Raw genomic sequence first — 98,826 nt, forward strand, 5'->3', positions numbered from 1 at the left:
GCCGGCGGCGCCTGTTTTGCCGCTTATTTCTTCAGGGCAGCAAAGGCCGCTGCCATGGCAGTGTTGCTGCTCAGCTGGGGCTTGGCTTGGCGATCTGGCCTTGGGGTTGCCGGGTTAGCGCTGCGTGTGGGGCTGCCGCCTTCGATGGGGTCGTCCAGGCGCATGGTCAGGGCGATGCGCTGGCGTTTGACGTCTACCTCCACCACTTTCACCTTCACCACATCGCCGGCCTTGACCACGTCACGCGGGTCTTTGACAAATTTGCTGGCCAGTGCCGATACATGCACTAAGCCGTCCTGGTGCACGCCGATATCGATAAAGGCGCCAAAGGCCGCCACGTTGCTGACCACGCCTTCGAGCACCATGCCAGGCAACAGATCCTTGATGTCTTCCACGCCATCCTGAAAGGTTGCGGTCTTGAATTCGGGGCGCGGGTCGCGGCCGGGTTTGTCCAGTTCGCTGAGGATGTCGCGCACGGTGGGCAAGCCGAAGCGCTCGTCGGTGAACTCGGCTGCGTTCAATTGCTTGAGTAGGCCGCTGTCACCCAGCAGCGATTTCACCTCACGCCGGGTTTTGACGATGATTTTTTCTACCACCGGGTAGGCTTCTGGGTGGACCGCGCTGGCATCCAGCGGGTTGCTGCCATTCATGATGCGCAAGAAGCCGGCAGCCAGTTCGAATGTCTTTTCGCCCAACCGAGGCACCGCCTTGAGTGCCATGCGGTCGCTGAACGCGCCGTGGGCATCGCGATGAGCCACGATATTGCTGGCCAGGGTGGCGCTAAGGCCGGAGACGCGCGCCAGCAAGGCGCTGGAGGCCGTGTTGACGTCCACGCCCACCGCGTTCACGCAGTCTTCCACCACCGCATCCAACGTACGTGCCAGTTCGCCCTGGTTGACATCATGCTGGTACTGCCCTACCCCAATGGCCTTGGGATCGATCTTGACCAGCTCAGCCAGCGGATCTTGCAGGCGACGGGCAATGGAGACCGCGCCGCGCAGGCTGACATCCAGGTCGGGGAACTCGCGGGCGGCCAATTCTGAGGCGGAATATACCGAGGCGCCGGCTTCGGATACCACTATCTTCTGCAGCTTGCGCTCTGGTAGTTGCTTGATCAGGTCGGCGGCCAGCTTGTCGGTTTCGCGGCTGGCGGTGCCGTTGCCGATGGCTATCAATTCCACGCCATGCTGTGTCACCAGGCGATTCAGGCGGTTCAGGCTGCCATCCCAGTCGTTACGTGGCACATGGGGGTAGATGGTATCGGTGGCGACCACCTTGCCGGTCTTGTCGGTCACTGCCACCTTGACCCCGGTACGCAAGCCAGGGTCCAGGCCCAGTGTGGCGCGTGGCCCGGCGGGGGCGGCCAGCAGCAGGTCCTTGAGATTGCTGGCGAATATCTTGATGGCTTCGGCTTCGGCGCTTTCGCGTATCCGATTGGTCAGTTCCACTTCGAGCGTCAGGAATATCTTGGCACGCCAGGCCAGGCGCACGGTATCCATCAGCCAGCGGTCGGCGGGGCGGCTGGCATCTCGGATATTGAAGCGTGCGGCAATGCGGGTTTCGCCCGCACCTGGCTTGCCGGCCGGCAGCTCGGCATCTTCGGGCAGCGCCAGCGTAAAGTTCAGCATGCCTTCGTTGCGGCCTCGCAATACCGCCAGCACCCGGTGCGACGGCGCACGGTGCAGGGGCTCGCGGTGGTCGAAGTAGTCGGCGTACTTGGCGCCGGCTTCGCGCTTGCTCTCGTCTGCCAGGCTGGCAACCAGTTCGGCGCGTTGCCACAGCAGCTCACGTAGCTCGTGCAGCAGTGCGGCATCCTCGGCAAACTGCTCAATCAGGATATGGCGAGCACCATCGAGGGCGGCCTTGGTGTCGGCCACGCCCTTTTCCTCGCTAACAAAGCTTGCTGCCTCGGCTTCCGGCTGGCGGCCGGGCTCAGCCAGCAGCAGCTCGGCCAAGGGCGCCAACCCTGCCTCACGGGCGATCTGCGCGCGGGTACGGCGCTTGGGTTTGTACGGTAGGTAGAGGTCTTCTAGCCGCTGCTTGTTGTCTGCCGCCAGCAAGGCAGTTTGCAGCTCGTCCGTCAGCTTGCCCTGCTCCTGTACCGAGGCGATCACGGCGGTGCGCCTATCTTCCAGTTCGCGCAAATAGCGCAACCGCTCATCCAGGTGGCGCAACTGGGTATCGTCCAGCCCGCCGGTGGCTTCCTTACGATAGCGGGCAATAAACGGCACGGTGGCGCCTTCGTCCAGCAGCGCCATGGTGGCGGCAACCTGGGCTGGGCGGCAGTTGAGTTCCTGGGCAATACGGTGTTCGATGGAAGGCAGCATGGCGTCTAGGCAGGGATACAGGAAAGACACAGCCCGGCTGTTTCCAGCCGGGCCGCAAGGTTTTGATGCGTAAGGAATTACTTGTCCAGCAGGATCCGCAAGGTACGGCGCAGCGGCTCGGCAGCGCCCCATAGCAGTTGGTCGCCACAGACAAAGGCACTGACATAGTCGGGGCCCATATTGAGCTTGCGCACCCGGCCAACCGCGATATCGAGCTTGCCGGTCACGGCTGTCGGCGTGAGTTCCCGAACCGTGGTGGCGCGGTCATTTGGCACAAACCTGACCCACTGGTTGCTGCCCTTGATCAGGCTTTCGATCTCGGCCAGCGGCAGATCGCGATTCAGCTTCAGCGTCAGTGCCAGGCTATGGCAGCGCATGGCGCCTATACGGACGCACAGGCCATCAACTGGTATGGGCGAGCTGGTGCCCAATATCTTGTTGACCTCGGCCAGGCCCTTCCATTCTTCCTTGGACTGACCGTTGTCCAGCTGCTTGTCTATCCAGGGGATCAGGCTGCCGGCCAGTGGTGCGCCAAAGTGTTCGGTCGGGAAGGCATCGCTGCGCATGGTTTCGGCCACGCGCTGGTCTATCTCCAGAATGGCAGACGAGGGGTCATCCAGCAGGTGGGCGACAGAGGCATTGACCTTGCCCATCTGGTTGAGCAGTTCGCGCATGTTCTGCGCGCCTGCGCCCGATGCAGCCTGGTAGGTCATGGACGACACCCAATCCACCAGGCCGGCCTTGAACAGACCGCCCAAGCCCATCAGCAGGATGGAATTGGTGCAGTTGCCGCCGATGAAATCGCGGCCGCCCTGGGCGATGGATGCCTTGATCTGATCGAGATTGACCGGATCAAGCACGATCACGGCGTCATCTTCCATCCGCAGCGTGCTGGCCGCGTCTATCCAGAAACCATGCCAACCTGCAGCGCGCAGCTGGGGATGCAGCTCGGTGGTGTAATCGCCACCCTGGCAGGTAATGATGACGTCCATGGCTTTCAACTCGGCCACAGACTTGGCGTCCTTCAAGGGCGCCGCGCCACGCCCTACGTCCGGCCCTGCCCCACCGACATTGGAGGTGGTGAAGAACACGGGATCGATCAGGGCGAAATCGCCCTCCTCGCGCATGCGCTGCATAAGCACGGAGCCAACCATACCGCGCCAACCAACCAAACCGACTTTCAACATGATGGTATTCCTATGATCCAGATTGTTTGTGATGCCTCATCGCCTGGATCGGCAATACTTGGCGGCAGCGACACAACCCTGCGGGTTGTTCTGCATTGCACCGCCAAAGCCTCAGAGCTGAGGAATCAGGAGTTTACCGCAAGCGCAGCCATGTTTGTGGGCTGGTGCAGTGCAGTGGATTCTCCTGACCTTACTGCCATAGCGGAATCCACTATCCGCTTATAGTTCTTATCGCTTCTGCTTATGCCAGCGCAGCCACCACCGCGTCGCCCATGCCCGAGCAGCTCACCTTTTGCGTGCCGGCTTCATAGATGTCCGCCGTACGGTAACCCTGGCGCAGCACGGTCTGCACGGCAGTCTCGATACGCTTGGCGATGTCTTCACGCGCAAAGGTATAACGCATCATCATGGCCAGGCTCAGGATGGTGGCGAGCGGGTTGGCGACATTCTTGCCGGCGATATCAGGGGCCGAGCCATGGCAAGGCTCATACAGGCCCTTGTTGTTGGCATCCAGCGAGGCGCTGGGCAACATGCCGATAGAACCGGTCAGCATGGAGGCTTCGTCACTGAGGATATCGCCAAAGATATTGCCAGTGACGATCACGTCAAACTGCTTGGGGTTGCGCACCAGCTGCATGGCAGCGTTGTCGACATACATATGGCTGAGTTCGACATCCGGATATTGCTTGGCCACGTCGATGACGATTTCCTTCCAGAATTCGGTGCATTCCAGCACGTTGGCCTTATCCACCGAGCAGAGTTTCTTGTTGCGTTTCTGGGCAATCTCGAACGCCACCTTGGCGATGCGGCGTATCTCCGATTCGCTGTAGCGCATGGTATTGAAACCTTCGCGCTCGCCCGCATCGTTCACATGGATGCCGCGTGGCTGGCCAAAGTAGATATCCCCGGTCAGCTCGCGCACGATCATGATATCCAGCCCTGCGACCACTTCCGGCTTGAGGGTGGATGCGCCTGCCAGTTCTGGGTACAGCATGGCGGGGCGCAGGTTGCCAAACAGGCCCAGATCCTTGCGGATGGCCAGCAAGCCACGCTCCGGGCGCTTATCGCGCGGCAGGGTGTCGTACTGTGGGCCGCCCACGGCACCCAGCAGAATCGCATCGGCAGTACGGACGACATCACGCGTCGCTTCCGGGTAGGGCTCACCATACTGGTCGTAGGCGGCACCCCCCAGCGGTACTGTCACTGTCTCCACAGCCAGGCCGTCGGCCTTGAGTTTTTCCAGCACACGTACTGCCTGCGCAACGATTTCGGGGCCGATGCCGTCACCGGGGAGTATGGCGATTTTCATGGGTTCAACTTTCGTAGCAGATGGATGGTCCAGGCCGTGATTCAAGCGCTGGCAAAGCTCGGTTTTTCAGTTAGGGGGGGCAACGACGGCCGATTGCGTGCATCGGTTTGCCGAGCGCCCGCTATCGCTCATGGCTGTTGTGCTACCAGTGCGCCATCTTGCGTCAGGTAACCCTGCGCAACGCGGTAGCAATCTTCAATATGGTTATTCCCCAGGCGGGCGACCACCCGGTAGCTGATGGTGGCTGCCACTGCCTGGCCTGCCAGGGGTACAAAGCGCACCAGCGTCTTGCCCAGCAATTTGGTGCCCACCTTGGCCAGCAGCAGCTTGGCCAATTGTTTGGTCACCAGCTTGCCTATCAGCTCACTGCCCAGGCGGCCGGCGGCCAGCATCACATACTTGCGGGTTGCAGGGTCCAACTGCCCTATCTGGGTGTGCGACAGGCCAAAACGCGCGCTGATATTCTCCAGTAGCTCGGAGAACACCATGACGTCCGCCACCATATCCATGCCTGGCACGGGAATGACGGCCGCACCGGCAGAGAGTCGCGCCCGGCTACGAACCAGTGCGTGGCAATCCGCCCGTATCTGGTCCAGCTGTGTCTGATTGACTGGCAGCATCGTTATCCTCCTGTACTACGGCTTGGGCTCGCTGGTCAGGCGATCTACCAGCAATTTTTCGCAACACTTGAATCCTATCCAGCAAGCCAGTGCCAGATAGGAAAGCGCTATCAACTCCAGCAACTGCTGCAATGCGCCATCGCCTACCACTTGCCAGCCGTGTTCCCAGAACAACTCCAGGTTGGCACGCAGCAGGATGACCAGATTGAGCGAACTGGCGCCGAAGCCCAGAAAGCATAGCCCCATCAGCACAAAGGTCAGCCCGCCATGCCGCTGCAACCGACCCAGTAAACCAGCTCGCAAGCGACCAAAGGCTGAACCCAGGGGCATACCCAGTCTCAGGAGAACAGCCAGGGCTGCTGTACGCGGCGTTGGGCTTCAAATGCCTTGATCTTGTCGGCGTGATTCAGGGTCAGGCCGATTTCATCCAGGCCATTCAGCAGGCAATGCTTGCGGTGGGCGGTAACATCGAAGCCGAAGGATGCGCCCGATGGCGTGGTCACGGTTTGGGCAGCCAGATCGACAGTGAGGCGGTAGCCTTCGCTGGCAGCCGTCTCTTGGAACAACTGATCCACCACCTCGGTCGGCAGCACGATGGGTAGCAGGCCATTCTTGTAGCAGTTGTTGAAGAAGATATCGGCAAACGAAGGGGCGATCACAACCCGAAAGCCGTGGTCGTCCAGCGCCCAGGGGGCATGTTCGCGCGAGCTGCCGCAACCGAAGTTCTCTCGGGCCAGCAGCACCTGCGCACCCTGATAGCGCGGATGGTTGAGCACGAAATCCGGGTTCACTGCCCGCTTGCTGTTGTCCATGCCCGGTTCGCCATGGTCCAGGTAGCGCCATTCATCAAACAGGTTAGGGCCAAAGCCCGAGCGCTTGATGGATTTGAGGAACTGCTTGGGAATGATGGCGTCGGTGTCGACATTGGCCCTGTCCAGCGGGCAGACCAGGCCTTGCAGTGTGGTAAAAGCTTGCATGTTCTCTCTCGGTGACGAAGGCCCTTGCGGGCCAGGCAGCGGCCTTAGTTGGCAGCCCTCTCGATGGCTTCGCCACCCTTCTTGATATCTTTACCCAACCCCTGCATGGTATTGCAGGCTGTCAGTTGCATCGCAGCGATCAGGGCCAGGGCAAGGAAAGCAAATCGTTTCATGGTCTGTTCTCCGGGTTTGCTATGGTGTTTCGTCCGCTACGATCAGGCAAAAGTTCTGACGTCGACAAAATGACCCGCAATGGCCGCAGCGGCCGCCATTTCGGGGCTGACCAGATGCGTGCGCCCACCCTGCCCCTGCCTGCCCTCGAAATTACGGTTGGAGGTCGAAGCGCAGCGCTCACCAGGCTCCAGCCTGTCGGCATTCATGGCCAGGCACATCGAGCAACCGGGTTCACGCCATTCAAAGCCCGCCTCGACAAAGACTTTATCCAAGCCCTCGGCCTCGGCCTGCGCCTTGACCAGACCCGAGCCCGGCACGACCAGCACGGCTTTCACATTGGCCGCCTTCTTGTGGCCGCGCGCAACCGCCGCGGCGGCTCGCAAGTCCTCGATCCGGCTATTGGTGCAGGAGCCGATGAACACCTTGTCGACCGGGATCTCGCTGATGGGCGTATTGGCCTGCAAGCCCATATAAGCCAGCGCACGCTCCATGCCGCTCTTGCGGGTGGGATCAGTCTCATTGGCGGGGTCGGGTACACGGTCTGCCACCGTCACCACCATCTCGGGCGATGTACCCCAGGTAACTTGCGGTGCAATGCTGCCCGCATCCAGTTCGACCACAGCATCGAAACTGGCGCCCTCGTCCGACACCAGCGTACGCCAGTGCGCTACAGCCTGATCCCACACCTCACCCTTGGGCGAGAACGGACGGCCCTGTAGATAGTCGATGGTGATCTGGTCCACGGCCACCATGCCAGCCCTGGCACCGGCCTCAATGGCCATATTGCAGAGCGTCATGCGGCCTTCCATGCTGAGGGCGCGGATGGCCGCACCGCCGAATTCGATGGCGTAGCCTGTGCCGCCGGCCGTGCCGATACGGCCTATCACCGCCAGGGCAATATCCTTGGCGGTGACGCCACGGCCCAACTGGCCGTCCACGCGCACCAGCATGGCCTTGGATTTCTTGGCGGTCAGCGTCTGAGTTGCCATGACATGCTCGACCTCGGATGTGCCGATGCCGTGCGCCAGGCAGGCGAATGCGCCATGGGTGGAAGTGTGCGAGTCGCCGCAAACCACGGTCATGCCCGGTAGCGTGGCACCATTCTCCGGCCCCACCACATGGACGATGCCCTGGCGTTGATCCTTGAATGGAAAATAAGCCAGCGCGCCGACCTCCCGGATGTTGGCGTCCAGCGTCTCAACCTGCTGGCGCGAGATGGGATCCTTGATGCCCTCGTCCCAGTGATCGGTCGGTGTATTGTGATCCGCTGTGGCGACGATGGACGAGATACGCCATGGTTTGCGGCCAGCCAGCTTGAGGCCTTCAAATGCCTGGGGGCTGGTGACTTCGTGGACCAGATGGCGATCAATGTAGAGCAGCACGGTGCCGTCGGCTTCCTCGTGCACTACATGGCTATGCCACAGCTTGTCGTATAGGGTTTGCGCCATAGTCTTTACAACCGGGTTGCGTCGGGGGATGTCGAACTTATCACGCAGCAGCGCGCACCGGCAACCGGGTGCGGGGAATATGCAAATGACGAAGCAGGCCGGTCATCCAGGCGTCAAACCTATCAGGTGGAGCAAAAGCTCCATTTGATGCGGTATTGGCGAGGCTTGGGTGTCAGGGTTTGCCGCTCAGCTGAGGCCACGCCATGCGCAGGTAGTAACCCATGGACCACAGTGTCAGCAAGGCGGCAATCACCAGGCAGACTGTGCCCAGCTGCTGGGTAGGGATGCCGGGTATGAAGTTCTCGTGCAGCAGCAACACGGTGATGGCCACCATCTGCGCCGCCGTTTTGAATTTGCCGACCAAAGAAACCGCAACGCTCTTGCTGGAGCCCAGCTGGGCCATCCACTCCCGTAATGCCGAGATGGTGATTTCCCGGCCGATAATGATGGCGGCCAGCCAGGCCTCGGCACGATCCAGCTGCACCAGCAGTATCAGTGCGGCCGCCACCATCAGCTTGTCGGCCACCGGATCGAGAAAGGCGCCGAAAGCGGACAGCTGGTTCCATTTGCGCGCCAGATAGCCATCAAACCAGTCGGTAATGCCGGCAAGCATGAACAAGGCGGCCCCGCAAAGGTTCTTGGCTAGGGGAGAAAGCCAGGCGTCGGGTAGGTAATACACGCCGAGTATGAGCGGGATCATCAGTATCCGCGCCCAGGTGAGCAGATTAGGGAGATTGAGGGGCATGAAGCCAGCTAAGCCGATGGAAGTAGTGGTTGTAATGTCAGTGTAGTGCTTGGTAGATTTTTTCAGCGAGTGCGCGATTGATGCCTTCAACCTGGCACAGCTCGTCCACACTGGCGGCCTTGACGCCCTGCAGCCCGCCGAAGCGCGTCAGCAGCTTCTGGCGGCGCTTGGCGCCTATGCCGTCTATCTCCTCCAGGCTGGATGATACCCTTGCCTTGCCTCTGCGGGCACGATGACCTGTAATGGCGAAGCGGTGTGCCTCGTCACGTATGGTCTGTATCAGGTGCAAGGCGGCGGAATCACGGGGCAGATGCAGCACTTGACCAGTCGATGGGATGACCAGCTGCTCCAGGCCAGGCTTGCGCGTTTCGCCTTTGGCTACGCCCACCAGCAAGGCGTCCTGCAGCCCCACCTCCTCGATCACTTCCACTGCGACCGATATCTGCCCCTTGCCACCGTCTATCAATATCACATCGGGCGCCACCCCTTCGCCAGCAGCAATCTTCTCATACCGGCGGGTCAGCACCTGGCGCATGGCGGCGTAATCATCACCGGGCGTAATGCCGTTGATGTTGTAGTGCCGGTACTCCTTGGGTTGCATGCCCAGCTTGTCGTACACCACGCAGGATGCCACCGTGGCCTCACCCATGGTGTGGCTGATATCAAAGCATTCGATACGTTGTGCGCTGTCAGGCAGGCTCAGTGCCTCCTGCAAGGCCTGTATGCGCCCCAGCTGAGTGGATTCCAGCGACAGGCGCTGGTTGATGGCCAGTCTGGCATTCTTCAATGCCATCTCCAGCCACACCCGGCGCTCCGCGATGGGATTGGTCACCAGCGCGATCTTGCGGCCGGCCTGGGCGGCAAGCAGCTCGGCCAGTGTCCCGAACTCATCCGTGCCGTTACAGACGATGACGGGTGGGATGCTGCGGTCCAGATAGTGCTGCGCCAGAAACGCTTCCAGCGCGCTTTGCACCTCATAGTCCTCGCCGTGGCTGGGGAATAGTGACTTGTCGCCGACATGGCGTCCGCCACGCACCATGACCAGGTTCACGCAGACCATGCCCTCCTCGGCCGCGCACGCCACGATATCCACATCTGTCTCGCTGGCATTGCTGGAGACGAACTGCTTTTCCTGCACTTTGGCCAAGCTCTGTATCTGGTCGCGGTAGGCGGCGGCAGACTCAAACTGCCAGGCCGCTGCGGCATCGCGCATCTTCTCGTCCAGGGCATTGAGCAGATCATGGGTCTTGCCCTGCAGAAACTGCGCCGCATGGCTAAGGTCGCGCTTGTAGTCCTCGGCGGATATCTCGCCAGTACAGGGGCCGCTGCAGCGCTTGATCTGGAACAACAGGCAGGGTCGGGCACGGTGCTCGAACACGCTGTCTTCGCAGGTGCGCAGCTTGAATACCTTCTGCAGCAGCTGGATGCTTTCGCGCACCGCGTAACCGCTGGGGAATGGCCCAAAATACTGATTCTGCTTATCCAGTGCACCACGGTAGTAGGCCAGGCGCGGGTAGGCATGCCCGGTCAACACCAGATAGGGGTAGCTCTTGTCGTCGCGAAACAGAATGTTGTAGCGCGGCGCCAGCGCCTTGATCAGATTGTTTTCCAGTATCAGTGCCTCCCCTTCCGAGCGAACCACCGTGGTCTGTATATCAGCCACCTGGGTCAGCATCAGCTTGATGCGGGGAGATTGATCGTTTTTCTGGAAATAGCTCGATACCCGTCGCTTGAGGTCTATGGCCTTGCCGACATAGAGCACATCGCCCTTGGCCGACAGAAAGCGATACACGCCCGGCAGGCCTGGCAGCGCGGAAAGAATGGGCTTGGGGTCGAATGCCGACATGGCCGCCGTATTAACGCGGGGTGCGCTTATTGCGGGCTGGCGGGAACAGGCGCCGATGCCGGCACTGCTGCCGCCGGCGCAGGTGCTGCAGGTGCCAGCGTACTAGCCTGGGGCGCCGCCTCCGGGTCATCCTCTGGTGGCGCTGCTGGTTCGGCAGGCGGGGTAACCGGTGGCTGCACTGGCGTGGTAGCTATGGGCAGCGGCTTGCTGTCCAGTATCTGGAAGAACACTTCGTCTTGCCGCACCATGCCCAGCTCATTGCGCGCACGCTCCTCTATGGCGTCCGTGCCTGTCTTCAGGTCACGCACTTCCGCATTCATGGCATCGTTGCGCGACTGCAGCTTGGTGTTCTGTTGCTTCTGCTCGGCCAGCTGGGTTTCTATCTGCCAGACCTTCAGCCATGAGCCCTTCCCTATCCAGAGTGGCCACTGGAGCAGGACAATACAGGCAGCAAGGATCACGGCAAGAATACGCATGGGCGCGATTGTAAGGTGGGATAGGCCGATGCAGCAAAACAAAACAGGGACGCAGCTGCGTCCCTGTTCAGTCTTACCGTGTTAAAACCAGCCGAAATGCTTACTTCTTGATCTGGTAAAACGCCGCACGGCCAGGATAGTAGGCAGCATCACCGAGTTCTTCTTCGATGCGCAGCAACTGGTTGTACTTGGCCATGCGATCCGAACGGCTGAGCGAGCCAGTCTTGATCTGCATGCAGTTGGTGGCAACCGCCAGGTCCGCAATGGTGCTGTCTTCGGTTTCGCCCGAGCGATGCGACATCACCGAGGTATAGCGATGGCGCTTGGCCAGGTCTACGGCCTGCAGGGTTTCAGTCAGCGAGCCGATCTGGTTGACCTTGATCAGGATGGAATTGCAGATGCCGCGCTCTATGCCCTGGGCTAGTATCTTGGCATTGGTCACGAACAGGTCATCACCCACCAGTTGTACCCGGTCACCCAGGCGGTCGGTCAGCAGCTTCCAGCCATCCCAGTCGCGCTCGCCCATGCCGTCCTCAATCGACAGGATGGGGTAGTTGTTGACCAGGCTTTCCAGGTAATCAACCATCTGGGCCGAGCTCAACTCACGCTTGTCGCTCTTCTTGAAGACGTATTTGCCCGTGGCCTTGTCGTAAAACTCCGATGCGGCACAGTCCAGCGCAATGCAGATATCCTTGCCAAATACATAGCCAGCCTTTTCAACGGCGGTACGTATCATGTCCAGTGCTTCCTCGGCATTGGCCACATCGGGGGCAAAGCCACCTTCATCGCCGACCTGCGTAGGCAGATGCTTGTCGTGCAATATTTTCTTGAGGGTATGGAACACCTCGGCGCCGTAGCGCATGGCTTCGCGGAATGTCGGTGCGCCCACCGGGACAATCATCAGTTCCTGGAAATCCAGGCTGTTGTTGGCGTGTTCGCCGCCATTGATGACGTTCATCATGGGAACAGGGAGTGCCATGGGGCCAGAGCCGCCAACATAGCGGTACAACGGCAGGCCGGCTTCTTCGGCTGCGGCCTTGGCCACTGCCATCGAAACGGCCAGGATGGCGTTGGCGCCCAGGCGCCCCTTGTCCTCGGTGCCATCCAATTCCAGCATGGTGCGGTCGATAAAGGCCTGCTCTGACGCATCCAGGCCGATGATGGCTTCGCAGATCTCGGTGTTGATATGCTCAACAGCCTTCAGTACGCCCTTGCCCAGATAGCGGCTCTTGTCGCCGTCACGCAGCTCAAGCGCTTCGCGCTCGCCGGTAGAGGCGCCGCTCGGCACGGCAGCACGGCCCATGACGCCGCTTTCCAGCAGCACATCAGCTTCAACAGTCGGATTACCGCGCGAGTCGAGGATTTCGCGGGCGATGACTTCTACGATTGCACTCATCGGTGTTTCCTTGATGCGATTTGGGGAATTCGATTCAGGTGATCTTGGCCGAACAAGCCGTCTGTAATCAAGCAGTACCCGCTTACGATCCTGTAAGCCGGCAAAGTTGGCGACACAGCAAGCGCCCCGACCACCTGTGTTGTCGGAAGCTACCCGACCTACAAGGTGTTCTCGTGCAGCGGCTGGCGCTTGACCAGACCGTCCAGCTCCTTGAGCACCGCCAGCAACTCCTTCATGCGCGGCAGCGGCCAGGCATTGGGGCCGTCGGACATGGCGCAGGCCGGGTTGGGGTGGGTTTCCATGAACAGGCCGGAAATCCCGACTGCCACCGCTGCACGGGCCAGTACCGGCACGAATTCACGCTGGCCGCCCGACTTGTCGCCCTGCCCGCCAGGCAACTGTACCGAATGGGTGGCATCGAACACCACCGGGCAACCGGTATCGCGCATGATGGCCAGGCTGCGCATATCCGAGACCAGGTTGTTGTAGCCAAAGCTGACGCCACGCTCGCATGCCATGAAATTGTCCTCGGGCAGGCCGGCGTCACGTGCCGCCTCACGGGCCTTGTCCATGACATTCTTCATGTCGCCCGGCGCCAGAAACTGGCCCTTCTTGATATTCACCGGCTTGCCGCTCTGGGCGCAGGCACGGATGAAATCAGTCTGGCGGCAGAGAAACGCCGGAGTCTGCAAGACGTCCACTACAGCCGCGACAGGCTGAATCTGGTCGATCTCATGAATGTCAGTCAGCACCGGCACGCCAATCTGCTCACGCACCTTGGCCAGAATGCGCAGGCCCTCATCCATGCCAGTGCCACGGAAGGACTTGCCGCTGGAGCGGTTAGCCTTGTCGAAGCTGGACTTGTAGATAAAGGGAATGCCCAGTTCGCTGGTGATTTCCTTGAGCGTGCCTGCGGAATCCAGGGAGAACTGCTCACCCTCGATCACGCAGGGGCCAGCTATTAGAAAGAAAGGCTTGTCCAGTCCGATTTCGAAGCCGCAAAGTTTCATGGACTACTCCGTTAGGGGTGAGGCGTGAGGAGCGGTGCGGGATATTGTCCCGCCCACCACACCCCACCCCTCACGGGGTTGATCAGCAGCTCAGACCTTCACGGCCGTGCTCACGGGCGTAAGCAATTGCTGCCTCCACATAGGCCTTGAACATGGGATGACCATCGCGTGGCGTCGAGGTGAATTCCGGGTGGAACTGGCAACCAAAGAACCAGCGGTGACCAGGCAACTCTATGGTCTCGCACAGGTGATTGGGGTCAGTGGAACGGCCGCTGACCTTCAGTCCTGCAGCTTCAAGGCGCGGCAGGTAGTGGTTGTTCACTTCATAGCGATGGCGATGACGCTCGACTATGCGGACTGCACCATAGACGGTGGCGGCGAGCGAACCGGCTTCCAGATCGCATTCCTGGCTGCCCAGGCGCATGGTGCCGCCCATATTGGAATTCTCGTCACGGACTTCCACCTTGCCATCGTGGTTGACCCACTCGTCTATCAGCGCTACCACCGGGAACGGTGTTTCCAGTGTGAATTCGGTGGAGTTGGCATCGGGCATGTCCGCCTTGTGGCGTGCATACTCGATCAACGCCAGCTGCATGCCCAGGCAGATACCCAGATAAGGCACGTTGTTCTCACGGGCATACTGCACCGCACGTATCTTGCCCTCCACGCCGCGCTTGCCAAAGCCGCCAGGCACCAGGATCGCATCCATGTTCTTGATCTGATCCAGATTACCGCCCTCGAGCTCTTCCGAGTCCACATAGTGGATCTTCACTTCGCTCTCGGTATGGATGCCGGCATGCTTGAGCGCTTCAATCAGCGATTTGTAGCTCTCTGTCAGGTCCACATACTTGCCGACCATGGCGATATTGACAGTCTGCTTGGGATTGTCGATCGCATTGACGATACGATCCCACAAGGCCAGGTCGGCCTTGGGCAGATCCAGCTGCAACTGCTTGGCAATGATGTCATCTATGCCCTGCTCGCTCAGTACGCGCGGAATCTTGTAGATGCTGTCCATGTCCGGGCAGGACACCACGGCCTTCTCGGCCACATTGGTGAACAAGGCGATCTTGCGCTTTTCTTCTTCCGGCACCATGCGGTCCGCGCGGCAGATCAGCACATCCGGCTGGATGCCGATCTCACGCAGCTCCTTGACACTATGCTGGGTAGGCTTGGTCTTGATCTCTCCTGCGGCCGCAATATAAGGCACGTAGGAGAGGTGGACGAAGCAGGTGTTCTCACGCCCCAGGATGACGCCCATCTGACGGATGGCTTCCAGGAAAGGCAGGGATTCGATATCGCCCACCGTACCGCCTACTTCGATCACGGCCAGTTCGGCATCGGCCGCACCCTGATCAATGAACAGGCGGATTTCATCGGTGATATGGGGAATGACCTGAACGGTCTTGCCCAGATAGTCGCCACGGCGCTCACGCTTGATCACCGACTCGTAAATCTGGCCGGTGGTGAAGTTGTTGGCCTTCTTCATCTTGGCGTGGATGAAGCGCTCGTAGTGGCCGAGGTCGAGGTCGGTCTCGGCGCCGTCTTCGGTTACGAAGACTTCACCGTGCTGCATGGGGGACATGGTGCCCGGATCCACGTTGATATAGGGATCGAGCTTCATCATCGTGACCTTCAGGCCACGTGATTCGAGGATAGCCGCAAGCGACGCGGCGGCGATGCCTTTCCCCAGAGAGGAGACAACGCCGCCGGTAACGAAGATGAACTTGGTCATGGCTGAAAACGCACAGTGGTAATTCCGTATTCTACTCCGATCGACCCCTCCCCCTCAATCCGGATGAACGTAATTCCTTGGTTTTACCGATAATTAATTGCGCCAAGGCTCAGCGCGTCCAGGCGGCCACCCATTCATCCAGATGATCCTCCAGCATCCATTCATCCAGTATGTGCTGGCGCAGGGCGTCGCCACGTCGTGCCAACTCGTCCATATCAGACAAGTGCTCGCGTATGGCCTTGATCCAGTCCGCATGGCGGTTCTTCAGCCGGGTTACCGGGAAACCACCCTGGTAAGGCACGATATCGGTGCAAATGACCGGCCAACCCAGAATGCCATATTCCAGCAAGCGCAGATTGGACTTGGCCTCATTGAAGGGATTCATCTCCAGCGGCGCCAGCGCCAGATCAAGGTTCAGGCTGGCCAGCTTGGCCGGGTAATGCTCAAACGGCACACCCCCATGCACCTCAGCCACAAAAGGACGGACGGCATCAGGGCACAGGCCGAAGAATATCCAGTCCACCTCGTTGGCCAACTCCTTCACCACCGAGACGATCAACTCCAGATCCCCCGTGTGCCCTACCCCGCCAGCCCAACCCACCCTGGGCTTGCGCCCCTGTCGGCGCAATGAAGTCAGGTTGCCCCAGACGGGCGCCTCCAGTCGATTCTTCACCACCCGGATGTCGTCGCACATATCGCGATACGCTTCCTGCAGCGGCTCGGTCGATACCACAAAGCGGTCTGCCAGGCGCACTCCTCGGCCGAACCGGGCGGCAATGTCCTTGGGAATCTGCGCCTTGTGCACGCTCTTGGTCGGCACATGGGTAATCAGGTCGTCGATCTCATAGATCAGCAGCGGCCGCGCAAACTTGCTGTAGGTCTCCAGGATGGAGAGCTGCTCATCGGATGTCTGGCGCTGGAACACCAGACCATCCAGTTCAATCCGTTCCAGATCGGTCACGCTGAAATGCTGCTGGTGTATGCGCCCCCATAGCTTGCCGTGGCGGGTAGCCGTACGGGCCGGCATGATCAGCCGATAGTTGCCACAGCCCATGCGATCTGCCGGCAACACCACCACGCGCTTGAGTGGCCGCCAGGGCAAGGTATCCCACACCAGATTGACGCTGGGGTGCATATGGAACGGCTCCACCTCCAGCAGCAGATTGGGGTTGTAATTCGGGTCTCGTGCCAGCTGCGGCAACCAGTCCCGGTACAGCGCCTCCTGCTCGGCCGATTTTTGCTCCGCACCTGCCGCGAACAAGGCTGCCGCATTGCCGTCGCAAATCAAATTGACAAAGGGCGTCCACAAAGACTGCAGGCCCTGCTGTGCTAGGCGTAGACAAAGCTCCAGCTCGGCATCCTGGCTGTATTGCGCGGTGTTGAAGCCCCCTACCGCATAAAACACATTGCGCCGTATTGCAATACAGCCGCCCCGCAATGCGGAGACATTCTGCGGCAGATGGGCACGGCCCATGTAACCGGCAAAATCCAGCGCAACCTGGGTATAGGCCGGCTCGGCCGGGCCGTTATAACCCAGCACCCTGGCCGTCTCCCTGACCTTGCCCTGGCTGTCAAACAGGCGCGGCGCCACTGCGCCGATCTCCTGCCGCAAGGCCAGGCCAGTCAGCTGGCTCAACCAATCGGCGTCCAGCACGGCGATATCTGGCTGCAGCATGACCAGGACCTCGCCCTGGCTGGCATCCGCCAACGCGTGATACAGCACTGGCAACGACTGCAGGTCCGGTGAGGTAAAGACCTTGAGCCGCGGATCGTTCAGCGCATCCAGCTCATTCAGCCAGGCCACCATGGCCGGGTCTTGCGATCCATTATCCAGTAGCAGCAGCTCGTAGTTGGCATGGCTGGTCTGGCTGACCAGCGATTCCACGGCTCGCCGCACCTTGTCAAACTGGTCACGCACCGGCAATAGCAAAGACACCAGCACGTCCACCGGGGCGGCGTAGTCCAGCCTGAAACTACCGGGGAAGTAGCCAGGGCGTATGCTGGCGGGCAGTTGGCAACGGTCTATATGCTGCTGCAGGGCCTCCCGCGCACGCGCTATCAAGACCTCGGAGTCCGCCCGGACATGGCCGCCGTCCTCTGCCCGGTGATACAGCACGTCAGCCAGGTGGCCTATGGCCGGTGCGCCAAAGCGCTCAAGTGCACGCAATACCAGGTCGGATTCCTCCACACCCGCCAGCGCCGCATTGAACCCGCCCAATTCCTTGAATGGCTGGGCTCGCACCAGTAGCAGCCCACCGATATAGGGCTGGGCACGCAGCAGGTCCAGATTGATATCCGGCTTGAACTGGGGGTGGCTGTAGTGGCCATCCACACCCAGGCGGTCCTCGTCTGTGTAGAGTACCTGCCAGGCCGCATGCCGATGGCTGGCTTCCATGGCAAACAGCAAGGCGTGGGCTGCCAGCTCGTCGCCCGCATCCAGCGTACATATCCAATCAGCCGTAGAAGCAGATGCCGCCATATTGCAGGCAGCCACAGGCTCGCCGCTGATCCGCCCCCAGCGGAACCGCTCACCCAATGGCAAGCCCCCAGGCGCATCGCGGTCCGACAGTACGGTGATGATCACGTTGTAATACAGCTGGGCAGACAGCGACTGTATGCTGCGTATCAAGCGCTTTTCGCAGTCGCCCAGGGCGTAGAGGAAAACCTCCACGCTGGGATGAGATGGCCAACTGGCCATATGCGACTCGAACAGCTTGGCCTCGATATCGCTGAGCGCATGGCGCTTCAGCCAAAGCTCGTAGCCGTCTTCTTCCGTACTGGCCGTCGTACGGCGGTAGTCGACCAGATCGCGGTCCGATGCGCCAGGCGCAGCAATCACCGTCAAGGTCTTGGCCGTCAGCTCACGCCGCTCCTGCGGGGTGGCATTGCTGAGGCTGAAACGCCCCAGACCCACATCACGTGCCTCGGTATCGGTCTCGGCCTTGTGAGCCTCATCCTGCAAGCGCGCATCGGCCTGGTATGTCAGGCTGGTCAGGCACAAATCCATGCTGTGGAGCAGTCTTGCCAGCTCCTTCCGGGTCCAGGGCCGTGGGGCGGCCAGCTGTTCGGGTTCATCCACCGGCCACCGGCCTTCAGCCAGCTCTGCCAACAGCAGCACGTTGCGTGCATTGGGCACGCTCAGATGCAATCGGGCCTTGGGTGTCAGCAAGGGGCGTAATTGCTTGAGCCAGCCCCAGGGGTTGGTCAGGCGGGCAAACTGGTCGCCAAACAGCAGCAAATCGGCCGTGCCCGGTTGCAGGGGTAGATCGCCGGGCACACCCTCATGCCAAGGACCAAAGGGCTCGTGGTTCAACGCCCAGGCGGCACGCCCCAGATTGTCCAGCCGTATGGTCAGCACCTGCCCTGCACGCTGCGCTTCGGTGCAGACATCCCTGCCGCGCCAGTCGCCGCCGACAAACTCAATGGCTGTCGCAGCCGCCTGAGCCTCTGCCGCCCATTGCAGCCTAAGTGCGTCGCGCGACTGTAAGCTGGCCGGGGCGTGTTGCTCGAATTGTCGTTGCCAGGGCTGTTGCAGCAAGTCTCGGGCATCAGCCACCGGCTCCGCCTGCGTCAAGCGCCAAAGCCTTCCCATCAGCTCGGCCACGCGGTGGGTGGCCTGGCCATCGGCAGCCGCATTCAAGCGTGGTGCAAAAGCCGCCATGGCGGCCAGCTTCCCGCTGCGCCAGCCGGGCTGATCCAGCAATCGGCTGATGTTGTCTGCCAGATCAGCCTGCGGGCTGACCACCACACCCGCCTCTGCCGGCAGGCCTGGACCATAGAGTGCAGCCGAGTCGGTCAGCAGGTTGATGGCGGGCACACCCGCCATGATGGCCTCCACCAGCAGGCCGGAGTTCACCGCCACCACCAGGTCAGCCGCCAGCAATGCCTGTACCGGCTCGGCATTGCTATAGGTCCAGTGCTGGTGATCCACGCCGTGGCGGGCCGCAATGTCGGCCAGCGCATCGGCGCTGTGGCTGCCGGTAGCGGGCCTATCCTTAATTACGCAGTGATAACGCCCACGTATCTGCTTGATCGCCTTGAAGAACGCCGACACGCTCCAGGCGTACAAGTCTTGCCGCATGCTGGCTGAATGCGGGGCCGACCAGGTTGTGGCAAACAGGACGATAGGCTTGTCACTGACTGCAATGCCCAGGGATTCGCACAGCAGGCGCCTATGCTCGGCGCGCTGTCCGCGCTCGGCATGCAGGCGGTCAAACTGCGGCAGGCCGGTTTCAATCAGGCGATCCGGGGCATAGCCACCGCATTCATAGTCTTCACGGGCAATCGGGCCAGAGATGGCCATCCAGTCGGCGTTCTGCTGCTGGTGCATGCCGAAAGGGAAAAAGGTCGATGGATTGTGCTCCAGATGCAGGCTGGGCACGCCTCGCGCCTTGGCCCACAGCACGGCTGTCTTGGCCATGGCCATGTAGTCCTCGTTGACCACCAGCAAGCCAACCGGGTTCTGCGCCGCCACGGCATCCAGCTCACGCACCAGCTGCTGCAGCCAGCCCAGCATGGCATCGCTGGCCTGGGCTTCCAGCGCGGCCGCGATACCTGGTTGATGCAGATAAGCTGCATGCTCGGCCTCATAAGCCGCCCATTGCCTGGCTTGCTCCGGCCCAAAGGCCTCATCGCGCATGCGCCGGCCAGCCTGTATGCCTGCGTGGGGAATCTCCTCGGGCAGGATATGAATGGCGGCACCATGCTTGTTGAGCACCTCACGCAACTGCAACGTGGCGAACTGCGCCACGGTGACGATTACATGAGGTTCACGCCCCGCCAGATAGCGGTCGAGCACGGCGGTATTTTTGTCCCACACCAGCCAGATCAGGGCAGCACGGCCTGCTTGCTTGGGCTCAGTCATGCGCGGTTTCCTTGAAGGCGCGATAGTGCTCCTTGAGCAGATCGGGCAAGAGGTAATAATCATATGCGGGCGCCAGACTCACGCCCCGATAGGTCAGCGCCTGGCCCAAGCCAGCTTGCTGGTGCCAGTCCAATGTGGTTTTCAGTGCCAGTTGGTCCAATACCTGCTGCCTGCGCCAACGCAACAGATCATGCCGGGGGGTGTCGCCCAGCCAGCTGATATCGGGCAGTTCCGCGTCAGTGCGCGGGTTGGCGCTGCAGCCATCAGCCCAGCACAAAAAGAGAAAATAGCGGTTACGGTAATGGACCAGGTGGTTGTCCATCCGTTTCTGCCAGTCACGAGGCGGCTCCTGCACCAGCCAGTTTTCCAGGTCGTCGAGAAAGGATGCAAAACGAGCGTCTTCGCTACGCCATGACAGCCAGCGCAACCAGAGCGGGCGCCAGCGGCCGGGCGTATCAGCCAACTGGGCAAAAACCTGCGTACCAGGCGGCAGCCATTGCCGTATCGCGAATTCCATATTCACTGCTCCATCAGGTGCGCACAAACTCATCGCGCAGCAGGCCAAATTCCACCACATCCAGCCAGGCGCCATGCTTGTAGACGGCTTGGCGCCGTAGGCCTTCCTGCTGCATGCCCAGCTTGCGGGCAAGCGCCAGCATGGCCTGATTGTCGGCAAAGGTACCGCAATGAATGCGATGCAGATTGAGATTGTCAAAGCCATGGGCCACGATCAGCCTGGCGGCCTCCAGACCATAACCCTGGCCCCATGCCGTGCGGTCGCCCAGCAGCACTGCAAACTCGGCACTGCGGTTGGCAGCCTGCAAGGCTTGCAGGCTGATATTGCCTATATGGCGGCCATCGTCACGCACTACCATGGCCAAGGTCAGCGCATCGCGCGTTTGCCGGCTGCGGGCGATGAACTCACGCGCCATCTCACGGCTGTACGGCCAGACGCCATGGCTGTTGCCGGCGCAGACCAGCGGGTCGTTCAGCCAGCCAGGGTAAGGGCCGTCCGCATCAGCGTCGCACAAGACCCGCAGGTCCAGCCGACTACCTTGCAGCAGAGGAGTCATCACGCCCCCTCTGCCCTGAGGCTGTCCAATTGTCCGAACACTTTGCGAAAGGCCGCTATCAACTGTGCCAGATCGCCATCCGTCCATCCGGCATGTACCAGATCACCGGTCAGCAGTTCACTGGTATGCATCCGTTCCGTTACCGGGCAGAGTACCGCGTGATAGTCAGGCAGGCGTCCCTCCGCCCTGGCCAACGAGAACGGAAAACCCTCAGATCCCATGGCGATGCCTTTGCGGTACATCGGTTGCCAGTAGATGGGTTTGACGTAGCCCTCGCCAAGCGGAAAACCTTCGGCCCGCATGGCAGCGGCAACCCGGGCGCGCGGCACACCGGTTGCGGCTGCCGCATAGTGCATGGGGAATACATACCAGCCGTGTGCGATGCCCGGCTCCACGCGCGGCATGGTCAAACCAGGCAGATCCACCAGTTCGCGCATCAGGGTGGCGGCATTGTCCTGCCTGCGCTTGAGCAGTTGCGGCAGCTTCTTGAGCTGCTCGGCTGCAATCGCCGCCTCGATCTCCGTCATGCGGTAGTTGAAGCCAATCAGGTTGACCAGCTCCTCGGGCGCGATATCAGGCGATTTCTGCTGTACCACCACCTCGGCATGGTTGCGTATCAGTTGCAGCCGCTCTGCCAGTCTGGCGTCCTGGGTGGTCACCACACCACCTTCGCCGCTATGGATGGTCTTGTGGTAGTTGAGGCTGAAGACAGTCATGTCTGCCTCGCCACCTGCCACCCTGCCATCCCGGCTGGCGCCTGGCCCCTGGGCATTGTCCTCAATCACGGTAATGCCTAGCGGCTTTGCTAGCGCCTTGATGGCGGCGATATCGGCAGGGTAGCCGAACAGGTCGACCACGATGATGGCGCGGGTACGGGGTGCGATGAGCGGCCGAATGGTCTCGGGCGTCAGGCAGAAGGTCTGCGGATCGATATCGGCAAACACCGGTATGCCGCCATACACCACGGCCGCCACGGCAGATGCGCTCATGGTATAGGCCGACACGATGACCTCGTCGCCGGGCCCGACACCCGCTGCACCAACGGCGGCAAACAGGCCTGAGGTCGCCGAGTTGAGGCTGACAGCGTACTTGACCTGGAAATACTGCTCCCAAGCGCGCTCCAGTGCCTGCACCCTAGGCCCGCCGAAGAAATCTGGCGACCAGGTTCCCAGGAATTGCGACAGCACGCCGCTATCGAGCACCGCGTTGACGGCGCTGCGCTCCTCATCCCCCAGGGTGCGATAGGTGGGGGGCGCCTCACGGCGCACCGGCTCGCCACCCAGCAATGCGAGTCTGTTTTGCATGTACCTGCCCTGTCTTTGGCTATTTGTTGAGTAGGCCCGGAAGCCCCCCGGCATACCCTTATGGCTACCTACCCTCGCCCTGGCAAGCCCGCATGGCCAGGTGGTAGTTTGCTACCCTCGCACAAGCAATTCCAGTACCAGCATACCCAGACGCTCAGTGGCCTGTCCATCCGGCAACGGCGCCGAGGAAGGTGGTAGCGTGTCCAGCCAGCCAGCCAGCTGCGTGGCAAAGCCGGCGCGGCGGGTTACCGCCGTACTCCAGCCGTGCCGGTTGGCGGGCAGCACATCCGGCCCTATCAGGCCAGGCTGATAGCTCATTACCGACTTACCCAGCAGGCAGGCCTCCTGCAGCAGCATGGAATTCATGCCCAGCACGCCATCGGCGGCCAGCACCCAATCCCGCCCATTGTCGCCCTCGGCCAGCCTGGCCCAGGCATGCGGCGCCAGGCGCGAGCGCCAATCAGACATGCACTCACGCGGGTGGGACCTGACCCAAACCTGCGTGTGCCTTGTCAGCGTCGGTATCGCAGCCACCAGGTCTGCCCAGACATCGGCTTCGCAGTAACCGACAACCTGGCGTGCCGCAGCCTCGCTCCCATAAAGCGCCGCCAGTGGCTGTGAGACAAACAATAGCGTTCGGGATTGTCCTGCCTGCTGATCATCACGCAGGACTTGTCGCCTTGCCGGTGTAAACGCTTGCAGCAGCGCCGGCAAGGCATCCAGAGCAGGTTGGCCGGTGATGTGTATCTGGGGTGCCCCCAGGGTGTGGAGTTCTGCGGCACTGGCCGCATCCATCACGGCCAGGTGCTCTGGCCAGATCCAGTCCTGGCTGGATTGGAAGCGCAGCGGGTAGTTGGACCAGAAATCCAGCAGGGCCAGGCTGGTCAGCCCACTGAGTCGAGCGTGCTGCCACAGCCGCCGCTCCAGATCCACACCATTGGCCGAGGTTGCCGTCAGCAAGAGTGCGGCCCCATGCCCGGCCAGCCAGGCAGCCGCATCGAAACCGTGCTCGGGCAGCGGCTCCACCTGCCAGCCCAACGCGGCCCACAAGGCGGGTGCCTGCCGATACCCCGCAGCATGGATGCGGCACCCCTGCTGTCTCAGCCACCCCAATGCCGGCGCCAAGGCATTGGCGCCACCAGGATCCCCGGCTACCGCCAATATCAGAGGCTCAGCCAAGCCTCACCTCGATGCCGCCCTGCTGCAGGCTGGCGATAGCGGCCTCCGCCAGCCGCAAGGCGGTCAAACCGTCGCCTCCTTGGCAGAGTGCAGGTCGGCCTTGCTGTACCGCCTCGACCAGGTCAGTGACGGCATGCAGCAGCACATCCTTCAGCAGATCATCCTGCCGCCCTTGCGGCAAGAGTTGCCGGTAGCCCGGGTAATCCGGGCTCTCGCCGGCACGCCAGGACTCGAATACCTGGCCAGACTCGCTAAATCGCAGCCTGGCCTGATCTGTAAAGACTTCCAGCTCAAAGCTGGCATAGTCGTGATGCGACAAGGCCTGCAGCCACCCCGTGGCACCACAGGCAAACCCAAGCTGCACCGAGGGGCTGGGGTCGTGCTCATAGGCTGGCATACCGCAATCCACGGCACGAACCGTCACGATCTCGCCGGCTAGCAGCCGTGCCCAATCCAGCCAGTGGCTGCCATTGTGGGTAATGCCCTTGGTGTAATGTCCTTGCAAGGACAATACCTTGCCCCATTCGCCGCCGCGCAGGCGTGCGGCAATATGCTGCAGGCGATGTGAATAACGCCGGCTGTAGTTCACGGCCAGCGCCACGCCTCGCTCACCTGCCAAGGCAAGCAGCGCAGCCGCTTCGTCCGCCGAGAGCGCCAGGGGTTTTTCCACCAGTACGCCACGCACGCTGGCGCATTGCAGTACATCGCGCAACACTGCGGCATGGGTCGCATCCGGGCTGGCGATACTGACCAGGGCGGGCTGGCACTGCAGCAGCATGGATACATGGTCGGCATGGGCAGTCGCACCATAGGCTTGCGCTGCTTGCTCGCGAGCCGCCTCCACAGGGTCCGCCACGGCAAGCAAGCTTACGCCAGGGTGCCTGGCATACGCCGCCGCGTGATTGGCCACGCCCACGCGGGACGAGAGGCCGACAAAGCCGGTACCAATACGCCCACAACCTATCACCGCTGCCGACAGGATCATGCCAGGCAGTCCCAGCTCAAGGGGGTGCCGCGCGGTAAGTCACGTCCCGCACGGCGGCCCAGTACAACCTCCAGATGCTTGGGCGGCAGGCCCAGGCCTGGGCGTATAGCACGCACATTGTCGGCGCTGAAAACCTCGCCAGCGGCGATATTCTCAACCACATACAACGAACGGCGATACACCAGCGATTTCTGCTCGGCACTGGTGGCACCGTACTGGACTTGGCCCATGGCCTGCCAGGCGCGCTCGGTTTCGAGCACCAGCGAGGCCAGCTCTGCGGGCTCCAGCGAGAAGGTGGCATCCACCCCGCCATCGGCACGGCGCAAGGTAAAATGCTTCTCCACCACGACTGCCCCCAATGCCACCGCCGCCACCGCCGCACCCACCCCCATGGTGTGATCGGACAACCCCACCTCGCAGCCAAACAGCTCGCGTAAATGGGGAATGGTACGCAGGTGGGTATTCTGCGGTGTCGCAGGATAGGTACTGGTGCATTTGAGCAGTACCAGGTCACGACATCCAGCCGCCCTTGCCTCGCGCACGCTCTCGTCCAGCTCTGCCACATTGGCCATGCCGGTGGAGATGATCATGGGCTTGCCAGTCGCAGCCACCTTGCGTATCAGCGGTATATCGGTGTTCTCGAAGCTGGCGATCTTGTAGGCCGGCACATCCAGCGTCTCCAGAAAATCCACCGCCGTCTCATCGAAAGGGGTGGAGAACGCCAGCATGCCCAAGGCCTTGGCCCGCTCAAAGATGGGCTGATGCCATTCCCAGGGGGTATAAGCCTCCTGGTACAGCTTGTAGAGCGACGTCCCGGCCCACAGGCTATTAGGGTCGCCAATATGGAACTCGCCCTGGTCCAGGTCCAGCGTCATGGTATCGGGCGTGTAGGTTTGCAGCTTGAGCGCATGGGCGCCTGCCTGCGCCGCCGCCTCAACAATGGCCAGGGCACGCTCCAGCGACTGATTGTGATTGCCGCTCATCTCCGCGATCACAAATGGTGGCGCATCCCTGCCTATCTGGCGTGAACCTATCTTGAATCCGCTCATGGGTATTTGGCTCCGTGCAGGCTCCATGCCTGCTACAAGATTATCAGGCCTGTTTCATTGCGTGCAGGCCAATCGGGCCGGGCTTTCAGCAGCTGGCCGGGTCCGCCTCCAGGTGCCGTACAAAATGGCAATCCGCCTGCACATACCCTGCTTGCCGGAACAAGCCCAAGGAGGCCTGGTTGTCCGGTCTGACGATGGCGTCGATCGCCAGCAGATCGGGCCAGTATTGCTTGATGTGCTGATCGCCCCGCTGCAGCATTGCGCGGGCCCAGCCCAGGCCTTCGCGGCCCGCCAGCAAGTAGATCGACACCTCGGCCCGCCCTGCCCCAGTATGGTCATAACGCAGCACTCCCACAGGCCCATCGCTGGCTTCGGCAACCAGCAAGCGGCGATCCGGGTTGAGCAGCGATGCCGCTAGCCAGGCCAGATGCCTGTCCCATGGAATGGGTGCAGTCTGTAACGACCAACGCCGCACCGACTCGGCATTGCGCCCTTCATGCAGCAAGCGGGCATCGTCCTGAGTCGCCGGTCGTAGCCTTAGGCCTTGTGCCAACAAAGCCGCCGCGACTCGCTGCGCACCCAGGCCATCCACCAGTTGCCCCGATCGCTGCGACAGGCTGAGGCGCAAGCCATGGTTGCCTGCCAGCAGCCGTATGGCCTCACGCAAACCCGCCACGGTCACCTGCCCGGCCTCGCCTAGATACAGCTGCGCACCTGCGGCTGCCATATGTTCCGCATTGGCAACCTGATTAGGCGCAACCGCTATGCATACGGTTGGCAGGCCCAGGGCAGCGCGCTCCCAACTGGTGCCACCGCCAGCACCGACAAAAAGGTCGGCCTGGCGCATCAGGCTGGCAAAGTCAGCCACATGCCGGTGCAAGCGCCAGTGCGGCTTGCCCTCTGCTTTTTGCACCAAACCCGCCCAGGCTGGGTTGGCCGCACCCGCCACGAAATCCACTTCCAGATCGGGCAGGTCTGCCAGGGCATCCATGGCCTTGAATGTCTCTCCGCCAGCATCCACCCCGCCAAAACTGACCATTACCCGCCTTGCCAGCGGCGAAACCACCGTCGCCCCACCACGGTACGCCGGCCGTAGCAAGGCATAGCGTGGGCCAAGCAAGGCCCTGGCATGGTTTGGCAGCAAGCGGGTGTAATCGGCATGCAGCGCTGACAGATTCTGGTCCAGCAGCAGGTCGGCCGCATGGCCACGATTGGCCAGGTCGTCCACCACCGCAATGCACTGGGCGTATTGCCGTGCGGCCTGCTGCCAATGCGCATCCAGGCCATAATGGTCCACCACCACCCAATCGAACTGGGCCTGCACGGACAACACGGCCCGCAAGGCGTCGATATCCGCTTGCCAGTCCAGGGCGGCCTCGATATCCACCTCGGCCACCTCCCCCGGATAGACCGCCGGCAAAGCATGGGCAACAAAACCCTGGTCCGCGATAAGGCCGAGCGCATTGCCCGGCAAGGCCCTGCAGGCAAAGCTCACTTTTGCACCTGCCGTAGCCAGCACATGGGCCAATGTCAGGCAGCGCATGACATGCCCGGAACCTATTGCCAGCGATGCATCTGCCCGAAACAGGATATTCACGGCTGTATCTCGCCTCCTGCCAACAGGGCGCCATAGAGATACTCCGCCCGCTGCCAATCCTCTGCCGTATCGATGTCCTGCACCAGATAGCGCGGCAGTATCACGGGCAAGGAGGCAGGTGAGAAAATCACCTCACCCCGCAACCAGGCCTCAGCCCGACCCCAGTAGAACTGGCCGGCATCGTGGTAAGCCTCTTCCAGATCCTGCGAGCGGGTGTTGCGGTACTCCGGGTAAAGCGCATCGATACAGCCATCCTGGTCCAACCGAATGGCGCGCTGCACCGGAAAAGGAAAACTGGTTACCGAGAAAGCATAGGCTTTGTCGGTGCGGGCACTCAGCGCGGTATGGCCGGCACGCAGGTACTGCGCCTGCACGAAGGGCGCCGTGGCATAGATGCAGCAGGCCATTTCCACGGGCACTCCCGCTGCCTGCAAGGCGGCAACGGCGTGCTGTATCACTGCGATGGTGGTGGTGTGGTCATCGGCCAGCTCAGCTGGGCGGGTGAAAGGCACCTCGGCCCCAAGGTCAAGGGCCAGCGCCATGATCTCGGCGTCGTCCGTGCTGACCACGATACGGTCAAACAGGCCACTCGCCTTTGCCGCTGCAATGGAATAGGCCATCATGGGGCGCCCATGAAACAGCCTGATGTTCTTGCGCGGTATGCGCTTGCTACCGCCACGGGCGGGAATAATGGCGACCTTGGTCATATCATGGCAGCTATCTTGGGTTGTCCGGCAACTCACCATCCCCCTGCTCAACGCAGGTGGGCGTCAACGCTTTTCCAGCAGGAACCAGGTGCAGTCCGTGCCGAGGAAAACCGGGTCGCGACGGTAGCTGAAACCGTAGTCCACCAAAGCCAGATCCGGATAGCGATCCAGCATCTCGCCAGCGAAGTCCCGTTTGAACAGCTTGCCTTCATGTCCACGGTAGCTGATCTCTACCGGCGAGGGATTGTAGTACTCCACCAGCAGGATGTAGCGTCGGCTGGCTTCATACAGCTTGCCATAGGCAATCGGCAACAGCTCCGGCGCCAGATGTATCAATACCCCCTTGATCAGCGCAAGGTCCGATTGTTTGCTTACCGGGTAGTCAAACAAGGAGCCATGCCATACATCGGCAATACCCAACTGGCTGACCTCGGCATGTGCCTTGGCATTCAGTTCGACGCCCGACAGCTGGCAATGGGGCAGCAGTTGCCTCAGGGCTTGCAGGTTCAAGCCACGGTTGGTGCCAAATTCGATCAGGCTTTCCACCTTGCCTGTGCGCCCCAGCACCTTGGCAAACAAGGCCAGGTTGCTGGCCAATAGTGCCGGGCCGTGATTGCGCTCGACATAGTCATCGCCGAAATCACCTTGCCAGAAGGCTTCCTGTTCACTGGGTGTACGCATTGCTGCCTGCCTAAGTAGATGAATACCAAAAAAACACCATCGACTTTACCGCCAGCCTAGCTGGCCGCCTTGCGCCAGTAAGCCGAGAACTCGTCGATCGGTGATAACTCGTCAACTATCCCGTGCGCCTGCCTATAGTCGTCCACCGCCTCCTTGCAGCCCGGAAACGACAAGTAGTCATCGACGATGACAAAGCCGCCAGGGGAAAGCTTGTGATACAGGTGCTGCAGACCGTCCATGGTCGACTCATACAGGTCGCCATCCAGCCGCAGAAGGGCCAGCTTCTCGATAGGCGCCATTGGCAGGGTATCCTTGAACCACCCCTTGAGAAACTGTACCTGCTCGTCCAGCAGGTCATACCGGGCAAACAGGTCCTTCACGGCATCAATGCCTATGGCTAGATAGGGGTACTGCCCCTTGCTGAAATCCAGCCCCTTGTCCTGCACCAGGCTGGCCTTGGGTAGGCCGTCGAAGGAATCCGCCACCCATACCTTACGGTCATCCATGCCGTGTGCCGCCAGAAAGCCCCGCATGAACAGGGTGGCGCCCCCCTTCCACACCCCGGTTTCTATCAGGTCGCCAGCAATCCCATCCAGCCGTATCCTATCCAGGCACTGATGCAGATTGTCCATGCGCTTGCGGCCTATCATCGAATGGGCCACAAACGAGAAATTGCGAAACTCGGTAATCTCTTCCGGACCGTTCGGCGTCGTGCGCATCGCGGGCAGCACACCGCCAGTCTCCTTGTTGCTGGTCACCGCAGCAAAATACGGCGTTTCCTCTATCGCCAAGAATTGCTTGATCAACTGGCCTATCTCCGGGCGATCCGGATAAAACAGCAATTGATACGCCAGCATCACGATCCTGGCTTCATTCTCGATATAGAGATCGTTCAGCAGGCTTTTCTTCAGCAGGGACAAATAGCGTTCGCTTGGGTGCATCGACTATCCTATGTTTGCCCATTATCCCGCCTAGGCTGCAACGGCTTGGCGCAGAGCTGCCACCACCTGATCCTGCTCGCTATCCTGCAAAGCAGCGTACATGGGCAGGCTGATGGCCTCGGCGTAGTAACGTTCCGCTTCAGGGTAATCACCCTGCTTGAACCCCAGCGACTGGTAATAAGGCTGGGTATGTACCGGGATATAGTGCAGGTTCACGCCGATACCCGCCATACGCAAGGCATCAAACACCTTGCGATGATCCAAGCCCCCCTGCACCCTGACCACATACAGGTGCCAGGCTGAGTCCGCATCGGCTTGCCGGTGTGGCAGTTGCAAAGGCAGATCGGCCAGCAGTAAATCATAGCGCGCAGCCAGAGCGCGGCGGCGTGCCAGGAACGGCTCCAGTCGCTGCCACTGCGAATAACCCAAAGCCGCCTGGATATCCGTCATCCGATAGTTGTAGCCCAGCTCCAGTTGTTGGTAATACCAGGGGCCGTCGCTCTCGCCCTGCATCAATGCAGCGTCGCGGGTAATGCCGTGACTGCGCAGGCGAGCCAGGCGTTCGGCAAGATCATCGCGATTCGTCAGTATCAAACCACCCTCGCCGGTCGTAATGATCTTGACCGGGTGAAAGCTGAATATGGTCATGTCTGCGTAATCACCGCAACCCACCGGCCTGCCCCTATAGCTGGCCCCGACTGCGTGTGACGCATCCTCAACGACATAAAAACCGTATTGGCGTGACAGCTCGCGTATGCGTGCCATATCGCAGCTCTGCCCGGAGAAGGCGACAGGCACCACGATCTTGGGCAAACGGCCCGCCAGTGCTGCGGCCTCCAGCTTGCGGGCCAATTGCTGCGGGCACATATTCCAGGTGCGCGGATCAATATCGACAAAATCGACATCGGCGCCGCAATAACGCCCGCAATTGGCGCTCGCCACAAAGGTATTGGGCGTGGTCCACAGCAATTCGCCAGGGCCCAGGTCCAGCGCCAGGCAGGCAATATGCAGCGCCGCCGTGGCGTTACAGACAGCCACTGCATGCCTGGCCTCGCAATGCTCGGCAATCGCACGTTCAAACCGGGCAATGGCGGGTCCTTGCGTCAACCAATCCGACTGCAAGGTGGCCACCACGGCATCAATATCGGCCTGGTCTATTTGTTGGCGACCGTAAGGAATCATGGCATCACGGCCGCTGGTTGAGCGCAGCCGTTTCGGCTACCGAGAGGAAATGCGGATTGGTGTCCGAGCGGTACTCGAAGTCTTCATCAACGGGTTTGCCCCGTTCGCCCAGACCATCAACTGCATAGTCGATATCCACATTGGTAAAGCGTGCGGATGGCTGGATCACGAAATGATCCTCAAACTCCAGGGTCATGCGCGCATCATCAAGCGGCACCATCAGTTCATGCAACTTCTCGCCGGGGCGTATGCCGACAATCTGATGGGGCAAATGCGGCGCCATGGCCTCCGCCAGGTCAGTAATCCGTATGGAGGGAATCTTCGGTACGAACAACTCCCCGCCGCGCATACGGGCAAAGTTCTTCAGCACGAAATCCACGCCATGGTCCAGGGTAATCCAGAACCGTGTCATGCGGGCATCGGTAATCGGCAGCGCTGTGGCGCCATCGTCGATCAGCTTCTGAAAGAACGGCACGACCGAGCCACGCGAGCCCACCACGTTGCCATAGCGCACCACGGCGAACCGGGTTGCCTGGCCGCCGCCAATGTTATTGGCCGCCACAAACAGCTTGTCGCTCAGCAACTTGGTGGCGCCATATAGATTGATGGGGCTGGCCGCCTTGTCGGTAGACAGCGCAATCACCTTCTGCACGCCGTTCTCCAGCGCCGCCTTGATCACATTCTCGGCACCGCTCACATTGGTACGTATGCATTCGGTGGGGTTGTACTCTGCCGCAGGAACCTGCTTGAGCGCAGCGGCATGCACGACAAAGTCTATGCCCCGCATCGCCTGTGTCAGCCGCTCCCCATCGCGCACATCACCCAAGAAATAACGCATGCAGGGCGCATTGAAGGTCTGCTGCATTTCGTACTGCTTGAGCTCGTCCCTCGAAAAAACCACCACGCGACGCGGCGTATATTGCCTGAGCAGGTTGGTGATAAAGCGGCGGCCAAACGAGCCTGTACCGCCGGTGATCAGGATGCTTTTATCATTGAACACGATCTTCCCCGCCCATCAGAAACACAGAATCCCTTTAAGGGCCTCTGTCTTGGATTATCAATCAGGCCATACAGGCAAGAATCAAGCCAGAGCAGACGCAGATGCCTGCTCTTTCTGTGTTTCACACCATGCCAACCAAGCCGTCCGCAAACCTTCTTCCAGATCACGCGTTACCTGTTCGGCATTCATCAGTGGCGAATCCTGCATGTTCTGCCGCAGCGCCCCCCGTATCCCGGCCAGGCGCTGGTAACCCTCCGGATTGTCAAAAGACACAGCGATATCCACATACTCCTCCTGCGTCTGGGCAATGAACTGCTCTAGGCCCACGCTGGTATTCATGCTGACGCCCATGCGTTGTATGGGTTTGCGGCCTGCTAGCGTCAATACCGGCACGCCCATCCAGAGATCGTGAGCGGTCGTGGTGCCGCCGTTGTAGGGGAATGGGTCCAGAGCGATATCTATCTGCTGGTGAAAAGCATAAAACTGATCCAGCGGCTTGCGGCCAAACAGCCTGAGCTGCGCCATGGGGAAACCGCAGGCCTCGAATGTCTCGTTCACCGTGTCATTGAGGTTGGATTCATCGTCCTTACCGCCGGTAAACATATGCAGTACCGCCGTCGGCATACGCTTGAACAGGGTGGCCCACAGCGTGATCACCTCATTGTTGATCTTGCCGAAGGCATTGAACGAAGCAAAGGAGAGGTGACCGTTACGCAATGCAGGCAGCTCGCCGACTTCCAGGCCCTGTGCCTCATCGGCAGGCCGGTAACACCAGCCGGAACTGGGCAGTCGCAGTAACTTCTCGGCGTGCAGCGACTCCGTCATGCCTACTGGGTCCATGCGCGCATCGGTAATCCGATAGTCGATCGCTGCTATACCGGTGGTCGTCGGCATGCCTATCCAGGTCATCTGTATCGGCGCCGCCTTGCGCGCAAACAGGTACAGCCGATGATGTGCCGTATGGTTGGAGAGGTCGATCAGGATGTCGATCTCATCGAGCCGCAGCAGCTCCAGCACCGCCTCATCCGACAGATCATGGATAAAGCGCCAATGGTCCGAGTACTTCATCAGCCGCAGCGTAACCGTATCGGTATAGGCATGAGTCGAATAGCAATAGATATCGAGCTTGTCCTTGTCATGCTGCTGCAAGATAGGCTCAAGAAAGAACGCTACCGAGTGGCCACGCAGGTCACCTGAGACAAAGCCTACTTTCAAACGACGATCCGGCAGCACTTCATTGGGCCATACCACATCCTTGCGCAGCAGGTGGCGGGCAAACAACCGGTCCCAGTCCTTGTAGGCATCGGCCAGGCGCTCGGGCGAAAGCTCGGGGTCGTAGTTCATGCAAAACAACATGCCCGATGCAGCATCCGGGTGGCGTGGCTGTTCCTCCAGCACCGTCCGGTACACCGCCATTGCCTTGGCAATCTGCCCCATCTTGAGCAGCAGGCTGGCACGCGTCAGCAAGGTTTCGTGGGCGCCTTCGGCGATGTCCTCCAGCTTCTCCATGAACACCAGCGCCTCATCGAAACTCTGGCGCTCCTGCAATATGTTGATCAGCTGCAGATAAGGCGATCCCCAATCGGGCTTGGCTTCAATCGCCTTGCGGAGCAGGGCCTCCGCCTCTTCACCCAGGTTCTGACGGCTCTTGAGATTGGCCAGGCGGGCCAGCGCCTCAGAGTGGTCAGGTTTGATCTCCAGGCAGCGCTCGTATTCCTGTTGCGCCTTTTCGTCCTGCTTGCGGAACTCATACACACCGCCAAGGTAGCAATGTGGGTCGGCCGAGTCTGGCGCCAGTTGCGCTGCCCGCATGTAGTAAACGGCAGCCTGGTCCATCCAGCCCAAGCGCTCGTAGGACAGCCCGAAATTGACGGCCACTTCCACGTCGTTGGGGAAGTACACATACAGCTTACGAAAGTACTCAATGGCCATGCCATGCATGCCGGCCAACTGGCAGGTTGCCGCCAGGTTGTAGAGCACCCCCCGGTCCTTGGGTGCCTGCTCCAGTATCAGGTCCAGTGTGTTCTTGGCTTCCGCAAGATTGCCTAGGCGTATCAGGCAGGCTGCAATATTGTTCTTGATATCCAGTGAATCGGGCGTCGCCTCGCCGGCCACACGGTAATGCTGCAGCGCACTTTCATACTCATGCAGCTCATACTTGCAGTCGGCAAGGTAAAGATGTGCAGGAATCAAATCCGGGCTTTGCGCCAAGGCTTTCTCCAGCGGCGGCACGGCATCCTCTGAGTCCCCCTTGAGCACCAATACCTGCCCAAGATTGAAGTTGGTTCTCAGATCATCTGGAGCCAGGGCAACGGCGTGCTCAAGCAGCTGCTTGGCCCTGTCCAGGTCATGCTGCTGCAGGCAAACCTGCGCCCGGGCATTCAATGCCCGTAAATGCTCCGGCTGGGCCTCCAGAACCCAGTCCAGCACTCTGCCCGACTCTTCGATACGCTCCAAAAGAAACAGGCTGACGCCAGCATAGAAAGCTGCCGGCACATCCTGCTGCTGAGCCAGCAGGCGAGCTTCTGCCAAAGCCAGCGCCTGAGCATGCTCACCCTGCTCCAGGCAGGCCTCTATTGCTTGATCACTTGCTAGTGTCATCGTTCCGCGTCTCGGGAAAATGTGGGCATGTTGATTGGTACAACACCGTGCCTGGCAGGCCTGCCGCTAGCGGCCCAGAGGTTGAGCCAGCGTGGGGTCGAGCTTGATGGCTTCATCCATAAAGGCACTGGACTCCGCGCCTCTACCCAGCGCCTGCAGCAGCAAGCCCAGGTTGGCGTGCGCCAAGGCAAAATCCGGCTTGAGCGACAGTGACTGCCGGTAGCAGCGCTCGGCGGCCTCGGCATCTTCCATGGCCTGGTAGGCCAAACCTAGGTTCAGGAGCGCCCCCGCGTCTTCCGGCAAGCGTGCCACAGCCTGTTTGAACGCCGCCAAGGCCGGTTCGGCCTGCCCCATTGCCAGCAGCAGGCTACCCAGTGCGAACGGGGCATCACCACGCGACTCATCGAGCATGCCTGCCCGGCGAAAATGTCTGCGCGCTTCATCCACCTTGCCAAGCTCACGGCAAGCCACCCCGGCCTGGAAGTAACCGTCGGCTACATCCGGCTGCAGGCTGATCAGCAACTCATATTGCTCCAGTGACTCTGCCCACTGCCCCAGCGCGGCATGGGCATGTCCCTTGGCTTGCATCAGGGGTATCGTCAGCTCGGGCTGGTGCGCTACCCGGCCCAGGTATTCCAGGCTATCGCCATGGCGGCCATCTGCCTGTGCCACCAAGGCACGCAGATACCAATTGCCGCCATGCTCGGGATACCGGGTGGCGAGCTTTTCACACAGATTTTCAGCATCTTGCAGCTTGTTTTCACGCAGGCACTGCCAAGCCCATTCAGTAGCTTGGTCCGGGGTAAGGTAGAGCGGATCTTCTTTCATATGGCCGATACGTGATTGAGTTTGAAAGGGACCAACAATAAGGACTGCTGCAGCGTGGCACCCAGCGCAGCGACGCTGGATATCAATGAGCATAGCAAGGACGAGCCCCTGCGCGAAGATCGCCCAGGCGAAAAAAAACCACCGTCGAAACGGTGGTTTTCCTCGAAGCCCGAAACTACCACAGCTTCAGCATACCTGCGCCAACACTGCCCAGCACGCCAGCGTTGTACTTCTCACGTGCCACCTTGACATTGATACAGCTGTTCAAGGCCACGGCAGAAGTCGCGCCAAAGGCTACCGAGCCAGCCAGTTGGCTACCGGCGTTGACTGCCGAAGGCAGGCCGTTGGTGCCAAATGCGGCGGTTGCGGTACCCGATAGCACGGTGGCGTTGTTGGTCGAAGCGGCACCGGCAGCCGAGCCGTTGAAGTAGAACAAGGTGCCAATGGTATTGCTGATCGTCGGGTAGGTAGCCGTCACATTGGTTGCCGTTTGCTGGAACATGCCGCCAGCAATAGGTACCAAGGACAAAGTCACCGTACCGCTGGTGGAGTTCGCGCCGCTTGCACGGGCAATGGCGGTGACAAAACCCACTGCATCGGTATTGGCCGAAGCAGCCGTCAGGCCAACTGCACCGGTGGCGGTGAACGCCCAGTTCTTCGGACGGTTGGCAGTCACTGCATACGACATCTGATCGGCGATATCGACATTCGCATTGAACGTCACATCACAGGTCACTGCAGTCGAACCCGAACCGGAAACCGACGAGTAAGAGAACGGCATGGCGGCCACTGGCAGGCTGGTCGCACCCGTAGTCAGGAAGACACCCGCCGTATTGCGGCCGTTGGTGAACTTCGAATACGCGCTGGCTGCCGGTTCGTTGGCACCCGCTGCACCGATGGTCAGGGCAATGCTGCGACCCGAGGATGCAGCCAGTGTCGAGCTGCTGACGATGTAGGTCCAGGTGTTAGGTGCAGTCCCAGTGCCTTGGATCATCTCAAGCAGAAGCACGCTGGAGGTGGTTTCGTCACCATTAGGCATCAGTGACGCGAAATAGATACCACCAGTAGTCAAGGGCTTGTAGTACACCTGCCCCTGACCAAAGCTCGGGTAATCAGCAGCTTGTGCGGTAAGACCCGCAGCAAGCAAGCCGACCCCTAGTGAGGTCTTGATAAGCTTGTGTTGCATGATTGAAGCTCCTTTGCGCAAAGGGTTGATGGTGCGAATCGATAGTAGGACGGGTAAAAGGTAAATTCAAGTATCAGTATTTACTGAAGTACAACCAAGCCCTTGAATCCACAGCCACCCCACGTACAAGTCCACCGCACATGTTATCGACGCGCATTTCTAGAACTTTAGCTCTACTCATTGTGAAAAATACCAACAACCCATCACTGTTCGGCCCTTTCTCTATAGCAGTATTCGCGCCAGTTTGAGGCGCAATTTCCTTGCGCATTCAGGGATATATTTCACCTCCATGCCTTATCTTATGAATAGGCAGCAACCCTGCAAGCCAAGCAACACAGCCATGGCAACACCAGCGACACCCTTCCGGGCCGCACTGCAGGCCATTCTTTGCCAAGAGTATCGACAAGCCCCCGCAGCTATGCCTACCATGAGTTGCCTACCTGGAGTCAGCTACAGGCTTGGCGGCACAACTCTTGCACTTGTTCCCTGCGCCATTTACCTCTTCCTCTCCTGCCATGACTAGCGAACAGACCCAGAGCACTCAAGAAGAAGCAAGCAAGGAAGCACCGGCCGACAAGGTCATGCGTGCAAGCAAACTCAGCGAGCAAGGCAAGCACGCAGAGGCCCTGTCCCTGCTGGAACCCATGCTGGAAGGTAATCCCGATTTCATTCCCCTGATCAATGCCTATGGCGTGGTACTGGCCCAGGCCGGCGATCTGGACGGCGCAAGAAAGCAGCTGGAACGCGCGGTGGAGCTTGAGCCCAAGATGGTTCAGGGGCTAGTCAATCTCGGCAACGTGGAAAAAATTGCCGGCCGGTTCAGCGAGGCGGCAAAGTACTACCGCAAGGCCATAGAGCTCAATCCCGCCAACCCTGATGGCCATTACAACCTGGCAGTTGTGCAGGCTGAACTGGGTCAGGACGATGCCGCCGCCGAAAGCCTGCGCCTTGCCCTGCTGTTCCGGCCCACCCACGCCGAAGCCCACAACAACCTCGGCCATCTCCATATGCGCCGCAACGAGCTGGAAAAAGCGGCATTCCATCTACGGCAGGCCCAGGTATGGATGCCCAGCCTGTATCAGGCGCGCAACAACCTGATCTCTGTGCTGTATCAGCTAGGCGAATACACCGAGGCCGAAATGCTGGTCAGTGATCAGCTGGCCATCAACCCCGACAACACCACCATACTGCGTGCCCACGCCGTTGGCCTCAGCTATATGGGCAGGCACAAGGAGGCCCATGCCACCCTGGAACGAGTGCTCGAACTGGAACCCGAGGCCAGTGATGTGCTGGGCAACCTGGGTACCATCAAGCAGTTCCTGGGGGATTACGCAGGCGCCATCGACTGCATACAGCAAGCCATGCGCCTGCGCGGCACCAATCTGGCAGCCTGCTATGCCAATCTCGGCTCCGTATTCAGCGCCAAGGGGGACGTCCGCGGCGCCGCCGAACATTTCCGCCACGCTTTGATGCTGGCACCGGGCGAATGGCCGCTACTGTCCAACCTGGCAGTAGCCCAAGTGCGTGCCGGCGATGTGGCACTGGGGCTGCAAAGCCTGCGCCAAGCCATCGTGCTGGCACCCGACAAGCCCGAACTACAAAGCAATCTGATTTTCTCGCTGCATTACGATCACACCAGCAGCGCCGACGCCCGCTATGCAGAGGCACGCGTCTGGAACGAGCGCTTCGCCCTGCCCCTCAAGGACAAGCAGCAGGCGCTTCCGCATGCCACAGACCCCAACCGTAAGCTCAGGCTGGGTTTTGTGTCCGCCGACTTCCGCGATCATGCTGTCGCCAAGCTATTGGAGCCCGTGCTGCGAGAATTGGACAAGGGGCAGTTCGAGATTGTTTGCTATGCCGCCAACAACCAGGAAGACGAAGTCACCGCCAGGCTGCGGGCGCACGCCACGCATTGGCGCAATATTGTGCCCCTGATACCCGAAGTCTTGGCAGACCGCATCCGCCAGGATGCCATTGATATTCTGTTCGATCTTTCGGTGCACACGCAGGGGAGCCGCCTCAAGGTGTTTGCCCTGAAACCCGCACCTATCCAGATCAGCTGGCTGGGTTTTTTTGCCACTACTGGGCTGGATGCCATGGACTGGCGCATCAGTGATGCACAGATGGATCCCATCGGCCAGACCGAACAATGGCACAGCGAGAAACTGCTGCGTCTGCCCAGCGCCTTCTGCTTCCAGCCGCCCACCGGCGCAAGCGCCATAGCGCCACTGCCGCTGTTACAGAACGGCCACCTTACCTTCGGCGCATTTACCCACTTCTCCCGTGCCAATAGCAAGGTACTCGATACCTGGGCCGAGATGCTGCTGGAAGACTTCCCTGATGCCAAGCTACTGGTCTACAGCGGCGAATCGGCCGATAACACCGCAGCAATCGACCGCATCTATCGCTTGTTTGCCCTGCGCGAAGTCCCGCGCGAGCGAGTGACGGTATTCGGCAAGAAGCCGCTGCCGGAATTCCTTGAACTCCTCAAGCAGGTGGACATCGCGCTCGACACCTTCCCCTATCCCGGCGGCGTCACCAGCTTGCTGACATTGTGGATGGGGCTACCCGTCCTGACCCTGGCCGGCCCTAGCTCATTCGAGCGTGCCGGCGCCAGCATCCTGAACGCACTGGATCTACCCGACTGGATAGCAACCGACGCGGCCGACTATCGCCGCCGTGCACGACAGCTTGCTGGCGACACCGCCAAGCTTGCCGCTACCAGGCTAGGCATGCGTGATCGCTTTTCCCGCTCCACCCTGGGCGATGCCAAGGCATTTACCCATGAATTTGAAGCAGCCTTGCGCACTATCTGGCGAGAGCACGTAGCACAGCATGCCGGAACCGACCAGAGCAGCACCCACCCCGCGTAAAGGAAACTGCCGGACAACTCGCTTTCGTCCCGATACGGCGCTGCGCGCGAAAAATTTCTTCTCGCCTATACCTTCTTAGGCTGCGCCGAAATTTCTCACTCGCATCCGGTCTCGATCACGAGTCGAGGCAGCCGGCAGGCCCCAACACCCGATGCAATCAGTCAAAACCAAAAAGGGAGAGACAATGGTTTCAACGCAAGAGAGCGCCGAAAACTGGGAGAAAGAAGCCACTGCACTCATGCAGGCCGGCAATCTGGGGCTGGCAGCCACAGGCTTGCAGGCCAGATTGGCCGAATCGCCGTTGGATGCAAGGGCACTGGCCTTGATGGGCATGGTGCAACTGATGCTGGAGCGCTATGAAGAAGCCGTTGCCTTCCTGCGCGTCAGCCTGCTGCGCGAACCCAACGACGCCCGGACCCTGAACAGCTTCGGTCTGGGCCTACGCGCCAGTGGCATGCTGCACAATGCACGGCAGGCGCTGGAACAGGCATTAGCACTGGAGCCCAGCGATCCGGCCATCAATGCCAACCTGGCCAATGTCTGTGCCAGCCTGGGTGACCAGGCCCGCGTCCGCGCCTTGCTCGAGCCCATGGTCGATGCCATTGATGAAGCGCCAGTTGAATGGTGGGTCATGCTGGCCGGCGCCCTGTTGGCCCAAGGCGAAGCCCATGCCGCCCACGCCCGCCTCGACGCCGCCGTAGCACGCTGGCCCGACCAGCTTGCACTCAGGGTGCAACAAATAGTTGCCATCAGCCTGGCAGGCCAGCATGCCGCCGCACTGGATCATCTGCAAACCCTGGTCAGCATGGTGAATGGTGACCCGGAAGTGTTGGGCCGCCTGGCCAACCAGGCACGTGCCTTCAAGGCTAATGAGCTGGCGCTGGCCTGCTTTGAGCAGTTACGTCGCCAACCCGGATCGAACATGGAGGCCACCTTGAACGCCACCATGAACTTCGGCATCGTACTCGCCGATCTGGACAGGCACGCAGATGCAGTCGCCGCTTTCAGCGAAGCCATTGCCCTGGTGCCCGAGCTGGCCGATGCCTATCGCATGCGTGGCGTGTCGCGCGCCAAGCTGGGTCAGACAGCAAGTGCCATCAGCGATCTGCAGCGAAGCTTGCAACTGCATCCGGCCCACCCCGACGCGCTTGCGGCACTTGAATCCCTGCAGGCAGCTCATCCAGCCGCCTGAACTGCCTCGGCATGCTGCCCGTTCAACTCAGCGCTCCGCGCGACACAGGAATAAACCATGCGTAAAGTCCTCCATGTAGGTTGCGGCGACTACCATCCGCTGCGCGTCCACCCCATCTTCCGTTTCGGCGAATGGCAGGAAATCCGCTTCGACATCGACCCCAACGTCAAGCCGGACCTCATCGGCACCATGACTGACATGTCTTCGGTCGAGGATGGCGGCTTCGATGCCATATTCTCTTCACACAATGTCGAGCACCTCTATCCGCACGAAGTACCCGTAGCACTGTCCGAATTCCGCCGCGTGCTAAAACCTGGTGGCTTTGCCCTGATCACCCTGCCCGACATACAAGCCGTGGCACAGCTGGTGGCTGCGGACAGGCTGGAAGACACCGCCTATATCTCCCCCGCCGGCCCCATCTGCCCAATAGACATGATGTACGGCCTGCGTAGCTCCATGGCCGCTGGCAACCTCTTTATGGCGCACCGCACTGCCTTCACCGCCAAGACCTTGGGACAACATCTGTTGAATACCGGCTTCAGCGAAGTCTCGGTACGCCACGGCGAGGGCTACGATCTCTGGGCGCTGGCAGTGAAATAAGGGAACCTTGTCTGGCCTGTGCCATCAACAAGATGACAGGGCCACTCAACTGTATGGAGTTCGCGTCATGATGCATATGCTCAAGATAAATACCATGGCCGGTATGGTTCTGCTGGCAGGTGGGCTGACTGCGGCACAGGCTGCTGAAACACTCAAGGTCAAGCCGGGGCTTTGGCAGGTGGACCGCACCATGGAGTTGGGCGCCATGCCCTTCCCGCCCAAGACCGTCCGCTATCACGGCTGCATCAAACCAGACGACCCCGAAGGCGTACTAGCCATTACCGGCTATGGCCGGCCTGATGTAACCAACGGTTGCAAGATTATCGACAAGGCCATCACCACCAACAGCTACCAGGCCAAGTTGCTTTGCCAGGGCGAACCACCTGGGCCGGGGGTGATCGATATAAAGGTCAATGGCGACAGCCTGGTTTCAGAAGTACTGGTAGGCGAGCGCATTCCTGGCAGCACCCGCTGGATATCTTTTAAGGATGAAAGCAAGTACCTGGGCGCCTGCCCGCCTCCAGAGAAAGCTAGCTAGGTTAACCTGCAGAATCATGGAAATATCCCGCAATGTGCGGGATTCCATTCTCTAGAGCTAGGACAGTTGATATCGTGGCAACGAGCTAGCAGAAGAGTGGGTTGGAAAGTGATAGTGATGGGCCACATTACGAAAGTGAGGCTCGCTATGCTGTTCGTCTAAACTCAGTTAGGCTCGCTGCGACGTCCACCCGGATTTGATTTTCTCCACGAGAGCTATCACGATTGCCGTTCCACTGTGGATGCCCATTTGGGCCAGGATCAGGATTCAGATAAGATTCATACGGCGTTAGTCACTGGCACGGATCTTTATTATAAATGTCGCCGTAGGTGCACCGAGAGCAGAGCCCTATGATGTGCTCCTTGATTTGATCAAGGTACGTCTTTTTCAGCGTTGAGTCGATAGTCGAAATGGGCGCTGCCCACATAGGCGCTAGCCCTTTCATATCAGCACGTGCAATGACGACTTGCAGGGCAAGTGCGATTATGCTTACTGACCCGCCCCCCCGGTTTAGGCTTTTTATATATTAGGCTTCACCTTGCGCACTCAAGTGCCTGAGTTGGATACGGCCGCAGTGCTTGCCTAGTTAGGCGCCCGACGTATTAACGAGGAAGCGATGAGACAAATGTACACTGAGATGAAAATTGAGTGAATGATGATATCTGCCCAAGGGTCGCCAATTAACCACATCTGATCAATTTCGTTATACCCTTTGATCGCGACGAAAATGTGGCCAATGGCAAGCACCGCCGCAAACAGAAGTTTGTATGGAGTTGTCGTCGAAGCCGCTACGAAACATAAAAACCCGATCATTGCGTAGAAGAGGGAGAGGCTTGCGAGAATGGCGTGAGTCAAGGAGCGATCGTCAATGCCCGACATGTCGATGATTGTGCCGAAGGTTTCAAGTGGCGCAATCCAAGAGACCAGGCCGAACCCAGCGAATAGTATGCCATCGACTGCTATCGCGGTTGATAGCAGCGCTGACTTGGATGTGATTTTATTAAGCATATACGATGGAGACTCTCAACAGTTCAGAGGCGGGAGATCTATGTCCCAAGTTTAGTCGATGTTGCAAGAATTACGGCTTTGGATCCTGAGCATTTAACACTAACGCCTTGGAAAGTTTCATGTTCTTTGTGCGCTGCATCATCGAGGCATTGACCGCGTCTTGGCCCTTCCGGTGTGCGCTTGTCATCAAGCTTACAGACCACTGCCTCACGTTCTTCATCGTGAAGGGGCATGTGCTCGTTAAGTACAGGTAAGGTGACTGCAGTACACTACCTGCACCATTAGTTGTTTAGACACTTTTAGACACTAAGTTGACAATGCCCGGTCAAAACTCTTCGCTTTGAAACCAAGGTGCGCTCTTCACCCGTGTATGGTCGATATAGAAGGTCTTGATCGGTACAAGCTCGGTTCGACCCTTGAGGTCAAACTCAGGCGCTCGAGGCTTACCGCCGGACTGTTCGAGCATTGGGCGGACACAGTTCTCACGAGCTTTTTCTGCGCGAGCGGCCGAGATAGGACGGCGTTTGGCAAAGGACCGTGGACCGAAGTGCAACACTTCGCCCACCATCCGCACGGGTTGGCTTAGGTCGATTAGCTGCTGTTCAGCATTGAAACCCACTAGTACTTGGGCCGAACCGCGAAGTTCGTACTGTACAACTTTGAAGCGCGTGGGGCCTTTCCGGATTGACGCGTAAGGATCATTTTCGGCACTGCCAATATAGAAATAACGCGCCTCTGAGGCGGGAACCGGTGGAAGTGTGTAGCGCTCGGCCCAACTATTGTGTGTGTCGGCGAATAGCCTTCGGTACTCGGAAGGCTCAGCATTGGACGAAGAGTAAGCAAACACTGGCTTCTCAGCGTAAGACATCGAATAGCCGTCGATTTCAAACGTGCTTGTGGCAGAAGCACCGGTGAGATTAGCAAGCACTGGAAACTGGGGCTGCGGCGCCTTCAATTCTTTTAGTCGAATCCCCTTGCCGTCGGGTATTAGATTCCAGTGCCCAGCCAAAAGCAGATCAGCAGAACCGCCTATAAAGGCAAAGCAGAAAGTACGATCTTCCAGTATTGCCATTTGAGCTATTGTCTCGCTACTAGACTGCACATATTCGCCAACAAAGACGCGCTCAGCATGGGTAAGCGGTGTGGCTACCTCGGCGTGAGTTGATAAGCTGACGGAAATTGCGAAGAGAAAATTCAATGTGGAAGCGAGCTCGGTGCTGCGCTTTATAATATTTTGTCGCATAAGGCAGTTGGTATATTCCGTTTTTCTGAGGGTTAGAGTAAAGGTGCAAGCGGATACATAATGGATAATGCTCAATGCGTATTGATCACCTCGCCCTCGACGGTAGAGACAACAATCGCGCCCACTTGCTCCCAAAGCACTTGCTGAAAGTGTTATATAGTCCCCCGCAAGCGAACTGTATACATATCCGCATTGGGGCCGTCGGATCAAGTATCGACATGGCGACACCAATATTATTCCATCTGGGCCATACTCATTTTCCACTACGGGCCGCACGAGCCAGAATGGTTTTGCGGCCCCAAGCTGCGAATAAGCTCTTGACTATGACTGGCAAAAATTTTGCACAGATCGTAGAGAAGGTTCGGTTAGACCGCTCAAGCCCACGGCTATGGCAGAAGGCGAAATCAGTCAAAGCAAGAGCATATAAAGGTGCAGCGTTGAATTTGGCCACTCTTAACTTACGGGTAGGGGGCGGGTGCCCTAGCCTCCCGCAATCTCGAGACCGAGTTAGCCTGAACCTGGTCTTTTTACATATCGCTGCAATTCAATTGGCTTCCTGTGCTCGATTTGAGCCAGTCAATAATTGCATTAGTTGTTTCCTCCGGCATCTCTTCCTGAATCCAGTGGCCGGCGTCTAGGCATATAACTTCTACATTCGGGACGAAGTCACTAAGGTTCTGTGACTTTGGTATCACATCGCGCTTGCCATAGATCATCAGTGCAGGATGGGGAACGATTGGATCAACATTCGCCAGGAGATGCCAGTTGCGATCCAAGTTTCGGTACCAGTTAATGCCGCCCGTGAAGCCAGAGACCTCAAATGCCTCGTCGAGTACGGACAATTCAGCATCGGTCATGATCGGATCTCCGGTAGCCGCCTTTGCGTTCGCCAAGTTGATCATGAGCATACCTGGCTCCGGAGGCTGCAGGGGCTCGTTCTTGCGGTAGAGATTCTGCAAGAACTGACGTCTGTTTTGATCCAGGATTGCGTCGGCTACGTTGGGGTGCGTGTTGAAGTGCACCATGTAGTTGTCAGGCCCTAAAATGCTTTTTATCAACTCAACCCATGGGACATCACCCCGTACTTGATAGGGGAGTGCCAGTGCAACGACCTTTCGAACACGCTTCGGATGCAACAGCGCCATTCCCCAAGCTACATTGGCACCCCAGTCATGACCAACGAATATCGCATCATCGTATCCATAGTGGTCAAGGAGTGCTGCCAAGTCTCCTGTGAGGTGGTCGAGGTCATAAGCGATAACATCGGTTGGTCGCGAAGAGTTCCCATAACCGCGCTGGTTTGGAACGATGACGTGGTAGCCAGACGCTGCAAGCGCTGGTATTTGATAGCGCCAGGAAAAGGCGTGCCCAGGCCAACCATGACACAGCACGATTGGATTTCCTATGTTGTCATGCCCGGCTTCAAATACTTCTAGTTCCACATCATTGACCGAGATTTTCGTGGGTATGGGAAAGGCATTGGGGTCAAACATCTATCTTCCTTTTGTGTGCAAGGGGGTGACGGCCAGCTGCGCTACACTTCACGCACTCTGAGCCAGAGGGATTCCGCCGAGCTACCAGCTGGTACCGACACTTGCAGTCTATGATTTAAAGGTGTCAAGATATGACACCTTTCATCGTGGGAGACCTGAAATTGAATGCTCGCCTACGACAAGACGCGATCGTGCGTAGTCTTCGCCGTACAGGATCTTCAACTATTGCCAACCTCGCGGCACAGGTTGGCGCTTCTCGCAGCACATTGCTGAGAGACATCCGCGCTTTGCGTGATCAAGGTTTTATCATTGATTCTGAACCAGGCCGCGGTGGCGGATTGCGGCTTGACCTGCGGTCTGTTCAGATCACGCCACGTCTGTCAGTCATTGAGGTATTTGCGCTTCTGATCAGCGCAGCGTCTATGCGTGCAGCTGGGAATTTGCCATTTTCAAACTTTGCAGACAGTGGACTTGAAAAGATTGAAAAAGGACTACCCCCAGAAAAAATCCGGGATTTACGCCGATTTTTAGATTGCCTCTATATTGGCGAACTCGCACCACAAGTGAACCGGACCAATGTCGGGCTGATGGACAGCTCTTTGCTTCCGGAGTTCGAGGTTGCATTTCTTCAACGTCAGCATCTTCGGTTCAATTATTGCGATGCGTCTGGTCGAAGTAGTACACGTATTGTCGAGCCACAAGCAATGCTGATCTTGCCTCCCCTTTGGTATCTGGTGGCTTGGGATCCTGCACGTCACGATTTTCGACATTTCCGCATGGATCGGATCAGTGAACCGCACAGTATTGAAGGCACAACTTTTCGGAAGCGGACGGTCGCCTGGCCACCTGCCTTTGCCAGTTGCGGCCATGACGAGATTCTCTCAAAACACACAGACTCAACCTTGTGGCCTTCGCTCTCATCCCTCCAGCTGCAGCGCTCTGAAGTTCGACCTTTATGCCGACGCGACGAGCAAACGCAAGAATGACGAAGTGGACGCCCCGACGGTTATCCTGATTTGAGTAGACTCACAATTTGCATTCCAATCCTATAGAGGGAGATTGGACATGAAAAAGCGAACAGATCATCGGCTTGCTAGGCGTGCGCGTGACCTTGCCCCGCATGGTCGCAAGCGCATTAGACTGCCTGGGGTAATGTAATCTTCTACTCAGTCCAGCTCGGCCAAGCCCGGCATCAGCACATCAGTAAAACCAAAGTCACGCAGATCCTTGATGCGCATGGGGTAAAGCATGCCGAACAGATGATCGCACTCATGCTGGACCACGCGCGCATGAAAGCCCTCCACTGTACGGTCTATCACCTGCCCATGCTCGTCAAAACCCTGGTAACGCAAATGCTGGTAGCGCGGCACCAGGCCACGCATGCCAGGCACGCTAAGGCAGCCTTCCCAGTCATCCACCATCTCCTCGCTCAGGGGCGTGAGGATGGGGTTGCAAAGAATGGTGAACGGTACGATTTCAGCATCCGGGTAGCGCGGGCTCTTGAAGCCGCCAAACAGGGTCAACTGCTTGGAAACACCGATCTGCGGTGCAGCGATGCCCGCCCCATCCATGGCTTGCATGGTGTCCTGCAAGTCTTGTATCAGGGCAGCCAACTCCGGCGTGCCAAACTCTTCAGGCGTTACCAACTCCGCTGTTTGCAACAACAGCGGACTGCCCATCTTGACTATCGGCCTAATCGCCATCGACTTTCACCAAGGCTTCCAGTATGCGGTGCACATGCTCAATGGCCTCGCCAAAAACCCCTTCGGCCGCAGCTAGATCGACATGGTGCTGGCTATTGCCACGGCCGGCAGCCCAATTGGAGACCACGGCGATGGTGGCATAGCGCAAGCCCGCCTCGCGGGCCAGGGCGGCCTCGGGCATGCCTGTCATGCCTACCATGTGTCCACCATCGTTGAAGATGCGGTTGATCTCGGCGGCGGTTTCCAGCCGGGGGCCTTGCGTCGCGGCATAGACACCACCATCCACCACCTTCTGCCCGGCAGCATGGGCAGCCTTGAGTATGCGTGCACGCAGCTTCGGGTTGTATGGCTCGGTAAAGTCCACATGGGTTACCGGCTTGTCGCCACCTTCAAAATAGGTGTGCTTGCGGCCACTGGTGTAATCAATGATCTGATCAGGCACCGCCACCGTACCCGGTGGTAGGTCGTCGCGTATGCCACCCACTGTGCAGACCGACACCACACGCTTGACCTTCTGTTCGGCCAGCGCCCAGATATTGGCGCGGTAGTTGATTTCATGCGGTGGGATGGTATGGCCGTAACCATGCCGGGCAATGAACACCACCTGATGCTCATTGATGTCGCCAAACGTCAGTGCGCCAGAAGGCTCGCCATAGGGTGTGCGAATAACCTGCCGATGTGTGATCTTGAGATTCTTGAGCCGGGTAAGACCGGTTCCGCCGATGATGGCGAGCATGCGCCCGTCCCTTTCTTGTTCGTTCGAGCCTTATTGTAAGCGGGTTTGCAGTGCGGGCAATACCACGGCTTGGGGGCGCTCAGGAATACCCACTGTGCCAAACCTGCGGCAATGATGCAAACAGACTGGCTTGCCGCTTCAATCCAGCGCCAAGGTGTAGGTGCGGAACACCTGATCATATTGCCAGCCGTGCGCCTCGTACACACGCTGCGCTACCGTATTGTCGTGCGCGGTAGAAAGCTGCAGATAGGCAGCACCGCTGGCGCGCCCAAGCCGGCGAGCTTCCTCCAGCATGGCGGTAGCCACGCCATGGCCACGCGCCTCGGCAGCGGTATAAAGGTCGTACAGCACCCAGATAGGCGCCAGCGCCACCGAACAGAAGGTCGGGTAGAGCTGCATGAAGCCCACCGCCTTTCCATCCAGTTCTGCCAGAAAAACAACGGACTGTTCGCTTTGCAGGCGCATGGTCAGCCAGGTACGGGCTGCACTTTGGTCGGATGGCTGCTGGTAGAACTGCCGGTAGGCATCAAACAGACGTGTAGCTTCTGCCAGATCGTCCCCTGCCTTGAGCTGGCGCAATTTCATAGCTTCTCGCCTGTGGTACAAAATTGGTGCAGATAGGCTGTGAACTCCTTGCCCACCTCTGGGTGGCGTGAAGCATAGGCCAGCGTGGCCTGTAGATAGCCAAGCTTGGTGCCGCAATCGTAGCGCACCCCTTCAAAAGGCAGGGCCAACACCCGCTCCTCTTCCAGCAGGGCAGCAATGGCATCGGTCAGCTGTATTTCACCGCCCTTGCCTGGGCTTGCCTTGATCAAATGCCGGAAAATGCGCGGGCTCAGTATGTAACGCCCCACCACGGCCAGGGTGGAAGGTGCTTCAACCGGCTTGGGCTTCTCAACGATGCCTGAAATCTTGAGGTGTCCACCGCCATTCTGTGCAGCCACAACAATGCCGTACGAGCCCGTCTCCTCGCGCGCCACCTCCTGCACGCCAATGATCGAGCTGTGGGTATCGTCATACAGCTCCACCATCTGCTGCATCACTGGTTTGGTGGCATCAATCAGGTCATCGGCCAGGATCACCGCAAAGGGCTCGTCACCGACCAGCGGACGGGCACAGAGTACGGCATGGCCCAAGCCCAAGGCCTCTGGCTGACGCACATAGGCGCAGCAGACATTGCGCGGAATGATATTGCGCACCATCTCCAGCAACTCATGCTTTTGCTTGGCCTCCAGCTCGGTCTCAAGTTCATAGGCCTTGTCGAAGTGGTCTTCAATGGCGCGCTTGTTACGGCCCGTCACAAATATCATCTCGGTGATGCCGGCGGCGATGGCCTCCTCTACTGCGTACTGGATCAATGGCTTGTCCACTACGTTCAGCATTTCTTTGGGGCTGGCCTTGGTGGCAGGCAAAAAACGCGTGCCCAGTCCAGCAACAGGGAAGACCGCCTTGGTTACTTTTTGCATTCGGAGATATCCGCCTGAATCTTTATGTTTCGGTTGTGGCCGCCGGCGACAACAGTGCGAGCAGACCCGCTTCGTCCAGTATGGGCACACCAAGTTCCTGCGCCTTGGCCAGCTTGGAGCCAGCCTCCTCGCCAGCCACCAGATAATCGGTCTTCTTTGAGACCGAACCCGACGCCTTCCCGCCAGCCGCCTCGATCAGCACCTTGGCCTCGTCGCGGCTCAAATTGGGCAGTGTGCCGGTAATCACAAGGGTCTTGCCGAGCAAGGGTCCTGTCGCCAGGTTTTCACTGGGCTCGAACTCGTCCCAGCGTACACCTGCAGCGCGCAGTTGCTCCACCACCTCACGATTATGGCTCTCTTGCAGAAAATCACGAATGCTCTGCGCAACCACCGGCCCAACATCAGGTACTGCCTGCAGGGCAGCCAGAGAAGCAGGCTGGTCGTCCAACGTCGCGGCATCCATCAGGGCATCCAGTTTGCCAAAGTGGCGCGCCAAATCCTTGGCTGTGGTTTCACCCACATTTCGTATCCCCAAGGCATAGATGAATCTGGCCAGGGTGGTGCTGCGGCTTTTGTCTATGCCAGCCAGCAGGTTGGCAGCCGACTTCTCTGCCATGCGCTCCAGCTCTGCCAGTTTGACAATGCCCAATTTGTAGAAATCAGCCGGCGTCCGAACCAGGCCCACATCCACCAACTGCTCCACCAGCTTGTCACCCAGACCCTCGATATCCATGGCGCGTCGGCTGGCAAAATGCAGCAGCGCTTGCTTGCGCTGCGCCGAGCAGACCAGCCCCCCCGTACAGCGGTAGGCCGCCTCACCCTCCTCACGGGCCACATGGGAGCCACAGACAGGGCAAGCTGCCGGCATCTCGAAAGGCTGGTACTTCGGTACCTCTCGGGGTGGTGACAGCAAGTCCACCGCCTCAGCAACCACTGGGCGGCGCTCCAGTACCACATCGACTACTTCGGGAATCACGTCCCCCGCACGGCGAACTATCACGGTGTCGCCGACGCGGATATCCAATTGGCGTATACGGTCAATATTATGCAAGGTGGCATTGGTGACCGTGACGCCACCCACAAATACAGGCGCCAGGCGGGCTACCGGTGTGATGGCGCCAGTGCGGCCCACCTGCACGTCTATGCTCTCCACCGTGGTCAGCATCTCCTGTGCTGGATATTTGTGCGCCACGGCCCACCGGGGTTCACGGCTGACAAATCCCAACTGCGCCTGCAAGGCGCGGTCATCAACCTTGTACACCACGCCATCAATATCAAACGGCAGGCTATCTCGCTTGGCCGCGATGGCAGTATGGAAAGCCACCAGCCCCGCAGCACCCTCCGCGATGGCGCGGTCAGCACATACCGGAATACCCATGGTCACCAGGGCGTCCAGCATGGCACTGTGGCTGCCGGGCAGCGCCCAGCCTTCCACCTGTCCCAAGCCATAGGCAAAGAAACTGAGTGGCCGCTGAGCGGCGATGCGGGGATCCAGCTGGCGCACCGCACCCGCCGCCGCATTGCGCGGGTTGACGAAGGTCTTCTCACCGCGCTCACGCTGGCGGGCATTGAGGGTGTCGAAATCGTCACGCCGCATATAGACCTCGCCACGTACCTCCAGCACGGGCGCTGTCACACCCGCCAAGCGCAAAGGTATCTGGCCTATGGTGCGGATATTCTGGGTGACATCCTCGCCGGTCTCGCCATCGCCACGCGTGGCAGCACGTACCAGTACGCCAGCTTCGTATCGCAGGCTGATAGCCAGACCATCGAACTTCAGCTCGGCCGCATAAGCAATGGCCGGCGCATCGGCCGCCAGGCCCAGGTCACGTCGTACCTTGGCATCAAAATTTTCGGCCCCACCAGGTCCGGAGTCGGTTTCAGTGCGGATGGACAGCATGGGTACGTCATGCCGCACCTGGGTAAATTCCGGCAGCGTCTTGCCGCCTACCCGCTGGGTCGGGGTGTCCGCAGTCCGTAGCTCGGGGTGGGCTGTTTCCAGTGCATCCAGCTCACGGAACAATCTATCGTACTCAGCATCGGGTACGCTGGGGGCATCAAGCACATAGTACTCATGGCCATAGCGATGCAGTAGCGCGCGCAGTTCGGCAGCGCGTTCGGCAAGAGAAGTCATCATGTATTTTTCAGGCAAACAGACGCAGGGCAGCTACGCCCCCTGCAGGGATACCGCGATCATCCATGCGGGCATAAATGCCCACCAGTTGCTTGCGTATGGCAGCCAGGTCGGCTGGCTTGAGCGAACGGTTGTCATCGTCCACCAGATCGCCCCCCAAGGTCAATGCCATCTGCTGCGCCAAGTCGGCAATCCGATCGAATGCCTGCTCGCCACCCGCCACCCTGGGAACATCCAGCAAGATGGTGATCGATGGTGTGTCATCAAGCGCATCTATCGGGCGATGATGGCGGTCTGCCAGGCTGAACAGTGTCTTGCCCGACTCGGAGCGGGCGTGGAACACCCCGTCCGCTTCCAGTACGAGGCCTGCAGCCTCCGCCATGGCAGCAACGCGATTAATAGGAAATGGCGCGCGGCTGGACACCACGTTGAGACCAATCTGCATGTCCACCTCCACGCAGAATGCATCCAGCTCCTTGGCTACATGAAGCTTGTCCTCCCGTCGAGGGAAGGTTGCCACACCACCTTCGCTGGCAGCAAAGCCACTCAACGCCTCGCAGAACCGCACCATCTGCGCTTCGCTTACCGGGCCCTGCCGGTCAACCAACTGCAAACCCACACGCAGTTCGTTGTAGCGCTGCCCTGGGCGTATCAGCTCCCACTCGTCGCTTTCATTCAAGCCCAGCACCTTGACCCGCTTGCCTACCTCTATCTGTGGCACAACGGCAAAATCCACCGGCTCCCCAGGATGTACCTCGGCGATGAAGTCCAGCGACGGATCCAACACCGCAACCGCCAAGGCGATGTTTTCGCTCAGATCTACCGTTTCAGGCGCATTATTGGCCGTCCCCAGCACCGGTGCAGGCTCATCCAGCGAGGGCTCGAAACGCATGCCCGTTTCGCCCTGCCGCACCATGTTCTTTGGGGTATCGAGCAGCACATCGGGATGGCTCTTGGCAAATGCCTCGGCAGCGCGCTTCTTGAAGCGCCATTCCTGCCAGCTGTTATAGCCCCACACCCCACCGACCAGTGCCAGACCCAGGCTCAGGGTAATCCAGTGAAAATCGGTCATGCCTTATATTCTCCGCGCCATGCATGCGGCGTACGATAGCGGCGGAGCTTAGCGGATGTAGTGGCCTGCGCCAAGAACGGCACAGGTATTAACAGGGCAATGTACCCACGGCACCATCACAGTTGGCACAATTGCCAACAACAGGCTCAACGCTGCCTGCCATAGTGCGCCAATTTCTCACGCAAGGTGCGCAATGTCATATCGGCAGCCAGCTCCCGGGCAGAGACCTGTGTCACCTCCGTCATGCCGCGACCCAGCGTCACCAAGCAGCGCTTTTCTTCATCCTTGCTTAGCGCCAGTCGCAAGAAATCCTGTTCCAGTTCATCCTTGAGGGCTTGCAAGGCGGCGGCAACCGCCCCCTGCCGCTCACGCCACTCGCCTTGCAGTTGCAACAAGGCTTTCTCGGCCTGCGCTGCAAAGCTGGTCAAGACCATATTGCGCTCCTGCAGGGAGGCGGCCACCTCCAGCGCTCGTGCGCGGGCATCCAGCCCCTCTCCCAGAACGCTGCATAGATCACGCACCCGTTGCAGCTTCACTGCATCGCCCTGTGGCAGATTGCGCACCAGTATGCTGGCGTGGTCAAAGTTCAGCGCCAGATGGTCGCGAAACTGAAACACCGGCCCCGAAAGACGCGAGTTATGGATGATCGAGGTCTCCAGCGGCGTGGCGTGGCCGCGGGGATTGAGTGTGTACTTGTCCTTGCCGACGCGCACCTGCACATTGGCATCAATGCGCCAATCGCTCAGCGCATCCACGCCAACCCGGGCCAGACTCTGCATGTCGTCTGACACGCCCATCTGCCGCAAGGCTTCAAGCGCAATACCGATCTCGCTGAGGTCATGCTTGACGGCATCAGCTGCAGCACGGGCCGCCTGCTCCTCCTTGGCCAGCAGGCGATTTCGGCTGATCCATTCGAGCATGATGCCCACCTTGGCAAGCAGTTCGTCAGCACCCATGCTCTTGAGCAGGAAGTCCTCCCCGCCCGCCTCATACGCCTCCATGCGTTCATCCAGCGTATCGTGGCTCGAATGAAACACCACAGGCGTTGCCGCAGTCTCGCTGTGTGCCTTGAGCTCTCTGCACAATGCAATTCCGTTGACGTCAGGCAGCTCAATATCCAGGATCACCAGGTCCGGTGCATAGCGCGCCAGCGCCTCCTTGAAGCCCGCACCCCGATCCAGCGTATCAATAGCGTAATGGGCGCCGAGTATGCCTGCCATCCGGCGCAATTGCAGCGGATCGTCATCCACGATCAAAATCTTGGTGGCTTGCATCCCATTCTCCAGCGTTACGCAGTTTAGTCCAGGTGTGCACAGGCAGGTATAGGTGACGCAGCCATGCAAGAGCAAGCCAGACCCACGTCGCACAGCCCCTCAGGGTGACCCCGCGCCATCTCAGCACCTCACTGGCTGGGTCCACCCATGCGCCACCGCCTGAAAGGCATTGATCAGCAATGCATCGAAGCGGGTATCCAGGCCGCCATGGATGTCAAACACCGCCCTCAATGCACCACGGCGGTATTCCTCACCATCCAGCCCCGCCACCATGTCGTAGAACATATCGGCACAGGCCAGCATCTGCGCGCCAGGATGCAGCCCACCTGAGCCGCTGCGCAAAGGAAAGCCCCGCCCGTCCGTCCATTGATGATGCTGACGCACGATGGTGGCCGCCTCGTTACAGGTCGGGTCGGCGGCCAGCAGCCACTGAGCCGCCAATTCCGGATGCAAAACCCAGCTATCCCACAGCTCATCCTTGAGCTTGGGCGGGGCGGCAAAAAAGCTATTGGGCAGTGCCAGCATGCCCACATCGTGCCAATACACGGCCAGCGTCAGCGGCCCCTCGGCCACGGGCTGGGGGTAATGCCGGTTCAAAGACAGCACAATCTCAAGCTGGGTAGGCACACGGCGCTGCCAGGCCGGGTAGCGCAATGCCAGCGCCTGAGCCAGTTGTTGGCCCAGCAACAAGGCTGGATTGTTCGCGGCTAACGGCGTCGGTGCACTGTCATCCCAGCGACTAGGCGCCTGCAATAGCTCCCCTGGATTATGTGCCGCCAGTAATACATGGCGCGCCGCCTGATCCGCCCTCCCCTGGCTGGTGGCTTCGCTCAACTCGTCTATGCTTGCCAGCAGGCCAGTCAATGGGGTGTCATCAAAATGGCGAGTACGCTGCAGGGTAAGCGCCATGTCTCGTACCCTGTCCAGGCTCTGTAGCACGGCCTCGGCGATCAGGGGTGTACACAATATCCTTCGCTCACGCAGTGCTTGCAGCACGTTTTCCAATCGATGCACAAAATCAGCAATCGGCTCGGCGCCGCAATAGGCAAAGTCACCCTTGATGCTATGCACATGGCGAAAGGCACTAGCAACCAGATCCGGGTTCTCACGGAATCGCACCAATTGGTGCATATCATCTTCAAGCAATGGAAGCCTGTCACCCAATTCGGTCATAACATCCTGCAGTAGCTCGAAGTTGACCTGACTACTATCCATGCTGCCTCTCCGTATTGGTTGTTCTTCAGCCTGCCTATGCCGCCTGAATGACCAGTTGCCTGCTGGAACGAACTCCCGACTTAGCACCAGGACACTGCCCATCAGTATGGCACCATCGCCAACACACGCACGGTCGCCATGGAACTGCTCCAGTCAGCTTCTATAGTAAGACAAGGCATATCGCTAAGGAGACTACGATGCGCAGCACCGCAATACTGATCGCACCCGCCATGTTTGCATTGGCTTTAGGGCAGGCAATAGCTGGTAACTACACGGTAGGCGTGGAATCCAACGACTATCTCCCCATCTACAAGGGTGAAGGAGGCAACTACACCGGCTACGCGCGCGACCTGCTAGATGCGTTTGCCGCTAAGCATGGCCACCAGTTCAGCTACAAGCCCATGCCCATTGCTCGGCTATTTGATGAGTTCGCCGTGAAGAAATCACTGGACTTCAAATTCCCCGACAACGCCATGTGGCAGGCCGATATCAAGAAAGGGGCAAATATCAGTTACAGCACAGGCGCAATCAGCGTCACTGAAGGGTTGCTGGTACTGCCTCCCAATCAGGGCAAGTCGCTGGCCACTCTCAAAAGCATTGCCACCCTGCGCGGCTTTACCCCCTGGCCCTATATGGCGCAGATCAAGAGCAAGGCCATCACAGTTAACGAAGCCAATACTGCCGATGCCGCTATCAAGATGGGCATCAGTGGTCGCGTGGACGGGGTGTTTCTCAACACCACCTCAGCCAGTTACATCATGGGCGAAGTGCTGAAGACCCCGGGTGTGCTGGTGCTCGATGACAAGCTACCCAAAGAGAAAAGTGAGTTTTCCTTGTCCAGCATTGCCCACCCCGAGGTCATCAAGCAATTCAACGAATTTCTGATCAAGGAGAAAGACACGGTGAAAAAACTAAAGGCCAAGCACAGAATCGCCGAGTGACTCGCGCATAGGCTACCGCACGGCATATTGATCCGCTCCAGGTCTACATGACCTGCTAGCTGCGTATCGCGCCCCCTTAGGCCTGCTTGAGTTTCGCCAGGATGGCAGCGGGCTCCTCCGTTACTGCCAGCGCTTCCCGCAAACGATTGAAAGCGCTGGCGGCCTCGTCCGGGTATTTGCCGAACGGGACCAGGCTGCTATGGCGCCACCCCGCTGCAGCCAGTGCATCCTTGCGAAACTGCGAGCCCTGCACATCCCCCCCTGCTATCTGCAGCAGCGCCTGATCGATCAGCATATGGGGAAACGGATTACGCGACAGCATACTGAAATGTGCGGCTTCTACAGGATCAAATTGCATGGCGCTACGCTCCTTGGCGATTGCTATCGTTGGCGGCATCCCGCCAGACCCGCTGACCCACACTACCCGGCAGCGCAGTTACAACCCGTCGCAGTCTGTTGCCCCTGCCGTTGCCGTTGCCGTTGCCGCTACGCAGTGTTTTGTCAGTGACGCTTAATCTAAGCCCAGCTTTGCAGGTTTTTCCATGACTCGTTTATGAACCTGGGCCAAACACTGGTTTGTGGCATGCATCGGCAACGGTTTGCTATAAACATGGGCGGGAGCGCCATCAATGCCATCTGCTTGCCGGCGCCCGTCTCACCGGAGGTTGCGTGCAGATTGCCCCAAAAATACTGATCATCCTGGTTTGCTGCCTTGCGTGCCTACCAACGCCAGCGGCACAGCATAAAGCGCTCAAGGTGGCCTTTGGCTTGGGACGCCCGCCCTTTGTGTATGAGGAGGCCGGTACTTGGCGTGGTTTTGAGCTGGACATCATGAGAGCAGCCATGCGTGAACTCGGCTACGAAGTGGACAATCACCACCTGCCCAACGCTCGCCTGTACATCGCCCTATCGGATGCCAGCTTTGCAGCTGCCGTAGCGGTGCAGCCCGAGCCCGGCGACAACAGCTGCTACAGCAGGGAAAGCATCAGCGAATACGTCAACGTCGCCATCAGCAAGTCCAGCCGCCACGTCACACTCAACCGTGTGCAAGATTTGAGCAAGTATTCGGTTGCCGCCTGGCAGAAGGCGCATCGCAACCTGGGCCGTGAGTTCGAGGCGCTATATGGCCCCAATGCCGAAGGCCCGCACTTGGAACGCTATACCGAACTGGGGGATCAGGCTGCCCAGGTCCGACAGTTCTGGCTGAATCGGTTTGACGTACTGCTCATAGATAAAACCATCTTTGCCTGGTACAGGCAGCAGCTACGCAGCAGTCTACCCACCAGCGAAAGCGTGGACATGCACCCGATTTTCCCGGGCCGAGCCAGCTACTATGTGGTTTTTCGCGACTGCAAGTTACGTGATCGCTTTGATCAGGCGCTGGCAAGGTTGAAGTCCAATGGGCGTTATCGCGCAGCCATTGATTCCTATCTGGAGTAGGAAAGACCCTGCACTGGTCCAGCCCAATGCAGCGGCCAACAAACACCTATTACTCTGCCCTGGGCCGACTCGTGCCCGCAACGGCTTTTGATCGCACAACCGGTGTGAAGTCCAGGGTGGCACACAAGCCTGGCTGTGCATCCGCCAACGCCAAGGTCCCACCATGCGCCTCCATGATTGCCCTCACCAGACTCAAGCCCAGGCCGCTGCCGGCGCTGCTACGGCTTTCATCCAGGCGTACAAAGGGTTCTAGTACGCGCTCGATGTCCTCAGTCGCAATACCCTCACCGTGATCCCGTATGATCACCCCCCTGCCCTCCACCTGCACCACGATATCACCAGCGCCATAGCTCAAGGCATTCTCCAGCAGGTTGGCCACCGCCTGGAACACTAGATCACGATCAATACGCCAGGTGGCCGGCATCCCACTGAAGTGTATGTGCCTGCCCATGTTCTCGGCGATAGGCTCATACAGTGAAATGGCATCAACGACGAGCTCTGTCAGCTCAACTTCCTCCAATTGCAAGGCATAGGCACCCGCCTCCAGTCGGCCCAGCCGCAATACCGCCTGAAAAATGCGCAGTATGCTGTCTATATCCGCTGTCAGCGTCTCTACCCTGGCACGGGTACCCGCCTCCTGCGTTTCGCCTGCCAGCACCTCCAACTCGTTGCGCAAGCGGCTGATAGGATGGCGCAAATCGTGGGCAATGGCGCTGGAGGTGGTGCGCGCATGCTCCATCAGCTTTTCCACCTGATCCAGCATCAGGTTGAGCTGACCTATCAGCGCTTCAATTTCATCCCGGCGACGGCTCTGTGGGATCCGCTCATCCAGGTGGCCACGGCGTATGCGCTCAGCCGTGGCGCTGATGTACCCCAGCCGCCGGCGCAGTGCCCGGGTAAACACCCACACGCCCCCCACAGAGACAAACAGCACAGCCCCCACCAGCAAGGCGTAGTTACGCCAGAGATGTTGGCCTACCTGCTCAAAAACCGCCCGTCGCCCCACCAGCAAACGCTGGTCCGCATACAGCAGAAAAACCACCGCAACGATGGTGTCACCTGTTGCAGGATCGATGAACTGCAAGGAGCTCTCATCCACCGCCTGCTCGGTGGTCGGCCAATAAGCCAGATTACCGGCCAGCTTCTTTCCCTTGGCATCGGTCAGCAGGTAGACCGCCACCGCCTCATTGCCCATATCATCCAGATTGGCATTGGCACGGGCGGTCACCACCTCGATCAAGGCCTTGTGGCCCTGCAACTGGTAGATGGTTTCCAGCGCGGTCGTCTCCTCCCGCAAGGCTGCCTGAAACTCGCTGATCATGGCATTGCGCGTTTCGCGATAGCTAACGGCAGCAAACAGGGTCACCCCAGCCAGCATGAGCGTAGAGAGGCCGATGATGAACCAGGAAAAAGGACTAAGGCGCATGGGCTGGTTGCAGTCTGGGCCCGGCTAGGCCTGTGGATCGCCCAGGCGATAGCCCGCACCGCGCACTGTGTGCAGCAGGGGCGGCAGGCCTGCCGGGTCGATCTTGTTGCGCAACTTGCTGATGTGCACGTCAATCACATTGGTGCCAGGGTCGAAGTGGTAGTCCCATACAGCCTCCAGCAACATGGTACGCGTCACTACCTGGCCAGCATGGCGCAGCAGGTATTCCAGTAACTGGTATTCACGGGGCTGCAGCTCCAACGACACCCCTGCACGTTTGACGCTGCGCGAAAGCCGGTTTAGCTCAAGGTCAGCCAGGCGGAGCACATGTCCTTCCGGCTCGGCCTGCCCAGGGCTGCGACGGGTAACCGCATCCAGTCTTGCCAGCAACTCTATGGTAGAAAAAGGCTTGACCAGATAGTCATCGCTGCCGGCGCGCAAGCCTTCCACCCTGTCATCTATCTCGCCCAGGGCAGAGAGAATGACCACGGGCGTATGGATGCTGGAGGCGCGCAAGGTGCGCAGTATGGTCAGGCCATCCACCTTGGGCAGCATACGATCCAGGATGATGGCATCGTAGGTTTCTGTCGTGGCCAGAAACAAGCCCTCCCTGCCATCCTTGGCATGGTCGGCAATATGGCCTGTCTCACGCAAGGCCTTCAGGACGAACTCGGCGGTATCGGTTTGATCCTCGACCAGCAGCAGGCGCATCGCTCAGACCTTGCCGTCGTTCAGTGTATCAGCGGGCTCCAGATCCGGCGCATCCAGCCAGGGCAGCAGGTTGGCCACATAACCCTTACGCGCCTTGCTGTAGCGCTTCTTGAGCTTTTCGTCCGGCAAGGTCAGCGACTGTATGGCGCAGGACTGCTCCCCCACCTGCACCTTGTCCTTGCCTATCTTGATATGCCGACGGTCGGTGGTAACCTGGATAGTACGGGCACGCATCAACTCCTTGCAGCCCGAGGCCAGCGACAGACGCCAGACTTCTTCCTTGCCGGTCCACAGCAGTAGGCTGCTGGCATCCAGCGGCTGCCAGCCAAACAGGCGGGAGACTCGAATCTGCTGGCGGGATGGCTGAGATAGAACAGCACCGGCTTCTGCGGACTCTGTCACCGGCGGCGCCGCATTGGTACTGAGTGCGAGCAAGGCAGCCATGGTCCATGGCAACGTCGCAACGTTAGGCACGCGTGCTCTCCTTCACGGCGTCTTTATTTGTTTGAGTAGGTGTATTGTGCATGACGAGCGCAGTGCGACGGTAGTGAGGTGTCGCAGTGCTGTTTGTAGCAGATGGTTACAGGCCTGATCGCCATAAAAAGAGAGGGGGCTGGTTACCCAGCCCCCTAAGGCTCGTTGAACTCACACCAGATATACGGGGACGCTTGTCTGTGTCGGTCAGGCGGCGGCGTCGGCGCATAACTAAGTTGGTGCGATCTTGACATGGGTGCTGTTGCAGCGTGCTTAACGGCAGATTAATAAGAATTAATGTTCCAACGGCAGGCGCCACAAAACCTTGTGCGAGTTTGCCGTACCCGTGTGCCGTCTGCACTTTCACGCCCGGCCAGAAGCGCTTGGTCATGTCGTGTGCGCTTGCTTGAAGCCCGTCTGATCAGCATTTACGGCTTGCCATGGCGAGCACCTCGGCATTTGACTCGCCCACCACAGTTTCGAAGCCCAAGGCACGGTAGACGCTCACTGCGGCGTGATTTCCCCGATAGACCCTCAGCTTGACCGCCTGGCCCGGGCTGATACGGTTGGCCTCGGCCAGCAGCAAGCGGCACAGCAACTTGCCCAGCCCCTGGCCGCGGCGCTGCGGGTCGATCAGGACACGTACCAGATTGGTAGTGCCATTGGCCTGGTTGAGCCATATCTGGCCGAAACCGAGCGGTGCGGCACCAGATTCTCCCATGCAGTAACTGTAGTGACCAGGTAGCTCCAGCAAGGCGGGGAACGTCGCCTGCGTCAGGGGAATGTGCTTGCTGGTGCCCGGCCAACCCTCTGCGATGGCCCAGTTGGCAATTTGGCTGTGTTCGATCGGCATTGGGGGTCGTAGGTTTGGATGCATGGCCAGGTAGGCGCGGTCAGGGGCCAGCATTATGCCCCGCTGGCCATGGCGCTTGTTCAAAGTCTTTTCGCCGCGTCGCGGCCCGCTGGGCTCGCAATCTTTCAGTATGAGGGGCAGAGCGGGTAGTGGTACGAGCCTGCCTTGCCCATGTACTGCCTATTGCGCACGCCTAGGCCCGCATACCCGGCCAGAACCGCAACGCGGGTTTTTGTTGGCATCTCTCAATAGGGAAGCGCAGTCACCCGACTTGCAGCGATTGATCTGAGAGGAATCTCAGCTCGGGTTTCACACCAACACGCTCACAAATAGAATTCTGTTACCATGGTAACCTGGTAACTCAATATTGCGAGAGACCTCCATGCCTGAATCCATCAAGCCCGCAACGATAGCCATCGAACGCATCCAGACCGGCGTAAGACTCGAGAAGCGCCTGGTAAAAGTGCTCAAAGGCCTGGCCGAGTACAAGGAAATCACCCTGGGAGACCTACTCGAAGGCATTGTGCTGCACGCCTTCGAGGGCAAATGCGCCTTCTCGCCCGACACGCTGGAAATGATCAGCAAGTTGCGCGAAATATACGGCCTGGATCTGACCGCGAGCGATAGCCATCAGTTGGTTGATCGGAAGGGAGAGTGAGTCCACCCAATGCAGTGACCATGTCTTGCCACGTCAACTCATGGAGAGCCTCACTATGTCCACACGCATCGTTCGTACCCATCAAATTACGCTCGTAGCTCCAGGCCAATCCTGCCATCGCTTCTTTACCCCGGCGGGCGAATGCCTGTGGGTAGCAGGATGGCAGCCTCATTACCACTACCCCGCCAACGGCCAAACCGAGGCGGGCATGGTCTTCAGTACCGGCAGCGACGCCGAATACACACTCTGGTGCCTGGTCGATTTTGACGAAGAACGCCTTTATTCACGCTATACCCGGCTCACCCCCGGATCTCGCAGTGGCATAGTCGAAGTGCAATGCCACGCCCGTGATGACCAAACCACCGATGTCGTGGTGCGCTATACACTGACGGCATTGAGCGATGCCGGTCTTGCTTTGCTGAACGAACTCGACGAAGCAGCTTTCGCCGCCATGATAACGGGCTGGCAGGACGCTATCGGCAGTAACCTGCCACGGCTCTTGGCAGCTGAAATCGCCTGAGGCTAATCTGATTGCAGCCGTGCCGCCCGCTTACCGATCGGCACGGACACCCACAGACCGGCAACAGGACAATCGGGGGATCAAGGATGCCTTGGATACGTTCGCACATCACAGCTCTGCTGGCCACCCTGCTTGTTGCCACCTATGCCGCAGCCACCGAGCCACCGCTGTCGCTGCGGGCTGTCACGGCAGAGAACAATGAACCATTCAACATCGTCTTCAATGGCAAGCTACAAGGCTTGGGTGTGGACGTTGCCAACGAAGCCGCACGACGTAGCGGCTTCAGTCTGCAGACCGAAGCCCTGCCCTGGGCAAGGGCGCTTGAAACGGCCAGGCAAAAGCCCGATGTCCTGCTGTTTACCGTAGCAAGAACACCTGAGCGTGAGGATTGGTTCCATTGGATCGGGCCCATCGCCAAGCGCGAAGTCTGGCTGTGGCGGCTTCGCACCCGCAAGGACGTCATGGCCACCTCGCTGGATCAGGCAAAGCAATACAGGGTGGGCACCTCCCATAATGACGCCGCCACCGAATACCTGCTGGCACAGGGCTTTGAGCAAGGGCTCAATCTCGATATCACAATGCACGACCGCGCAATCGGCTACAAACTCCTGGCAAGCCGGGTAGACCTGGTTCCCATGAACCCCCTTTCCATTGGCGCCTTTGCCCGTGAAAGCGGGATTCCACTCGAAGACCTGGAGCCGCAAATGCTATTGATCAGCAGCGGCGGCTATTATCTTGCGCTCAATCGCCTCAGCAAGGCCGAGACCGTGGCCAAACTCAATGCTGCGCTGGTGGAAATGAAGGCCGATGGCAGCTTGCAGCGCCTGCTGGAGAAATGGCAACCCAAGGGCAGCAAGGCCAGAAGCCCATCATCACCGCCTTGATGGCTCGCTCCCCTGCCGGGATAAGCTGTCCCGCAGCTCAGTCGCATGCTGTTGTATCAAAAGCTCCAGAAACGCGTTCATATCCAAGCCTACCTTCCGCGCGCATAGCTTGAGATGGGCCTTGAGTGTGCCATCCACCGTTGTGGCAAACGGCTCTCTGGCTGTCTTGGCATCCGCCCCCTTGCCCGCCTTGATCTCCTGCATGAACAAAGCACGCCTGGCCTTGCGGCTGGCACGTTGGCGCTCTGCCGGCGTCATGGCGCGTTCACCATGCGCAGGCCTGCCTGGGCGCCGCTTGGGTGGAGAAAGAGTATCGCTCGTCATACCTGCTGCCCTCAAAAGACATGGTCTTGGCCTCAATTATAATTAAGTGACACGTCACCTAATTAAAATATTCCACATTCTGGTTGACCAGAGAACGTTCGTTCTCCTAATATTTGGTGAACGAACGTTCTCTTGCGAGGAGTGGGCCATGAAAGCAGCGCTAGTCGATGTCTTGAAGCACCCAGGGGTATGGCGGGGTGATGGTTACAGCCAGACTGTCGTACCCACTACCCCCTGCGGGCACGAGCGCTTGGCGCCCTTGCTGCCAGGCGCGGGCTGGCCACTGGCGGCCGTTACTGAAGTCATTGCCAGCAGAGCGGGCTGCGGTGAGCTCAAACTGCTGCTGCCGGCCCTTGCCCGCTTAAGCCAGGCCGGTAAGCAGGTACTGCTGATTGCCCCACCGCAAATACCCTACGCTCCCGCCTGGCAGGCTGCCGGTGTGGATCTGCGGCGGTTGACCTGGGTAAACCCCAAAACCGAACACGATGCCTTGTGGGCCATGGAGCAATCCCTGCGGGAGCCCGCCTGTGGCGCGGTAATAGGCTGGTTCGACCTAGCCCTGAGCGATCGCAACTGCCGTCGCCTGCAACTGGCAGCCGAACAAGGTGGCGGCAGTGGCTTTGTCTTGCGCCATGGCCGTGCCGAAAACGTCAGCTCACCATTCGGACTGCGGTTGGGTGTGGAATCCGTCGCTGGCGGCGTAGCAGTACAGGTACTCAAGCGCCGGGGCGCTGCAGCAACCCAAGCCGTATTCCTGCCCCACGGCCATCAACCAACGCCCGCCAGGCATCCTGCTACAGGCCCTACCCATGTTGTGGCTAGCACTGCACCTGCCTTTTCTACCGCTAGACGCACTGCATCAGAGCCTTACGCCTACGCAGCCTGAGCCCTGGGCTGTCGTAGAGCAGCGCGGCCGCCAGGAGCAGGTGCTGATATGCAATGCCGCAGCGCAAGCGCTGGGTGTAAAGCCCGGCATGCGCCGCGCCGCCGCCATGACGCTGGCTGCAAATCTGCGTATTGCCCGGCGCCAGCCGCAACAGGAACTAGCGCTGCTGGAAAGCCTTGCAGCCTGGAGCTTGCAGTACACGCCTACCGTTTGCCTGGCTCCGCCGCACGGCCTGCTGCTGGAGATAGAAGGTTGCCTGCGCTACTTCAAGGGCCTGGGCCGATTACGCAAGCTGATTGCACAAGGCTTGGTGGAGCACGGCTGGGCAGCACAGATGGCAGCAGCCCCCTCGCCGCTTGCCGCCACCTGGCTGGCCCAGTTGCGCCCACAAACCGTGATACGTAGCCCGGAGGGTCTCGCCGACGGCCTGGCAAGCCTGCCCATCGCCGCGCTCCCCTGGCCTGACGACACGCTGCGGCAACTGCAAGCGCTAGGCATGCGCCAATTTGCCGACATCCACAGCCTCCCGCGTGATGGTCTTGCCCATCGCCTGGGCCACGCCTTCCCCTGCATGCTGGACCAGGCACTAGGCTTGCAGCCAGACCCGCGCGATCCCTTTGAGCCGCCTGATCGATTTGAACGCACCGTAGCCCTCAATTGGGCAACAGACCAAGTCGAAGCCTTGGGCTTTGTCGCCAAGCGCCTGTTTACCGAGCTGGCAGCATTTCTGATGGGCAGAGGGCTGGGTGTACAACAGCTACACCTGACCATGCAGCACGAAGACAGCAGCAAAACCGAAGTAACGCTAGGGCTAGGCAAGCCCACCCGCGCCGCCGATGCCATGCTGGCCATCTGTCGCGAGCGCCTTGCGCGGCTGGTCTTGCCCGCACCGGTAGAGGCCATGGGCATTCTGGCCGACCAGCTGCATCGCCTGGATGGCCAGGTGCTGACCCTGTTTGGCAATGCCAACCAGGCGGAGGATTTCGACCTGTTACGCGCACGGCTGATGGCGCGGCTGGGAGAGGAAGCGGTGCAGAGCATCGTCTGTGTGGCGGATCACCGCCCAGAACACGCCTGGCGCTGGGCGCCCTGCGGTAGCGCCTCCCCTCAGCTCACCCTGGGTGAGCGCCCCGCCTGGCTGCTGCCCGAGCCGCAGAGTCTGGAACTACGTGACGGACATCTCTGGCACGGCGAACCGCTCCAGCTGCTGACACGGGCAGAGCGCATCGAATCCGGCTGGTGGGATGGTGATGGCGTCACCCGCGACTACTACCAGGCGCAAGGGGCATCTGGCCGCCGCTATTGGATATACCAGCAGCGCAGCACCGACAGCTGGTACCTGCACGGCCTGTTTGCCTAAGAGTCTGTTCAATGTCTTTTCGCCGCGTCGTTCGCAACCTTGCCGGATGAAGGGCAAGGCGCAAGACGCGCAGCGGTACGGGTACCGTCAGCGGCTTGCAACGCCGCACTTCGCTGGCAAGGCTGCGAACCCGCAGGGCTGATCTGGAAAACGGCCACTCACTGCGTTGTGGCGCTTGGCAATAACTTGTTATTGCCTGCGCACCACGCCTTGTGCCTGGCCATTTTCCAGATCAGCGACACGACGAAAAGACATTGAACAGACTCTAAGGAATCGCCATGCCTGCCGCCGACCAAGCCACCTATGCCGAGTTGCATTGTCTTTCCTGCTTCAGCTTCCAGCGCGGCGCATCGCACGCAGATGAGCTGGTGGAGCGGGCTGCCAAGCTGGGCTATCAAGCGCTGGCCATAACCGATGAGTGCTCGCTGGCCGGTATTGTTCGCGCCCATCTGGCCGCCCAGAAGCACGGCCTGCAATTGATCGTAGGAAGCGAACTAACCCTGGACGATGGCTTGCGCCTGGTATTGCTGGCGCCAGATCGTGAAGCCTATGGCGATTTATCCCAGCTGATCACCCTGGGGCGACGCAATGCCAACAAGGGCTCATACCAGTTGGATCGTGCCGCCGTCGCGCGCCACGCCGGACGGCTATTAGCCCTATGGCTGCCCCCCGCCCTGCCGGATACCGCAGACGGTCTATGGCTTGGCCAGCACTTCCCCGATCGCGCCTGGCTGGCGGTAGAGCTGTTCCAGGAGGCAGACGATGGCAACCGCCTCTCCGCACTATTGCAGCTAGGCCAGCAATGCGGCCTCCCCTGCGTCGCCAGTGGCGATGTGCATATGCATGTCCGATCCCGCCGCGCCCTGCAGGACGTCATGACAGCTATCCGGCTGGGCCGGCCGGTAGCAGAATGCGGCTTGGCGCTATTTCCCAATGGTGAGCGCCACCTGCGCAGTCCCTGGGCGCTCGCCCACATCTACCCACGCGCGCTGTTGGCAGAAACCGTGCGCATTGCACAGCGCTGCGGCCAGTTCCTGGCTGATCTGGGCTATGAATACCCCGCCGAACTGGTACCCGAGGGCGCAACACCGGCAAGCCATCTGTGCACACTGACCGAAATCGGCTTGAACCAGCGCTATCCAGCAGGCGCGCCAGAAAAAGTCCGCCGCCAGATAGCGCACGAACTGGCGCTGATCACCAGGCTTCGCTATGAGTCGTTCTTTCTCACCGTCCACGATATCGTCGCCTACGCCCGCAGCCAGAAGATCCTCTGTCAGGGGCGTGGCTCAGCGGCCAACTCGGCCGTCTGCTTTGCCCTGGGCATCACCGAGGTAGACCCAGATAGATCCAATCTGCTGTTCGAGCGCTTTCTCTCGCAAGAGCGACAGGAGCCGCCCGATATCGATGTGGATTTCGAGCATGATCGACGGGAGGAGGTCATCCAGTACATATATAAGCGCTATGGCAGGGAGCGCGCCGCACTGGCCGCCACCGTGATTACCTACCGCCCGCGTAGCGCCCTGCGGGATGTAGGGCGTGCACTGGGGTTTGACGAAGAGCAACTGGATCAGATCAGCAAAACCCTGGCCTGGTGGGATAGCCGCGCAGAGCTGCCCAAGCGCCTGCAGGAAGCAGGCTTCGACCCCGAGAGCCGGTCAGTCCAACTACTATTGCGGCTTGCACAAGGGCTGATGCGCTTCCCTCGCCATCTGTCGCAACATGTGGGCGGTTTTGTTATCTCCCACAGTCCCTTGGCACGGTTGGTCCCCATAGAAAACGCCGCCATGCCAGATCGCACCGTCATCCAGTGGGACAAGGATGATCTGGACGCCATGGGCCTGCTCAAGGTCGATGTGCTGGCATTGGGCATGTTGAGCGCCATACGCCGTACGCTGGCACTGGTGTCCGCGATACGCCAGCAACCACTGATGCGCATGGCCGATATTCCCGCAGAAGACCCACAGGTCTACGAGATGATAGGACATGCCGATACCGTGGGCCTGTTCCAGATCGAGTCAAGAGCGCAGATGTCCATGCTGCCACGCCTCAAACCCAAAACCTTCTACGACCTGGTGATTGAAGTAGCCATCGTGCGCCCTGGGCCCATACAAGGCGGCATGGTGCATCCCTACCTGCGGCGGAGACAAGGGCTGGAGCCCGTCGATTACCCATCCGAAGCCGTCAAGAAGACGTTGGAGCGAACCTTGGGTGTGCCTATCTTCCAGGAGCAGGTCATGCAACTGGCCATCGATGCCGCTGACTTTACCCCCGGCGAGGCCGACCAACTTAGACGCTCCATGGGCTCCTGGCGCCGCACGGGTGAACTGGCAGATTACCAAGCGCGGCTGGTCACCGGCATGCTGGCCAATGGCTATACCCAGGAATTTGCAGACCGGCTATGCAAGCAGATAGAAGGCTTCTCCGAATATGGCTTTCCCGAATCCCATGCCGCCAGCTTCGCCCTGCTGGTGTATGTATCAGGCTGGCTCAAGCGGCACGAACCTGCCGCCTTCACCTGCGCCCTGCTCAACAGCCTACCCATGGGTTTTTACTCCGCATCGCAATTGATACAGGACGCAAAGCGGCATGGCATCGTCGTGCACCCTGTCGATGTGCAGCGCAGTGATTGGGATTGCACACTGGAAGACGAACAGCGCCCCCAGCACGCACTCCGACTGGGCTTGCGGCTGATCAGCGGCCTGGGCCGGGGCGTAGGCGAGCGCATTGCCGCCCACCGACCGGCGGCTGGTTACGATAGCTTGGTCCAGCTACAGCGCCTGGCCGGTCTCGACAAGCGCAGCCTGGGCATCCTGGCGGATGCCGATGCGCTGGCCAGCTTGGCCGGAAATCGCCGACAAGCCCGCTGGCAGGTAGGCGGCCTGCAGCTTAAGCAAGACCTCGTAGGCATGGCCGCCAAGGCAGAGGCAGCCATCACCCTCCCGCTCCCCAGCCTGGGCCAGCAAGTGCTGGAAGATTACCGCAGCCAGGGCCTCACCCTGAGGGCCCATCCACTAAGCCTGCTACGCCCACACCTGAGCCGCAATCGCCTGCTCAGTGCCGCCGAGCTGCGCGCCTGCCAGCACGGCCAGCCCGCACGGGCCTGCGGCATCGTAGTTGGCCGCCAACGTCCCGGCACGGCAAGCGGCGTCACCTTTGTTACCCTGGAAGACGAAACCGGCAACACCAATGTCATTGTCTGGCAGGATCTGGGCGAAAGGCAGCGCAAGGAACTGCTGGGCGCCAGGCTGCTGGCCGTCTACGGCGTGGTGCAGCGGGAAGGCGAGGTCGTCCATCTGCTCGCCAAGCGCCTGGCCGACAAATCCGAGCTGCTGGGAACTCTGTCTGTAGAGAGCCGCGATTTCCACTAGCCCCATCGCAGCGCCAGCCAGCCCTCAAAGACGACCCCGATTGATGCGCATCAAGGTACAGCCCCTCGCCCCCAGGCACACTGGCCGCACCTTATATCGACATGGTTGCCCGCATGAATGCGCCCGCCCCCACTGCCATTAAGCCGGCCCCAGCAGATTTTGATGTTCAAGGCCTGTCTTTCGACAAAAGCCTGATCGAGCGCCTGGCGGGCAATGGCCCTCGCTACACCTCCTATCCCACGGCCGACCATTTCCATGCCGGGTTCGATGAAGCCGCCTATCGCGCAGAAGTAGCAAGGCAGTTCCCCGCTGGTCAGCAAGGCCCGTTGTCGCTCTACGTGCATATCCCTTTCTGCAATACCATCTGTTACTACTGTGGCTGTAACAAGATCATCACCAAGAACAAGTCTCATGCTGAGGTATACCTGGACTACCTCGACAAGGAGCTTGCCCTGCAAGCCCCCCTATTCGCAGGCCGCGCCAGGGTGGAGCAGCTGCACTTCGGCGGCGGCACCCCCACCTTCCTCTCCGATGCCCAACTCGGCCGACTGATGCAGCAACTTCGAGCCCATTTCGACTTCGCCCCCAAGGACGAAGGCGAATACTCGATAGAGATAGACCCGCGCAAAGTCCAGCCAGCCACTGTGGCACACCTGGGTGAGCTGGGCTTCAATCGCATGAGCCTCGGCGTGCAGGACTTCGACCCCGCCGTCCAGCAGGCCGTCAACCGCATCCAGAGCGAAGCCGAAACGCTGGCAGTGATTGAAGCGGCCCGAGCACATGGCTTCAAATCCATCTCCATCGACCTGATCTACGGCTTGCCATTGCAGACCGTACAAGGCTTCAGCGCCACCCTGGACAAAGTGATCGCAGCCCGGCCAGATCGCCTTTCCATCTACAACTACGCGCATATGCCGCAGCTGTTCAAAACGCAGCGTCAGATAAACGAAGCCGACCTCCCCGCACTCGACACCAAGCTCGATATCCTCAGCCTCGCCGTCAGCAAACTCGCCGCCGCCGGCTACGTCTATGTCGGCATGGATCACTTTGCCCTGCCCGATGACGAACTGGCCATTGCCCAGCGCGCAGGCACCCTGCACCGCAACTTCCAGGGTTATTCCACGCGCGACGACATCGATCTACTCGCTTTGGGTGTCTCAGGCATCAGCAAGTTGGGCGCAAGCTACAGCCAGAATGTACGCGGCACCGAGGAATACTACGCCCTGCTGGATGCCGGCAAACTGCCGCTGTTCCGAGGCATCGCCCTGAACGAAGACGACAGGCTGCGCCGTAGTCTGATACAGCAACTGATGTGTGATTTCGCACTCGACTTCGCCCAGCTGGAGGCGCGCTGGGGCATCCGCTTCAACGAATACTTTGCCGCCGAACAGTCCAAGCTGGCAGCCCTGGCAGATGATGGCCTGCTCAGCCTGGATGGGCAGCGCCTGCAGGTACTGCCACGCGGTCGCCTGCTGATACGCAATATCGCCATGATCTTTGACCGCCGCCTGCAGCAAAGCCAGCCCCTTCAGCGCTACTCCAAAACCATCTGAGCCCACCAAAAGACAAAGGCCGGCACCTTATCGGTACCGGCCCCTGGCACAACCACATCACCGCAACACTTACAGGCGCATGGCAGGTATATGCTCAGCCATCTCCCGGCGCATGAACTCATGGAAATGCAGCATGCCATCCTCCATCGGGCTCTGGTAAGGGCCGAACTCGTCCCTACCCTCCTTGTATAGCCGCTCCCTGCCCTCTTCCATGCGGCGGATGATCTCCATGTCCTCTACCGCCGTCTCCTGGTAGGCCGCCTGCTCCGCCGCCATGAACTCCGGCTCGAACAAGGCCACTTCCTCAGGGTAATAGAACTCCACAATGTTCTTGTAGCGGCGAGGGCCATCTGGCAGCAAGGTCGAGATCACCAGCGTATGCGGATACCACTCCACCATCACATTGGGGTAATAGGTCAACCAGATGGCGCCATGCTTGGGCATCTGGCCACGGTTGAATGCCAGCACCTGCTTGTGCCACTCCGCATACGATTTCGAACCGGCCTTCGCCAAGGCATTGTTGATACCCACAGTCTGGACCGAATACCAGTCGGCAAACTCCCACTTCAGGTCATCACACTCCACAAACCGGCCCAAGCCAGGGTGGAATGGATCCACATGGTAGTCCTCCAGATAAACCTCGATAAAGGTCTTCCAGTTGCCCTCGTAAGTATCCACCTGCACGCTATGCAGCATGTAGTTGCTGAAATCCAGATCCTTGGCCACGCCCAGGTTCTTCAGGTCCGCCTCTACATCCCTGCCCCCCGTACCCAGCTCAAACAGCATGCCGTTCCAGGTCTGCAGCCGGGTCTCCGGCAGGTTCAAGCAGGGCTTCTCAGGAAAATGCGGCGCACCCAGCAGCGTGCCCTGGTTGTCATAGGTCCAGCGATGCAAAGGGCAAACGATGTGCGAGCTATTGCCGCGCCCATCCACCATCAAAGCCTGACGGTGGCGGCAGATATTCGACAGCAGCTTGACGCCAGACTCGGTACGCTTGAGCAAGCGCGCACGATCATACATCTCCAGCACCTGATAGTCGCCCACGTTGGGAACCATCAGCTCATGGCCGACATACTTTGGCGCCTGGGAGAACAGCGTTTCCTGTTCTAGCCGATAAAAATCCGGGTCAAAATAGACCGAGATAGGCAATTGCGCTTGAGCCGCGCGAAGCTGGTTGGATGAAGTCAGGTTGGACATATCCCACACCCCCAAGAGTCGGAGTTGGGCGCAATCCATCTATAGACGCGCCCCAACACCCGAAGGTCTAAGAACGTCTTGCCTTGATGGATTACGAGTCGGCAGGCATTGCGCCTAGCCGGAGACGAGCCCGCAAGCCCAGTCTCCCTAGCCTCATGGCCCTTTGGGGCAAGCACCAGGCACGCTTTTCAGCGCCCTAATACCCGCGTTGGGCGAGGTGCCGCAACGCTATAAAACAAGGGCCGGATTTTCGCCCAATCCCCCCTTGCAGGCAAGTCATTTCTGTCAGAAAACTTGCTTACAGATTAGGGACATAGCACATCAGCAAACAGGCAGCCATCAAAGCGCCACGGCCCACCCCACAGGCAGGCCGAGCGCTCAACGGCAAGATACCCAATTACTTCTCGACAAAGGCACGCTCGATCACATAGTCACCAGGCACACCAATGCGTGGCGAAACATGGAAGCCACGGGCATCCAGCAAGGCCGCCGTATCCTTCAGCATGCTCGGGCTGCCGCACATCATGGCACGGTCGGTTTCCGGGTTCAGCGGTGGCAGGCCCAAATCCTCACACAGCTTGCCGTTCTCGATCAGATCAGTCAGCCGGCCCTGGTTGCGGAACTCCTCGCGGGTCACGCTGGGGTAGTAGATCAGCTTCTGCTGGATCACATCGCCAAAGAATTCATTCTTGGGCAGCTCATTCTGGATGTAGTCGGCATAAGCCAACTCATTCACAAAGCGCACGCCATGGAACAGGATGACCTTCTCAAAATGCTCATAGGTCTCCGGGTCCTTGATGATGGACATGAAAGGCGCCAAGCCAGTACCCGTACCAAACAGGAACAGATTCTTGCCAGGCTTGAGATCATGTATCACCAAGGTGCCGGTAGGCTTGCGGCTCACCAGCAGCTCATCACCCACCTTCAAGTGCTGCAGGCGCGAGGTCAGAGGGCCATTGGGCACCTTGATGCTGAAGAACTCAAGATGCTCCTCATAGTTGGCGCTGGCAATCGAGTACGCCCGCATCAGGGGGCGCTCATTCACCTGCAAACCTATCATCACAAAGTGTCCATTCTCAAACCGCAGCCCGGGGTCGCGGGTCGTGGTAAAGCTGAACAAAGTGTCGTTCCAGTGATGGACGCTCAGGACGCGTTCGGTAGCGATGGTGGACATGAGATGAGAACGGTTGTTAATTGGCAGACCGGGATTTTAGCAAAGTATTAGAACCTCCCCCTACACATTCAGGTATTTGCATCCAGCAGAATGGAATAAAGGGGGCGCCCGGCAACCTCCAGCCCCGCAGGAAGTCGCCGGCACAGGCATGGCCGGCAAGACGCCAACCACACCCACACCGGCACAGAGCCTTACTTCTTGCCGGCGCGCTCCTGCGCAATCAGCTTGTTCAATATGGCAAACAGCTGCTGCTCACCACCCGCCTGGCTTACCGAAGTCGAATACTTGCCGTTAACGATAAAGGTCGGCACCCCATTGACGCGATAGTCGCGAGTCATCTGCTTGGCACGGCCAATCTGGCTGCCGATACCAAACGACTTGTAGGCAGCCTCAAACTGGGCACGGTTGATACCGCGCTTGGCCACCCACTCAAACAACGTCTTCTCGTCACGCAGTTCCACCCGGCCACCGTGTATGGCATCAAACACGGCACGCTGGTGCTGAGCCAGCAGGCCCATGGTACGCAGTGTCACAAACAGCTTGGTGTGGCCTTCCATGTCCGAGCGGCCATCCCACATCACATGCTCACGGCGCAGAACCACATCAGGCGGCAGGCTCTTCTCCCAGGCCGCCACCGCAGGCTCCAAGGCGCTGCAATGAGGGCAGCCAAACCAGAAGAACTCGATCACCTCGATCTTGCCAGGGGTAGCCACAGGCTGGGCAACCGGCAGCTTGGTTACCGGGCCCGCATGGTCACCAGCAGCCAAGGCCGAGGCACCGATTACCGACAGACCCAATGCCAACAAGGCACGGGCAAATAGACGCTTGCTGTTCATACAGAGTGCTTTCTCATTGTTTGGATGGATCAGGCGGCCATCCAGCGGCCGCCATTGTAACTGCTGAAAAACTGAAGCTCATTCAAAAAGCGTCGAAAAGCGCGCCAATGCAGCGCCCTCCACGCAACGCGCAAGGCTTACTTCCGTCGCGGCAACAAGGGCGGCACAAAACCTTTACCCGGCCGCCATCCCAACGCCTAGCACAAGGTTTCCCTGGCGCCAGCGCCTGACCAACATCGCTAGACACATACCAGCCACCACGGTTCCCCATCAACAGCCACTTCAGCGCCGGCGCCACCGGCAATCCGCCAGGGTAAACGCCCCGTCAGACGCATCAACTGCTAGTCTCAGCGGAGAGGCCGCAACTGTCAGCCAAAAACACCAAAGTTATTCAGAAAGGCCGCCATCGAGCCGCCTATCAGCAACACCAGTATCAAGGCCGTACGCAGATTACGGCGCGCCATGGCAGCCCTGTCTCGTTGCTTGTCGTTCATTTCCTGCTCGCTCATTGAAAACCCGCTCCTTCATTGCCTGGATGCCCTACACCGCACAGATAGCAGCAATACGCCACCGTGACGCCAGTAGAACAAGACTTGTCTGAATACATCATGAAAATCGGCGAACCAGCCCAGTCGGCACAATGCACCGCAGAGACCCTACGCTACTACGAAAGACCGACAGCCTGCCATGAACCCAATTCCTTGGTGGGTACGGACCGACCGGGTTAGAGCCAGCACTGGCGCTGCATGCCAATGCCGCCTGAACCAGCAGGACCAACCCAGGTCAAGACGGACACAGCATAAATCTTGAAGTAACTACAAGGTCAAGCACCCAGCTGTAAAATTGCAGCCTGCAGGTTGGCCCGGGCTGGCAGCTCCAGCCGCTTAAACAAAGCATCGGTCGCATAAATACGCGGCCGCGCCAGAAAACCCGCAAGTACAGCAGCGCGCCTGGCCGCAAAAACAGCCGGCGCCACCCAGGCATACTCCTGCCGGATCTGCTCCTCATACTGGGCAAAGCGCGATGCCTCCGCCCCCAGTATCGCCAGGTCGATGTCCACCAGCAGCTTGGCGTCCACCGTCAGAGGCAGCACATCATGCCGGGTCGCCATGATCAACTGCACCACTCGCTCCACCGCCGCCCCACCCACCCCGGCCGCCAGCAAAGCCTCCCGCGCCCAAGCCGCACTGCGCGCCTCATTATCCCGGCCCTGCACATCATAAATGGCATCATGAAACCACAAAGCCAACGCCACCTCCCCCGGCCGCTCCGCACAGGCAGAGGTGGTTTCAAACAGCGCCAGGCACTCATCCAGGTGCTGCAAGGTGTGGTAGAAGCGCTGGGCTTCCCCATACCGCGCCAGCAACGCAGCCAGCAAAGCCGCATCAGGCTCCGCCACCCCCACACCCATCCAGGCATGACGCCAGCTTGCAATTCTGTCCACCATATCCCACGCGCCGCCTGCTATTGAAACACCACATCGTACCTCAGCTCACCCGATTGGTCGGCCCAAGTAGAACGCTTTCAGAAAGCACCATTTCAAAGCAAGGCCATCGGCAAGTGAAAAATTTCGACACGACACAATGCGTAATATGCCAGATGATGCGCGAGCAACCCGCAATCAGCACGAAGTGCGGATACTGAGAATCCGTATTACGCCCGCAACAAAGAAGTTGCAGCCAGCACCCGGTAGGACACCCACAGCATAATGCCATTCAGCACAATACCAAAGTGCGCTGGGCTATTTTGCCCCGGCGGAATACCGGGAAAGGCATCACCCCCCAGCCGCTCAGATTGCTAATTTATGAGTGGTAGACCAAGCGGGGTAAGGTCACTGCGTCTTAAACTCGACTGATGTTGAATTTTCATAAATTCTAAGCGAGGGCAGCGTTGGCGCCGCTAGCGTGTAATTGCGGATTCCCGCTCCAGGCAAGTAAGTCGCCATTCCCCGAATATTATCAACAACTCATGAATCCTCTCGCACCAGTATCACCAAGTCCTTCCAATCCCCACGCTTCATATGCTGCCCTGTTAGTAATAGTATTATTCCTAACCTGGAAAGTTCTCATCAACGAATTGCGTTGCGAATTTACTTGGATCAGGTTCCAGCCCTTGTCTCCTCACATGTTCAGCATAGCCGTTCCAAATACTCCGCAATTGCTCATTAATATCAACCCAAGAGCCATCTGTTTTGTAAACGTCGCGTAGTTTCGGCTCCATCTGCTGCAATGCCATGCGCTGGCTTTCTTCAAGCTTTCCAATAGCATTCAGCACATAATACTCCAGCAACCTCAGGAACGGTTTCTCTGCATATCTATCCACAACTTCCCCCATCTTAAATTAAATCAGGGTTTTGCCTGAGGCCCTGGATAAGCTCTTCAAAGCTCTCGAAAGGCCGACAGCGTTAGCTATGAATTTTTCTAATGATCGCCTCCTTCAAGGAGTCGGCACTATACGTATCGATTTTACCGAGGACGCCTGCGTCATTAAATACCACCCGACCTCTATGCCTGCAGAATGCGTAGGCAATAATTGCAGGATATAACCAATCTCCTCGCGTCATAACATCGACCAGCATATCCGATCCCGGATCGCCACTTATACATGGTGAGCATTCGCTAATGGATATCCAGCATTGATTTTCTTTTTCACCTCCATCAACCATAACAAAACCATCGAGTAAGGCGGCACTGCGAGAATGGCTATTATCAAGAGAAATCCTAGGCCTCCGCAGACCAAGCTCATCAAAGGCCATAAATATAATACACTCCACCTCCGATAATGCCGAGAGTGGTCCGGAAATGGGAATAAATGTGCTACTGACCACAATCACTCTCCAGGCTTTCGTGCTTTCCTCACGCGGCCCCCGTTACCTCAAAATTTGAGGGGTGGGGGCAAGTTGAGGGTGTTGTTGTGAACACCGAACAGGGCAGAAAGGAGCTTCTAGAGAAAATACCCACTGTCATGCTACTCATTCTGGTGCGGACGAGCGAACATCCTCCTTGCCCAATTCTACAAAGCATAGTTTTGAGTTCATGATTTCTATCACATCCTGACCATCGTTACGGTCCAATGCAAGATAGTTCACACACGCCTCTTTTAACACGCGAAAAAAAAATTCTTCGCTCACTATTACTTCACTATCACCGATCCCAAACAGAACCCCATCAAAATGATCGTCCAGATCATCACTAGCCATATCGGGGAAAATACAGTAATCATCATTAACAACGCAGCCAGTTTTATTCACTAACAAGCACAACCCCCAGAAAAATGAATTTTGAGAGCAGAGGGAATTAAAAAACTCCAGCGCCTGCCAACCATAATCTTGACCGTGAGAGACAGAAGGAAAAACAGTATCTTCCATATCCTTCTACTTTGGATGGTAATTGGTAACAATCCCAGTCTTGGGATCAATGTAAATTCGGAATAAAATTCCACCTGCCTCGGAGTTGTAAGCCTGCTTCTTGTCATTGATCGCAGCCTGATAACCTTTTTCTGCAGCTTGTCGCCCAAGCTCGATGATTTTAGCATCAGAAATCAGAGTTGGATCATAGACAGTTTTCAAGAAAACCTCGTTTTTATATACGGGCTGCCCATTTGAATCGAACTTTGCATTTCCAGCACGATCAATAGACGGAATTTGGTACTGAATCTGAACAAGACCACTGGCCGAGCCAGGGATTTGACTGAGCACCTTCACATTGTTTTGGCTTGCTGCCTGTGTGAACTCATTCATATTATGAGTCCCACTAATTCCAGACTTCTGACTAAAACCATCAAAAGTAGAAAAGTGCTTAGGTATGTCATTATTAAACCCTATACCTCCAGATGATTGAGTTCCGCCAATTTTGTTCGCGATTTTACTCGGATCAATCGGCCCCAACCCCAACAGCAGCACATCCCCAGCCGCAGCACCCCCACCCTGCCCTGCACCCGTCGATGGCTTCAGCATACCATTGCCGTTCACGGCCACCAAAGACGTCCCTGGCATAGTCGTGACCAGGCTTGTGCCAGTCGCAGGCTGGCCGGCAGACGACATGGCGCCACCACCCACCACCGTTGGGCTGGTCGGCTTGCGCCCATGGCCTATAGTCTGCCTAAATAATAAGCAATTTAGCCGCTAAGACCGGTTGAAGTGCTTAATATTTAGGCAATCCTGGCGCGCTTGCTTGCCTCACACTTGCCCCTGATGCCTCGAAATTTGAGGAGTGGGGGCAGGTTGAGGGTGCTGTTATGAACGCAGAACAGGAAAGTAGGTCGTGCAAACGCCATGTTGCTCGCTAATATGCAGCGTAGGGAGAATCGTCTCCGGCTATTGTCTTTTTCAAGGCGGCCTCAAACCCCTCTCGTAATTTAGATTTTATAAGCGCATTAACATCAAATTTCTTGCTCACTTGATTTTTTACGTGCTCGACAAATACACTCGGTAAGCGCACCCGGTATTTCCTCACATAATGAATGTGCGACGAATCCCAAACAAACTGACCATCCGACCAGGTCTTAGATGGGATATCGAGGCGGCCGCTAATTGGGTCCTTAATATTACTCAGCCATTCATCAATAACTACGCAAGATTCCATGTAAGCCGAGATGACTTGAGCATCCTCCGTACTCAAGAAATTTAAATTCTCCACCAAACTTATCGACGAAGGGCACTTAGCCCCTTCATCTTCCTTGTAGTATGGCAACACTTTCATGCCACCCAGTAGGTGTTTTGACATAAACATTATTCACAGCCCCTCATTTATAACATTTCTGATAGGGAGCAGGGTTTAGCACACTTAATCTTCTGCTCCAGCGCTGAGTTATTCAATAGTCTGCTGTATCACGCCTAATTCACGCAGGTTCTTTTCGGTTGCAAATGCTAGCCCATCCCTCTCCACCCTGGCTCCATCCACATAATGAGAATGACCGCAAACGCTGCATTGGTACGCTAATTTCCCGTTCCCCTTGCCGACAAAGGCTCTCATCCCAAACGAACCACAATTGGGGCATTCCTTATCAAGCTCTACTGTTACCAACTCCTCTACTACGTCACGCAGAAATTGAGCAATTGCATTCACCTCTTTATTTTTACGCTTTGCAATTACATTCACAAAATTGCTCAAATCACTCGACCTCAAAGACGAAAACTCAACCGGCATTGAGTCTTCATTCAAGTCCTTAATCATATCAAAGCCATAATCCAGAAATGGCTCAAGCATTAGATGCTGAGAATTACATCTAATCCAAAGCAGGATTACTTTTAAAATCTCTCTCGGCCTCGCATCCCTCTCAAGACTCGCCACTTCAGACTGAAGGTTTCGCCAAATTTTTACAGGAATAGCACTCATCAACCCTCGCCTTTAATTGGAAAAGTTTTTTATTGAGCAATTCAGCCTATGAGATCGGTCGAGGTGCTTAATATTTAGGCAGAGCTGATGCGATTTCTTGCCTCGCGCGGCCCCTATTGCCTCAAAAATTGAGGAATGGGGGCAGGTTGGGGGGCTGTTGTGAACGTCGAACAGGGCAGCAATTCAGCAGCCATCCGATTTGGTTTCTTGCATCAGATCTCCGATGGCATATATTCGCATATAAGACACAGTTTGACTCGGATCTTCTTCAAGTGAGCTGCTTGCACCGCCAATGCTAAACCCAAAAAATTCAGCATTTACCGGGTAAAATAACTCATCCCCAGAGTCAAACTCAACTTCACAATATTTAAGAATTAACGCCACGGGGCTGCCTAATTCAATATCATTCCACATCTTGCCTTTGTAATGGCAAAGACTTGCCCCGTAAGTCAAAGATGCAACTAGATGCATTAACAGACCATCTTTAAATCCCATAGAAAACACTTCGTCAAATTCATGTGTATTCGGATTATTACTATTGACGTCCCGCAATACAGCCCCCCCTATTGCGGGCTCTACCAGCAGCAAAGGTGAATTGGTAAATTTCACCTGAAATTTACCATCCCCATCCTTGCTGCCAACTCGCCCCTCCTCTAACAAAGACCAGACTTCGTTCTCTCCCATGCCAAGACCTAGACCCATCATAGTTCTTCCAGGTACAACTGGCGCAGCCCAATCCAAGTTCAGTTTCACTACTTCAGTCTCCATGTCCTGGTGGCTGGATCATAAACAATACCACGGCCTTGTTGATTAAAATAGTCCGTATTCTTTTCTGGACTTCCCATCTTATAAGTCTCGGGGTTTATTACCTTTACCTTGCTTCCATCATTATAGGTGAACTTGTAATATTCACCTACATGCTGAGATCGCTCGGCAAGCGGCAGGCCTGCCGTGGACGGGCTATACTGCACCTCCTTTATCAGAGGATTTCCACCGACGCTAAATACCTGCGCTTGAAGAACGCCTTGTCCCACTTGGCCTCTTGCTTCTAAAGCAAACACAGTAGCGACATATGTGTCAACAGATGCTGATGCTGCCGTTGCCTGAGAGCCCGGGTTTCCGGCCCATCCAGGCGATGTTCCTCGGAACAAGAAAATGTCACCATTCAACTCAAGACTCTGTGCAATCTCAGTACGAGACAGCCCAGCTGCCTAAAGCGCTCTTAGCTCACCGAATGAAAGCGTAGCGGCACGATCAGTAAAACCGGCACTGTTTGGAACGGCAAGTGAAAAGTTCAATTGCCGCACCAAACAGCCAGGCTATTCACAGTACGACAATTCTCACTCCAAGCGTGATTAATCTCGCAAGTGCCGCCTTAAAAAGCTCATCATTACCGATCGACAAGTAGAACTGCTGTCCATTCCTGTCTAGATAGCATACGGCTTCCGAGACTGGCGACTTGCGCACAAAATAATCAGCCAGTGTTAGCCCATTGCCAAACAGCACGCCATCCACAAAGTCATCCGTAAAGACGGGCTTATTGGTAGACAATTTGGTTCCCCTTTGGCGTTTTAATAATCGTATATTCCTTACCTACCCCACCATAATAAATGGTGTTGTCTGTATTGCCCGCTCCCCAAACAATACGGCTCGGCTCTGGTCGTGCGTTTGGATTGGCGAGAAGCTTCTCATAATATCGATCACTGAGAAGATTGATGTCAGCGAGCGAAGGAACTTCCTGGCCTGGAATCACATTCGGATGAACGTGAGCAATTGGTCTTGCTCCAAATGGTACGGGACTAACCCAAGCATCGCCGCTATATAGCACCTTCACCAATTGCCCATACACCCTTTGAGATACCAACGAAAACTCAATTCCACCGGCATTTTGACTCAACGTGTAAAGATCGCCGAAATTAACTGTCCTATCCGTGATAACTACACCTCTTTGCCCAGGCACAGCACCAGATTCCATTAGCTCAGCAATGGATGTAGTGCGCCCAAGCCTCAGTGTGAGGGAAGCTTACGCCACCAACGCCGCCTGATTGGTTGAGTAGCTGAGTATTGTTTGGAACCACCACCCGACTCGGGTCAATCGGCCCCAGCCCCAACAGCAGCACATCCCCAGCCGCAGCACTCCCACCCTGCCCTGCACCCGTCGATGTCTTCAGCATACCATTGCCGTTCACGGCCACCAAAGACGTCTCTGGCGTAGTCGTGACCAGGCTTGTGCCAGTCGCAGGCTGGCCGGCAGACGACGCGGCGCCGCCACCCACCACCGTGGGGCTGGTCGGCTTGCGCCCATCGCCTACAGGATGCCTAAGTAATAAGCAATTTAGCCGCTATAACCGGCTGGAGTGCTTAACATTTAGGCTAGTCTGATGCGACTTCTTGCCAGAAACTGCCCCGTTACCTCAAAATTTGAGGGGTGGGGGCAGAGTGACGGAGTTGTTGTAAACACCGAATAGTGCAGCAGCCTGCTAATCCAACCCCAATTCATCATCAAGTACTTTAGTAAATTCAGCCACCAAGGTCCCCTCCTGCTCATTGTATTCGACCCCAGTATCGCCCTTGAAGCTGACCTTCTTAGCATCATCTAGAGAAAGTCCATAAACCTCCCTAAGCATGCGTATGCTAGTAACTTGATCAAGACTATTGTGTCTTGCTGCCAAATACGCATCCAGCGGTTCAACACCGATAGCTTGCATTTCAACGTACTCATCGAACTGAGTCATCGTCCCCTCGGAGCCAGCCCAGTAAGGTAATACATATTCGACGCACCCCTTTATCTCCCACAGAGTCCAACTCCGCAATTAGGGATTGATTGGCTTTGTCTGTGCTTACCAACACGGCCATGTCATTAATCAGCACGATCATTTCTCACATGTCAGGATGGTGAATGTCATTCTTGAAATTCCCCCAGATATGAACAAGCATTTCGTTAGGCGCGGAAAATTCCGGAGTCACCGCAGATGCGATTTGATACTGTCGTTCATAATAGAACGCACGTTTTTTTCCCACTGCCAGCGCCTTTTTGACATATCAAGGCCATACCCGTTCAAATAATCTAAGCCGTTGGTTCCTTCATGGACGGTATCCGTTAGAATAGAGCTTGAACTGCGACGCAAATATAGTTTATTGCCTGTGGCAATTGCCAATTCATTGCTCTTTGCCCCTAATGCGCGCTCAAATAGATCATCGCCCAATATACCCACCTTCAAGTCACCGTTACGTATTGGCTTAGCAATCGCAGTAGATTGCCCTGTAACTCCGTCAATAGCACTGGCAATGTCCCGACCATTGACATTAAGCAACCCATCCACCGAGCGTGCTCCAGCGCGAATACTTGCAAGATAGTCTGTAGCTGCAGACGCTTTGTTTGGAACTACAAACCACCTCCACCATTTTGTTCCAAAAGAGAATTTGCCAATTTTCTGATGAATTCATTTTCATGCTTGGCAAAATCTCGCAGCAGCTCTCTTTTATTGGCAAGCTTTGAAGCCGCGAGAATTTCAAGTGCATGGACCAAGGAGCTCGCCTTTAAGTGGAAAAGTCTACTTAAAACAATCTCCTCTATTCTTTCATGGCACTCTCCGCCTAGATAAATTGAAGAAATAACGTTGAATAGACTCTCCTGCTCCGCAAGATTGCTATGAGGCGGGACAAGTGCAGAAATTTTATCGACAATATCATCAGGCCTCATGGAGCCCAAGTCCCCGGCGGCAATGCAATCATTAAGCTCATCCAGCAATAGGTCCCTCGTCCCTGAGGGAGAGCTATCGATCAAGTTGATGATTTTTTCCGCAGTCATTATTGCCACCTTATTAGGTCAATCATCCACTGCGGCGGAGTGCCGATTGGAATGTGCGTGTTATTAGCGCCCGCCGGAGCATAAAATGGGCTATCGGAGTTATGGACCTGATGGTGCCTGAAATCCTGCACTAAAGGGTCGTAGTATCTCTTGCCTGCTTGATGCCGGAAAATCTAGCCATCAGCCGCATTAGAGCCTGTAGGGGCGCTAGGGTCCATGTCATGAGTTCTAAGCCGATGTGTTATGCCTTTTTCATCAACCCACTTGAACTCTACACCCAACTGGTGCAGGAGTTAGTTTCCGCATAGTTGCGCCGCTCGGAACCCTTGCTAATAGTTCCTGCATCGAGGCACCTGACAAATCACTGAAATTGCCAGTGTTGGGCGATACAAGACTTTTACGGAGATTCTCAATAGACGTAGGCAATTGTGGTCCGTCACCAGGCCCCAGGCCCCAGTACCCAGTACCCAGTACCCAGGATGGCTTGTTTGGAACAATAAGTCAGCAATCGACTTACTGCTCCAAACGGTCGCTACAGGGCTTGCTTTAGTAAGTGAGCGAGCCGCTGGTCGATTACTTCATCAGCCAGTCCACGACCATTTCGATCAAAGTCCCACATCCAAACCACTTGGGTTTCATCGCCATTAGTTAATTCAAAAATATCAGCCAGCATGAACCCAACATCGTTTCTCTTTAGCCCATACTCGGCAGCAATATCTCTCATGAGACGGGTCACTGAAGAACAATGCTTGGCTCTACCCCTCCAAAATATTGCTTGTTCTTCAGTCAATTCAGGTATTGGCTCTTTACTCACAATCACTCCTTCCCTCTTACGGTTCGCGTCCAAAGACCACCTGAACGTCAGTTCCGTAATCATTGATTTTGATCGGGCTACTGAAGCCAAACTCTTGTGCCCGTTTACCAGTCCAGGTATTGAGTGCAGCATCTGCAGGGGACATCTTTTGGTCTAGCAAGTTACGGAACTGGGCATAGTTGTCACTACCCTGGCCGTCATACCATTGCCCTCTGACCCCCTTTACCTCAATTCCTTCGCGTTCTAGTCGGTTCATGAGGCTATAGAACATATCTTTCCCTGAACCGTAAAGCTCGCGATTGCCCTGGGCGCTAATATCAAAGCCAAGAATACCGTCTCGGTTAACCGTGGCGTCAAGGTAGTGCATATCTGCATCGACCTCAGCCCTATAACGTAGGCGTACCTCACCACCCTTGGGGGTCATGACAAAGTGATCGCTAATGTCAATCCGGGGTGACAACTGCGGCGTTGTGTTTGGAACCACCACCCGATTTAAATCAACCGGCCCCTGCCCCAACGCCAGCACGTCATCGTTCGACACTACCACGGGCAGTCCGCCCGTGCCACTGCCTTCCGGTGCCTTCGTGCCGGCTCCGCCATGGCCTGCCGTATTGCTACCCAGCGATGGCGACGGGTTCGCACCGTTGCCATACGCCTGCACAGGCACTACTTCCGTTGCCTGATCGAGATATTCGCCTGGCTGCTTGGCAGACACGCCCGTACCTGCGTCAGGCTTGCCAGCCGCAATGCCCGTGCCCGTACTGCCCGCCCCTGCCGTGGCGCCCGTTGTCCCGCTACCTGTCGCAGGCTTGCCTGGCGTACCCACGCCACTCGCACCCGTGTCAGGTATCTTGCCTCCCGATACAGGGCCCGGATAGTCCAAGCCTGGCTTGCTCGCCGTCACGCCATCCGTTGGCGTCGCCGGCTTCTGCGCCCCACTGCCACCGTTAGGTTTCTTGCCACCCAACGCCGCATCCACAACCACCTTGGGCGCATCCTTGATGGCATTGATCGCGCCTTGCTCAGCCGCGTTCACCGCCACCTTGGTGCCGACCTGTACCGTCGCCGAGGCCAGCTTGCCCGCACCAACAGCCGTACCCACCGTGGTCACCGTGCCAACCACGCCTGAGATACCAACTGCCGCCGTCACATCCTGCCCATACAGCTTGTTCAGGTGGTCACGGGCATTGCTGTCCACTACGGCAGCGGCAGCCTCGCCTATCCCCTTGCTGTTCGATACAAAGCCGTCCTTCACATTCGACAAGGTGTCCAGCGGGTGCAGTATCCCGTTGACGGCGCTTGACAGCACACCCTTCGCGGTCTCGTACTGGAACTTCAGCGGGTCCCTGGCATAGGCCGAGCCTATGCTGGCACCCAGCTCTTTTGCTTCCTGCAGCGCACCCCAGTAGATATTTCGCGTGATACCGCTGGTGCCGTATTTGCGGATGAAGTCGCTGTCTGTCTCCCACAGGCCTTGCTGGGCCGCAAAGAACTGGCCGTGTTCCACCGTGAACAGCTGCTGCTGCTTGCCGATCTCGTTGATGAAGGTGCCGCTGGCTGCGGCCAGGAAGGCGGCTGCCGTGGCATCTTCGCCATTGGTCAGGCCGCTACGCCATACAAAGTCCACTTCCTTGAGGGCTTCGCGGGTCAGGGCGGCGGTGGCGGCTTCAATCTGCGCGGCCGTGGGCTTACAGCCATTGCAGAGCTGGGCGGCGTACTTGGCGGCATTTTTCTTGATCCAGTCCGTTTCGGATGGATGCAATTGCCGGTTGTAACGCTCGCCGTCCAGTGCGGTGGCCTAGGACAGATAGATAACCCTGCGCAAGGCTGCTGGATACCGGGGGAACGTCGTATTTAGGCTGTGGTGGATTATTGAAAGGGTATTATTTGCGATTTTAGATCCGGCCTTTCGACAGAGAAAGAGAGCGAACCGTGGTGTTCGGGATGGTTTGCGCCCATAGCCTGCCAAAATATTAACCAACTTAGCCAAAAATACCGGCTGAAATGCTTAATATTTAGGCAGGGCTGATGCGTTTTTTTGCCAAAACGGCCCCCTTTACCTCAAAATTTGAGGGATTGGGGCAGGTTGAGGGAGCTGCTGTGAACACCGAACAGGGCAGCAACCTCCAGTAATAGTATTATTCCTAACTTGGAAAGTTCTCATCAACGAATTGCGTTGCGAACTTACTTGGATCGGGTTCAAGTCCTTGCCTCCTCACATATTCAGCATAGCCGTTCCAAATGCTCCGCAATTGCTCATTTAGTTCACTAGAGAAATCCATTTGCTCAGCAACAATATCAACCCAAGAGCCATCTATTTTGTAAACATCGCGTAGTTTCGGCTCCATCTGCTGCAATGCCATGCGCTGGCTTTCTTCAAGCTTTCCAATAGCGTTCAGCACATAACACTCCAGCAACCTCAGAAACGGTTTCTCTGCATATCTATCCATAATTTCCTCCATCTCAAATGAAATCAGGATTTAGCCTGAGGCCATGGATAAACTCTTCAAAGCTCTCAGCAATTTTTATTTTTAGCATGTTCTCATCATGCAAAATTATCCACACACCCCCTCCAGTACTCATATCCAAAAATATCTGATTTCCCCCTCCATCCCTGCCAATTGGCAAAGTGCCATCGCCAATCCCCCTCCATTTGTCAAGAGCATCTAAAATACTTTCCGCAGCTGAATTGCTGAAGGCGTAGAAGTGGTCCACTTCAAAAAGGTTCCCATCATTACCTCCGGGAATGAGGAAGCACCCCACCTCTGGATGCCCTCCATCCGCGGTGCGTATCAGCTTTAGGTATGACTCAGGCAATGGAGCCCCCACTAAAGCAGCAACCTGATCAAACACACCGTCTGCCCCCTGAAAACCAAGAGATGGCAATCCGCCAATATTAATGTTCAATCGTTCGAAATTCATCAATATCCTTTAATTCTTAGGTGCGCCAGCAGGAATAGCCCATTCAGAATAGCCTCCTGCCGCACCAGCGTTTGGATGCAGAATACGCCAAAAAGCAGAACCAGGCGTGTGCTGCTCTGTCGGTACTAATCTCATCACCCCGATCTGTCCGTTAGCAGTTGAGGAAGATGCATGTTCCCAAGTCCAATTAATCGGAGTAGCACGTCCACCAATAGATGATACAGACGATTGAACGCCAGGAATTAAGCCTTCCATCATGAATGCAAACTGTGCATCGTTCTTTAAGGCAGTGTCCAGCGCTGCATTAGCCCGGTTGAAATGCACCGATCGGCTCTTTCCGAAATCCGCTGGATCAAGTTTCATTTCATAGACCACACTATATGCTGTTGGATTATCTGGCACAACAGCACTTGCACTAGTGGGAACCATCACCCTACTCGGATCAATCGGCCCCAACCCCAACAGCAGCACATCCCCAGCCGCAGCACTTCCACCCTGCCCTGCACCCGTCGATGGCTTCAGCATACCATTGCCGTTCACGACCACCAAAGACGTCCCTGACGTAGTCGTGACCAGGCTTGTGCCGGTCGCAGGCTGGCCGGCAGACGACGCGGCGACGCCCCCCCCCACCGTGGGGCTGGTCGGCTTTGCCACCACGACTGCTGTGCCTGGTGTCACCGGCTTGAACACGCCTGTTACCGGATTCTGCTCGGTTAGAGTGGCATCTACCTTCTTTCCTGACAAGCTTCCAGCAGGCACATCTGTAGTGGAGACAATTTCGTACTTGTTTGTCGCAGGGTTGAACTCGACATCGCTAACAGTATTAGTTTTGCCATTCACACCTCCACGCCCAGCCGTAGTCTCTCCTGCAACGGCAGTTCCAGCATTAGGCTTGCCAGGTATACGCACACCACGTAACCCATTGGCAACAACAGGCATGGTGCTCGTTGCTGCCATTGTAAGGAATGCTCGTATTTGGCGATCATCAAGTGCTTTTTGAACTTTCTGATCGCACGCCGATGAGCTCATTCCAATGCAATTTTCCTTTCGGAACTTTGCAATTTCCTGCGCTTGCGCAACATCTGAACCATACAAGGAATATTGTCCACGAACAGTATGGTATGTCTGGATATTATCCTGCCGCGTAATGAGTACGCGCTCAACCTCTCCAAAACCGACGGGCAAGACACCGCTCAACTCTGTGCTATCAGCAGCCTGCCCAATCATATTGATTACGCATTGCACATTACCAGCAGCAACGCACTTCTGCTCATTCGCAATATTTTGGCTGGATATCGCCACATACTTATTTGCGATAGCCTTTACTTCGTCGTCCGAACACCCACCGGATTTAGCCTTGCAGCGTGCCAACTCCCCCTTAAGCGCCAATACGTCAGTGTGCTTTAGGAAGTTGTTCGTCGTCGCCGCAACCGCCGTCGAGGCACCCGCCTGGCCGCCACCCACGACTTGACCTATCGCGCTGCCCACGACCGCACTGCCCAGCTTGAGCAGGCTGTTGAACTCCGACGATCCTTCCTTCAAGCCCTGGCTCTTCAGGTAGTCCGCCAGATACGGCAGCATGGCTTCGTTGCCTAGCGCTGCCAGGGTAGAGGCGCTGACATTGCCGCCGCCCAGCTTGGCCTGCAAGAAGCCAGTCAAGCCATGCATCACGACCTTGTAGCTGCCGCCGTCACTCCAGGCATTCACATCAGCCTGGGCTGCATTGATGGCGTCCTGGTTGCCGCTGGCCTTGGCTTCCGCCAGGCGCTTCTCAGCATCAGCCTTCTGGCTGCTGGCCAGGTCCCCCACCAACTTAAAGCCCACCTCGCCAGTCAGGCGCGATAGCTCCTGCTGTGCTCGCACCGCCTTTTCATCAAAGATCTGGTCGATGGCGCCATTGGCCGCTGCCGTGTCACGGCTCAGCCCTGCCGTGCTGTCCTGGCCCGTGCCCTGGTCGCTGCGCACTTCAATCGTGCCGGCGCCTATCGCGCTGGCGGTCGTGCCGCTGGCCGAATCAGCGCTGGGTAGGCCGATGTTCGGGTTGGCGCCAGTCTGGCTGCCAGCGTCCTTGCGCGGGTCGGTCGGGGCCTTGTTCCATTCGTCGGCAAAGTCCTGCACGCCGCTGTCCACAGGGGCACCCTGGTTCAGGTTGCCGCTGCTGCCGCTCACGGTCACGCCCAGGCTGCCAGCCTTGTACTCGGCCTGGTTCTGCAGGTCGCGGAAGGCCAGCGTGTCGGTGCTGATGCGGTTCTTGTCCGCGTCTGCGGCACTGGCGATCACGCCACCGGTCAGCTCGGTATGGCGGCCCACATCAATGTCGAAGCCACCCTTGCCGGCATACAGGCCGCTCTGCTCCACCACGCTCTGGTAGTTGCTGTTGATCTTGCCGGCACTGGCGCTCACGCTGCCCGATACCGTGCTGCCAAAGCAGAACGGCGGTACGCAGATGCTGGCGCTAAAGCCGCCGCTGCTCTCCTTGCTGTCAAACTTCGAGCTGTCCTGCAGGCTTTCTATCCGCAGGTCGCGGCCAACGTCGGCCACCACGCTGTCACCCTTCAGCTGCGCACCCTGGATCAAGGTGTCACGGCCGCTGTCCAGCGTCAGCGTGTTGGTGGCAACGATCTGGGTTTCCTGGTTACTCAGGCTGCTGCCGTTCTGCTTGGCCTGGTTGGTACTGGCGCCCAGTTCCAGCGTAAAGCCGGTCTGCTCGCCTACACCAAAGCCTATGCCTATGCTGCCATTGCTACCCTGCTGGCTGCCTTGCTGCTCGGTCTTGTTCTGCGCGCTGGTGGCCAGAATGTCGCGGGCAGCCGTCAGCGTCACGTTCTTGCCCGATAGGTCAGCGCCGGCCAGGACAATGTCACCATCGCTGGCAAAGCCATCGGCAGTCTTCTGGCCGCTGCCGGTGGCCGTCAGGTTCAGGTTTTCGCCGGCCTTCAGCACGCTGCCCAGGTTCTGGGTGGTGGCGCTGCTGCTCTGGCTTTCCTGCTCACCACCACCGATGCTGATCGTCACCTTGAAGCTGCTGGCGCTTTGCGAGCCGGCCTGGATATTCTGTACGGCGTTGTAGCCATCCATCGCGGCCTTGGCGCCATACAGCGCAGCCAGCCGCTTGTCCTCGGTCTGCTCGGCCTTCTCGGCATTCTGCACCACCGAGTTCACGGCATTGACCATGCTGTTGCTCAGCGCGGCGGTCACGCCATACTGGCTGCTGGTCTGCTGCTGGCGGTGCTGCTCGGTGTCCACCGAAGGCTGGATGTCGATATGGCTGCCTGTCACAGACAAGTCGCGCCCGGCGATCAGCTCGGTGCTCTGCACCTTCACCTCGTCCTTGGCAGTCAGGTTGATACTGCCGTTCTGGCTGATCACCTGGTTGCGCACCGCGCTCTGGTTGGTCTGGTCCAGGCTGGCGCTATGGTCCTGCTTGCGCACACCTATGCTCAGGCTGGTGCCATTGCCCCCCATATCGCCCACGACTTTGCTGCTGCCATGGCCTTCCTGCTGGTTGGTGTTGGCAACCGCCGCTAGTGTGATCTGCCCCTGCTTGGCGCTCAGGTCGATATCGCCCTTGGCGCTCAGCGCCACACCGGCAGCACGGATATCACCCTCGCTGCTATTGATGGCGATCTGGTTGGCCGTAATGGTGGTAACGGTTTGCTGGGTGCCCTTGCTGCTGCCCTGCTCTTCGCTTTCGCGGCTGTTATAGGGCGAGGCGCCCACGCCACTGCTATTGGGGCCGCCATGGGCCAGGCGCGCAATATCACCCAGCGATGCAACCGCCGTGCTGATCGACTTGCCGCTACTCTGGCTCTCGCTGCTGGAGCTACCGCTATCGGCAACCGACTGCAGGCTGACGTTGCGCTTGGCTTCCAGCAAGGCCAGCTCGCCCGCGTTGAGCGACGATCCGGCAATGCTGATATCGCCGTCAACCGGCTTACCCGCAGCATCCAGCTTGCCACTGCCACTGGCGCGCAGCTGGATATTGCCGGCAGCCGTCAGGCTGCTGCCCACCTGGGTGGTGCTTTGGGTTTCGGTCGTGCTGCTGGTTTCGCTCTTCTTGTAGGTCAGCGCCAACTGCGGTGCCGTCAACTGGCTGGCAAACAGCTCGCCGGCCACGTCATGCATCTTCCGCGCACCACTGGCATCGCTATCAGCGGTCGCCTTCAGGTTGCGGAAGGTATCCAGCGGCGTCCCTACCAAGGCAAGGCCGATACCCTTCTGCTGGGTATACAACTTGGCAATGGTCTGGTCGCTATCCTGGCCCGGCTTGATAACGATGTTCTCGGCCTTGATATCGATATGGCCGGTCGCCTTGGTCAGGTCAGTGCTGGCACGGTTGGCTGCCAGGTCGCTGCCCACGATGCTCACTTGCTTGCCGGCTTCGATCAGCAGGTTGCCACCCAGGCTGCCCACCATGCTGCGCACATCGCTTTGCACGCTGCCTTGGGCGTTGATATCGCTGCGCTGGGTCGATTTGTCGTAGCTGAAACCGATACCTTGCGTGGCAGTGTTGAAACCGCTCTGCTTCACTTCCAGGAAGTGCTTTTCCGTCCAACTGCTGCGTGCGGCCTCGATATTGATATTGCCCGTGGCAAACAGCGACACATCCTTGCTGCCCACCACCTGGCTGCCACTGATCCCCAGGTCCTGCCCGGCCATGATGGCAATGCGGTTAGCCGACAGCAGGCTGCCTGTCGCCAGCGTCAGGCTCGATTGATCATGGATTTCGGTGCTCTTCTTCGACACCAGGTTACGGCTTTGCGTAAAGCTGTCGAGATAGCTTTCCTGCTGCAGATTGACGCTACCGATATGCACATTGCCGGCACTGGTCAGCGATAGCTGCCCATCGCTGCTCAGCTTGCCGCCCACAATGCGCAGGTCGCCCACCTTGGCGATAAGGTTCATATCGCCCTTGTTGGCCAACACGCCGCCCGCAAGCGCTTCGCTGCTCCCGCCATAGCCCAGGTAGCTCTTGTGGTCCGAGGTACGCACGCCAAAGCTGCTGCTGTCCACTGCCGCGCTGATATCCAGGCTCGCACCGCTCAGGCCCAGCAGGCCGCCAGCCAGCAGGTTGGCGCCAAACAGCTTGATACCGCCGTTCGCCATGGAGATCAGGCTCTGACCGGCGGTCATATTGGTGGTCTGGTGGGTGGTTTGGCTGTCCCGCAGGTAATTGCCACGGCTCAGGTCCACATTGTTGCTGCTGCCGCCAGCCAGGGCCAGCAGGTCTATCTTTCCCTTGGCATCCAGGCTCAGGTTGCCGCCGGCATGTACATCGCCGCCCAGCACGCGGATATCGCGGCCAGCCTGCATCACCACATCGCCACCGGTCACGCTGGCAAGGCGATCGATATTGACGCGGGTACCACTCAAACCCACGGTATCAATGGTACGTGTCTCGATCTTGAGATCACGCCCCGCATCCAGGTAAACACTCTGCCCACCGCTGATCTGGCCAGACAGATTGATCAGGTCCTGGCGGGCAATCAGGGCCACTTCATTGCCCTGTATGCGGCCACCGGCATTGACGATATCAGTGCCACGTATCACCAGGTCGTTGTGGGCGCCAATGCGGCCGCTGTTGTTCACCGTACCGGTCACATCCAGGGCCACACGGTTACCCGCCATCAAGTTACCGTCGGCGCGCAATTGGCCATCGCTGCCGTGACGCAGGTAAACGCGCGGCACCAGCACCTTCTGGCCATTCACTTCTTCTTCAATCAGCCAGACAATATCGTCGGTCAGCTGCGCCATCTGGGCACCCGTCAGCGCCACGCCAGGCGTCAGTTGCAGGCGCTGGCCATAGCTCACGCCCGCATCCATCAGGTCGCGGAAGCTCGCCTCCAGGTTCATCCCCGGCAGCGAACCACGGCCGCTCAGCTTCAATAGTTGCTCCGCCACCAGCTGCTGCTCATAAAAGCCGTCGCCTATGCGCTTCAACGTGCGGCTGGGGTCCAGCTGCAATTGCCCCAGGTAGTAGTCACTACCCAAGAACTGCTTGTACTGGGTAAAGCGCGGGTCGGTTTCCACCAGATAAGGGTGGTCCGGGTTGTCATGGCGCTTGAACAACTGGTTGTCCGGTATCTTCACCGGGTCCGCCACGCGGGTCACCGCTTCCTGCGGCTTAACCGCAGGCGTGCCCGCACCGCTGGTGGCTTGCGTGCCAGTGCTGCCCGCCTTACCGGCGCCCTCAGGCTTGGATACCTGTGGCTTGGGTGCCTCCAGCGCAGTCATTGTCCCCTGCGTCGATGCGTCATCCGCTTCCTGCGTCAGTCGCACCGCGATGGCATCCGGGCGCTCATCCACAGCGGCCCGCAGCGGCTCGCCCGCAGCAGGCGCAGCGGTGCTATTGGGGTTGGTGGCACTGTCCACCTTCACGGTCGTGCCACTGCCATTGCCAACAGGCGCTTCTACCGGGGTAGCCCCCGCACTGCCAGCCTGCAAGGGCGTATCCGCCTTCGCAGCCGGGTCCACGCCCTGCTCGGTCGGCACATTGCCCACCACGCCGGCCCGTACCGGGACATCAATCGGGTTGACGCGAGTCCGGTTGTCCGCCTGCTGGCTGCTTATGCTGCCCGTCTGGCCAACCTTGACCTGGTCGGGGCCGGCCACCACCGGGCCATCCACATCCAGCGGGGCTTGGTTGCTCAGCTGGGTATCCTGGCGGCTGCTGCTGCCGCTACCGGCACCAGGGCGCGTCGCCGTGCCACCGCTGCCACCCGGTTGAGTAACCGATGCACTACCCGTAGGCGCACCCACACCCGTGGTGTTGCCGCCGCCGGCCGACGTATTCGGCTTGCGGTCATTACCCTTGCCATCAGCCCCCTCGCCCGCCACCGGGCCACTGCTCTGGGCATCCTTACGGCTTTCTACGCCACCACCGCCTGCGTCGCCCGCGTTCGATTCATAGCGCACCGTGCTGGGCACGGTCGTGACACGCTCGGCACCGGGGTTATACACCCCAGCCGTGTCCCATATGCGCCTGTGCCTGCACTTGCCCTTCCAGTCGGCATTGCAATCCACCCAGGTGTTCTGGGCAGTACCGCTGCGCACCACCTCGGCATAACCCTGCCCCGCCGTGTTGTCCACGCTGCCACCGGCTACCGCCAGGGTGCCATCCGCTACCAGCCAACCAGCATTGGTCACCGAGCCATTGATGGCCAGGTTCCCGCCCGCCAGTATCTTGCCCAGCGTGGCCGAGACCACCTCTTGCTCTCGGCGTGTCTCGGTGTAGTCGCGCACTACATAGTCTTCAAATTCTTCCGTGCGGTTGTCGTGGTCGATCGCCGCATTGGTGGCGCTGATCTTGGCATCCAGCGCCTGATAGAACGGCAGCGCCTCTTGGGTGTAAAAGTAACCGGCGGTATTGCAGGTCTCGTTCTTACCCCTGCCCTTGCAGACATTCGCACTGGGGTCTGCCGGCGGTGCCGGCGGCCTGGCTAGGCCATATTGTTCAAAGATGGGCGAGTCGTACGCATAGTTGAAGGTGTGTTCGCAATTGGGGTCGCAATCACGGCTACGCTCAACCGTATAGGCCACGGCCAAGCGCTGGCGCTTGCCATAGGTCGCCGGGTCCACAATAAACTGGACCTTGATGCCACCCAGGCCCACAAAGCGCTCCGCACCGAACGACTCAGTCGCCCCGTTCCGCAGTATCTCCACCTTGTGTACGCTGGTGCTCTTGTCACGCGTCACCACATCGGTATTCAGGTTGCTCACCGCCCCGGTAATGCCCAGGTTGCCCGCCGCCTGTATGGTGCTGCCCGCATTCTCCACATTGGCGCCTATGCTCAGGTCGCCCATGCTGTAGATCAAACCATTACCGCTGTTGCTGAGCGTGCCAGCCCCTATGCTCAAGCCACCGGCCCGCGCCGCAATCACGCCACCAGCCGAGTTCGAGACATTACCGCTGGCAACTACCGTCAGCTTGTCGCCGTAGATGCGGCCGGTGTTGGCGATATCGCCACCCGACGCGGTCACCGTCACCGTGCCGCCATCAATCAGGCCGCTATTGCTCAGATTGCCGGTCGATTCCACATAGGTGGTCGGCGCATAGATCTCGCCTGTATTGCTCAGGCCATCTGCGGTGATATTCAGGCCGCTGACGGCCGATACAGTCCCGCTGTTCTGCAGCTTGCCCTTGATGACATAGTTCACCACGCCATTGGCGCTGACCACCCCGGTATTGGTGTAGTCCGAACCGATGGTCATGGTAACGCCGCCTTGGGCCTTGGTCAGGCCATCGGCACTGAAGCGGCTGGCATTGAGCAGCAGGTCGGCATCGGCCAGTAGCTGGCCGCCGGTATTGATCAGGCTGCTGGCCTTCACATCCAGCGTCCCCTTGGCAGAGAACACGCCACCGGCATTGCTCACGCCATGGGCAATCAGCTTGATCCCGTTGTTCGATATCACCTTGCCACCGTCGTTATTGAAAACGCCGGCTTCGGTTTCCTTCAGGGCAATATTGATGTGGTTGCCTTCAATGTCACCACCCGCGCTGTTGTCCAGCGAGGTCGCACCGATATCGACCGTGCTGGCCAATATGCTGCCGCCGCGGTTGTTCACCGAGTTGTCCACCACCAGCTTGGTGATTTGCTTGCTGCCTATCTGGCCGCCAGCATTGTTGAGGCTGGCACCCTTCACCATCAGGTCGGCATTGCTCACCACCTTGCCGCCGCCGTTATCAATCGCACCGCCATTCGCAGTCAGCGTCAGGTTGCCTGCGGCACCCATGTAACCGGCCTGGTTGGCCACGCTGCCGGCGGTCACGCTCAACGCGCCGCCCGAAACTATCGCCGCGCTGCTGCCGTTGTTGCTCAGTGCCTTGCTGCCGGCATCCAGGGTGATATCGCCCGATGCCTGTATCTGGCCGCCATTGTTGCTGATGCCATTGCCGGTCACCTTAACAATACCGGCAGCCTTGTCGGTACCGCTGCTGATCACCCCGCCATCGTTGTTCACTGCACCGCCAGCCGTCAGCGCAACCTCACTGCCCGCCAGCAGCTTGCCGCCAGCGTTATTGAAAGCGCCCGTCCTCAGGTCCAGCTTGGTGCCGGCCTGCAAGGTGCCACCGGCATTGTCAAAGTCACGGCCGTCGGTATGCAGGGTCAGGCTGTCGCCCAGCGAGGCAACTACCCCGCCGGTATTGGTCAGCGATTGCAGGCCATTCATGGCCAGCGCCTTGCCGGCCACCAGCGTACCCTGGCTATTGTTGATGGTGCCGCTGTTGAGGGTCAAAGCCTGCTCGCTGCTGACCTTGCCACCATTGTTCTGCAGACTCTGGGCGGTCACCGTCACGCCGCCGCTGGACGCAATGGTCCCGCCAGCGTTGCCCAGCACACCGTTTTGGGCATTCACCGTCAACTGGCCCACCGCCGTAATACTGCCGGCGTTATTGTTGATGGAGCCGGCCTTGACCGTGGACACACCACCGCTGTGGATGATGCCGCTATTGCTCAGCGCGCCGCTGGACGTGAAATCCAGGCTGCCACCAATCAAGCGCCCGCCCAGGTTGCTGAAATTGCCCGTATTCACGGTCAACAGCTTGCCGGCCTGCAGCGTCCCGCCGTTATTGTCAAAATCCCGGCCCTGGGTATTGATCATCAGGTCGCCAGCCAAGGCCGCCACCGTACCACCGCTGTTCGACAACGTCGCTGCCCCCAGATCCAGCGTGTTCTGTGCAACCAGCGTTCCGCCGTTGTTCTGAATTTGCCGGGTAGTGAACTCCAGGCTACCGCCGGCAGAAACCGTACCACCCTGGTTGTTCAGGCTATCCCCGCTGATGCGCATTGCACCGCTGCTGACCAGTTGCCCAGCGCTATTGTCTACATCGCCGCCGGCCGCCACGATACTCAACGCGCCAGCGTGTATCTTGCCGCCCCGGTTGTTCAGACTGGGCAGGTTCAATGTCAGGCTGCCGTTGGTAGACACTACGCCACCGGTGTTGACCAGATCGCGTAGCGTGCTGCCAAAGACAATGCTATTGCCGGCAGACAGCACGCCGCCGGTATTGTTGATGCTGCCTGCGCCATTCAGTTGCAGGTCGCTGCCCGCCAGCAGCTTGCCTTGCCGGTTGTCCAGCGTGCCATCCACCTTCACCGCCAGCCTGCCGCCAGCGCTCATCAAGCCACCCACCGTGCTGAACTGCTGGGCCGCCATATCGATACTGCCCTCGGCAACCAGGCTGCCGCCGGTGTTGTCGAAGCGTGTACCGTTGAAGACAAAATTGCCGCCCGTCGCCAGCACGCCATTGCGGTTGACGATATCGTCCGTCACCAGCTTGATCTGGCCGTTGGCGTTCAGGGTGCCGCCGGTGTTATCAATCGCACGCGCCACCACATCCAGGCCCTGCTGCGATTCAATCCGGCCGCTGTTGCGCAGGTCGCCCGACAGCGCAATCTCCACCCGCTGGTTGGCCGCAACGGCCCCACCCAGATTGTCGAAACGCTCGGTCACTAGGCCCAGCTTGCCACCGGCCAGCATCTTGCCGCTGTTGGTGGTATGGCTGGCGCTCAGCTGCATATCACCGCCGGCAGACAAGGTACCGGCGTTATTCAATGCCTGGGTAGTGATCTCCAGCTGGCCGCCGGCCCCCAGCATGCTGCCTGCACCCGCCGTCAAATTGGGCGTCGCCAGCTTCAGCTTGCCTGCAGCCACTATCTGGCCACCATTCAGGGCCAGATCGGCCACTTTCACATCCGCATTGCCATTGGCAAGCAGCTTGCCGCCGGCAGACAAGGCCATGGTCTGCACATCCGCCACCAAGTCCCCGCCGGTCTGTATCGCCGCGCCGCCCTTGGCGCTCAGCGCTTCCATCTTCAAGGTCAACGCCTTGTCGGCTTGCAGGGTGCCGCCATCGGCATCCAGCTTCGCCACGTCCAAGCTCAGCACATCGTTGCTGGCCACCGTGCCGCCAGCAAGACGCAGCTCACCGGCCTTTATGTTCATTGGCCCGCCAGCCAGCAGCTTGCCGCTGCCGCCATCCAGCACACCGCCCGCCAGCTCCGCGTCAAGCTGCCCACCCGCGCTGATCACGCCGGCACCGTTACCCAAGCCGGTCGCCGTCAGGGTCATCGCGCCATTACTGGCAATTTCGCCCCCCTGGTTGTCCAGCTGACCAGCCGTCTTCACCGCCAGCGTGGTACCCGCACCCAGTCGACCACCACGGTTATTCATGCTGGCCGCGTCCACCACCAGCTCACCAGCCGCCACAGCCAGGCCACCCTGGTTGTCCAGGGCCTGGGCCGTGATACCCAGCTTGCCCGTGGCAACAAGGCGTCCCTGCTGGTTTTCCACACGGTCAGCACGCAGCGCTATCGCCTGTGCCGCCTCCACCCCACCTTGACCATTATCAAAATGACCAACGGTCATTTCAACATTGCCACTTCCCTGCACCAAGCCCTTACGGTTATCAAAACGAGCCGCAGCCAAGGCAATCTGACCATTACTGAACATCGCCCCACGCTGGTTGTCGATCTCAGCCGCGCTCAGGCTCACATCGCCATTGCTGGCCAGGGTCCCCCCCACACTCAGCAAACGCTGCGCAGTCACCACCAAGCCCTGCTCGGTCATTAATTTGCCACCGCTGTTGTCCAGCGTACCCAACACCGCCAAGCGCCCAGCTTTGGCGGCCAGCAACACACCACCAGCGTTGCTGAATCCATCCGCTGCCAAGTCCAGCAGACCACCCGCAGTAATACGAGCGGCATCAGTCCGCACCTGCGCCGCCTTCAATGTCAGATCACCCTCCACGCTCGCCGTAGCCCTACTGGCATCCAGGCTACCAGCACGCACATCAACCGACTGACCAGCCTGCACCGTGGCACCAACCAGATTCACCAAGCCACCAGCCTGCAGAGCCAAGCCACTACCAGCGGCCAGCACACCGCCCTGCATGTCTACCTCGGCAGCCTCGACATTCAGTCGATTGGCGGCATAGACCTTGCCATCGCGGCCATTCAGCGCATTCTGCGTGACCAGGCTCATAGCGCCCTCGGTCACGAGCGACCCGCCCTGGTTCGACAGCATCGCAGCCTCCAGAGCAACATCCCCCTTGCTGGAGAGCACACCACCGTCGTTATTGATCAGCTCATAGCCACGCAACTCAAGCTTGGCGCCGCTGGCCAGTACGGATTGCTGGTTCAACAGTTTCCGTGCCTGCATATCCAGCGCAGCACCCGCCACAATACGGCCTTGCTGACGGCTATGGACTTCGGCCGCCTTGATTCGCAGCGAGTTGGCAGTTTCGATACGGCCACCGGTATTGCTCAAGGCGGCATCACCCGCATCCACCACCACATCACCCGTGGCGGTCAGGCTGCCACCGTCGTTGACGATGCCCACGCCGCTGACGTCCAGGGTCTGG

General features: G+C 58.6%; 82 protein-coding genes and 1 pseudogene. 15 read left to right on the top strand and 68 right to left on the bottom strand.

Annotated elements, in window-relative coordinates; translation table 11 throughout:
- Positions 1–23: 23 nt before the first annotated feature.
- From QQK16_RS08545 to QQK16_RS08690, 30 genes are all read right to left on the bottom strand, one after another.
- Entirely contained in the window at positions 24–2,327 is a 2,304-nt protein-coding gene (locus tag QQK16_RS08545; RefSeq protein ID WP_284196029.1) for a Tex family protein, read from the bottom strand.
- Positions 2,328–2,404: 77 nt separating this feature from the next.
- Positions 2,405–3,514 carry an aspartate-semialdehyde dehydrogenase gene (gene asd / locus QQK16_RS08550; RefSeq protein WP_284196030.1) on the bottom strand — a complete coding sequence of 370 codons (1,110 nt, stop codon included), beginning with the start codon at positions 3,512–3,514 and terminating at the stop codon, positions 2,405–2,407.
- 241 nt (positions 3,515–3,755) lie between these two features.
- Entirely contained in the window at positions 3,756–4,823 is a 1,068-nt protein-coding gene (gene leuB / locus QQK16_RS08555) for a 3-isopropylmalate dehydrogenase (RefSeq protein WP_284196031.1), read from the bottom strand.
- Positions 4,824–4,951: 128 nt separating this feature from the next.
- Complete coding sequence (locus QQK16_RS08560) at positions 4,952–5,443, bottom strand: hypothetical protein (protein ID WP_284196032.1); 492 nt, start codon at positions 5,441–5,443, stop codon at positions 4,952–4,954.
- Between the two features lie 15 nt (positions 5,444–5,458).
- Positions 5,459–5,773 carry a hypothetical protein gene (locus QQK16_RS08565; RefSeq protein ID WP_284196033.1) on the bottom strand — a complete coding sequence of 105 codons (315 nt, stop codon included), beginning with the start codon at positions 5,771–5,773 and terminating at the stop codon, positions 5,459–5,461.
- A gap of 8 nt (positions 5,774–5,781) precedes the next feature.
- A complete protein-coding gene (leuD, locus tag QQK16_RS08570; protein WP_284196034.1) occupies positions 5,782–6,420 on the bottom strand; it encodes a 3-isopropylmalate dehydratase small subunit in 639 nt (212 codons plus the stop codon).
- Positions 6,421–6,464: 44 nt separating this feature from the next.
- Positions 6,465–6,593 carry an entericidin A/B family lipoprotein gene (locus tag QQK16_RS08575; protein ID WP_284196035.1) on the bottom strand — a complete coding sequence of 43 codons (129 nt, stop codon included), beginning with the start codon at positions 6,591–6,593 and terminating at the stop codon, positions 6,465–6,467.
- A gap of 42 nt (positions 6,594–6,635) precedes the next feature.
- Entirely contained in the window at positions 6,636–8,042 is a 1,407-nt protein-coding gene (leuC, locus tag QQK16_RS08580; RefSeq protein WP_284196036.1) for a 3-isopropylmalate dehydratase large subunit, read from the bottom strand.
- Between the two features lie 172 nt (positions 8,043–8,214).
- Complete coding sequence (gene pgsA, locus QQK16_RS08585; protein WP_284196037.1) at positions 8,215–8,787, bottom strand: CDP-diacylglycerol--glycerol-3-phosphate 3-phosphatidyltransferase; 573 nt, start codon at positions 8,785–8,787, stop codon at positions 8,215–8,217.
- A gap of 37 nt (positions 8,788–8,824) precedes the next feature.
- A complete protein-coding gene (gene uvrC, locus QQK16_RS08590; RefSeq protein ID WP_284196038.1) occupies positions 8,825–10,633 on the bottom strand; it encodes an excinuclease ABC subunit UvrC in 1,809 nt (602 codons plus the stop codon).
- 26 nt (positions 10,634–10,659) lie between these two features.
- Positions 10,660–11,109, bottom strand: coding sequence for a cell division protein FtsB (gene ftsB, locus QQK16_RS08595; RefSeq protein ID WP_284196039.1), 450 nt, complete (start codon positions 11,107–11,109; stop codon positions 10,660–10,662).
- Between the two features lie 100 nt (positions 11,110–11,209).
- Complete coding sequence (gene eno, locus QQK16_RS08600) at positions 11,210–12,505, bottom strand: phosphopyruvate hydratase (RefSeq protein WP_284196040.1); 1,296 nt, start codon at positions 12,503–12,505, stop codon at positions 11,210–11,212.
- Between the two features lie 158 nt (positions 12,506–12,663).
- Positions 12,664–13,515, bottom strand: coding sequence for a 3-deoxy-8-phosphooctulonate synthase (kdsA, locus tag QQK16_RS08605; RefSeq protein WP_284196041.1), 852 nt, complete (start codon positions 13,513–13,515; stop codon positions 12,664–12,666).
- 82 nt (positions 13,516–13,597) lie between these two features.
- A complete protein-coding gene (locus tag QQK16_RS08610) occupies positions 13,598–15,250 on the bottom strand; it encodes a CTP synthase (protein WP_284196042.1) in 1,653 nt (550 codons plus the stop codon).
- Between the two features lie 109 nt (positions 15,251–15,359).
- Positions 15,360–20,114: a glycosyltransferase gene (locus QQK16_RS08615; protein WP_284196043.1), complete on the bottom strand. Its 4,755-nt coding sequence runs from the start codon at positions 20,112–20,114 to the stop codon at positions 15,360–15,362.
- The gene (locus QQK16_RS08620) at positions 20,107–20,631 is read right to left on the bottom strand and encodes a hypothetical protein (RefSeq protein WP_284196044.1); all 525 of its coding nucleotides are present in this window, start codon (positions 20,629–20,631) and stop codon (positions 20,107–20,109) included. Before QQK16_RS08620 ends, QQK16_RS08615 begins: the two co-directional genes overlap by 8 nt.
- A gap of 13 nt (positions 20,632–20,644) precedes the next feature.
- Positions 20,645–21,187, bottom strand: a complete 543-nt coding sequence (locus QQK16_RS08625; protein WP_284196914.1) for a GNAT family N-acetyltransferase — start codon at positions 21,185–21,187, stop codon at positions 20,645–20,647.
- On the bottom strand, positions 21,187–22,491 hold the full coding sequence (locus QQK16_RS08630; RefSeq protein WP_284196045.1) for a DegT/DnrJ/EryC1/StrS family aminotransferase: 1,305 nt from the start codon (positions 22,489–22,491) through the stop codon (positions 21,187–21,189). The genes QQK16_RS08625 and QQK16_RS08630 overlap by 1 nt, the downstream gene beginning before the upstream one ends.
- A gap of 111 nt (positions 22,492–22,602) precedes the next feature.
- Positions 22,603–23,670 carry a hypothetical protein gene (locus QQK16_RS08635; protein WP_284196046.1) on the bottom strand — a complete coding sequence of 356 codons (1,068 nt, stop codon included), beginning with the start codon at positions 23,668–23,670 and terminating at the stop codon, positions 22,603–22,605.
- A complete protein-coding gene (locus QQK16_RS08640) occupies positions 23,663–24,655 on the bottom strand; it encodes a Gfo/Idh/MocA family protein (RefSeq protein WP_284196047.1) in 993 nt (330 codons plus the stop codon). The genes QQK16_RS08635 and QQK16_RS08640 overlap by 8 nt, the downstream gene beginning before the upstream one ends.
- A complete protein-coding gene (pseI, locus tag QQK16_RS08645; RefSeq protein WP_284196048.1) occupies positions 24,652–25,704 on the bottom strand; it encodes a pseudaminic acid synthase in 1,053 nt (350 codons plus the stop codon). The genes QQK16_RS08640 and pseI overlap by 4 nt, the downstream gene beginning before the upstream one ends.
- A gap of 85 nt (positions 25,705–25,789) precedes the next feature.
- The gene (gene pseG, locus QQK16_RS08650; protein WP_284196049.1) at positions 25,790–27,301 is read right to left on the bottom strand and encodes a UDP-2,4-diacetamido-2,4,6-trideoxy-beta-L-altropyranose hydrolase; all 1,512 of its coding nucleotides are present in this window, start codon (positions 27,299–27,301) and stop codon (positions 25,790–25,792) included.
- Positions 27,298–28,008, bottom strand: coding sequence for a pseudaminic acid cytidylyltransferase (pseF, locus tag QQK16_RS08655; protein ID WP_284196050.1), 711 nt, complete (start codon positions 28,006–28,008; stop codon positions 27,298–27,300). The genes pseG and pseF overlap by 4 nt, the downstream gene beginning before the upstream one ends.
- 63 nt (positions 28,009–28,071) lie before the next feature.
- On the bottom strand, positions 28,072–28,689 hold the full coding sequence (locus QQK16_RS08660; protein ID WP_284196051.1) for a pseudaminic acid biosynthesis-associated methylase: 618 nt from the start codon (positions 28,687–28,689) through the stop codon (positions 28,072–28,074).
- Positions 28,690–28,745: 56 nt separating this feature from the next.
- Complete coding sequence (locus tag QQK16_RS08665; RefSeq protein WP_284196052.1) at positions 28,746–29,630, bottom strand: TylF/MycF/NovP-related O-methyltransferase; 885 nt, start codon at positions 29,628–29,630, stop codon at positions 28,746–28,748.
- A gap of 30 nt (positions 29,631–29,660) precedes the next feature.
- The gene (gene pseC, locus QQK16_RS08670; RefSeq protein WP_284196053.1) at positions 29,661–30,812 is read right to left on the bottom strand and encodes a UDP-4-amino-4,6-dideoxy-N-acetyl-beta-L-altrosamine transaminase; all 1,152 of its coding nucleotides are present in this window, start codon (positions 30,810–30,812) and stop codon (positions 29,661–29,663) included.
- A 4-nt stretch (positions 30,813–30,816) separates the two neighbouring features.
- On the bottom strand, positions 30,817–31,812 hold the full coding sequence (gene pseB, locus QQK16_RS08675) for a UDP-N-acetylglucosamine 4,6-dehydratase (inverting) (RefSeq protein WP_284196054.1): 996 nt from the start codon (positions 31,810–31,812) through the stop codon (positions 30,817–30,819).
- A gap of 81 nt (positions 31,813–31,893) precedes the next feature.
- Positions 31,894–34,413: a tetratricopeptide repeat protein gene (locus tag QQK16_RS08680; protein ID WP_284196055.1), complete on the bottom strand. Its 2,520-nt coding sequence runs from the start codon at positions 34,411–34,413 to the stop codon at positions 31,894–31,896.
- 66 nt (positions 34,414–34,479) lie between these two features.
- On the bottom strand, positions 34,480–35,241 hold the full coding sequence (locus QQK16_RS08685) for a tetratricopeptide repeat protein (protein ID WP_284196056.1): 762 nt from the start codon (positions 35,239–35,241) through the stop codon (positions 34,480–34,482).
- 175 nt (positions 35,242–35,416) lie between these two features.
- Positions 35,417–36,427 (bottom strand): hypothetical protein, encoded by a 1,011-nt coding sequence (locus QQK16_RS08690; RefSeq protein ID WP_284196057.1) that lies wholly within the window; start codon positions 36,425–36,427, stop codon positions 35,417–35,419.
- Positions 36,428–36,942: 515 nt separating this feature from the next.
- Between QQK16_RS08690 and QQK16_RS08695 the strand changes: the two genes are divergently transcribed.
- From QQK16_RS08695 to QQK16_RS08710, 4 genes are all read left to right on the top strand, one after another.
- Positions 36,943–39,300, top strand: a complete 2,358-nt coding sequence (locus tag QQK16_RS08695) for a tetratricopeptide repeat protein (protein WP_284196058.1) — start codon at positions 36,943–36,945, stop codon at positions 39,298–39,300.
- A 184-nt stretch (positions 39,301–39,484) separates the two neighbouring features.
- Positions 39,485–40,492, top strand: coding sequence for a tetratricopeptide repeat protein (locus tag QQK16_RS08700; RefSeq protein ID WP_284196059.1), 1,008 nt, complete (start codon positions 39,485–39,487; stop codon positions 40,490–40,492).
- Positions 40,493–40,549: 57 nt separating this feature from the next.
- The gene (locus tag QQK16_RS08705; RefSeq protein ID WP_284196060.1) at positions 40,550–41,092 is read left to right on the top strand and encodes a class I SAM-dependent methyltransferase; all 543 of its coding nucleotides are present in this window, start codon (positions 40,550–40,552) and stop codon (positions 41,090–41,092) included.
- Positions 41,093–41,159: 67 nt separating this feature from the next.
- On the top strand, positions 41,160–41,630 hold the full coding sequence (locus QQK16_RS08710) for a DUF3617 domain-containing protein (protein ID WP_284196061.1): 471 nt from the start codon (positions 41,160–41,162) through the stop codon (positions 41,628–41,630).
- A 582-nt stretch (positions 41,631–42,212) separates the two neighbouring features.
- Here QQK16_RS08710 and QQK16_RS08715 read toward each other — a convergent pair.
- The 3 genes from QQK16_RS08715 to QQK16_RS08725 all read right to left on the bottom strand — a co-directional run bounded on the left by QQK16_RS08715 (position 42,213) and on the right by QQK16_RS08725 (position 45,374).
- The gene (locus tag QQK16_RS08715; RefSeq protein ID WP_284196062.1) at positions 42,213–42,638 is read right to left on the bottom strand and encodes a hypothetical protein; all 426 of its coding nucleotides are present in this window, start codon (positions 42,636–42,638) and stop codon (positions 42,213–42,215) included.
- A 325-nt stretch (positions 42,639–42,963) separates the two neighbouring features.
- On the bottom strand, positions 42,964–43,956 hold the full coding sequence (locus QQK16_RS08720) for a hypothetical protein (RefSeq protein ID WP_284196063.1): 993 nt from the start codon (positions 43,954–43,956) through the stop codon (positions 42,964–42,966).
- Between the two features lie 452 nt (positions 43,957–44,408).
- Complete coding sequence (locus QQK16_RS08725) at positions 44,409–45,374, bottom strand: alpha/beta fold hydrolase (RefSeq protein ID WP_284196064.1); 966 nt, start codon at positions 45,372–45,374, stop codon at positions 44,409–44,411.
- Between the two features lie 131 nt (positions 45,375–45,505).
- Between QQK16_RS08725 and QQK16_RS08730 the strand changes: the two genes are divergently transcribed.
- Positions 45,506–46,360 carry a helix-turn-helix transcriptional regulator gene (locus tag QQK16_RS08730; protein WP_284196065.1) on the top strand — a complete coding sequence of 285 codons (855 nt, stop codon included), beginning with the start codon at positions 45,506–45,508 and terminating at the stop codon, positions 46,358–46,360.
- A gap of 180 nt (positions 46,361–46,540) precedes the next feature.
- Here the strand turns inward: QQK16_RS08730 and QQK16_RS08735 are convergent, their stop codons facing one another.
- The 8 genes from QQK16_RS08735 to QQK16_RS08770 all read right to left on the bottom strand — a co-directional run bounded on the left by QQK16_RS08735 (position 46,541) and on the right by QQK16_RS08770 (position 54,974).
- Positions 46,541–47,077, bottom strand: coding sequence for a peptide deformylase (locus tag QQK16_RS08735; protein WP_284196066.1), 537 nt, complete (start codon positions 47,075–47,077; stop codon positions 46,541–46,543).
- Entirely contained in the window at positions 47,067–47,813 is a 747-nt protein-coding gene (locus QQK16_RS08740) for an S-methyl-5'-thioinosine phosphorylase (protein WP_284196067.1), read from the bottom strand. Before QQK16_RS08740 ends, QQK16_RS08735 begins: the two co-directional genes overlap by 11 nt.
- Positions 47,814–47,951: 138 nt before the next feature.
- Entirely contained in the window at positions 47,952–48,398 is a 447-nt protein-coding gene (locus tag QQK16_RS08745) for a GNAT family N-acetyltransferase (RefSeq protein ID WP_284196068.1), read from the bottom strand.
- Positions 48,395–49,279 carry a UTP--glucose-1-phosphate uridylyltransferase GalU gene (galU, locus tag QQK16_RS08750; protein ID WP_284196069.1) on the bottom strand — a complete coding sequence of 295 codons (885 nt, stop codon included), beginning with the start codon at positions 49,277–49,279 and terminating at the stop codon, positions 48,395–48,397. The genes QQK16_RS08745 and galU overlap by 4 nt, the downstream gene beginning before the upstream one ends.
- Before the next feature lie 22 nt (positions 49,280–49,301).
- Positions 49,302–51,413, bottom strand: a complete 2,112-nt coding sequence (gene ligA / locus QQK16_RS08755; protein WP_284196915.1) for an NAD-dependent DNA ligase LigA — start codon at positions 51,411–51,413, stop codon at positions 49,302–49,304.
- Between the two features lie 10 nt (positions 51,414–51,423).
- Positions 51,424–52,485 carry a cell division protein ZipA C-terminal FtsZ-binding domain-containing protein gene (locus QQK16_RS08760; protein WP_284196070.1) on the bottom strand — a complete coding sequence of 354 codons (1,062 nt, stop codon included), beginning with the start codon at positions 52,483–52,485 and terminating at the stop codon, positions 51,424–51,426.
- A gap of 146 nt (positions 52,486–52,631) precedes the next feature.
- Positions 52,632–53,759 carry a response regulator gene (locus QQK16_RS08765; RefSeq protein ID WP_284196071.1) on the bottom strand — a complete coding sequence of 376 codons (1,128 nt, stop codon included), beginning with the start codon at positions 53,757–53,759 and terminating at the stop codon, positions 52,632–52,634.
- A 120-nt stretch (positions 53,760–53,879) separates the two neighbouring features.
- Positions 53,880–54,974, bottom strand: coding sequence for an HD domain-containing phosphohydrolase (locus tag QQK16_RS08770; RefSeq protein WP_284196072.1), 1,095 nt, complete (start codon positions 54,972–54,974; stop codon positions 53,880–53,882).
- 197 nt (positions 54,975–55,171) lie between these two features.
- Between QQK16_RS08770 and QQK16_RS08775 the strand changes: the two genes are divergently transcribed.
- The gene (locus QQK16_RS08775; RefSeq protein ID WP_284196073.1) at positions 55,172–55,915 is read left to right on the top strand and encodes a substrate-binding periplasmic protein; all 744 of its coding nucleotides are present in this window, start codon (positions 55,172–55,174) and stop codon (positions 55,913–55,915) included.
- A 76-nt stretch (positions 55,916–55,991) separates the two neighbouring features.
- Here the strand turns inward: QQK16_RS08775 and QQK16_RS08780 are convergent, their stop codons facing one another.
- Entirely contained in the window at positions 55,992–56,273 is a 282-nt protein-coding gene (locus tag QQK16_RS08780) for a hypothetical protein (protein WP_284196074.1), read from the bottom strand.
- Between QQK16_RS08780 and QQK16_RS08785 the strand changes: the two genes are divergently transcribed.
- On the top strand, positions 56,272–56,430 hold the full coding sequence (locus tag QQK16_RS08785; RefSeq protein ID WP_284196075.1) for a hypothetical protein: 159 nt from the start codon (positions 56,272–56,274) through the stop codon (positions 56,428–56,430). The two genes, QQK16_RS08780 and QQK16_RS08785, sit on opposite strands and share 2 nt — an antisense overlap.
- Before the next feature lie 154 nt (positions 56,431–56,584).
- Complete coding sequence (locus QQK16_RS08790) at positions 56,585–57,355, top strand: substrate-binding periplasmic protein (RefSeq protein WP_284196076.1); 771 nt, start codon at positions 56,585–56,587, stop codon at positions 57,353–57,355.
- Positions 57,356–57,404: 49 nt separating this feature from the next.
- Here QQK16_RS08790 and QQK16_RS08795 read toward each other — a convergent pair whose 3' ends face one another.
- From QQK16_RS08795 to QQK16_RS08810, 4 genes are all read right to left on the bottom strand, one after another.
- On the bottom strand, positions 57,405–58,781 hold the full coding sequence (locus QQK16_RS08795) for a sensor histidine kinase (protein WP_284196077.1): 1,377 nt from the start codon (positions 58,779–58,781) through the stop codon (positions 57,405–57,407).
- Positions 58,782–58,805: 24 nt separating this feature from the next.
- On the bottom strand, positions 58,806–59,492 hold the full coding sequence (locus QQK16_RS08800) for a response regulator transcription factor (protein WP_284196078.1): 687 nt from the start codon (positions 59,490–59,492) through the stop codon (positions 58,806–58,808).
- A gap of 3 nt (positions 59,493–59,495) precedes the next feature.
- The gene (locus QQK16_RS08805) at positions 59,496–59,936 is read right to left on the bottom strand and encodes a DUF6491 family protein (protein WP_284196079.1); all 441 of its coding nucleotides are present in this window, start codon (positions 59,934–59,936) and stop codon (positions 59,496–59,498) included.
- A gap of 451 nt (positions 59,937–60,387) precedes the next feature.
- Entirely contained in the window at positions 60,388–60,819 is a 432-nt protein-coding gene (locus tag QQK16_RS08810; protein WP_284196080.1) for a GNAT family N-acetyltransferase, read from the bottom strand.
- 382 nt (positions 60,820–61,201) lie between these two features.
- Between QQK16_RS08810 and QQK16_RS08815 the strand changes: the two genes are divergently transcribed.
- The 3 genes from QQK16_RS08815 (at position 61,202) to QQK16_RS08825 (ending at position 62,881) form a co-directional block, all read left to right on the top strand.
- Complete coding sequence (locus tag QQK16_RS08815) at positions 61,202–61,477, top strand: hypothetical protein (RefSeq protein WP_284196081.1); 276 nt, start codon at positions 61,202–61,204, stop codon at positions 61,475–61,477.
- A 55-nt stretch (positions 61,478–61,532) separates the two neighbouring features.
- Positions 61,533–61,997, top strand: a complete 465-nt coding sequence (locus tag QQK16_RS08820; protein WP_284196082.1) for an SRPBCC family protein — start codon at positions 61,533–61,535, stop codon at positions 61,995–61,997.
- An 86-nt stretch (positions 61,998–62,083) separates the two neighbouring features.
- Positions 62,084–62,881, top strand: coding sequence for a substrate-binding periplasmic protein (locus tag QQK16_RS08825; RefSeq protein ID WP_284196083.1), 798 nt, complete (start codon positions 62,084–62,086; stop codon positions 62,879–62,881).
- Here QQK16_RS08825 and QQK16_RS08830 read toward each other — a convergent pair.
- The gene (locus QQK16_RS08830) at positions 62,870–63,205 is read right to left on the bottom strand and encodes a hypothetical protein (RefSeq protein ID WP_284196084.1); all 336 of its coding nucleotides are present in this window, start codon (positions 63,203–63,205) and stop codon (positions 62,870–62,872) included. The genes QQK16_RS08825 and QQK16_RS08830 overlap by 12 nt on opposite strands.
- Before the next feature lie 148 nt (positions 63,206–63,353).
- On the opposite strand from QQK16_RS08830, the gene imuA reads away from it, so the two are divergent.
- The 4 genes from imuA (at position 63,354) to hemN (ending at position 70,372) form a co-directional block, all read left to right on the top strand.
- Complete coding sequence (imuA, locus tag QQK16_RS08835; protein WP_284196085.1) at positions 63,354–64,091, top strand: translesion DNA synthesis-associated protein ImuA; 738 nt, start codon at positions 63,354–63,356, stop codon at positions 64,089–64,091.
- Positions 64,015–65,451, top strand: a complete 1,437-nt coding sequence (locus QQK16_RS08840; protein ID WP_284196086.1) for a Y-family DNA polymerase — start codon at positions 64,015–64,017, stop codon at positions 65,449–65,451. The genes imuA and QQK16_RS08840 overlap by 77 nt, the downstream gene beginning before the upstream one ends.
- 278 nt (positions 65,452–65,729) lie before the next feature.
- Positions 65,730–68,819 carry an error-prone DNA polymerase gene (locus tag QQK16_RS08845; protein WP_284196087.1) on the top strand — a complete coding sequence of 1,030 codons (3,090 nt, stop codon included), beginning with the start codon at positions 65,730–65,732 and terminating at the stop codon, positions 68,817–68,819.
- A 113-nt stretch (positions 68,820–68,932) separates the two neighbouring features.
- Positions 68,933–70,372 (top strand): oxygen-independent coproporphyrinogen III oxidase, encoded by a 1,440-nt coding sequence (gene hemN / locus QQK16_RS08850; protein WP_284196088.1) that lies wholly within the window; start codon positions 68,933–68,935, stop codon positions 70,370–70,372.
- Positions 70,373–70,441: 69 nt separating this feature from the next.
- On the opposite strand, the gene QQK16_RS08855 is transcribed toward hemN, so the two are convergent.
- The 21 genes and pseudogenes from QQK16_RS08855 to QQK16_RS08950 all read right to left on the bottom strand — a co-directional run bounded on the left by QQK16_RS08855 (position 70,442) and on the right by QQK16_RS08950 (position 98,804).
- Entirely contained in the window at positions 70,442–71,569 is a 1,128-nt protein-coding gene (locus tag QQK16_RS08855) for an aromatic ring-hydroxylating oxygenase subunit alpha (RefSeq protein ID WP_284196089.1), read from the bottom strand.
- Between the two features lie 397 nt (positions 71,570–71,966).
- Positions 71,967–72,743, bottom strand: coding sequence for a ferredoxin--NADP reductase (locus QQK16_RS08860; protein WP_284196090.1), 777 nt, complete (start codon positions 72,741–72,743; stop codon positions 71,967–71,969).
- A 191-nt stretch (positions 72,744–72,934) separates the two neighbouring features.
- Positions 72,935–73,579: a thiol:disulfide interchange protein DsbA/DsbL gene (locus tag QQK16_RS08865; RefSeq protein WP_284196091.1), complete on the bottom strand. Its 645-nt coding sequence runs from the start codon at positions 73,577–73,579 to the stop codon at positions 72,935–72,937.
- 368 nt (positions 73,580–73,947) lie between these two features.
- Complete coding sequence (locus QQK16_RS08870) at positions 73,948–74,088, bottom strand: hypothetical protein (protein ID WP_284196092.1); 141 nt, start codon at positions 74,086–74,088, stop codon at positions 73,948–73,950.
- A gap of 314 nt (positions 74,089–74,402) precedes the next feature.
- On the bottom strand, positions 74,403–75,026 hold the full coding sequence (locus tag QQK16_RS08875; RefSeq protein ID WP_284196093.1) for an HD domain-containing protein: 624 nt from the start codon (positions 75,024–75,026) through the stop codon (positions 74,403–74,405).
- Positions 75,027–75,628: 602 nt separating this feature from the next.
- On the bottom strand, positions 75,629–75,853 hold the full coding sequence (locus tag QQK16_RS08880; RefSeq protein WP_284196094.1) for a hypothetical protein: 225 nt from the start codon (positions 75,851–75,853) through the stop codon (positions 75,629–75,631).
- 697 nt (positions 75,854–76,550) lie between these two features.
- Positions 76,551–76,946, bottom strand: coding sequence for a ribonuclease toxin immunity protein CdiI (gene cdiI, locus QQK16_RS08885; protein ID WP_284196095.1), 396 nt, complete (start codon positions 76,944–76,946; stop codon positions 76,551–76,553).
- 6 nt (positions 76,947–76,952) lie between these two features.
- The gene (locus QQK16_RS08890) at positions 76,953–77,621 is read right to left on the bottom strand and encodes a CdiA family toxin C-terminal domain-containing protein (RefSeq protein WP_284196096.1); all 669 of its coding nucleotides are present in this window, start codon (positions 77,619–77,621) and stop codon (positions 76,953–76,955) included.
- A 241-nt stretch (positions 77,622–77,862) separates the two neighbouring features.
- Complete coding sequence (locus tag QQK16_RS08895) at positions 77,863–78,303, bottom strand: hypothetical protein (protein ID WP_284196097.1); 441 nt, start codon at positions 78,301–78,303, stop codon at positions 77,863–77,865.
- Between the two features lie 84 nt (positions 78,304–78,387).
- Positions 78,388–78,915 carry a hypothetical protein gene (locus QQK16_RS08900; protein ID WP_284196098.1) on the bottom strand — a complete coding sequence of 176 codons (528 nt, stop codon included), beginning with the start codon at positions 78,913–78,915 and terminating at the stop codon, positions 78,388–78,390.
- A gap of 183 nt (positions 78,916–79,098) precedes the next feature.
- Positions 79,099–79,668 (bottom strand): hypothetical protein, encoded by a 570-nt coding sequence (locus QQK16_RS08905; RefSeq protein ID WP_284196099.1) that lies wholly within the window; start codon positions 79,666–79,668, stop codon positions 79,099–79,101.
- Between the two features lie 784 nt (positions 79,669–80,452).
- On the bottom strand, positions 80,453–80,890 hold the full coding sequence (locus QQK16_RS08910; protein WP_284196100.1) for a hypothetical protein: 438 nt from the start codon (positions 80,888–80,890) through the stop codon (positions 80,453–80,455).
- Between the two features lie 505 nt (positions 80,891–81,395).
- Positions 81,396–81,650, bottom strand: a complete 255-nt coding sequence (locus tag QQK16_RS08915) for a hypothetical protein (RefSeq protein ID WP_284196101.1) — start codon at positions 81,648–81,650, stop codon at positions 81,396–81,398.
- Positions 81,651–81,878: 228 nt separating this feature from the next.
- Positions 81,879–82,238, bottom strand: coding sequence for a hypothetical protein (locus QQK16_RS08920; protein WP_284196102.1), 360 nt, complete (start codon positions 82,236–82,238; stop codon positions 81,879–81,881).
- A 62-nt stretch (positions 82,239–82,300) separates the two neighbouring features.
- Complete coding sequence (locus QQK16_RS08925) at positions 82,301–82,726, bottom strand: hypothetical protein (protein WP_284196103.1); 426 nt, start codon at positions 82,724–82,726, stop codon at positions 82,301–82,303.
- Positions 82,726–83,007 (bottom strand): annotated as a pseudogene (locus tag QQK16_RS21305) (polymorphic toxin type 30 domain-containing protein). Before QQK16_RS21305 ends, QQK16_RS08925 begins: the two are co-directional and overlap by 1 nt.
- Before the next feature lie 251 nt (positions 83,008–83,258).
- The gene (locus QQK16_RS08930; RefSeq protein WP_284196104.1) at positions 83,259–83,540 is read right to left on the bottom strand and encodes a hypothetical protein; all 282 of its coding nucleotides are present in this window, start codon (positions 83,538–83,540) and stop codon (positions 83,259–83,261) included.
- 16 nt (positions 83,541–83,556) lie between these two features.
- Complete coding sequence (locus QQK16_RS08935; RefSeq protein WP_284196105.1) at positions 83,557–85,302, bottom strand: hypothetical protein; 1,746 nt, start codon at positions 85,300–85,302, stop codon at positions 83,557–83,559.
- Between the two features lie 382 nt (positions 85,303–85,684).
- On the bottom strand, positions 85,685–85,990 hold the full coding sequence (locus QQK16_RS08940; protein ID WP_284196106.1) for a hypothetical protein: 306 nt from the start codon (positions 85,988–85,990) through the stop codon (positions 85,685–85,687).
- Positions 85,991–86,003: 13 nt separating this feature from the next.
- Entirely contained in the window at positions 86,004–86,462 is a 459-nt protein-coding gene (locus tag QQK16_RS08945; protein ID WP_284196107.1) for an SMI1/KNR4 family protein, read from the bottom strand.
- A gap of 9 nt (positions 86,463–86,471) precedes the next feature.
- Positions 86,472–98,804: a hemagglutinin repeat-containing protein gene (locus tag QQK16_RS08950; protein WP_284196108.1), complete on the bottom strand. Its 12,333-nt coding sequence runs from the start codon at positions 98,802–98,804 to the stop codon at positions 86,472–86,474.
- Between the last annotated feature and the right edge of the window lie 22 nt (positions 98,805–98,826).

This window comes from Chitinimonas prasina, from assembly GCF_030160395.1.
GTDB classification, from domain to species: Bacteria; Pseudomonadota; Gammaproteobacteria; order Burkholderiales; family Chitinimonadaceae; genus Chitinimonas; species Chitinimonas prasina.

Bases quoted from the DNA above. Each gene is read 5' to 3' on its own strand.
- QQK16_RS08545 (WP_284196029.1), bottom strand. From the start codon at position 2,327: ATGCTGCCTTCCATCGAACACCGTATTGCCCAGGAACTCAACTGCCGC.
- asd (WP_284196030.1), bottom strand. From the start codon at position 3,514: ATGTTGAAAGTCGGTTTGGTTGGTTGGCGCGGTATGGTTGGCTCCGTG.
- leuB (WP_284196031.1), bottom strand. From the start codon at position 4,823: ATGAAAATCGCCATACTCCCCGGTGACGGCATCGGCCCCGAAATCGTT.
- QQK16_RS08560 (WP_284196032.1), bottom strand. From the start codon at position 5,443: ATGCTGCCAGTCAATCAGACACAGCTGGACCAGATACGGGCGGATTGC.
- QQK16_RS08565 (WP_284196033.1), bottom strand. From the start codon at position 5,773: ATGCCCCTGGGTTCAGCCTTTGGTCGCTTGCGAGCTGGTTTACTGGGT.
- leuD (WP_284196034.1), bottom strand. From the start codon at position 6,420: ATGCAAGCTTTTACCACACTGCAAGGCCTGGTCTGCCCGCTGGACAGG.
- QQK16_RS08575 (WP_284196035.1), bottom strand. From the start codon at position 6,593: ATGAAACGATTTGCTTTCCTTGCCCTGGCCCTGATCGCTGCGATGCAA.
- leuC (WP_284196036.1), bottom strand. From the start codon at position 8,042: ATGGCGCAAACCCTATACGACAAGCTGTGGCATAGCCATGTAGTGCAC.
- pgsA (WP_284196037.1), bottom strand. From the start codon at position 8,787: ATGCCCCTCAATCTCCCTAATCTGCTCACCTGGGCGCGGATACTGATG.
- uvrC (WP_284196038.1), bottom strand. From the start codon at position 10,633: ATGTCGGCATTCGACCCCAAGCCCATTCTTTCCGCGCTGCCAGGCCTG.
- ftsB (WP_284196039.1), bottom strand. From the start codon at position 11,109: ATGCGTATTCTTGCCGTGATCCTTGCTGCCTGTATTGTCCTGCTCCAG.
- eno (WP_284196040.1), bottom strand. From the start codon at position 12,505: ATGAGTGCAATCGTAGAAGTCATCGCCCGCGAAATCCTCGACTCGCGC.
- kdsA (WP_284196041.1), bottom strand. From the start codon at position 13,515: ATGAAACTTTGCGGCTTCGAAATCGGACTGGACAAGCCTTTCTTTCTA.
- QQK16_RS08610 (WP_284196042.1), bottom strand. From the start codon at position 15,250: ATGACCAAGTTCATCTTCGTTACCGGCGGCGTTGTCTCCTCTCTGGGG.
- QQK16_RS08615 (WP_284196043.1), bottom strand. From the start codon at position 20,114: ATGACTGAGCCCAAGCAAGCAGGCCGTGCTGCCCTGATCTGGCTGGTG.
- QQK16_RS08620 (WP_284196044.1), bottom strand. From the start codon at position 20,631: ATGGAATTCGCGATACGGCAATGGCTGCCGCCTGGTACGCAGGTTTTT.
- QQK16_RS08625 (WP_284196914.1), bottom strand. From the start codon at position 21,187: ATGACTCCTCTGCTGCAAGGTAGTCGGCTGGACCTGCGGGTCTTGTGC.
- QQK16_RS08630 (WP_284196045.1), bottom strand. From the start codon at position 22,491: ATGCAAAACAGACTCGCATTGCTGGGTGGCGAGCCGGTGCGCCGTGAG.
- QQK16_RS08640 (WP_284196047.1), bottom strand. From the start codon at position 24,655: ATGATCCTGTCGGCAGCGGTGATAGGTTGTGGGCGTATTGGTACCGGC.
- pseI (WP_284196048.1), bottom strand. From the start codon at position 25,704: ATGAGCGGATTCAAGATAGGTTCACGCCAGATAGGCAGGGATGCGCCA.
- pseF (WP_284196050.1), bottom strand. From the start codon at position 28,008: ATGACCAAGGTCGCCATTATTCCCGCCCGTGGCGGTAGCAAGCGCATA.
- QQK16_RS08660 (WP_284196051.1), bottom strand. From the start codon at position 28,689: ATGCGTACACCCAGTGAACAGGAAGCCTTCTGGCAAGGTGATTTCGGC.
- QQK16_RS08665 (WP_284196052.1), bottom strand. From the start codon at position 29,630: ATGCACCCAAGCGAACGCTATTTGTCCCTGCTGAAGAAAAGCCTGCTG.
- pseC (WP_284196053.1), bottom strand. From the start codon at position 30,812: ATGATTCCTTACGGTCGCCAACAAATAGACCAGGCCGATATTGATGCC.
- QQK16_RS08680 (WP_284196055.1), bottom strand. From the start codon at position 34,413: ATGACACTAGCAAGTGATCAAGCAATAGAGGCCTGCCTGGAGCAGGGT.
- QQK16_RS08685 (WP_284196056.1), bottom strand. From the start codon at position 35,241: ATGAAAGAAGATCCGCTCTACCTTACCCCGGACCAAGCTACTGAATGG.
- QQK16_RS08690 (WP_284196057.1), bottom strand. From the start codon at position 36,427: ATGCAACACAAGCTTATCAAGACCTCACTAGGGGTCGGCTTGCTTGCT.
- QQK16_RS08695 (WP_284196058.1), top strand. From the start codon at position 36,943: ATGACTAGCGAACAGACCCAGAGCACTCAAGAAGAAGCAAGCAAGGAA.
- QQK16_RS08700 (WP_284196059.1), top strand. From the start codon at position 39,485: ATGGTTTCAACGCAAGAGAGCGCCGAAAACTGGGAGAAAGAAGCCACT.
- QQK16_RS08705 (WP_284196060.1), top strand. From the start codon at position 40,550: ATGCGTAAAGTCCTCCATGTAGGTTGCGGCGACTACCATCCGCTGCGC.
- QQK16_RS08710 (WP_284196061.1), top strand. From the start codon at position 41,160: ATGATGCATATGCTCAAGATAAATACCATGGCCGGTATGGTTCTGCTG.
- QQK16_RS08715 (WP_284196062.1), bottom strand. From the start codon at position 42,638: ATGCTTAATAAAATCACATCCAAGTCAGCGCTGCTATCAACCGCGATA.
- QQK16_RS08725 (WP_284196064.1), bottom strand. From the start codon at position 45,374: ATGTTTGACCCCAATGCCTTTCCCATACCCACGAAAATCTCGGTCAAT.
- QQK16_RS08730 (WP_284196065.1), top strand. From the start codon at position 45,506: ATGACACCTTTCATCGTGGGAGACCTGAAATTGAATGCTCGCCTACGA.
- QQK16_RS08735 (WP_284196066.1), bottom strand. From the start codon at position 47,077: ATGGCGATTAGGCCGATAGTCAAGATGGGCAGTCCGCTGTTGTTGCAA.
- QQK16_RS08740 (WP_284196067.1), bottom strand. From the start codon at position 47,813: ATGCTCGCCATCATCGGCGGAACCGGTCTTACCCGGCTCAAGAATCTC.
- QQK16_RS08745 (WP_284196068.1), bottom strand. From the start codon at position 48,398: ATGAAATTGCGCCAGCTCAAGGCAGGGGACGATCTGGCAGAAGCTACA.
- galU (WP_284196069.1), bottom strand. From the start codon at position 49,279: ATGCAAAAAGTAACCAAGGCGGTCTTCCCTGTTGCTGGACTGGGCACG.
- ligA (WP_284196915.1), bottom strand. From the start codon at position 51,413: ATGACTTCTCTTGCCGAACGCGCTGCCGAACTGCGCGCGCTACTGCAT.
- QQK16_RS08760 (WP_284196070.1), bottom strand. From the start codon at position 52,485: ATGACCGATTTTCACTGGATTACCCTGAGCCTGGGTCTGGCACTGGTC.
- QQK16_RS08765 (WP_284196071.1), bottom strand. From the start codon at position 53,759: ATGCAAGCCACCAAGATTTTGATCGTGGATGACGATCCGCTGCAATTG.
- QQK16_RS08770 (WP_284196072.1), bottom strand. From the start codon at position 54,974: ATGGATAGTAGTCAGGTCAACTTCGAGCTACTGCAGGATGTTATGACC.
- QQK16_RS08775 (WP_284196073.1), top strand. From the start codon at position 55,172: ATGCGCAGCACCGCAATACTGATCGCACCCGCCATGTTTGCATTGGCT.
- QQK16_RS08785 (WP_284196075.1), top strand. From the start codon at position 56,272: ATGGCGCTACGCTCCTTGGCGATTGCTATCGTTGGCGGCATCCCGCCA.
- QQK16_RS08780 (WP_284196074.1), bottom strand. From the start codon at position 56,273: ATGCAATTTGATCCTGTAGAAGCCGCACATTTCAGTATGCTGTCGCGT.
- QQK16_RS08795 (WP_284196077.1), bottom strand. From the start codon at position 58,781: ATGCGCCTTAGTCCTTTTTCCTGGTTCATCATCGGCCTCTCTACGCTC.
- QQK16_RS08800 (WP_284196078.1), bottom strand. From the start codon at position 59,492: ATGCGCCTGCTGCTGGTCGAGGATCAAACCGATACCGCCGAGTTCGTC.
- QQK16_RS08805 (WP_284196079.1), bottom strand. From the start codon at position 59,936: ATGGCTGCCTTGCTCGCACTCAGTACCAATGCGGCGCCGCCGGTGACA.
- QQK16_RS08810 (WP_284196080.1), bottom strand. From the start codon at position 60,819: ATGCCGATCGAACACAGCCAAATTGCCAACTGGGCCATCGCAGAGGGT.
- QQK16_RS08815 (WP_284196081.1), top strand. From the start codon at position 61,202: ATGCCTGAATCCATCAAGCCCGCAACGATAGCCATCGAACGCATCCAG.
- QQK16_RS08820 (WP_284196082.1), top strand. From the start codon at position 61,533: ATGTCCACACGCATCGTTCGTACCCATCAAATTACGCTCGTAGCTCCA.
- QQK16_RS08825 (WP_284196083.1), top strand. From the start codon at position 62,084: ATGCCTTGGATACGTTCGCACATCACAGCTCTGCTGGCCACCCTGCTT.
- QQK16_RS08830 (WP_284196084.1), bottom strand. From the start codon at position 63,205: ATGACGAGCGATACTCTTTCTCCACCCAAGCGGCGCCCAGGCAGGCCT.
- imuA (WP_284196085.1), top strand. From the start codon at position 63,354: ATGAAAGCAGCGCTAGTCGATGTCTTGAAGCACCCAGGGGTATGGCGG.
- QQK16_RS08840 (WP_284196086.1), top strand. From the start codon at position 64,015: ATGTTGTGGCTAGCACTGCACCTGCCTTTTCTACCGCTAGACGCACTG.
- QQK16_RS08845 (WP_284196087.1), top strand. From the start codon at position 65,730: ATGCCTGCCGCCGACCAAGCCACCTATGCCGAGTTGCATTGTCTTTCC.
- hemN (WP_284196088.1), top strand. From the start codon at position 68,933: ATGAATGCGCCCGCCCCCACTGCCATTAAGCCGGCCCCAGCAGATTTT.
- QQK16_RS08855 (WP_284196089.1), bottom strand. From the start codon at position 71,569: ATGTCCAACCTGACTTCATCCAACCAGCTTCGCGCGGCTCAAGCGCAA.
- QQK16_RS08860 (WP_284196090.1), bottom strand. From the start codon at position 72,743: ATGTCCACCATCGCTACCGAACGCGTCCTGAGCGTCCATCACTGGAAC.
- QQK16_RS08865 (WP_284196091.1), bottom strand. From the start codon at position 73,579: ATGAACAGCAAGCGTCTATTTGCCCGTGCCTTGTTGGCATTGGGTCTG.
- QQK16_RS08870 (WP_284196092.1), bottom strand. From the start codon at position 74,088: ATGAGCGAGCAGGAAATGAACGACAAGCAACGAGACAGGGCTGCCATG.
- QQK16_RS08875 (WP_284196093.1), bottom strand. From the start codon at position 75,026: ATGGTGGACAGAATTGCAAGCTGGCGTCATGCCTGGATGGGTGTGGGG.
- cdiI (WP_284196095.1), bottom strand. From the start codon at position 76,946: ATGGAAGATACTGTTTTTCCTTCTGTCTCTCACGGTCAAGATTATGGT.
- QQK16_RS08890 (WP_284196096.1), bottom strand. From the start codon at position 77,621: ATGTCGTCTGCCGGCCAGCCTGCGACTGGCACAAGCCTGGTCACGACT.
- QQK16_RS08895 (WP_284196097.1), bottom strand. From the start codon at position 78,303: ATGTCAAAACACCTACTGGGTGGCATGAAAGTGTTGCCATACTACAAG.
- QQK16_RS08900 (WP_284196098.1), bottom strand. From the start codon at position 78,915: ATGAGTGCTATTCCTGTAAAAATTTGGCGAAACCTTCAGTCTGAAGTG.
- QQK16_RS08910 (WP_284196100.1), bottom strand. From the start codon at position 80,890: ATGGAATCTGGTGCTGTGCCTGGGCAAAGAGGTGTAGTTATCACGGAT.
- QQK16_RS08915 (WP_284196101.1), bottom strand. From the start codon at position 81,650: ATGACTCAGTTCGATGAGTACGTTGAAATGCAAGCTATCGGTGTTGAA.
- QQK16_RS08925 (WP_284196103.1), bottom strand. From the start codon at position 82,726: ATGACTGCGGAAAAAATCATCAACTTGATCGATAGCTCTCCCTCAGGG.
- QQK16_RS08940 (WP_284196106.1), bottom strand. From the start codon at position 85,990: ATGGATAGATATGCAGAGAAACCGTTTCTGAGGTTGCTGGAGTGTTAT.
- QQK16_RS08945 (WP_284196107.1), bottom strand. From the start codon at position 86,462: ATGAATTTCGAACGATTGAACATTAATATTGGCGGATTGCCATCTCTT.